This window comes from Paenibacillus sp. Paensp38 (genome assembly GCF_059491915.1).
In genome coordinates, this window is record NZ_CP168516.1 from 3,249,840 (window position 1) to 3,365,182 (window position 115,343).

113 protein-coding genes and 2 pseudogenes (1 of these 115 only partly in view) are annotated in these 115,343 nt (G+C 43.3%); 28 read left to right on the plus strand and 87 right to left on the minus strand.

Annotated features, from left to right (window positions below):
• Positions 1 to 557, minus strand: partial view of a class I SAM-dependent methyltransferase gene (locus tag ACEN8J_RS14160; RefSeq protein ID WP_449291680.1) — the 5' portion only. It extends 106 nt beyond the left edge of the window; only the first 557 of its 663 coding nucleotides appear in the window; the start codon lies at positions 555 to 557; the stop codon falls past the left edge of the window.
• Between the two features lie 25 nt (positions 558 to 582).
• Positions 583 to 3,399: a methyltransferase domain-containing protein gene (locus tag ACEN8J_RS14165; RefSeq protein WP_340884916.1), complete on the minus strand. Its 2,817-nt coding sequence runs from the start codon at positions 3,397 to 3,399 to the stop codon at positions 583 to 585.
• A gap of 431 nt (positions 3,400 to 3,830) precedes the next feature.
• On the opposite strand from ACEN8J_RS14165, the gene ACEN8J_RS14170 reads away from it, so the two are divergent.
• Positions 3,831 to 4,901: a glycosyltransferase gene (locus ACEN8J_RS14170; RefSeq protein ID WP_340884914.1), complete on the plus strand. Its 1,071-nt coding sequence runs from the start codon at positions 3,831 to 3,833 to the stop codon at positions 4,899 to 4,901.
• 249 nt (positions 4,902 to 5,150) lie between these two features.
• Here ACEN8J_RS14170 and ACEN8J_RS14175 read toward each other — a convergent pair whose 3' ends face one another.
• From ACEN8J_RS14175 to ACEN8J_RS14205, 7 genes are all read right to left on the minus strand, one after another.
• Positions 5,151 to 5,720 carry a manganese catalase family protein gene (locus ACEN8J_RS14175; protein ID WP_029516597.1) on the minus strand — a complete coding sequence of 190 codons (570 nt, stop codon included), beginning with the start codon at positions 5,718 to 5,720 and terminating at the stop codon, positions 5,151 to 5,153.
• Between the two features lie 45 nt (positions 5,721 to 5,765).
• Positions 5,766 to 6,215, minus strand: coding sequence for a spore coat protein CotJB (locus tag ACEN8J_RS14180; protein WP_081317561.1), 450 nt, complete (start codon positions 6,213 to 6,215; stop codon positions 5,766 to 5,768).
• Between the two features lies 1 nt (position 6,216).
• Positions 6,217 to 6,441, minus strand: a complete 225-nt coding sequence (locus ACEN8J_RS14185; protein ID WP_340884912.1) for a spore coat associated protein CotJA — start codon at positions 6,439 to 6,441, stop codon at positions 6,217 to 6,219.
• A 240-nt stretch (positions 6,442 to 6,681) separates the two neighbouring features.
• A complete protein-coding gene (locus ACEN8J_RS14190; RefSeq protein WP_029516594.1) occupies positions 6,682 to 8,031 on the minus strand; it encodes a hemolysin family protein in 1,350 nt (449 codons plus the stop codon).
• Between the two features lie 16 nt (positions 8,032 to 8,047).
• Positions 8,048 to 9,178 (minus strand): radical SAM/CxCxxxxC motif protein YfkAB, encoded by a 1,131-nt coding sequence (yfkAB, locus tag ACEN8J_RS14195; protein WP_340884910.1) that lies wholly within the window; start codon positions 9,176 to 9,178, stop codon positions 8,048 to 8,050.
• Positions 9,179 to 9,275: 97 nt separating this feature from the next.
• Positions 9,276 to 10,436: an HD-GYP domain-containing protein gene (locus ACEN8J_RS14200; RefSeq protein WP_069011214.1), complete on the minus strand. Its 1,161-nt coding sequence runs from the start codon at positions 10,434 to 10,436 to the stop codon at positions 9,276 to 9,278.
• Positions 10,390 to 11,844, minus strand: coding sequence for a bifunctional metallophosphatase/5'-nucleotidase (locus ACEN8J_RS14205; RefSeq protein WP_069011215.1), 1,455 nt, complete (start codon positions 11,842 to 11,844; stop codon positions 10,390 to 10,392). Before ACEN8J_RS14205 ends, ACEN8J_RS14200 begins: the two co-directional genes overlap by 47 nt.
• A gap of 317 nt (positions 11,845 to 12,161) precedes the next feature.
• Here ACEN8J_RS14205 and ACEN8J_RS14210 point away from each other — a divergent pair, with 317 nt between their 5' ends.
• Positions 12,162 to 13,226: an HD-GYP domain-containing protein gene (locus ACEN8J_RS14210; protein ID WP_029516590.1), complete on the plus strand. Its 1,065-nt coding sequence runs from the start codon at positions 12,162 to 12,164 to the stop codon at positions 13,224 to 13,226.
• Between the two features lie 169 nt (positions 13,227 to 13,395).
• Here the strand turns inward: ACEN8J_RS14210 and ACEN8J_RS14215 are convergent, their stop codons facing one another.
• Positions 13,396 to 14,250, minus strand: a complete 855-nt coding sequence (locus tag ACEN8J_RS14215) for a manganese catalase family protein (protein WP_029516589.1) — start codon at positions 14,248 to 14,250, stop codon at positions 13,396 to 13,398.
• A 205-nt stretch (positions 14,251 to 14,455) separates the two neighbouring features.
• On the opposite strand from ACEN8J_RS14215, the gene ACEN8J_RS14220 reads away from it, so the two are divergent.
• Positions 14,456 to 15,295: a manganese catalase gene (locus ACEN8J_RS14220; RefSeq protein WP_029516588.1), complete on the plus strand. Its 840-nt coding sequence runs from the start codon at positions 14,456 to 14,458 to the stop codon at positions 15,293 to 15,295.
• Between the two features lie 293 nt (positions 15,296 to 15,588).
• Here the strand turns inward: ACEN8J_RS14220 and ACEN8J_RS14225 are convergent, their stop codons facing one another.
• The 7 genes from ACEN8J_RS14225 to ACEN8J_RS14255 form a co-directional block, all read right to left on the minus strand.
• On the minus strand, positions 15,589 to 15,951 hold the full coding sequence (locus ACEN8J_RS14225) for a YmaF family protein (protein ID WP_029516587.1): 363 nt from the start codon (positions 15,949 to 15,951) through the stop codon (positions 15,589 to 15,591).
• 280 nt (positions 15,952 to 16,231) lie between these two features.
• Positions 16,232 to 17,629, minus strand: a complete 1,398-nt coding sequence (sufB, locus tag ACEN8J_RS14230) for a Fe-S cluster assembly protein SufB (protein ID WP_013309556.1) — start codon at positions 17,627 to 17,629, stop codon at positions 16,232 to 16,234.
• Between the two features lie 30 nt (positions 17,630 to 17,659).
• Positions 17,660 to 18,082 carry a Fe-S cluster assembly sulfur transfer protein SufU gene (gene sufU / locus ACEN8J_RS14235; RefSeq protein WP_340954996.1) on the minus strand — a complete coding sequence of 141 codons (423 nt, stop codon included), beginning with the start codon at positions 18,080 to 18,082 and terminating at the stop codon, positions 17,660 to 17,662.
• A complete protein-coding gene (locus ACEN8J_RS14240; protein WP_495593597.1) occupies positions 18,072 to 19,295 on the minus strand; it encodes a cysteine desulfurase in 1,224 nt (407 codons plus the stop codon). The genes sufU and ACEN8J_RS14240 overlap by 11 nt, the downstream gene beginning before the upstream one ends.
• Entirely contained in the window at positions 19,292 to 20,596 is a 1,305-nt protein-coding gene (gene sufD / locus ACEN8J_RS14245; protein ID WP_025719242.1) for a Fe-S cluster assembly protein SufD, read from the minus strand. The genes ACEN8J_RS14240 and sufD overlap by 4 nt, the downstream gene beginning before the upstream one ends.
• Before the next feature lie 23 nt (positions 20,597 to 20,619).
• A complete protein-coding gene (gene sufC / locus ACEN8J_RS14250; RefSeq protein WP_029516585.1) occupies positions 20,620 to 21,402 on the minus strand; it encodes a Fe-S cluster assembly ATPase SufC in 783 nt (260 codons plus the stop codon).
• 390 nt (positions 21,403 to 21,792) lie between these two features.
• Positions 21,793 to 22,263: a Dps family protein gene (locus ACEN8J_RS14255; RefSeq protein ID WP_013309551.1), complete on the minus strand. Its 471-nt coding sequence runs from the start codon at positions 22,261 to 22,263 to the stop codon at positions 21,793 to 21,795.
• Between the two features lie 311 nt (positions 22,264 to 22,574).
• Here ACEN8J_RS14255 and mtnK point away from each other — a divergent pair, with 311 nt between their 5' ends.
• Both mtnK and mtnA read left to right on the plus strand, forming a co-directional pair.
• On the plus strand, positions 22,575 to 23,798 hold the full coding sequence (mtnK, locus tag ACEN8J_RS14260) for an S-methyl-5-thioribose kinase (RefSeq protein WP_495593598.1): 1,224 nt from the start codon (positions 22,575 to 22,577) through the stop codon (positions 23,796 to 23,798).
• Between the two features lie 5 nt (positions 23,799 to 23,803).
• Positions 23,804 to 24,913 carry an S-methyl-5-thioribose-1-phosphate isomerase gene (gene mtnA, locus ACEN8J_RS14265; RefSeq protein ID WP_340954993.1) on the plus strand — a complete coding sequence of 370 codons (1,110 nt, stop codon included), beginning with the start codon at positions 23,804 to 23,806 and terminating at the stop codon, positions 24,911 to 24,913.
• Positions 24,914 to 25,061: 148 nt separating this feature from the next.
• Here the strand turns inward: mtnA and ACEN8J_RS14270 are convergent, their stop codons facing one another.
• The 18 genes and pseudogenes from ACEN8J_RS14270 to ACEN8J_RS14355 form a co-directional block, all read right to left on the minus strand.
• Positions 25,062 to 25,364 carry a YunC family protein gene (locus ACEN8J_RS14270; RefSeq protein WP_318626791.1) on the minus strand — a complete coding sequence of 101 codons (303 nt, stop codon included), beginning with the start codon at positions 25,362 to 25,364 and terminating at the stop codon, positions 25,062 to 25,064.
• Positions 25,365 to 25,560: 196 nt separating this feature from the next.
• Positions 25,561 to 26,109: an RNA 2'-phosphotransferase gene (locus ACEN8J_RS14275; RefSeq protein WP_342425894.1), complete on the minus strand. Its 549-nt coding sequence runs from the start codon at positions 26,107 to 26,109 to the stop codon at positions 25,561 to 25,563.
• A gap of 140 nt (positions 26,110 to 26,249) precedes the next feature.
• Entirely contained in the window at positions 26,250 to 26,501 is a 252-nt protein-coding gene (locus ACEN8J_RS14280; protein WP_029516580.1) for a hypothetical protein, read from the minus strand.
• A 13-nt stretch (positions 26,502 to 26,514) separates the two neighbouring features.
• Complete coding sequence (locus ACEN8J_RS14285; RefSeq protein WP_165145185.1) at positions 26,515 to 27,678, minus strand: WXG100 family type VII secretion target; 1,164 nt, start codon at positions 27,676 to 27,678, stop codon at positions 26,515 to 26,517.
• 122 nt (positions 27,679 to 27,800) lie between these two features.
• A complete protein-coding gene (locus ACEN8J_RS14290) occupies positions 27,801 to 28,004 on the minus strand; it encodes a hypothetical protein (protein ID WP_165145182.1) in 204 nt (67 codons plus the stop codon).
• A 167-nt stretch (positions 28,005 to 28,171) separates the two neighbouring features.
• A complete protein-coding gene (locus ACEN8J_RS14295) occupies positions 28,172 to 28,957 on the minus strand; it encodes an LPXTG cell wall anchor domain-containing protein (RefSeq protein ID WP_495593600.1) in 786 nt (261 codons plus the stop codon).
• A 25-nt stretch (positions 28,958 to 28,982) separates the two neighbouring features.
• Complete coding sequence (locus tag ACEN8J_RS14300; RefSeq protein WP_029516577.1) at positions 28,983 to 29,582, minus strand: C39 family peptidase; 600 nt, start codon at positions 29,580 to 29,582, stop codon at positions 28,983 to 28,985.
• 549 nt (positions 29,583 to 30,131) lie between these two features.
• On the minus strand, positions 30,132 to 31,547 hold the full coding sequence (locus ACEN8J_RS14305; RefSeq protein WP_495593601.1) for a tetratricopeptide repeat protein: 1,416 nt from the start codon (positions 31,545 to 31,547) through the stop codon (positions 30,132 to 30,134).
• 539 nt (positions 31,548 to 32,086) lie between these two features.
• A pseudogene (locus ACEN8J_RS14310) lies at positions 32,087 to 32,703 on the minus strand (recombinase family protein).
• A gap of 178 nt (positions 32,704 to 32,881) precedes the next feature.
• Positions 32,882 to 33,214 carry a hypothetical protein gene (locus ACEN8J_RS14315; RefSeq protein ID WP_342425892.1) on the minus strand — a complete coding sequence of 111 codons (333 nt, stop codon included), beginning with the start codon at positions 33,212 to 33,214 and terminating at the stop codon, positions 32,882 to 32,884.
• 200 nt (positions 33,215 to 33,414) lie between these two features.
• A complete protein-coding gene (locus ACEN8J_RS14320; RefSeq protein WP_029516574.1) occupies positions 33,415 to 33,693 on the minus strand; it encodes a hypothetical protein in 279 nt (92 codons plus the stop codon).
• Between the two features lie 18 nt (positions 33,694 to 33,711).
• Entirely contained in the window at positions 33,712 to 34,068 is a 357-nt protein-coding gene (locus ACEN8J_RS14325) for a hypothetical protein (protein ID WP_495593603.1), read from the minus strand.
• Positions 34,069 to 34,244: 176 nt separating this feature from the next.
• Positions 34,245 to 34,553 carry a DUF3102 domain-containing protein gene (locus tag ACEN8J_RS14330; RefSeq protein WP_495594548.1) on the minus strand — a complete coding sequence of 103 codons (309 nt, stop codon included), beginning with the start codon at positions 34,551 to 34,553 and terminating at the stop codon, positions 34,245 to 34,247.
• A gap of 292 nt (positions 34,554 to 34,845) precedes the next feature.
• On the minus strand, positions 34,846 to 35,577 hold the full coding sequence (locus ACEN8J_RS14335; protein WP_495593604.1) for a hypothetical protein: 732 nt from the start codon (positions 35,575 to 35,577) through the stop codon (positions 34,846 to 34,848).
• A 309-nt stretch (positions 35,578 to 35,886) separates the two neighbouring features.
• On the minus strand, positions 35,887 to 36,363 hold the full coding sequence (locus ACEN8J_RS14340) for a hypothetical protein (protein WP_495593605.1): 477 nt from the start codon (positions 36,361 to 36,363) through the stop codon (positions 35,887 to 35,889).
• Between the two features lie 123 nt (positions 36,364 to 36,486).
• Positions 36,487 to 36,912: a hypothetical protein gene (locus tag ACEN8J_RS14345; protein ID WP_495593606.1), complete on the minus strand. Its 426-nt coding sequence runs from the start codon at positions 36,910 to 36,912 to the stop codon at positions 36,487 to 36,489.
• A gap of 231 nt (positions 36,913 to 37,143) precedes the next feature.
• Complete coding sequence (locus tag ACEN8J_RS14350; protein WP_495593607.1) at positions 37,144 to 37,302, minus strand: type II toxin-antitoxin system HicB family antitoxin; 159 nt, start codon at positions 37,300 to 37,302, stop codon at positions 37,144 to 37,146.
• Between the two features lie 41 nt (positions 37,303 to 37,343).
• Positions 37,344 to 37,979, minus strand: a complete 636-nt coding sequence (locus ACEN8J_RS14355) for a restriction endonuclease (protein ID WP_495593608.1) — start codon at positions 37,977 to 37,979, stop codon at positions 37,344 to 37,346.
• Between the two features lie 1,026 nt (positions 37,980 to 39,005).
• Here ACEN8J_RS14355 and ACEN8J_RS14360 point away from each other — a divergent pair.
• Positions 39,006 to 39,233, plus strand: a complete 228-nt coding sequence (locus ACEN8J_RS14360) for a DUF3139 domain-containing protein (RefSeq protein ID WP_495593609.1) — start codon at positions 39,006 to 39,008, stop codon at positions 39,231 to 39,233.
• A 289-nt stretch (positions 39,234 to 39,522) separates the two neighbouring features.
• Here the strand turns inward: ACEN8J_RS14360 and ACEN8J_RS14365 are convergent.
• The 14 genes and pseudogenes from ACEN8J_RS14365 to ACEN8J_RS14430 all read right to left on the minus strand — a co-directional run.
• Positions 39,523 to 39,642, minus strand: a pseudogene (locus ACEN8J_RS14365) (YunC family protein); the annotation flags it as partial.
• A gap of 197 nt (positions 39,643 to 39,839) precedes the next feature.
• Complete coding sequence (locus tag ACEN8J_RS14370; RefSeq protein ID WP_495593610.1) at positions 39,840 to 40,388, minus strand: RNA 2'-phosphotransferase; 549 nt, start codon at positions 40,386 to 40,388, stop codon at positions 39,840 to 39,842.
• 447 nt (positions 40,389 to 40,835) lie between these two features.
• Positions 40,836 to 41,000 carry a hypothetical protein gene (locus ACEN8J_RS14375; protein ID WP_155271686.1) on the minus strand — a complete coding sequence of 55 codons (165 nt, stop codon included), beginning with the start codon at positions 40,998 to 41,000 and terminating at the stop codon, positions 40,836 to 40,838.
• Between the two features lie 149 nt (positions 41,001 to 41,149).
• Positions 41,150 to 41,929: a hypothetical protein gene (locus ACEN8J_RS14380; protein WP_230584964.1), complete on the minus strand. Its 780-nt coding sequence runs from the start codon at positions 41,927 to 41,929 to the stop codon at positions 41,150 to 41,152.
• Between the two features lie 700 nt (positions 41,930 to 42,629).
• The gene (locus ACEN8J_RS14385; RefSeq protein ID WP_165145170.1) at positions 42,630 to 43,034 is read right to left on the minus strand and encodes a hypothetical protein; all 405 of its coding nucleotides are present in this window, start codon (positions 43,032 to 43,034) and stop codon (positions 42,630 to 42,632) included.
• Positions 43,035 to 43,196: 162 nt separating this feature from the next.
• Positions 43,197 to 44,570, minus strand: a complete 1,374-nt coding sequence (locus ACEN8J_RS14390) for a transcriptional regulator (RefSeq protein ID WP_495593611.1) — start codon at positions 44,568 to 44,570, stop codon at positions 43,197 to 43,199.
• Between the two features lie 427 nt (positions 44,571 to 44,997).
• Positions 44,998 to 46,329, minus strand: coding sequence for a helix-turn-helix domain-containing protein (locus ACEN8J_RS14395; RefSeq protein ID WP_340884897.1), 1,332 nt, complete (start codon positions 46,327 to 46,329; stop codon positions 44,998 to 45,000).
• 223 nt (positions 46,330 to 46,552) lie between these two features.
• The gene (locus ACEN8J_RS14400; protein ID WP_495593612.1) at positions 46,553 to 47,008 is read right to left on the minus strand and encodes a GNAT family N-acetyltransferase; all 456 of its coding nucleotides are present in this window, start codon (positions 47,006 to 47,008) and stop codon (positions 46,553 to 46,555) included.
• A 100-nt stretch (positions 47,009 to 47,108) separates the two neighbouring features.
• Complete coding sequence (locus ACEN8J_RS14405) at positions 47,109 to 47,783, minus strand: VOC family protein (protein ID WP_495593613.1); 675 nt, start codon at positions 47,781 to 47,783, stop codon at positions 47,109 to 47,111.
• An 85-nt stretch (positions 47,784 to 47,868) separates the two neighbouring features.
• Positions 47,869 to 48,402 (minus strand): hypothetical protein, encoded by a 534-nt coding sequence (locus tag ACEN8J_RS14410; protein WP_318626801.1) that lies wholly within the window; start codon positions 48,400 to 48,402, stop codon positions 47,869 to 47,871.
• A gap of 233 nt (positions 48,403 to 48,635) precedes the next feature.
• Complete coding sequence (locus ACEN8J_RS14415; RefSeq protein ID WP_495593614.1) at positions 48,636 to 49,811, minus strand: MFS transporter; 1,176 nt, start codon at positions 49,809 to 49,811, stop codon at positions 48,636 to 48,638.
• A gap of 76 nt (positions 49,812 to 49,887) precedes the next feature.
• Positions 49,888 to 50,199 (minus strand): ArsR/SmtB family transcription factor, encoded by a 312-nt coding sequence (locus tag ACEN8J_RS14420; RefSeq protein WP_023987858.1) that lies wholly within the window; start codon positions 50,197 to 50,199, stop codon positions 49,888 to 49,890.
• A 130-nt stretch (positions 50,200 to 50,329) separates the two neighbouring features.
• On the minus strand, positions 50,330 to 52,378 hold the full coding sequence (locus ACEN8J_RS14425; protein WP_495593615.1) for an iron ABC transporter permease: 2,049 nt from the start codon (positions 52,376 to 52,378) through the stop codon (positions 50,330 to 50,332).
• Positions 52,375 to 53,370 (minus strand): ABC transporter substrate-binding protein, encoded by a 996-nt coding sequence (locus tag ACEN8J_RS14430; RefSeq protein ID WP_029516556.1) that lies wholly within the window; start codon positions 53,368 to 53,370, stop codon positions 52,375 to 52,377. The genes ACEN8J_RS14425 and ACEN8J_RS14430 overlap by 4 nt, the downstream gene beginning before the upstream one ends.
• A 168-nt stretch (positions 53,371 to 53,538) precedes the next feature.
• On the opposite strand from ACEN8J_RS14430, the gene infC reads away from it, so the two are divergent.
• Complete coding sequence (gene infC, locus ACEN8J_RS14435) at positions 53,539 to 54,051, plus strand: translation initiation factor IF-3 (RefSeq protein ID WP_029516555.1); 513 nt, start codon at positions 53,539 to 53,541, stop codon at positions 54,049 to 54,051.
• A 185-nt stretch (positions 54,052 to 54,236) separates the two neighbouring features.
• On the opposite strand, the gene ACEN8J_RS14440 is transcribed toward infC, so the two are convergent.
• The gene (locus ACEN8J_RS14440) at positions 54,237 to 55,934 is read right to left on the minus strand and encodes a DUF4179 domain-containing protein (protein WP_029516554.1); all 1,698 of its coding nucleotides are present in this window, start codon (positions 55,932 to 55,934) and stop codon (positions 54,237 to 54,239) included.
• Positions 55,891 to 56,472: an RNA polymerase sigma factor gene (locus ACEN8J_RS14445; protein ID WP_238794812.1), complete on the minus strand. Its 582-nt coding sequence runs from the start codon at positions 56,470 to 56,472 to the stop codon at positions 55,891 to 55,893. The genes ACEN8J_RS14440 and ACEN8J_RS14445 overlap by 44 nt, the downstream gene beginning before the upstream one ends.
• A 608-nt stretch (positions 56,473 to 57,080) precedes the next feature.
• Here ACEN8J_RS14445 and ACEN8J_RS14450 point away from each other — a divergent pair.
• Together ACEN8J_RS14450 and ACEN8J_RS14455 are read left to right on the plus strand one after the other, a co-directional pair.
• Positions 57,081 to 57,851, plus strand: coding sequence for an ANT(4')-I family aminoglycoside nucleotidyltransferase (locus ACEN8J_RS14450; protein ID WP_495593616.1), 771 nt, complete (start codon positions 57,081 to 57,083; stop codon positions 57,849 to 57,851).
• Positions 57,852 to 58,301: 450 nt separating this feature from the next.
• A complete protein-coding gene (locus ACEN8J_RS14455) occupies positions 58,302 to 58,850 on the plus strand; it encodes a hypothetical protein (RefSeq protein WP_029516552.1) in 549 nt (182 codons plus the stop codon).
• Between the two features lie 106 nt (positions 58,851 to 58,956).
• Here ACEN8J_RS14455 and ACEN8J_RS14460 read toward each other — a convergent pair whose 3' ends face one another.
• Positions 58,957 to 59,340, minus strand: coding sequence for a DUF423 domain-containing protein (locus ACEN8J_RS14460; RefSeq protein WP_029516551.1), 384 nt, complete (start codon positions 59,338 to 59,340; stop codon positions 58,957 to 58,959).
• A gap of 219 nt (positions 59,341 to 59,559) precedes the next feature.
• Between ACEN8J_RS14460 and ACEN8J_RS14465 the strand changes: the two genes are divergently transcribed.
• From ACEN8J_RS14465 to ACEN8J_RS14475, 3 genes are all read left to right on the plus strand, one after another.
• Complete coding sequence (locus tag ACEN8J_RS14465) at positions 59,560 to 60,033, plus strand: hypothetical protein (protein ID WP_069012792.1); 474 nt, start codon at positions 59,560 to 59,562, stop codon at positions 60,031 to 60,033.
• Between the two features lie 32 nt (positions 60,034 to 60,065).
• Positions 60,066 to 60,917: a DegV family protein gene (locus ACEN8J_RS14470; RefSeq protein ID WP_495593617.1), complete on the plus strand. Its 852-nt coding sequence runs from the start codon at positions 60,066 to 60,068 to the stop codon at positions 60,915 to 60,917.
• A 157-nt stretch (positions 60,918 to 61,074) separates the two neighbouring features.
• Complete coding sequence (locus tag ACEN8J_RS14475) at positions 61,075 to 62,700, plus strand: S-layer homology domain-containing protein (RefSeq protein WP_495593618.1); 1,626 nt, start codon at positions 61,075 to 61,077, stop codon at positions 62,698 to 62,700.
• Positions 62,701 to 62,769: 69 nt separating this feature from the next.
• Here ACEN8J_RS14475 and ACEN8J_RS14480 read toward each other — a convergent pair whose 3' ends face one another.
• Together ACEN8J_RS14480 and ACEN8J_RS14485 are read right to left on the minus strand one after the other, a co-directional pair.
• A complete protein-coding gene (locus ACEN8J_RS14480) occupies positions 62,770 to 64,359 on the minus strand; it encodes an amidohydrolase (RefSeq protein WP_495593620.1) in 1,590 nt (529 codons plus the stop codon).
• A 45-nt stretch (positions 64,360 to 64,404) separates the two neighbouring features.
• Positions 64,405 to 65,103, minus strand: coding sequence for a 4'-phosphopantetheinyl transferase family protein (locus ACEN8J_RS14485; protein ID WP_029516546.1), 699 nt, complete (start codon positions 65,101 to 65,103; stop codon positions 64,405 to 64,407).
• 227 nt (positions 65,104 to 65,330) lie between these two features.
• Between ACEN8J_RS14485 and ACEN8J_RS14490 the strand changes: the two genes are divergently transcribed.
• Positions 65,331 to 66,797, plus strand: coding sequence for an RICIN domain-containing protein (locus ACEN8J_RS14490; protein ID WP_495593621.1), 1,467 nt, complete (start codon positions 65,331 to 65,333; stop codon positions 66,795 to 66,797).
• A 109-nt stretch (positions 66,798 to 66,906) separates the two neighbouring features.
• Here ACEN8J_RS14490 and ACEN8J_RS14495 read toward each other — a convergent pair whose 3' ends face one another.
• Both ACEN8J_RS14495 and ACEN8J_RS14500 read right to left on the minus strand, forming a co-directional pair.
• Positions 66,907 to 67,422, minus strand: coding sequence for an acyl-CoA thioesterase (locus ACEN8J_RS14495; RefSeq protein ID WP_013309488.1), 516 nt, complete (start codon positions 67,420 to 67,422; stop codon positions 66,907 to 66,909).
• A gap of 99 nt (positions 67,423 to 67,521) precedes the next feature.
• Positions 67,522 to 68,070 (minus strand): helix-turn-helix domain-containing protein, encoded by a 549-nt coding sequence (locus tag ACEN8J_RS14500; RefSeq protein WP_029516544.1) that lies wholly within the window; start codon positions 68,068 to 68,070, stop codon positions 67,522 to 67,524.
• 332 nt (positions 68,071 to 68,402) lie between these two features.
• Between ACEN8J_RS14500 and ACEN8J_RS14505 the strand changes: the two genes are divergently transcribed.
• The 3 genes from ACEN8J_RS14505 (at position 68,403) to ACEN8J_RS14515 (ending at position 71,016) form a co-directional block, all read left to right on the plus strand.
• Positions 68,403 to 69,641, plus strand: coding sequence for an MFS transporter (locus ACEN8J_RS14505; RefSeq protein ID WP_029516543.1), 1,239 nt, complete (start codon positions 68,403 to 68,405; stop codon positions 69,639 to 69,641).
• Between the two features lie 323 nt (positions 69,642 to 69,964).
• The gene (locus ACEN8J_RS14510; protein ID WP_069012798.1) at positions 69,965 to 70,690 is read left to right on the plus strand and encodes an AzlC family ABC transporter permease; all 726 of its coding nucleotides are present in this window, start codon (positions 69,965 to 69,967) and stop codon (positions 70,688 to 70,690) included.
• Positions 70,687 to 71,016 (plus strand): AzlD domain-containing protein, encoded by a 330-nt coding sequence (locus tag ACEN8J_RS14515; RefSeq protein ID WP_029516541.1) that lies wholly within the window; start codon positions 70,687 to 70,689, stop codon positions 71,014 to 71,016. Before ACEN8J_RS14510 ends, ACEN8J_RS14515 begins: the two co-directional genes overlap by 4 nt.
• Before the next feature lie 42 nt (positions 71,017 to 71,058).
• On the opposite strand, the gene ACEN8J_RS14520 is transcribed toward ACEN8J_RS14515, so the two are convergent.
• From ACEN8J_RS14520 to ACEN8J_RS14575, 12 genes are all read right to left on the minus strand, one after another.
• Positions 71,059 to 71,751: an ATP-binding cassette domain-containing protein gene (locus tag ACEN8J_RS14520; RefSeq protein WP_495594549.1), complete on the minus strand. Its 693-nt coding sequence runs from the start codon at positions 71,749 to 71,751 to the stop codon at positions 71,059 to 71,061.
• 21 nt (positions 71,752 to 71,772) lie between these two features.
• Positions 71,773 to 72,780 (minus strand): ABC transporter transmembrane domain-containing protein, encoded by a 1,008-nt coding sequence (locus tag ACEN8J_RS14525; RefSeq protein WP_495593622.1) that lies wholly within the window; start codon positions 72,778 to 72,780, stop codon positions 71,773 to 71,775.
• A gap of 24 nt (positions 72,781 to 72,804) precedes the next feature.
• Positions 72,805 to 73,233, minus strand: a complete 429-nt coding sequence (locus ACEN8J_RS14530; RefSeq protein ID WP_049816938.1) for a response regulator transcription factor — start codon at positions 73,231 to 73,233, stop codon at positions 72,805 to 72,807.
• A gap of 33 nt (positions 73,234 to 73,266) precedes the next feature.
• The gene (locus ACEN8J_RS14535) at positions 73,267 to 73,416 is read right to left on the minus strand and encodes a hypothetical protein (protein ID WP_161626989.1); all 150 of its coding nucleotides are present in this window, start codon (positions 73,414 to 73,416) and stop codon (positions 73,267 to 73,269) included.
• 49 nt (positions 73,417 to 73,465) lie between these two features.
• Entirely contained in the window at positions 73,466 to 74,245 is a 780-nt protein-coding gene (locus ACEN8J_RS14540) for a hypothetical protein (protein WP_029516540.1), read from the minus strand.
• A 239-nt stretch (positions 74,246 to 74,484) separates the two neighbouring features.
• Positions 74,485 to 75,615, minus strand: coding sequence for a radical SAM protein (locus ACEN8J_RS14545; RefSeq protein WP_495593624.1), 1,131 nt, complete (start codon positions 75,613 to 75,615; stop codon positions 74,485 to 74,487).
• A 17-nt stretch (positions 75,616 to 75,632) separates the two neighbouring features.
• On the minus strand, positions 75,633 to 76,325 hold the full coding sequence (locus ACEN8J_RS14550; RefSeq protein WP_029516538.1) for an ABC transporter ATP-binding protein: 693 nt from the start codon (positions 76,323 to 76,325) through the stop codon (positions 75,633 to 75,635).
• A 225-nt stretch (positions 76,326 to 76,550) separates the two neighbouring features.
• Positions 76,551 to 77,285 carry an ABC transporter permease gene (locus ACEN8J_RS14555; RefSeq protein WP_029516537.1) on the minus strand — a complete coding sequence of 245 codons (735 nt, stop codon included), beginning with the start codon at positions 77,283 to 77,285 and terminating at the stop codon, positions 76,551 to 76,553.
• A gap of 14 nt (positions 77,286 to 77,299) precedes the next feature.
• The gene (locus tag ACEN8J_RS14560) at positions 77,300 to 78,007 is read right to left on the minus strand and encodes an ABC transporter permease (protein WP_025723953.1); all 708 of its coding nucleotides are present in this window, start codon (positions 78,005 to 78,007) and stop codon (positions 77,300 to 77,302) included.
• Positions 78,004 to 78,927 carry an ABC transporter ATP-binding protein gene (locus ACEN8J_RS14565; protein WP_190298922.1) on the minus strand — a complete coding sequence of 308 codons (924 nt, stop codon included), beginning with the start codon at positions 78,925 to 78,927 and terminating at the stop codon, positions 78,004 to 78,006. Before ACEN8J_RS14565 ends, ACEN8J_RS14560 begins: the two co-directional genes overlap by 4 nt.
• 144 nt (positions 78,928 to 79,071) lie before the next feature.
• Positions 79,072 to 80,142 (minus strand): sensor histidine kinase, encoded by a 1,071-nt coding sequence (locus ACEN8J_RS14570; protein ID WP_322251397.1) that lies wholly within the window; start codon positions 80,140 to 80,142, stop codon positions 79,072 to 79,074.
• Positions 80,143 to 80,144: 2 nt separating this feature from the next.
• Positions 80,145 to 80,858: a response regulator transcription factor gene (locus ACEN8J_RS14575; protein ID WP_340931772.1), complete on the minus strand. Its 714-nt coding sequence runs from the start codon at positions 80,856 to 80,858 to the stop codon at positions 80,145 to 80,147.
• A gap of 165 nt (positions 80,859 to 81,023) precedes the next feature.
• Between ACEN8J_RS14575 and yhbH the strand changes: the two genes are divergently transcribed.
• Both yhbH and ACEN8J_RS14585 read left to right on the plus strand, forming a co-directional pair.
• Positions 81,024 to 82,190, plus strand: coding sequence for a sporulation protein YhbH (gene yhbH, locus ACEN8J_RS14580; RefSeq protein ID WP_029516533.1), 1,167 nt, complete (start codon positions 81,024 to 81,026; stop codon positions 82,188 to 82,190).
• A complete protein-coding gene (locus ACEN8J_RS14585) occupies positions 82,187 to 83,629 on the plus strand; it encodes a SpoVR family protein (RefSeq protein ID WP_069012807.1) in 1,443 nt (480 codons plus the stop codon). The genes yhbH and ACEN8J_RS14585 overlap by 4 nt, the downstream gene beginning before the upstream one ends.
• Before the next feature lie 191 nt (positions 83,630 to 83,820).
• On the opposite strand, the gene ACEN8J_RS14590 is transcribed toward ACEN8J_RS14585, so the two are convergent.
• The 3 genes from ACEN8J_RS14590 to ACEN8J_RS14600 form a co-directional block, all read right to left on the minus strand.
• Positions 83,821 to 85,002, minus strand: a complete 1,182-nt coding sequence (locus tag ACEN8J_RS14590; RefSeq protein ID WP_342434998.1) for a TolB-like translocation protein — start codon at positions 85,000 to 85,002, stop codon at positions 83,821 to 83,823.
• Between the two features lie 122 nt (positions 85,003 to 85,124).
• Positions 85,125 to 86,708: a sensor histidine kinase gene (locus ACEN8J_RS14595; RefSeq protein ID WP_209949845.1), complete on the minus strand. Its 1,584-nt coding sequence runs from the start codon at positions 86,706 to 86,708 to the stop codon at positions 85,125 to 85,127.
• Positions 86,705 to 87,391 (minus strand): response regulator transcription factor, encoded by a 687-nt coding sequence (locus ACEN8J_RS14600; RefSeq protein WP_495593627.1) that lies wholly within the window; start codon positions 87,389 to 87,391, stop codon positions 86,705 to 86,707. Before ACEN8J_RS14600 ends, ACEN8J_RS14595 begins: the two co-directional genes overlap by 4 nt.
• Positions 87,392 to 87,643: 252 nt before the next feature.
• On the opposite strand from ACEN8J_RS14600, the gene ACEN8J_RS14605 reads away from it, so the two are divergent.
• The 7 genes from ACEN8J_RS14605 (at position 87,644) to ACEN8J_RS14635 (ending at position 94,241) form a co-directional block, all read left to right on the plus strand.
• Positions 87,644 to 88,345 carry a response regulator transcription factor gene (locus ACEN8J_RS14605; RefSeq protein ID WP_342434997.1) on the plus strand — a complete coding sequence of 234 codons (702 nt, stop codon included), beginning with the start codon at positions 87,644 to 87,646 and terminating at the stop codon, positions 88,343 to 88,345.
• Positions 88,342 to 89,703, plus strand: coding sequence for a sensor histidine kinase (locus tag ACEN8J_RS14610; protein WP_495593628.1), 1,362 nt, complete (start codon positions 88,342 to 88,344; stop codon positions 89,701 to 89,703). Before ACEN8J_RS14605 ends, ACEN8J_RS14610 begins: the two co-directional genes overlap by 4 nt.
• A gap of 22 nt (positions 89,704 to 89,725) precedes the next feature.
• A complete protein-coding gene (locus ACEN8J_RS14615; RefSeq protein WP_495593629.1) occupies positions 89,726 to 90,319 on the plus strand; it encodes a PepSY domain-containing protein in 594 nt (197 codons plus the stop codon).
• A gap of 118 nt (positions 90,320 to 90,437) precedes the next feature.
• Entirely contained in the window at positions 90,438 to 91,001 is a 564-nt protein-coding gene (locus ACEN8J_RS14620; RefSeq protein WP_318626818.1) for a PepSY domain-containing protein, read from the plus strand.
• A gap of 192 nt (positions 91,002 to 91,193) precedes the next feature.
• Positions 91,194 to 92,204 (plus strand): aminoglycoside phosphotransferase family protein, encoded by a 1,011-nt coding sequence (locus ACEN8J_RS14625; protein WP_318626819.1) that lies wholly within the window; start codon positions 91,194 to 91,196, stop codon positions 92,202 to 92,204.
• An 18-nt stretch (positions 92,205 to 92,222) separates the two neighbouring features.
• Positions 92,223 to 93,119 (plus strand): aminoglycoside phosphotransferase family protein, encoded by an 897-nt coding sequence (locus ACEN8J_RS14630; RefSeq protein ID WP_069012818.1) that lies wholly within the window; start codon positions 92,223 to 92,225, stop codon positions 93,117 to 93,119.
• 246 nt (positions 93,120 to 93,365) lie between these two features.
• On the plus strand, positions 93,366 to 94,241 hold the full coding sequence (locus ACEN8J_RS14635; protein ID WP_495593630.1) for an arylamine N-acetyltransferase family protein: 876 nt from the start codon (positions 93,366 to 93,368) through the stop codon (positions 94,239 to 94,241).
• Between the two features lie 41 nt (positions 94,242 to 94,282).
• Here the strand turns inward: ACEN8J_RS14635 and ACEN8J_RS14640 are convergent, their stop codons facing one another.
• Positions 94,283 to 95,305 (minus strand): protoglobin domain-containing protein, encoded by a 1,023-nt coding sequence (locus ACEN8J_RS14640; RefSeq protein ID WP_340884852.1) that lies wholly within the window; start codon positions 95,303 to 95,305, stop codon positions 94,283 to 94,285.
• Between the two features lie 296 nt (positions 95,306 to 95,601).
• A complete protein-coding gene (locus tag ACEN8J_RS14645) occupies positions 95,602 to 97,497 on the minus strand; it encodes a PrkA family serine protein kinase (RefSeq protein ID WP_029516521.1) in 1,896 nt (631 codons plus the stop codon).
• A gap of 283 nt (positions 97,498 to 97,780) precedes the next feature.
• Between ACEN8J_RS14645 and ACEN8J_RS14650 the strand changes: the two genes are divergently transcribed.
• A complete protein-coding gene (locus ACEN8J_RS14650) occupies positions 97,781 to 98,614 on the plus strand; it encodes a DUF2161 domain-containing phosphodiesterase (protein ID WP_209949853.1) in 834 nt (277 codons plus the stop codon).
• Between the two features lie 19 nt (positions 98,615 to 98,633).
• Here the strand turns inward: ACEN8J_RS14650 and ACEN8J_RS14655 are convergent, their stop codons facing one another.
• Both ACEN8J_RS14655 and ACEN8J_RS14660 read right to left on the minus strand, forming a co-directional pair.
• The gene (locus ACEN8J_RS14655; protein WP_029516518.1) at positions 98,634 to 99,887 is read right to left on the minus strand and encodes an aminotransferase-like domain-containing protein; all 1,254 of its coding nucleotides are present in this window, start codon (positions 99,885 to 99,887) and stop codon (positions 98,634 to 98,636) included.
• 50 nt (positions 99,888 to 99,937) lie between these two features.
• Entirely contained in the window at positions 99,938 to 100,594 is a 657-nt protein-coding gene (locus ACEN8J_RS14660; RefSeq protein ID WP_029516517.1) for a response regulator transcription factor, read from the minus strand.
• Between the two features lie 275 nt (positions 100,595 to 100,869).
• On the opposite strand from ACEN8J_RS14660, the gene ACEN8J_RS14665 reads away from it, so the two are divergent.
• Both ACEN8J_RS14665 and ACEN8J_RS14670 read left to right on the plus strand, forming a co-directional pair.
• Positions 100,870 to 101,277: a hypothetical protein gene (locus tag ACEN8J_RS14665; RefSeq protein WP_029516516.1), complete on the plus strand. Its 408-nt coding sequence runs from the start codon at positions 100,870 to 100,872 to the stop codon at positions 101,275 to 101,277.
• Complete coding sequence (locus tag ACEN8J_RS14670; RefSeq protein WP_029516515.1) at positions 101,274 to 102,341, plus strand: phosphodiester glycosidase family protein; 1,068 nt, start codon at positions 101,274 to 101,276, stop codon at positions 102,339 to 102,341. The genes ACEN8J_RS14665 and ACEN8J_RS14670 overlap by 4 nt, the downstream gene beginning before the upstream one ends.
• 97 nt (positions 102,342 to 102,438) lie before the next feature.
• Here the strand turns inward: ACEN8J_RS14670 and ACEN8J_RS14675 are convergent, their stop codons facing one another.
• The 12 genes from ACEN8J_RS14675 to ACEN8J_RS14730 all read right to left on the minus strand — a co-directional run bounded on the left by ACEN8J_RS14675 (position 102,439) and on the right by ACEN8J_RS14730 (position 115,200).
• A complete protein-coding gene (locus ACEN8J_RS14675; RefSeq protein WP_013309439.1) occupies positions 102,439 to 102,687 on the minus strand; it encodes an AbrB/MazE/SpoVT family DNA-binding domain-containing protein in 249 nt (82 codons plus the stop codon).
• 375 nt (positions 102,688 to 103,062) lie between these two features.
• On the minus strand, positions 103,063 to 103,527 hold the full coding sequence (trmL, locus tag ACEN8J_RS14680) for a tRNA (uridine(34)/cytosine(34)/5-carboxymethylaminomethyluridine(34)-2'-O)-methyltransferase TrmL (protein ID WP_023987805.1): 465 nt from the start codon (positions 103,525 to 103,527) through the stop codon (positions 103,063 to 103,065).
• A 239-nt stretch (positions 103,528 to 103,766) separates the two neighbouring features.
• Positions 103,767 to 104,858, minus strand: a complete 1,092-nt coding sequence (gene serC / locus ACEN8J_RS14685) for a 3-phosphoserine/phosphohydroxythreonine transaminase (protein ID WP_029516513.1) — start codon at positions 104,856 to 104,858, stop codon at positions 103,767 to 103,769.
• Between the two features lie 265 nt (positions 104,859 to 105,123).
• Positions 105,124 to 106,548 (minus strand): type I glutamate--ammonia ligase, encoded by a 1,425-nt coding sequence (glnA, locus tag ACEN8J_RS14690; RefSeq protein WP_029516512.1) that lies wholly within the window; start codon positions 106,546 to 106,548, stop codon positions 105,124 to 105,126.
• 271 nt (positions 106,549 to 106,819) lie between these two features.
• Positions 106,820 to 107,857, minus strand: a complete 1,038-nt coding sequence (gene aroF / locus ACEN8J_RS14695; RefSeq protein WP_165145062.1) for a 3-deoxy-7-phosphoheptulonate synthase — start codon at positions 107,855 to 107,857, stop codon at positions 106,820 to 106,822.
• 261 nt (positions 107,858 to 108,118) lie between these two features.
• Positions 108,119 to 109,075, minus strand: coding sequence for a 4-hydroxy-3-methylbut-2-enyl diphosphate reductase (locus ACEN8J_RS14700; protein ID WP_165145059.1), 957 nt, complete (start codon positions 109,073 to 109,075; stop codon positions 108,119 to 108,121).
• 111 nt (positions 109,076 to 109,186) lie between these two features.
• A complete protein-coding gene (locus ACEN8J_RS14705; protein ID WP_341039129.1) occupies positions 109,187 to 110,665 on the minus strand; it encodes a sensor histidine kinase in 1,479 nt (492 codons plus the stop codon).
• 1 nt (position 110,666) lies between these two features.
• Entirely contained in the window at positions 110,667 to 111,356 is a 690-nt protein-coding gene (locus ACEN8J_RS14710; protein WP_029516509.1) for a response regulator transcription factor, read from the minus strand.
• 149 nt (positions 111,357 to 111,505) lie between these two features.
• Positions 111,506 to 113,092 carry a S1C family serine protease gene (locus ACEN8J_RS14715; protein WP_495593631.1) on the minus strand — a complete coding sequence of 529 codons (1,587 nt, stop codon included), beginning with the start codon at positions 113,090 to 113,092 and terminating at the stop codon, positions 111,506 to 111,508.
• A 196-nt stretch (positions 113,093 to 113,288) separates the two neighbouring features.
• Positions 113,289 to 113,597 (minus strand): hypothetical protein, encoded by a 309-nt coding sequence (locus ACEN8J_RS14720; protein WP_029516507.1) that lies wholly within the window; start codon positions 113,595 to 113,597, stop codon positions 113,289 to 113,291.
• Positions 113,598 to 113,681: 84 nt separating this feature from the next.
• Positions 113,682 to 114,257: a 3D domain-containing protein gene (locus ACEN8J_RS14725; protein ID WP_013309429.1), complete on the minus strand. Its 576-nt coding sequence runs from the start codon at positions 114,255 to 114,257 to the stop codon at positions 113,682 to 113,684.
• Positions 114,258 to 114,318: 61 nt separating this feature from the next.
• Positions 114,319 to 115,200, minus strand: a complete 882-nt coding sequence (locus ACEN8J_RS14730) for a putative sporulation protein YtxC (protein WP_069012824.1) — start codon at positions 115,198 to 115,200, stop codon at positions 114,319 to 114,321.
• Positions 115,201 to 115,343 lie beyond the last annotated feature (143 nt).

Genomic DNA, 115,343 nt, shown 5'->3' on the forward strand with positions numbered 1-115,343 from the left:
GAAAATCCCGCCTGCTCTATCCATTGCTCCATCGCTGATAGATCCACTGTAGGGTAATCAAACGTCAGCAGAAGCATTCCGTCATCGCGTATGGTCCGGTGAAATTCATGTAAGGCTGCCAAAGACTCCTCAGGTGTTAAATGTTCCAGCACTGAAATACATACAATTTTGTCAAAACTGGCATCCTCATAAGGCAGAGCTGTCAGATTGGCATGTGCGGAGTGGAGCCGAACCGGTAAAATCTCCTGAATGCGCTCGGCAGCCTCCTCTCCGATATCCCGCCGCACCTCGGTCAAAATGGCATCCACGGAAACGATCCGTATATCCAGATCGCAAGCATAGACCTGAGCGCAACGGCGGGCCAACTCAAATTTGAATGGATGTGGAATTCCACACGCTGCATCCAGCACCGAATCTTGACCGGACATAAATTGAAGACACCACTCATACTCATAGGGGCGACTCCACCAGCTTTGGGGGAGTCTGTAAATCATGCTGGAGGAGTTGGGGTCAGAATATACAAAAAAGCGAGACAGATACGGGTCAGACATGTTCATGGATGCTGCCTCCTTTTGGAGAGATTTAAATTACTCTTGCAACACAGCACAGTTCATGACCCCGTTTCTCGCCTTGAAGTTTGGCCAACAATCCCATTTGCTCCGTAAAGGCAAGATCACCGTACAAAGGATGGGCTTGCAGCAAGGCATCCAAACCAGAGGGAAGCTGGCGGGTAAACATAGCCACCGAGCGCAATCCAGACTTTTCCAGTAAGAGCGCCAGCGTATGCTCAGAATAATGATATAAATGATCTTCCTCGGTAAATAAAGGTGAATAAACACCATAAGCCTCATTGGTGAACGAGTTTTTGTTGGGCACTGTAATATATAACGTCCCGTCAGGTTGAAGCTGTTCGCGTAAATCTGTCAAAAATGCAACAGGGTCCGCAATATGCTCCAGCACATGCCAGCATGCTACGGCCTCGTATTTGTGATCCAGTGGTAATTCAGTATCTTCTTCTACTTCTTGTATTTCTTGTGCTTCATTCAATTCCTGCATATCACATGCTTCATCGGTTTGAGTATCTTCTTCGGTTTCACCGTTCCAGTAACCCGGCAATAAATCCACGTCATATTTGTGTTTGGCGTAAGCACGCGAGTCTATGGAAGGTTCAATACCCACTGCATCCCAGCCGGCTTGAAGGGCAGCATGGATAAATTCTCCGGTACCTGATCCAATCTCAAGCAATTTTCCTTTACCGGAGCTGAACATATCCAGTAGCATGAGTCCAAAAAGGGCATGATCCCCATAAGTTGACGCTGCTGCACTATCCCGCATAGCAACCCAATCGGCATTATAAATCTCTGCAATCATATCCTCCGGCTGTATATGATCCACATCATTACGAAAAACCAAGCCACAGGAGCCGCACCCCATCAAGGTAAAGCGTTCATAGTTATGAAATACTCCCGTGTCAGACGAACCACACAGTTTGCATTTACTATAAAATACGTTCTTTGTTTCACTTTTAATTTGTAGACCGGAATTATTCATAACCTGGACACTTGAAATCTCGGCAACATCCATGGCGTTCACATCATGGGTAGCTTCATACTCTGGTGTAGTTTCTTTTTCTCCATTTATGTTGTCCTGATCTACCCAAAGCGTGAGTCGGGGGTTCGGGTCCAAAATAGATTCATATTGCTCTTTCCAGCCATAACGAACACTTGGATCAAGCAACTGATATCGCTGAAATTTGGCCATGCGAATAGCAGGTGTACACCATCCCCAATGCTGGATGCGGTAGTTGCTGATTTCACTGGGAAGGTCAAGCACATTTTCTGGAAATCTCCCACAGTGCAAGGACTGCTCCTTCCATTTATAAGAGAACCCTTCCTTATATCGAATTAAAAAAGGACGGTAATATTGATGAGCCTGCCAATAATCATCATCGCGGTAATGCGTGGAATTCCACATATCAAACAACCTGAAACAAATCGTATCTGCTTTCGTTCCCGCTAACAAAGAATGTACCCCTTGAGCAAAACGGGATTCGAACATTTCGTCAGCATCCATATTTAATATCCATTCCGGAAAAGAAGCCAACGTCTCTCTCCACTGTTGCTTACGTAGTTCCAATTCATTGGTAAAAGAAGCTGTTTCATTGCGTATTAAACGTAATGGGATTCCCTTTAGGATCTCACGGCACAACTCTCCGCTATCATCCTGACTGCCATCATCAATAATGACCGCTTCATCAATATATTCTCGATGACTCCGCAGCACGTCAATGAGCTTGCGATCTGCCTCATTGTATACCGTCATGGTCAGCGTCAATTTGGGTTTGGAGACAGGCGGCGTATGAAGTTCACTTTGTCGTGGACCAGGGAACGTTTGTGGTATAACAAAAGAATCTGCCGTGTACTTGGCAAAGACAGCTGACTCACGGAGGTCATACGGTATAACAGGAGGTTCAGGGAACTTAGATGGACTTGATGATGCAGAAGGATTGAAGGCAGGAGAGTTAGTAGAAGTATCGGAGTGATTTAGATATGCTAAATGTTCTGATTGGTCCGTATGAACAGCGCTCGTTGTAAAATAATTTAGGGTGAATAGTAGCTGCTCTGCCTTCATTCTGTCCGCTTCCCGGTACAGATGCATCGCCGGATAGTGTGTATCCACAAAAAGTGGAAATCCAAATGCAGCTGCCCGAATACAGAAATGTCGATCTTCTCCCCAATAGGAAACGTTTTTGATTTTACCAAAGTGAATCCCTGCTTCCAGTGCACGTCTGCGGATTAGGGTGCAAGCACCTAGACCCCCCACTTCGTACAAACCAGGAACATGCATTTGGTGTATGAAATGCAACTCGCGTTGCGCTCGCTCCTCTGCCGACAACACTTCGCCTTCTTCACGATGGAACAAATTATATTCATCACTAACCCACACCTGAGGCAATAGAGGCCCCTCCGGCTGCCAGCGTGTCCAGAAAATCTCAGATACAATATCCTTCTCCGCCTCCACCAGCTTACATAAGGTACGGGAATGGAGAATCAGGTCTGAGTCGACTAAAAACAGCGCGTCATAATTATGCTGAAGTGCATAATCGATAAGACGATTTTTGAAGTCGGCCACTTTCCAGACGAGGGCTGGCGGCCAATAATGAGTGTGCTCATCACTTCGGTTCTCCACTTGCTGTGGACCTGTTAACAAGGGCAAAACCCTGCCCGGCAGCCGATTGGAAAAATCGGCAAGCCATTGGCTTGAAGTCGGATTGTCATTATCATCGACAAATAAATAATCGGGCAGCACATCAGGTGCCTCCAGTCGCTCTAAAGCTTGAAGAAATAAAGACAATATTTCCGGTTTCTGGTGCACCGGGCTACCGATTAGTATACGCATGATTCAACGCCTCCATCAGGCAGAAGCCTCATAACCGTTCCCCCTCCATATCCTAAGGCATACCATAATTGCAACCGAGCGATATGGGAGTGAGCGTAGTATGAATGGACTTGCACCTGGAAATATCAATGGAAAACGACATCCATACAAAAATACAATCTTACCATCCAAACAACTACTCTTTTTCAGTTTTCCACCCGTTTTCTAACTACATTTAGCCATCAAATTTATTTCCCGGTCGCTTGATAATATCGAATTTCGCACAATCTCCTCCCCCTCATATCAGACTTTGATTTTCTAATTTATTAGAGCAAGATTGAATTTATGATCATCGCACATCCTCTAAACGATCCATAGGAATTACTACATAATGAGCAAGCTATCCTAATAAAATGGAGATTATACCAAGTTTTTTGGGAGGGACAAAGAGCATGGTAACTGTCAGCTTATGTATGATTGTCAAAAATGAAGAAGAAGCCCTTCATACCTGTCTGAAATCAGTCCATGACCTGGTAGATGAAATCATTATCGTAGATACTGGTTCCACTGACAGTACCCAAGAGGTCGCTGCATCGTTCAATGCTCGGGTATACCATTTTGAATGGTGCGATGATTTCTCTGCAGCCCGCAATTATGCGTTTAATCAGGCAACGCAAGAATATCAATTTTGGCTGGACGCTGATGACATACTGGAAGAAAAAGACCGAATATCATTTCTCAACTGGAAGAAACAAGCCACCCTCTCCTATGACAGCATTACGATGGATTATGTGCTGTCTGTAGATGAACAAGGACAGCCGTTGTATAAGCTCAAAAGAAACCGAATTGTGCGGCGTGATCGAAGATTCAGATGGATCGGCTTTGTGCACGAATTCCTGCATGTGACTGGCAGCACCTTTCACAGTAATATAGCGGTGACTCATAAAAAGACACGTGCCTACACTGATCGTAATTTGCATATATATCTCAAGCATCGGGAGCAAGGCACTGCATTTTCTGAGCGAGATCACTACTACTTCGCGAATGAACTATATGATAACGGACGCATACTAGAAGCCATCCAGCAGTACGAGCACTATCTGGGACTCGATCAAGGATGGATTGAGGATCGGATTGCTGCTTGCTTTAAGCTAGCGGATTGCTACGCCCACCAAGGTCAAAAACAGGAGCAGCGTATGGCTCTGCTTCGCACACTTAACCTTGATGTACCACGCGCCCAGTTCTGCTGTGTCTTTGGCAATTTGTTGATTGAAGACGAACAGTATACTCAAGCCATTTACTGGTTTCACCAGGCAACGTTGATAGAGCCTCCACAAGATGTGATGGCCCTAACCAATTCGTCGTACTATACCTGGTTTCCACACTTGCAATTATGCCTGTGTTACGACCGAATCGGTGACATCGAAAAGGCAAAATCGCATCATCGCATAGCTCAGTTGCACCACCCTACTCATCCAAGTGTTTTATATAACGAGAAGTATTTCGCACAACTGAAGCAATAGGGATGAGAAAGACGCGCCGGGGAAAGGTCGTTCAATGTAGCCGACCTTAGTCATCATGCCGATATGTGCTCGGCACGATACCCGGCGGACAGCCTGCAATTTTTCGGGGCTTTTATTTTTACCCCCTCTTATATATAAATGCCCATTGCTGCTCCTCGGGAAGGACCATTTCATTAGCTTAGATTACCTCAAAAGAAAAAAAGTCTCCTGCAAGCTTAAGCTCACCAAGAGACCTCGTATATCATTTTATCAGAACACTTTCTTCCGGTCTCTTTCCCCCTTCAAAATTTCCACTGACTCACGGAAACGGAGCGAATGGATTATTTCACGTTCACGTAGAAACTTCAGACTATCTTGCAAATCCACATCGTCTGTCAGATCAATCAGCCACTGATATGTAGCTCGTGCCTTTTCCTCTGCCGCTATGTCCTCATATAGATCGGCAATAGGATCGCCTTTGGCTTGAATATAAGCCGCTGTAAAAGGAACTCCGGCAGCGTTTTGATAATATAGCGCATGGTCGTGTGCCGCATAATATTCACCCAGACCGGCAGCCTTCATTTGCTCTACGCTCGCATCCTTGGTCAGCTTATAAATCATAGTCGCAATCATCTCGAGATGCGCAAATTCCTCCGTGCCTATGTCGTTCAGTACACCAATCACCTTATCGGGAATCGTATATCGCTGATTCAGATAGCGCAATGCCGCTGCCAGCTCGCCATCCGCTCCACCATACTGCTCCATAAGCAGTTTGGCCATATGAGGATCACATTTGCTGACACGTACGGGATATTGCAGTTTCTTCTCATATACCCACATTCATGTCCCCTCCTTTATAAAAGGTTGTTAAAAGGTTGTACCTGCCTAGACCTGCCACGGCCAAGGGGATTGACTCCACTCCCAAGGATACTTGGAATAGGCACGACCAAAATTTTGTAAAGGCCCATATAGCATCTGATACTCGTTAGCAATCGCCGTTCTTTCCTGCGTCAGCTTATTGAACTGCTCGATGGCCTGTAAATCATCTGGGTGCGTATTCAGATACAAATTCAGCTCCACCAACACAAAATCCACCGCTTGGAGCTTCTCCAGCAACGCATAAAACTGGGCATCCCCCGGCTTGGTTTGGGACGTGCAGCCTTGGGTCGGGTTTCCGGCTTGACTATAGCCCTGAGTTTGGTTCTGATACTGGTTCTGGTATGGATACGGATTTGAATAAGGGCTTTGATATGGATTCGGCTGTTGCTGTCCACTCTCATGCTGATTTTGCTGCTGGAATTGGAATGGGGACTGACCCTGATTTGGATTCTCCATTCTATTCGCCTCCCCCCTGCTTTCTTCTAGGCTCATAAGGGCTGTAAAGCAAAGGCCATAGCGTTCCCTTCGTCAGCGCCTCATCTGGACTGAATTGCGGTAGACCAGGGGGCTGAAATTGCACAAACAAGTTTGGCGGAAGCACATAAGTCTTGCACAGAACGGGCGGACACGGATCGAACGGGCCGACAAACGGGGCATACTCACCTTGCTGTGGAAATTTCACGGGCCGGGACCTCCTTTGGTTGATCCATCTGCTTTACTATTCAACATATGCCGCATCGCCCAAGTCTCGAACAAAAAATCACAGATAAAAATAATTGTTCAAAAAAAATAACTATAAAACTGTTTCTAATCAAAAAGAACCTTTAAAACCACGGTAACGTGGATCTAAAGGTTCTTGCTTCAGCACACTATAATAACTTACATACCTGAACTGATCTTACCTATCTCTGTGGATCAGGACTCAATCGGTAGAAAGCTCATCTTCAATCACAGGCTCAGGCTTGCGGTGAATCTTCACTCTCATTATGCGAAGCCTTGTTGCTTCCTCCACCTCGAAGGTAAGGTTATAAAACTCAATTTTCTTCCCTTTCACCGGAATGCCTTCCAATTCCTTGAACAGCCATCCTCCGATGGAATCCACCTCGTCGTCTTCAATGTTTACTCCAGTCAAATCATTGACATCCTCAATGAGCATACGACCGTCCACAGAGATGAAGTTCTCCTTGATTTCCACGCTTGGGCGTTCATCCTCAAACTCATCATAGAGATCCCCGACGATTTCCTCCAAAATTTCCTCCGCTGTCAGCAACCCGGCCGTTCCGCCGTATTCATCTACCACGAGAGTCATTTGGGAATGTTTTTTCTGCATAAGGCGTAGCACGTGACTCACTTCCATAGACTCCGGCACATTCAAAATAGGACGTACCACCGAAGCCAGATCCAGTTGTTCCCCCTGCTCAGCTAGCAGAAGATCCGTGATATGGACAAAACCGATAATCTGGTCTTTATCCTCAACCGCTACCGGGTAGCGGGAATGCTTGGTCTCGCTGATAATCTTGAGATTTTCCTTAAACGACAAATTCGTATACAAACAATCCATATCTGTACGCGGCAGCATGATTTCACGTGCAAGCAAGTCGGAAAAATCAAAAATATTATCCATCAGCTTAATTTCGTCCTTATCAATCACACCGCTTTTGGCGCTCTGATTCATCAATATACGAATCTCTTCCTCCGAATGAGCCGCTTCGGCTTCACTCGCCGGCTGAATCCCGAATGCACGCAACAGCAAGTTTGCCGCAGCATTCAATACCCAGATCACAGGTAGAAAGACCTTATAAAAAAGCAGCAAAGGCGCCGATAAAAACAACGCCACACCTTCAGTCTTCTGAATCGCTAAAGACTTGGGAGCCAATTCCCCCAATACAATATGCAAAAAGGTAATTACGCAAAATCCGACGACAACGGATATCGTTGTAATCAGGGTGCCGTCAGTTACACCGAGTTTGTGCATGAGTGGCTCTATCAGGTAGCCGGATATTGCTGGCTCTCCAATCCAACCCAAACCCAATGAAGCCAGCGTAATGCCCAATTGGGTGGCGGACAGATAAGCATCCAACCTTTGGTTCACCTTCAGCGCATAGCCTGCCAGGCGATGACCCTCGCTTTGGAGCTGCGTCAATCGGGATTGGCGCATTTTGACCAACGAAAATTCTGCGGCCACAAATACACCATTTAGAAAGACAAGCAGCAGTACCAAGAGGAGATTCACAGCTAGCAATCCCCAATGAAACTCGGTATGACCATCCAATACGAACTCCCCATTTCTATAGTTGTAATGCTTTTCTTGATTTAAAGTCTATTCCTTTGTAGTACATATCCGCTACGAGCAGGTTCGGTCCACAACAGGCAGCGGCATCACAATGACAGTTCACAGTCTGATTCAACGGATGCTCATTCAGCCATTCACCAAAAATATCGTCCAGACTGTCTTCCTGAATGTTGCCGAAAGCCGGAATGTCTGCAAAATCCGTCACATACACGCTACCCGTGAACATATTCACATTCACACGGTTTCTTCCGTCTGGATCATTACGCACCGTAATATTCGGTTCCTGACGCAAGCGGCGAAGCAGTTTGCGGTCTTCTTCCCGGTCCGAACAAGCAAAGAACGGTAATGTGCCAAACAACATCCACATGTCCTGATTACGTACATCCAGCAGCTTATGGATAGAGTTCCGCATGTCGTCGAGTGAAAGCACAGGCAAAGCAGAGGCAAAATTTGACGCATACATTGGATGAACCTCATGCCGTCGGCATCCCATTTCGTTGATCAACTGATGAATGCCCTCCAGCTTCGTGTGTGTCCGATAATTAATCATGGATTCAGCTGAAATGAACATTCCCATTTCACTTAATCTGCAGGCATTCTCGATCATTTTTTCATACAGGCGAACAGCACCCGCACGTGGGGTCGGCCGGCCTGTATTTGCAAAACCCACTTCATAAAAATCGTCCGCATTCAAATAGTTAAACGAAATATGCATCACATCTAGATAAGGAAGCATCTTCTCATATCTGCGAATATCTAACGTCAGATTGGAGTTGATTTGCGAGCGAATACCGCGCTCTTTGGCGTATTTCAACAGTGGAACGATCACTTCATCCACTGTTTTATCGAGCAAAGCAGGTTCCCCGCCTGTAATACTGATGGTCTCCAGATGCTCGACTTCATCCAGACGCTTCAGCATTAGGTCTAACGGAAGGAAAGGGGCCTCCTTCATAACCAGCATGTCGCCAACAGCGCAATGCTCACAGCGCATATTACACAGATGCGTTACGGTCATTTCCACACTCGTAAGCAAATGACGACCATGTGTACGCAATGAGACAATCGGGTCCCACGGATCATAGGTTGGCGATATTTGGGGTAGCGTGTTATTTTGTAGAACTGTCATTATGTTTTCACCTTATTTCTGTTATTAACCTCAAAAGACGTATAATTATCATATCATGATGTGTAAAGTGTCTGCATGCTTTCTTCCACATCATCTGCTAATCTACGTGTACTCCTCCGAAAGGGGCCACAGTAGCACCCAATGTATTTGTAATCATAACCGAGAGGGATATGGACAAATCCACATCATAAGGTGCTTTCACTTCCTGCCCATCCCGGTCCCTTACAATGCGAATGACGGGTCTTTGCGGGATTTTGGAATGTATACGCACCACGACCCCCTCTTCCCCCGTGTTGAGCACCACAGAGAGTCCCAAGGGGTAAATAGCCACACAGTCACGAAAGGCTTCTAGCATTCGCTGCTCATATAACGTTCCTGCCCCGGCGTACAGCACTTCCATCGCCTCATAAGGCAACAAAGCCTGCTTATATATCCGACTTGCTGTCATTGCGTCGTACGAGTCTGCCAGGCCGATCCATTTCGCATATTCGTGGATCTGGTCCTTTTTCCAACCGTGTGGGTATCCGCTGCCGTCAATACGCTCATGATGCTGTAATGCACAATGAGCCGACAACAAGGGAATTCCAGGTTCGTCTTTAAGCAGCTTGTAGCCGATCACCGTGTGTGTTTTCATATGCTCATATTCCTCGTCGGTCAATTTGCCCGGCTTATAGAGTACTTGAGGTGAAATTTTCATTTTACCGATATCGTGCAGTAGTGAACCTATTCCCAACTCCATCAGCTGATTGTTATCGTAGCCGTTGGAAATTCCCAGTACAAGTGAATATAGACATACGTTCAAAGAATGATGATACAAATCCTGATCTGCGGCCCCAATATCCATCAACATAATGACGGCGTCCTGCCGGCCTCCAATATCGTCCAGAATAGATTCCATCACCTTATAAAATGACTTGCCAAAATATTTGTGCTTATGATCTACGGAGTAGGATGACAACCCTTGAAATTGCTTTTTGATTTCCTGTAGCGCCGCCGCCCTTGTCTGTTCATGGATCATCTCAGGAATGACGATATCTTCTGTCACAGCATCCTCAATGTATACATATCCAATACCGACTTGGCCTAGACGTTCAATCAATCGCGAAGTAAGCTCAACACCTTCCGAGAGCAGCACCATTCCATTTTCATTGTATATTTTTTTGCCCAGCTTCATGCCGGCTCTCAATAATGTAACAGGTACCAGTCGCAGCTTAATCCTCTCCCGATTGTTTTGATACCTGAAGCCACCTAGCTGCAAAACATTCTTCCATCGCGCCCGGACGCTTCAACTCCATTTCAATCAAATCCCGTAAAAATTCTGGAAGCATAAATCGGAGATCTGTTCCGTTCGCAAGCACCTCATAACCTGCTTTGAAAGTGAACATATCCAACGTGCCCACTGTGTATTCCTCATGCTCTTCCAAAGGTTGACCTGCTACACGAATGTCCGTTACTTTTTCATAAGGAGCACGGCCAGGGTCATACTGAATAGCCAAGCCTTCCACACACATCGTACCAAGCACTTTGCCTCTGAAGCCAAAGCCCGTCATAGGCTTGTCCGCAAATTCAGGCAGCAAGGACTGCTCCAGCGCCAACCGAATATCGCTCCCCCGCAACTTCATAACACAGGCATTAATCGGTGAAGGGCATAAGGAATGCAGGATTCCTTTACTGATATCCCCTTGAGGTAATGGGCCGAGCAGTTGTCCCGCATTGACGAGGGCAATTTCTGTTCCTGTAAAATGGGACACTGATTGTGCCAGCATATTCCCGAAAGGGGATTCCTGATCATATGCGATCTCCAGTTTCCGATCCGTCACAGCAACCGTGCTCTCCATGGCGCGCTCTGCTTGTCTGCGATGCACCACAATGGCCGATGCCACTTTTTCGTCCAGTATTGTCAGATCCACAGGAACTACACCGCCTGACGTGACTCGAAACGGTTCGAGGCTATTGTTACGACTTAGCGTCACTTCACCCAGCAGCGTTCCGAACTTACCCGCCCCACATAAAGCTGTTTTCCCGATCCAAAGCGGTTCCTCCAGCACATGATGGGTGTGACCTCCAAGGATAACGTCAATCTCAGGAAATTGCGACGCTAACTTTTTATCGGAAGGTAGGCCCAGGTGCGACATCACGACCAAAACATCAACCTGCTTTCTCAGTGCCGCGATCTGCTTCCCCAGCACATCAAACGGATTGAGCACATCCCAGCCCAGCAATTGATAATACTCTACAAAAGGAGCCGTCACACCAAGTAAACCGACCTTGATTCCTGCTTTGTCTACAATAAGGGATTCCTTCATCCACGCAGGACTCATCCCTGTGGCACACTCAGTCATATTGCCACATATGACCGGACAATGAATGCCCGCATATGCCTGTTCAATCATATCCGGGGTAAAAGTCAGTCCCTCATTATTACCGATCGTAATGGCATCATATCCTGTTAGATTCATCACATCCACATTTGCCCCACCTAGCGTTCCTTCCGTTTCGGGGGCCATCCGGTCCATGTGGTCTCCTATGTCAAGCACAAGTAGCGCATCCCCTAATGCAGCTCTTCGTTCATTAATCATCGCGGCTATCGAAGGCATACTGCCAAAATGACTATGGATATCATTGGTATGCAAAATGGTCAACGTTTGCCGAGTCGTCATCTCCATAACCGCCCTCCTCTATATTTTATATATCGACTTTGGAGCTTCTAATGTTTAAGCATATCATGTTATTTAGCAATATGGTACATATGGGTGGACATAGTCCTTAAGCTTCGCTGTAGTCTCTGGGCAATCTCATATTACAAACATAGTGAAAAGTATTGACGTTATCTATTGTAGGTATCTGATAGGAATTGGGTTCCTGGGACCTATTTTACAGCTTGGAATAATAGTAAATTAGTCGTTGTCATCCCATATAATTCTTGATATATTAAGTTTGTTTCGTATTTTCGACAAATTTACGACAATAAGGAGGTTAGCGCATGAGAGTACACGTTACCGATGCCAAGCCAGGAGATCGCCTCAAATCCGATACATACAATGGGCACGGTGTGCCTGTCATGGTTCAGGGCACCGAGCTACAGCATGACGATATTTCCAAGCTCATTATGCACGGTGTCGATTATATCGACATTGATGCCGGTTCTGCGAGCATTCCGGTTGACTTTGCCCCCGATGTTCCAGCTTCCCCCGAGTCCCTCAAACGTGCCGTTCCTCTCATGGAGCAGACGATCAGTGGCTTTGAAAGTATGTTTCTCGAAGCTTCCTCAACTGGCAAATTTGATGAATATCGAGTTGATGAGCTGTTCGGCCCTCTCGTTTCAGAGCTAGCTCGTCAAAAAGATGTCGTATCTCTGCTGTTAATTATGGAACGGGGAGATCACTATACCTATAATCATTCTCTCCAAGTAGGCGTACTGTCATATTACATTGCCACATGGCTTGGGTATACGGAAGAAGAAGCATATGCCGCCGGTAAAGCTGGATATTTACATGATATAGGCAAGTCCATGATACCCGATGAAATTTTGAACAAACCGGATAAACTGACACCTGAAGAATTTCATGAAATGAAGAAACATTCGCTATATGGCTATGATATTATTCGCAATTCAACCAGCGATGAGATTTCTGCAATTGTCGCCTTACAGCATCATGAGCGTGAAGATGGAAGTGGATATCCCCATGGTCTGTTCAAGGAAGAAATTCATCCTTTTGCCAGCATAACAGCTATTGCCGACGTGTATAGCGCGATGATTTCCAATCGTGTGTATCAGACGAAGCAGGAGCTACTCACCGTATTACGCGAGCTGCACAGCATGAGTTTTGGACATCTAAACCCAGAAGCTACCCAAGTGTTCATCAGACACATGCTTCCTAATTTCATTAATAAGCAGGTTCTGTTGACTACAGGTCAGACAGGAACGATCATTCTGAACAATCCTGCTGATTACTTCAGACCCTTAGTAAGAATTAACGATGATGAATATGTAGATTTGTCTAGGGAACGCCATGTATCCATTGATGAAATTTATTTGGAATCCTGATCCGCTACTGCCTCCCGGCGTTACTTCGGTGGCACGAAATGTTTTGCCGAAGCACAGACTACGCGAATAAAAAGAGACTGTCCTTGATTCGTAGGTTCTTCTACGAAGGACAGCCTCTTTTTAAGTTACGGATATTAACCTTGTTACTATCTTTATTTATGGTTTAATCCTAAGTGGTAAGATCGTGTAGCCCTGGACTATGTTCATTAGGCAATTCGGGCATATACGGAAGAGGAAAACCCTCAGGAGGATCTATTACACTCAAATCCCCACCGTTTCTGCTTGGAGTTTGCCCATTGAATATTTCCCCAATACGGGTAGAATCCAATCGAAAATTAAACTGCGCATTGTGAAAGCCCATCTCAACATACTTCCGGCATTCTGGATACTTGTTAATATCGTAATTTGGAACCGGGAACAATTTTCCCCAATCAACTCCAAGTGTCTCTAATGCTTTGGCAAACGCGTTTTGATGAGCATTATCCCTCACAATCAAAAAAGCCAACGTTTCCCGGAATGTTTTGTTCGAGCTCATTTCGTAAATTCGGGATTTTTGCAGGACCCCTGTAGATTCGAGTACGAGATTATCAAGCAAATCACTAACCAGATTCCCGTGGGAATAAACATAACTACCTAGCCAAGGATTCCCACTTGCATCAACAGGTAAGGAACTTTGGGCTCCCATAATAAAATGATGAGGATTTGCGTGTTTTATCGCCTCATCTAAAGGAGCATGATCCATTCCCGCATCGCCGGCTTGGTCTGCGCCTGAGCCAGTCAGAAGTTGATTTATAGTATGTTGGACCAGTTCAACATGACTAAGCTCCTCTAGAAAAACTCCTCGTATCAAATCCCTGTACTGCACAGCATTACCACGAAAATTATTACTTTGAAAGAAAAACTGCATCATAGTACGCATTTCTCCGAATCGACCACCTAACACTTCTTGAATCACTTTAGCAGCAGCAGGATCGGGCTTATCGGGTACTATTAAGTTAATTAAATCTTCTTTATAAAAATACAATTCAAATACCCTCCTTAGACTCTTCATTTTAAAGTGAAACATAGGCTTCCCTCTTTAATAATTTATATACAAACCAAACAAACAGAAAGTTAAATATAAAGACCCGTATCGATTTTTGTGATGCTGCTCCTCGTTTTATTACATCTTGAAAAGGTTAAATACAGTTAGAATTCACTAAGCTGCTTTAGCTATAGGAGGAGTAAATATGTTTAGACATCAAAAAGAGTTGCAGTTTGAAGTGAAAGTAGAGCGCCCTGATCCTCTTTTTGCCCGGCAGGTACAAGAAGTTTTGGGAGGGCAATTTGGAGAAATGACCGTAATGATGCAATATTTATTTCAAGGGTTTAACTGTCGCGGTGATGAAAAATATAAAGATATGCTGATGGATATTGGAACTGAAGAAGTAGGGCATGTGGAGATGCTGTGTGCTTTAATTAGTCAACTACTTGATGGAGCTAAACCAGAAGATCAAGAACAAGCTGCAAAAGACCCTGTTACAGCTGCCATAATGGGGGGAATTAACCCACAGCATTTGCTGGTCAGCGGTCTAGGCGGATTGCCTACTAATTCAAATGGAGTTCCATGGAACGGCTCTTATATCGTCGCAAGTGGCAACCTTTTGGCAGATATGCGATCCAATTTGCACGCAGAGAGTCAGGGTCGATTGCAGGTAGCAAGGCTATATCATATGACACAAGATGAAAGCGTCAGAGCTACACTACGGAAAATGCTAGCGCGTGACCGCTATCACCAGTATCAGTGGATGGCGGCAATCCAAGAATTAGAAGAGAAAAACGGTGTTGTGGTTCCGGCTTCTTTTCCCCCTGAGGCAGAACAAGAGTCTCAGCCTGAAGCTTATGAGTTTTGGAATTTGTCTGAGGGCGAAGAATCTAGTGAAGGTTTGTGGGCAACAGGGAGTGCGCCGGATGGAACCGGGAGCTATGTATACATCTCAAAACCAGTTGCCAAAGGACAAATCTATAATGCCAAAATACCAGCAACCGAGTTACATCATGACTTAGACCATAAAACTTCAGATAAATAAACAAGTGGCAAACAAGCTGTCCCAACATTAAAGAATTGCTTATTGGTGACACTGACCATAAAAATGTTACAAAAAATATATACTTAATATTCGAATAAGGCGGCTTATCATAAGGCATAAAATCATAGCCGATCATAAATCATGAAGTACAGAATTAATGTAAGTCTAAAAGCCCTGCCGACCAATTATGGTTAGCAGAGCTTTTTGATTTCAAAGACGATGCTCTCATTCTGTATGAGCAGATGTCTATAACAATCATTTGTGTTACCTCGCTTCGGTCAAACCACCGTTCATTAAATAAGAGGTGCCTGAATCAATGTTGCAAAATTAAACTGGTGTACATGACCATCATTTAATGTAGTTTGGCCCGTAACAAAATGTACATGCTTACCATTTCCGACTGGAATAGCGGGCCCTGTTCTAATCCTTCTCAGATTATGAAAATGGTTCACGAAATCAGTTTTCGTAAGATCAATTTCATGGACATGACTTCTTCCAACTCGAATCGCTTGCCCAGTAACACCTGCAAAGCGGTGGTTATGTCGGTCTGCACCTTCTTCGGCCAGTTTGGTGCTACCTTCAAATTCATGTACATGTCTCTGTGTCTGCTTAGAAGAGAGGGTTTTCTTCTTCACTCCAGCTTTATTCTTCTGCATCTGTTGGCATGCCTCCTTATGTTTATGTCACTCACAACATCCTATTAAGCAAACATACATAAGTGCTAGGCAACTATCTGCAGTCCTAAGCATAATTTTTTTTGTAGTAGAAAGAAGGCTTATGGACTTAGGTATCACAGAAAAAACAAAAGAAGACGAACTTAAAAAGTTCGTCTCCTATACTAGCAGGAAATCCGAATCGGCATAAAATCGGCACGATTCGGATTTAACAAGCTTTAGAATACCTCAAGAGCCTTGTAATACCAAGGGTTACTGCGTTTTAACCGATACTACCTTCCATCTCGAACTTGATCAAACGATTCATCTCTACCGCATATTCCATCGGCAGTTCTTTTGTGAATGGCTCAATAAAGCCCATAACGATCATTTGCGTTGCCTCTGCTTCAGTCAAACCACGGCTCATCAGATAGAACAGCTGATCTTCCGATACCTTGGAAACCGTTGCTTCGTGCTCAAGCGTGATGTCATCATTCATGATTTCATTATAAGGAATAGTATCTGAGGTTGATTGATTATCCAAAATCAACGTATCACACTTGATATTGGATTTTGCACCTTGAGCCTGACGACCGAATGAAGCTAATCCGCGATACGTTACTTTACCGCCGTGCTTACTGATCGACTTGGATACAATGGTGGACGTGGTGTCTGGTGCTAAGTGGATCATTTTCGCACCTGCATCCTGATGCTGGCCTTTGCCTGCAACAGCGATGGACAGGACCATCCCTTTCGCTCCACGGCCTTTCAATACAACGGCTGGATACTTCATCGTCAACTTGGAACCGATGTTACCATCGACCCATTCCATCGTTGCGTTTTCTTCTGCAACCGCACGTTTGGTTACCAGGTTATAGATGTTTGGTGCCCAGTTCTGGATCGTTGTATAACGAACGCGTGCGTTCTTCTTACAAATAATTTCGACCACGGCACTATGCAGCGAGTTCGTGCTGTAAATCGGAGCCGTACAGCCTTCTACATAGTGCACAAAGCTGTCTTCGTCAGCAATTATGAGCGTACGCTCAAATTGACCCATGTTTTCCGAGTTGATGCGGAAGTAAGCCTGCAATGGAACTTCACATTTCACACCTTTTGGTACATAGATGAAGCTCCCGCCTGACCATACCGCACTGTTCAGTGCTGCAAACTTATTGTCCGCAGGAGGTACAACTGTTGCAAAATACTCTTTCAGAATCTCAGGATGCTCACGCAACGCCGTATCGGTATCCATGAAAATAACGCCCTGATCTTCCAGTTCCTTTTGCATACTGTGATAGACAACCTCGGATTCATACTGTGCGGATACACCAGCCAAAAACTTTTGCTCCGCCTCGGGAATACCCAGTTTATCAAAGGTTTCTTTAATTTCCGTAGGAACCTCTTCCCACGTCTTCCCTTGTTTCTCGGAAGGTCTTACATAGTACTGGATATCGTTGAAATCCAGTTCATCCATATCTCCGCCCCAGTTTGGCATTGGCATTTTTTCAAACTGCTTCAGTGCCTTCAGACGGAACTCCAGCATCCATTCTGGCTCATCCTTAATTTTGGAGATTTCCTTTACGATTTCCGGAGTGAGACCCTTACCTGTTTGGAAAATGGACTTGTGCTCGTCACGAAAGCCGTATTTATACTCTTCCATTTCCGGTGCTTTCTTGGCCATGTTTCTCAAACCTCCTCTGTTCTATTTAAATTATTTATCTTCATCAATCCCTTTGCGCAGCGCGTTCCAAGCCAGTGTCGCACATTTGATGCGGGCCGGGAACTTATTTACGCCTGACAAAGCTTCCAATTCTTCATAATCATCAAATTCGACGGCTTCCCCCTTCATTAAAGAAGAGAAGCGGCTTGCCATATCCAATGCCTGATCAATCGTTTTTCCTTTGACTGCTTCTGTCATCATCGAAGCTGAGGACATACTAATCGAGCAGCCTTCACCAGTAAAACGGGAATCTTCGACCACGCCGTCTTTCATTTTGAGTTGAAGGGAAATCCGGTCACCACACGTAGGATTATTCAAATCCACCGTAACGGCATCATCCTCAAAACGTCCGCGATTGCGCGGATTTTTATAATGATCCATAATCACGCGTCGGTACAAGTCATCAAGTTGCATCGCCAAAATACTCCTTTGTTTGGATTAAGGCGCTGACCAGAGCGTCGACTTCTTCTTCTGTGTTATAGAGATAAAAGCTGGCACGTGCAGTTGCACTGGCTTTTAGCCAGCGCATCAATGGCTGGCAGCAATGATGTCCCGCACGTACAGCCACCCCTTTGCTATCCAGTACAGTAGCTACATCATGCGGATGCACATCATCCAGGTTGAATGTTACGAGCCCAACATGACGTTCTGCAGGCCCGTATATCGTCAACCCCTCCACTTCACGGAGACGTTTGAGGGCATAGTTGGACAAACGGCTCTCATGCTGTGCAATGGCGTCCATTCCGATGCTTTCCAGAAAATCAATAGCAGCTCCCAAACCAACAGCTCCAGCGATAATCGGAGTTCCACCTTCGAATTTCCAAGGCAGCTCCTTCCATGTGGATTCATACAATCCCACATCGTCGATCATTTCCCCGCCGAACTCAATGGGCTCCATATTTTCCAGCAGCGCCTTCTTGCCGTACAGTGCCCCGATCCCAGTAGGCGCACACATTTTGTGACCCGAAAAGGCATAAAAGTCAGCATCGATGTCTTGCACGTCTACTTTCATATGTGGTGTGCTTTGTGCACCGTCTATAACGATAACTGCGCCTTTGCGATGCGCAATAGCTGCAATCTCTTTGACAGGGTTCACAACACCAAGCACATTGGAGACATGCGCAATCGCTACAATTTTCGTGTTTTCTGTAATGGTATTCTCCACATCAGCAAGATCAACGCTACCATCCTCTTGAAGTGGAATATATTTTAAAGTTGCGCCTGTGGCTTTGGCTACCTGTTGCCACGGAATCAGATTACTGTGATGCTCCATTTGTGTGATGACAATTTCATCACCCTCCTTACAGTTAGCCCTACCATAAGAAGAAGCCACCAGATTCAGCGCCGTTGTTGTTCCGCGTGTAAAAATAATTTCCTGACTGCGCTTGGCATTCAGAAAGCGAGCTACCTTCTCCCTCGCACCTTCATAAGCATCCGTCGCCCGGCTACCCAAGGTATGCACACCACGGTGAGCATTTGAGTTATCATATTCGTAGTAGTGCTTGATCGCCTCGATGACCGCCAGCGGTTTTTGCGAAGTAGCCGCATTATCCAAATAAACCAGCGGATGACCGTTAATCTCCTGATGTAAAATCGGGAATTGTTCACGGATCAATGCAGTATTCATTGGCCTAACTTCCTTTCAACAAGGCTTTGCAGCTGATGTTGAAGTCCTTCGAGCGGAATCTCAGATACGACAGGTGCCAAGAAGCCATAAATAATCAGACGCTCAGCTTCTGCACGGCTAATCCCGCGGGACATCAAGTAATACACTTGTTCACGGTTAACCTGACCAACCGATGCTGCGTGACCTGCTGTTACATCATCTTCATCAATCAGCAGGATTGGGTTAGCGTCACCACGAGCTTTCGGGCTGAGCATCAGAACACGTTCTGTTTGCTGACCATCTGCTTTGGTAGCACCTTTTTCAATTTTTGTAATTCCGTTAATGATGGAAGACGCTTCTTCACGCATCACTGCGCGCGTAATCATCTGACTGGCGGAATTTTTGCCGAAATGCTGTGCTTGTGTCGTATAGTTCAGCTTTTGTGAGCCGGAACCTACAGCAATGATCTTGGCATCCGAATTGGAGCCATTGCCTTTGAGCACGGACATGGTATTGCTTGCTGTATTGCCGTTGTTCATTTCGCCCACAATCCATTCGATAGCTGCGTCATTTCCCAACGTGGCACGACGAATTGAAATATCCGTTACTTGCTCTCCAAACTGATGGACTGTCGCATAGCGAACTTTAGCCCCAGCATTTGCAACAACTTCTACCGCACCGTTATGAAGAACAGGTGCCGCCAAATCCGCAGATACATAGTTGTCTACGTACGTCACGGAACTATGACTTTCGACAATAAGCAGCACATGCGGCGCAAACGTTGCAGTCGCATCGTCTGTCAGGAATACAGCTTGAAGCGGAACGTTCAGTTCTACATTTTTAGGCACATAAGCAAATACTCCACCGTTCCAGAGTGCTGCGTGCAATGCAGATAATGAATTTTCTTCTGCCTTAATCACTGTGTTCAGATGAGCTTTAACCAAATCAGCATGCTCTTTAACCGCTGTTTGCAAATCCGTGAAAATGACGCCTTGCGCCGCCAATTCCTCACTCAGCTTCACATATACCGCACCGGAGTTGCGCTGAATAATCAGACCGCCCTCCTGTTGCTCTTTGACCAGATCAGCAATGGCTGCAGGAACCTGCCCTACCGATGCAATGACCTCGCTCTGTTTATGTTGACCGTAATCGTTTAATTTCCAACGTTCGATTTTTGTTTTTTCAAATACCGGAAGCTCCAGTTTGCCTGCAAGCTCAAGTGCTTTTTGTCTGTCTTCAGCCAGCCAAGATGGCTCGCCGTTACGTTCGGACAGAACACGCAGTTGCTCGGAATCTACCGGAAGGATTGTTTGTGTTGTCATCAGTTTTCCTCCTCGCTTCCGGCTTACGCCTCTTGTCCTACAGTTTCATCAACGATACCCAGCTCTTCCTTGATCCAGTCATAACCGTCCGCTTCCAGACGCTCAGCAAGCTCAGGACCCCCGGATTTAACGATACGTCCTTGCATCATTACATGTACATAATCTGGTTTAACGTAGTTTAACAGACGTTGGTAGTGAGTAATCACGAGGAAACCACGATCTTCGGAACGCATGGCGTTCACACCGTTAGCCACGATTCTCAAAGCATCGATATCCAGACCGGAGTCGATTTCATCAAGAATGACAATTTTCGGATCAATCATCATCATTTGCAAAATTTCATTCCGTTTTTTCTCACCACCAGAGAAGCCTTCGTTCAGGTAACGGTGAGCAAACTCAGGGTTCATTTCAAGCTCTTTCATTTTGCTTTCCATTTGACGGATAAACTTAATCAAGGAGATTTCTTGTCCTTCTTCACGGCGCGCGTTGATCGCACTACGCAAAAAGTCGGAGTTCGTTACCCCTGCAATTTCACTCGGGTACTGCATCGCCAAGAACAATCCTGCACGTGCACGCTCATCCACTTCCATATCCAGCACGTCTTCTCCATCCAAAGTTACTTTACCATCTGTGACTTCATATTTTGGATGACCCATCAAAGCAGACGCAAGTGTACTTTTACCCGTACCGTTAGGACCCATGATGGCATGGATTTCTCCGCCCTTCATTTCGAGGTTAATACCTTTCAAAATTTCCTTGCCTTCAATGGTCGCTTTGAGACCTTCAATCTTAAAGTTTGTAGCCATATTCGCAATACCCTCCAAAAAATGTAGTGTGGTGTCGAAATCAGAAAGTATATTTAAACAGGGGAGCCCCCTGATTTCAAGTAATATTTAAAAATTTATTTATAATCATTCTAAACTGATTCTCAATGATTCTCAAGTTATTTTATAATAAATATCTTGAAGGGTGCAACCAACAGACACACGTTATCCAACTTTCTTCATAAAATGTTCACCCTACCAAGCACACAAATGGCAAAATACATCCTGCAAATGTTTATATAATTATAAATTTGTACAAAAAACATGAGATGCATGATCTCTTTTCAGCCATAAAAACGCTACTGACAGCATGACGTCAGTAGCGTTTTACATGTAAAAAGTTTATTTCAAAGCGTAATCCCATCACTACAATTAGCCCAAATAAGAGCGAAGCATCCACATATGTTTCTCCAGATCCGCTTTATAGCCGATCAGCAAATCTGCAGTTGGTTGGTCGGAATTGCTTTCCGCCAGTTCAATACCTTCCTGAAACTCCTCGCATACCGTTGCAAAATCCTCGATCAAGGTTTGTACCATCTTGGGAGCATCTTCGTTGCCGGTTGCTTCCTGAATCGACGACAGCTCCAGGTACTCCTTCAATGTTGCGGAAGGTGAACCTTTCAACGCGAGCAAACGCTCGGCGATCTCATCCATTTTCAATGTCACTTCATTGTATAACTCTTCAAATTTAACATGGAGTGTGTAGAAACTGGAGCCTTTCACATACCAGTGATAGTTATGAATTTTTACATATAACACATTGAGGTTAGCGACTTGACGGTTTAAAAGTTCCTCCACCGATTTGGTTTGCGTATTTTTCGAGTTACTTGTTGTTTTAGCCATCATAAATCCCTTCCTTTTTCATCAAATTGATTTTCAGGAACGTTTACGTATCCATCACCGTCATTGCTGACGGTAAGACGCCAGCGGGCATCCTAATCACCTGCCGGACGTCTGTTTCATACTTACCCTCTCTATACGGAAACGAAACAAAAAGAAGAGTTCTCCTTTCCCCTCTTTCGATCCTCCATAAAAAAAATGTACAAAACTTCAATGATTTTCGTTATACTTTCTCTATCCTATCAAAATACTTGGTTTAATATTGTGATATTTCCAGACTATTTACATGTGCACAATTTATGGAGGTGACTTCGTTGTCCCAATATCATCCTTTAACGACTGAAGAAGCAATCGAATTCGTGAAGAACATCCCCGGATTTTTTAGTCAGGAAGCTCGTCTGGAATGCCGGGAAATCGGTGATGGTAACCTAAATCTGGTTTTTCATATTACGGATTCTGAATCTAACAAGAGTATCATTGCCAAGCAGGCACTTCCCTATGTAAAAATTGTGGGTGAATCCTGGCCGCTCTCACTGGATCGTGCCCGTATTGAACGCGAGGCACTTCAGCAGGAGCACCACATTTGCCCCGAATTGGTTCCTGCGATACTGGCGTATGACGATGAGCTTGCATTGACCGTGATGGAGGATCTTAGCTCCCACACCATCATGCGCAAGGGACTAATAGAAGGAAACACATATCCATATTTCGCTAATCATATTGGGGAGTTTCTGGCACGCACGCTCTTCTTCACCTCAGATTTGGGCATGAATCAGCAGGTTAAAAAAGACCTAGTCAAACGTTTTATCAACCCGGATCTCTGCAAAATAACTGAGGATCTGATTCTGGATGAACCGTATCGGTTCTCAGATAATAACAACTATGGTGCGTACATCGAAGACGAAGCAGAGGCACTCCGTACAGATCAAGCGCTTCATCTGGAAGTGGCTTTGCTGCGAGAAAAGTTTTTGACACGAACCGAAGCGCTTCTGCACGGTGACCTTCATACTGGTAGCATTTTTGTAACGACCGAATCAACTAAAGTCATTGATCCTGAATTTGCCTACTACGGACCCATGGGCTTTGATATCGGAGCGGTGATCGCCAATTTGCTGTTGAACTACGCTGCACAGCCCGGATGGACCTCTGGTGAGAAGGCTCTAAAAGAAAGGCGCGACTGGGTTCTGGAGACTGCCATTCAGGTATGGGAGCAGTTTGAGCGTAGGTTCCGCAAACTGTGGGACGAGCATGTCACCGATCATATGGCACGTACAGCGGGGTATCAGGACTTGTATCTTCAGAAAGTACTACAAGATACGATTGGTTTTGCAGGGTGCAAAGTGATCCGCCGTATCATCAGCCTGTCGCATGTGGCAGATATCGAGACAATAGCCGATCCTGACCTCAAGGAAGCTGCGGAACGTCTGGCGTTATCTATCGGTAAATCCTTGGTTCTTCGCAATCGCGGGCTTCATTCGATTCGGGAACTGGGAGACATTGTTCGGATAGCAACAGCTGCCCAAACTAAAGGAGCTTAATGAATATGAGTGAACAGAAAGAAGCGGCCCCCGTAACCTCCGGGAAAGCTACAGTGTCCGGTCAGGCTCTATCTTCGCTGGTGTGGAAAGGCAACCGCTTGTCCATGTTGGATCAGCGTCTGCTACCCGAAACGATTGTCATGCTAGATTTATTCACGGTCGAGGAAGTATGGGATGGCATACACGCCATGAAGGTACGCGGTGCGCCCGCCATCGGGATGGCTGCGGCCTACGGCGTTGTGCTAGGAGCTACCGCCTACGACGACACCGACGCTGCTGGGTGGCTGCAGCATGTACACGACGTGTGCGGACATTTGGCTACTTCACGGCCAACTGCCGTAAATCTATTCTGGGCGTTGGATCGCATGAAGAAGCGAGCCGGGGAACTCATCGTTGAAGCTAGCGGAAGTCAGGTCGAAGACTGGAATGCCGGGCTGGAGCGTGAAGCCATAGCCATTCAGGCAGAGGATGAGGAAGTATGCCGCCAGATCGGCATCCATGCTTTACCTCTGTTCGAGGACGGGATGGGCGTACTCACTCACTGCAATGCAGGTGGGTTGGCGACAGCCAAATACGGAACAGCGCTCGCGCCGATGTACCTTGCGCAGGAGAACGGCATCCATCTCAAAGTATTTGCCGACGAAACCCGCCCCGTGCTGCAGGGAGCGCGCCTGACCGCTTTCGAGCTTCAGCAGGCAGGCATTGATGTCACCCTGCTCTGTGACAATATGGCGGGCATGGTGATGTCCAAAGGATGGGTCCAGGCTGTTATTGTCGGCACAGATAGAGTCGCTGCTAATGGCGATGTCGCCAACAAAATCGGCACCTATAGCCTAGCCGTGTTAGCGAAGGCGCATGGCATTCCTTTTTATGTCGCTTCGCCACTTTCTACCATTGATTTGCAGACCGCAACAGGCGCAGATATTCCGATTGAGGAACGTTCTGTGGAGGAAGTTACCGAAAGCTTTGGTAAAAGGACTGCCCCGCAGGGCATCAAAGTCTACAACCCGGCTTTCGACGTTACACCTCATGAGTACATTACCGCCATCATTACCGAAAAAGGAATTGTCCAAGCACCCTTTAGCGACAACCTCCCCGCTTTGTTTGCCGATTAATCGTTCTTGCAGATCATACCGTTCGTATAAAGCCGAATAGTCTGCTCGATAGAGTGTAACTTTTCATAGAAAAAAACCGGAGCCAAAAAGTCCGGTTTTTTTCGGTTCTTGTTCCTCTACTTTTATGCAACATTGCACATAGGCTTCACTACACCAGTTTCAATAGTGCTTCATAGCCTGGCATCCCTGGTTTAATCCCCAGTTGCTCGGCTTCTGCCGTCACTGACTCCATCGGCGCTTCCAACAGTTCCTTTAGTGTTTTTACCCCCACAGCTCGTGCGGCCAGGATTTTCCGATCCGCCAGCCGTTCATTGAGCAATCCAACATCCAGCGCACCACACATGATGTAGCCACGGGAGTTAGAAATCGTTAACAGCGTTGTTTTAGGCAGTTTGACCTCGACTCCGATAAATGTATGCTCACCCACTTGAATAGGTTCCATGTGTATCATGGTGATTTCATGCACCTCCTCTTTATTCATCCGGGATATTTTATGCGGCATTTGCGGGTAAGTGTGGACACTCGTGGATACGTTCAAAATATTAAAAATCTTATTTATGTACAGCAAAACAGGCGAAATCAAAAAGACCAGACGAATTTTTTCTCATCTAGTCTCGGTGATCATCGTTAACGGTCTGGGTTACGCTTTATTCAAACTTTTTTAAGTACTGTGGCGGCACAAGGTCGGCAAGCCAAACACCGTGGTTGGCTTTATAAAACTTCACTTGATTAGCCAATGCCTTTTCTGTATCTACTTCAAGGATCACCAGTTCCCCACGTCTTTTACCTGCCAGAATTGCAAACTCAAGGGCTTCAGACAGATGTACATACTTTCTGCCCATTGGCTTAATTCCTTCATTGAAAATATTATGGATTACCTTTGTGTTTGTACCGTGATAGAGAATGGTTGGTGGAGTAGCTTCCTTATAATCTAACCTGTCTGTACTGTGACCATAATTAGCTCTTATGTACCCATTAACCATCTCATATCTTTGTTTTGGACAATGGCTTACTACTTGCTTGATATCCGACTTGCTTATATCAGACCATCTATTCTCTGATCTTATTCCTTGAATCAGGTCTTGAATGTCACAATAACCCTCATGGTCTAGCTCAAGACCAAACTGTTCTGGTGTATGCCTAAGAATCTTACTCATAAATTTACTAAGGCTCTCTTCTTGTTTTGACGTTAACATGATATGCTCCTTCTAAAATCGTCTCTTAATTCTAGGGTGGATAAAAATTTTCCTCTTTAATCAGATAGATTGCAATGAAAAAAGCTTACTCTCATTTTATTATCAATGGAGCAAGCTCGGTTCGTATTCCTGAAGCTACTTTATGATTCAAATGTCATCTTGTCAGGAAATATACCACCTTCTTTAACGAAGCAACGTGCCATCCGCTGTGCAGCCCTATCAAAATAAAATTTGTTTGAATGATTCGAATCTGGTAAAGGTTCAATTTCAGAGAACAGCTTAGTATCCTTGTTTAATTGAATTTTCCCCATAGTGTGTTCGTTTGGACCATATTTATAAATAACTACTGTATCATCTTCATGTTCTTTAAAAAGTAAAACAAATGCTCCCATTATAAAATCTCCTCTATTCTATTTCCCATGGACGACCCGACCTTACCGCAGCGTTATGAGCAGTCTCATAGTCTGTTTTAAATATACCCTCAAATCTAGATTCAAACAATTCATGGTTAAGCAAATCCATATCTTTTTCTGTTTGTATCCCTTTTTGTAATCTATCCCATGCTTGAGCTATTTCGTAATCAGAATGAAATCTGCCATAACCACTTGATTTTATGTGTTCTTTTATGAAAACGTGTTCTTTGATTCTTTGAATCCTACTTTCCTTCATTCCAGAATTCTCAGCTATTGCTCTTACATCACTATCTGAAGCTCTGATTTGATCATACATCTCATCTGCTTCAGCTTCTCTACGAAAATATTCATCAATTGAAAGATCGTTTCTCCCACCTGTTTGTACTTCTGTTTTAGATTCAGATTCTATTGAATTCCGTAAGCTGGAACTCGTATTATTCTTCGGAATCTCATACTGAATAGATGGTTTCAAACCAATTTTAGGCTTAATAACTGAGCTGACTCCTCCAAACAATCCTGCTGTACCAATCATATTAGCCCAATGTTCCTTTGACCACGCATTGGTAGGATTAAATGCGCCCTGAATCATACCCGTTATTCCAAATGTACTGAAATTGAGCATGTCATTCCACGAATCGTTTTGTTTAGCTGCTCGTTCCATGTACCCTTGATACATTCCTTTTGGAATACCATACGACATATAATCTAAGAAGCTCCAAACCGAATCAAACTTTTTCTCATAACGTACTGAATTAGCATCTACAAAATCCTGACCTAGTTCAGTTAAGCTATCTACCGATTTCTGGAATGCATTTCGTGTATCTGGAGCAGGAACAGCACATGAATTCGGTGGAGGTGGTAAACAACTTGCATCAATGTTACCTGTTTCCATCAGATCTGCTAATCTGAATTTATCTGCATGGTGACGTAACTCCCTAGCAATAGAATCCATCAGGGTAACAAAGTCATTCATATTCTTCTGAGAGGTCTGGAAGGAATAGTAAAAGTGCTCTTTAGTCAGTCCTTCCCACAATTGTCCCATAGATGAAATTTGTTTTACTAAATTGCTATTCACTTGAGTTGCCGTTTGCTGTGCTAACTCAAACTGCTTGGAGATAGTCATAAGTTGCTCAGGCGTCACTTTAATAGTTGTCATAGGTTAGTTACCTCTAGTCATGAATTCGTTATGACATAGTAACACTATTCCGATTTATGGAAAATGAACTTAATTCCTAATTGTTATATGAAGGATTAACCTTTCTACCTACGTCTAAAGACTTAAAACGTGCCATGATCTTCAACCATATCTTGCAACCCAGGGATAAGCGTAAGGAGTTTTTTGTAGTTTCTTAGTTGCTGAGTTGTTATATTTAACTCATGTGCAATATCAGCCTGTGTTTTTTGCTGACCAAAATTATTTTGCTCAGCACTTTCATATGTATGCTGATTATTCCCTTCTAGATTGGCGCTCCCATCCCTCACTCCAGATTCTTTCCAACTCAACACAAATCAAAAAGGCTAGACGGAATATCCATCTAGCCACCTACAACACTTCATTATCTGAGTTGAATTTAAATAGATAATTCCAGCCCGCCAAGCCGTCTAATTATATCAAAACTATTACACAGTTTATTGTATACAAGATTAATCTATAACTTTTTTCTTCTTTTAATTACGAAAAAAATGCCACCAATAATTGCTAACCCGGCAATAGAAAATAGTGACACTTTTTCTGTGCTGATTTTGCTTGTAATGAGCTGCGAAGTAGTCGAGTTTAGATTAGATGGACTCCCCCCAGAGATCAGTTCATCTGAATCATTTTTTTCAGAAGCTTCTTGCCGAGCCTTCTCATTGGCAGATAGAAACTCTACAAACTCCTGTAAATTGTATACTTTCAATGGCTTAAATTCCATGTATACGCTCTCTCTAAGAGGAACCACAACTTCCTTCCCATCTATATCAGAAATTAGAGCAACCGTAGCCAGTCGATCATCATATATCAGTTTGCTGCTTTCATCGTAGCCAATCAATTTCTTTGCTTCTTCGAATTGACTCGGAAACTCAAGATCACTATAAGCTGATCGTATTCTTTTCCCATCTTCTGAAAAAACAATATCATTATTTTGTTGTCCACTTTTTATGGAAAATAAGTACCCTTTAGATTTTAAAATGTCATTAGCTCTATCTGTATTCCCTGATCTAACAGCTTTAGAATTAACAGTGTAAACCTTAAAACCTTCATCAAGAGTTAAATTTTCCGCTTCTTTAGTAGTTGTTATTTTAAATCCTGTATTCTTTCTAATATCATCTTTGAAATTCCCCAAATCCTTTTCAATAGATTGCTCAACTTCTTTCGGAACCTCATTTGCCGCTAAGACGGTTATAGGTAACAATAAGATACAAGAAAACGCAATACCAATTATTTTTTTATACATTTTATCAGTCCTCCTTAGTCTCGTTTTAATTAACATAAATTTCGTTTATAGTGCTGTACCAACTAAAATCTCTATTATTAACAAATCCATCATAGTAATCTATTTTATCCATCTTCTCACCAACGGCAGGGTCTTTGTAATATACTTTTTGAAATCCTAAATTTGTATTATCGGAATATCCATTTATTAGATACATATGTCCAAGATCAGAGTCGTCCTTCCACACGATATGTGCTAATTGCGGTTGATTTCTTTTTATTTGAGAGATAATAGTTCCAAAGGGTATCGGCTCTTTATCAATTGTAGAGTTCAACCCCCCATATGCTAACGCGCTTTTTACTTCCTTATCCGTGCCTCCCTTATTTACGAGGCTACCTTTAATATATTTTACAATTTGAGATTGAGTTTTATTTCCACCTAAATGTTCTATAGCCATCTGTGAAGTAGCAGCCCAGCACCAATTAGATTTCTCTTGTTTATGCGAAGGCACAGGAAGAGATTTGTAATCTATGTAACTAGGTGTGATTTTGTCTGAATTGATCTCTTGGGCTGATGTTAATGGAGCGATAGCACTAAGTGCTAATACCCCCATAAGCACAAATGCTGTCATTTTTATTTTTTTCATGTAATGACACTTTCTTTTTTCTTATTTGGAATACAATACAATAATAATACAGAAAATACAATAATATAACATTTTATTCAACATTATTGCAAAAATAGTAAGTCGGCACTGTATTAATCATTTTCCTGTAAGTGTTAAAATATCAACAATTTTAATAAAACAGTATCCTGCTACTTCCTTAATTACGCACAACGTTGAAGGTATCCCATCCTTTGACGTAAACCGTCGTCCCTTTTCATAATGCACCTCCTTCTTCAAACCCTCGTCTTGGTTAATAATGGATTAGTTCACAAAAAAAGTTTTAACAAATCATAAAGAAGACCTACTTTAGTTGTAGGTCTTGGAATAGAACATTATTTAATAATAGAATTTTTGAGGTTCCCCTGCGTTGGCCTATTGGGTTCCGTAATTAAACCTATTTCAGGGGTGCAGTTTTAACGAATTTTCAAATCAATTCGTATTTAAGCTCCTCCATGTGTTGCAAAGACTTGAAATCCTCCATCATGACTATTCAGATAAATAGGTACAGCTAAGGTGAACAAAAAGCTACTAACAACGATCAACATTACCACTTTTTTCAACATTGTTTAACCACACCTTTTCAATGAGATTGTAAAACTCTGTTTTGGTTTCAGATACCGCATGGGCTTTGAAACGCACAAACAACCCCATACAATTTATAAAATATGTCTCATTATTTAGTATATGCGCTTTTACCATTGCACAAAACAAATGATTAAAGCCATCATTGTGCATCCCATGATCTAAATAATAATAAGCCAATTCATATCCACAAAGTGCAGAGTATTCCGGTATTACTTGCTGGGTATACATATCATCTGATGATGGTCGCTGAGATAAAGACGCAATCTCTGTTTCAAATCGTTTAAGTATATCGTTTAAATCAAGCTCATAACGGTTAGCCGCCGTCATTATGTTAAGTAGTTGAGTTACCCTATCTTCTTGAATCGTATCTGATGAGTCATCAATAAAGTTTAGATATTCATGAAGCACACTCACATCACCAGATAAAAGCCTATATGCAAGTATGTTAGCTTGTGACCAATGTTTAAACAAGCCAATCCAGTGCTGGGTATCCTCATCGGTCTCTCTAACCCAATCTAAATTGGAGTAGGCATATGTATAGTGTAATGCCTGCTCATAATTACCCTGCTCTTCACATGCATTAGCACAGAGCAAGTCTGCATAAGCAATGTACACAAACAAGGGACGACTTAGCTTGTCGCTAGATTCGATCTGTTCTCGGCTGTTCTGTTGATGGTTCAGTGTACATTGTATTTCGGCTTTAGCTCTCATTTTCCTCGCCATCTCATCAACCTTATCCCATTTACGCAATGATCTGTACACGTTAGCCAAATCCTTCAATGCGTCAAGCTGGTCTATTTCATCTAGTCTTTCGACAAAAGCTTCAAATACGGCTGCCGCCCCAACATTTTGATTTTGATCGTCATTAATCTGAATTTTAAAAATACGATATTGGCAGATTGCCAGGCGTTCAGAATGTTGATATCTCTCCGCTTCAGCTACCCCCTCATAAAGTATCAATGCCGCTTCTAGTCGTCCCTGCGACAACAATTCTTCCGCTATTTCAAATAGCTTGGGTGAATAGAGTAGATTGTCCATGATGGCTCCCACTACTCGACGGATCGCATCCAACTTGTCCAACTCCGCACAGCGATACAAAAACGGCTCGATTCGCCTCATATTTGGAGGATGATCAATGATGTAATTTTCTATAAACAATTCATAAAAGTGACCCTCTGGTAAGCCCATAGCTTCAATAATACGATCGAGCTGGTTAATAGACATAGATTTATTACCTGTTACAATGCTACTTATTATTCCCCTATTCATCCCTGTAATTTGTCCAAATTCCGATAGGTTTAAGCCTTCTTGTTTAAGATATTGTTCCAATTCTGCTCTAATCGTGGGTGTAATTTTCATCGATAAACCACCCTTTCAATGTAGACTCACAATACGATGCATAGTAAAAATTATTATGTAGTTGTGAAACAAGTAGTAAAATGCTCTAACGATCTTGATTGTACCATCTTTTGGTATAAAATCATATACCTTTCATATAGTACTCAAGATACCTTTTGGGATAGTTACGTATGATTTCATGATTAAGGATATCGTCTTTATGTTGATGTATAGTTTATTTAAAAAATTAGAACACAACTCATCCAATACAAAGTACCAGATTAATAGTCAGGTTCGCATTCCCTTGTGTTTTAATCTATGAATTGAGCCTTGATTGGATGTATGGCATACAATCAACCTTAATGATATTAGGGACGGTATCGAGTCAAAAAATAACTTGAGTGTGAAAGTGAATGTGTTAGGGGCAATTTTGGAAATTAAATAGACGTTTATGATGTAAAATACCCCCCGTCCTTTTTATTGTACCTGCTAGTATTTGATCAGCAGACATAACAAAGAAACCTAGACATAATCATCTAGGCTCCATACACATGAACAATTTATCCTACTTGTTTCTGTTGCTCATATTCCTTTACCCTGCGATAGAACGTGTTAGGCTTCATTTCTACGCGCTTCATTGCTTCGACTGCTGTTATTCCACCTTGCTTCCATTCCTCATATGCTGTAATAAACTCATCACTTATTGCCTTTTTAGGCCGACCAAATACCACACCATTATTTTTGGCTGCTGCTATATCTTCAGATTGTCTACCGTTTATCTTCTCACGTTCACGTTCTGCCATGTAGCTGAGTAATTCAAGCACGATACTAGATATAACCTTTTCCAAACCATTTTGATATTGTCTAGTGTCAAGGATAGGCATACAAGGATAACAATGTGTGCACCTATCTCATACGTTATATCTTGCCATTCACGTTTGATTTCTTTAGCATTCCGTCCAAGTCTGTCAAGTTCCTTAATGAACAGAATGTCTCCGTGTCTAAGTACGCTCTTTAATGTTTGATATTGTGGTCTGTCAAAATTCTTGCCACTTTGCTTATCAATGAAGTAATCACGTTCCATAATACCTAAGTCCTTCATCGATTCTAATTGTCTAGCTTCATTCTGATCTTTACTCGATACTCTTATGTAACCATAGCGTCTAATCTCACTCATATGGATCATCCTCTACTATGTCATTAATTGTATTTAGCAAAGTATGTCAAAATGTATACTATATGACAAAGTGTTGGAAAAAGACTTGGCTAAATTGAGCATAATAAAAAGGGCAACCGAAGTCGCCCTAGATATTCCATTATACAACTTAACTTTTCAAATACTTTAGTACACAAATCTATTTACTGTCTTCTTCCTTGATGTAAATAGCGTCATATTGAATGATTGCTTTAGTTTCATCAGTAGTCTTTGAAACGTCGTAGACTACTTCATCTTGACTGAACTTATCTTCATCATGGAGAGATTGCGGTTTTTTTATAAATAATCCAACTTTAGTATAAATTTTATCAGGATGATTAAGTTCTTCTAATACACTGTCAGGGACTATTGCTTTTGTAACGCCCTTCATTTCTTCAGAAGTATCGTCACTAGCAAAAACATTATTACCAATAACTACAGCAAACGTAACAGTAAGGGCAGCCAACCCCAAAAATTTCAATTTAGCCTTCACTTCTTCCCTAACCCTTCATTAATTAATTTGCATATCCATTCTCAGAAATTTTAATCGGGTAACCAGACCCATCATTTCCGGAATGATTTCCAATTAGCAAATAAACTGGATTGAACTCAAAAGATGCATCGTCGCCTGTTATACCTAAGTTAGTGTGCGAAAATTTGATCGTGGTGACTATTGATAATAGTGTAAAAAAATTAACTCGATTTTCCTAACTGTGAAAACGCCATCTTATAAGCCACAAACGTAATAATTGCGTAGATAAAACCATATAGAAGCCAAGCATCTATATTAACTGCAATGGTTTCTAAATTGGTGGCAATAAATATAAGAGGCAGTAGCAAGGCTAGTATTAATCCTAAGTAGATGTTTCCTTTGAAATAGGCGAAACATACTCCGATCAAGATTGCCAGAATGGGGCAAAATATAAAAGTAGGGAAGAGGGGATTAAGTTTTGGAAATAACCAGTAAATCATAATAATCACTCCTTAAAGTTAATTAGTCAGAAAAAAACGAATCATTTCCTTGTTTGATTTAAATGCTAGAGGAATGACATGTAATTCTCTGCCTGTCAATAAGTCATATTCTCTTATTTCCCTTATTCTATCAACAGGAGAATTTTTGACATAATCATATAGGACAAAAACAGATCCTGCAAAATACTGTACTCCAGATATTACTCCTTTCTCATTTTGTATTTTTTCGGAGACGGAATTGCTTTGTTTTAATCTCAACTTTTTAGGCTTTTTGTTGAGGTCATTGAAAATAGTATAATTTAAGTCTTCAGAGAGAATATATAATTTATCGTTGTAAATTTGGCTGTCATAAAACAAAAATGAAGTATCTGACAAAGATGTTTCATTTTCCAACTTACCATTTTTAGGGTCAATTATCTGCATTATAGGATGAAATGGTGTATCAGATGTATTGCCATCAAGAAATACAATAAGCTTGCCTTTAAATATTTGTAGTGATGCTCCATTTTGGCCTACCGGAAAGTATTCTTTTAAACCATGTAAACGATTTTCTATAGTGAATTGTTTGATCTTCTTTGAAGCGTTGAATCATACCGCAGCTCACGCACAGTCATTTCATCCACTGTTTTCTGTTCACCAGTTGAGGGGATGGTGTGTTCCTGATCAATAAACTCTAAGCGGTCTACAGATTCAGGCAAAGATAGCATTTCAAATATTTTACTGTTTGCCAAAAGCGACGACGTCGTCGCATTTCCGAATTGTTCAAATGCTTTAATCATTCTTTGTGCTGTTCTGGGAGTAAAATCGACTGTCTTTAGCCACTTCTCCCACTCACCATGAACTAAGTCATTCTCTTTCACATGCTTCAATTGTCGTGCCCAATCTCAAATAGCGACTGTCCAGCTATTTGTTTCTCGTGAATTGCGATTAAGCCTCCTATTTTAAATGTAATCATTATGTTAACCACGCTTCCACTTTAATAATACAAAAAGCCTTCCCAATAAAGGAAGGCTTAATATCTTTGGACACATTGTAGTTATTGAGCAGGAACATGCAGATTATTAATCGCCCATAAGTTAAAAAGGAAAAAGACGATAAAAATTGCTAAAACGACTCCGATAATGATAAAAATAGTTTTCTTTTTCATAGGCTTTAGTTGAATACCCAACTATCAAGCTGACCCTTGACATTTCCATATATTACGAAAGTGTTTGTACCTATAGTTGCCCCAAGCTTAGGATGAACAAAAGAAGTTGTGAACACTGAACGTTGTACCGCAAGTTTACCGCTTGAATTTACATAGCCTTTATCGTCTTTAACGTCCATTCTGCCCATTGGAACCCAGTATCGATTTATTGTGCCGCCGCCATTCAGCACTTGTGATACTCTTTGGTTAGAAGGAGTACCTTCCACCCGGTATTCCACTCGTTCAGACACTTGCACAACATCCACACCTAAAATTGTCGAGGTGGCGCGTTGAGAAACAGCATAATCGGCTACTTGTGGCGAAATCTTAACGGGCTTAGACTGTTCTTGGGTTGCAGTTACAGTTACATCCCCACCATAAAGCGATACCTTTTCCCCATTACTGGTAGCCATTGCGTCAACTAATGTCTTGTTTATCTCTGGATCGTTTATATATTTAACAAATTTGTCTTGATCGGACTCAGACAAGTCAGAGAATTGCTGCAACGTTTCTTCTGCTCCGTCTTTACCTTTCAGCCACTTGATATAGTCTGACGGGGAATTGATTTCAACTTCCTGGATAGATTGGTCGTTAGTCTCAATTCCTGTAGAAGGTGTAGCCGATGCTGCCAATGGAGCTAATGCTATTAGAGCTAAGACACCTGTTAGGATAATTGCTGTGTTCTTTAGTTTCTTCATGGTACACGTACACATCCTTTTCTATTTTTTCGGGTTACTTCATAAGTCTAACATATAAAAGGAAACATATGTATTATATTATAATAAAATTGGAAAATGAACCTAAAGAACTACTATGTTACGAATGCCTCTCAATAAATTATATAATAAAAAACAACCCTCACTTGAAGGGTTGCATTGTTTAAAGTAACAGTTCACATATTATCACGAGTTATTTAACCTTATTTTTGTATAATCCTCTTGAAATGAAAAGACTTCTCTTATTATACGTAAGCCTTTGATTACTGAGTTTATCGCTATGTTAAACACTCAACCTCTTTCCACAAAATACTTATTTGTCATATACCATGCTTTACCCTTTACTGTATCAACCATCCCCTTTTTACTATCCAGAAATACTATATCACCACATTCTTTACAACCCCATTTGTTCCTTTTGTATACTGATTCGTCTATATAGGAAGCTCCACATTTACATTCTACCTGAATCAATACCTTGTGCTGGCTGTATGCGTCTGCTAACTGCTCAGTGGCCTTACTTGCTACTGTGGGTTGCTTAATAACTGTTACATGTTCCCTTTGCTCACTAAATTCATTATGTACTTTAAAATCTGCAACAAGCTCAGGATTCAATCCAAAGTATTCTTTACCAACTGTGGTTACATGTTTACTGCCTACACGATAAGATTCTATCCAGTCCTGTATTTGTTTGGTGAATAGATTGACAGTTCCTTTAATACCGCTGTTTAGTGTGTAGGTCATTGTGTGATGCTGGTTTAGATTCATATATAATACTACTCCTTCTTTGATACCTTATAGTATTCATTATACTATAAATAGAAAACAAAAAAGACGTGGTTGCCCACGCCCTTTCATTTAGTCAATTTTACGATTGTGTCAAAGAAACAATTAAGAAGAAAGACTCACCGTCTCAAAAAACTGAAAACGCAATTCCTCCTCTTGGTTTTCAGGAGGCATTTCCTTGAACCAATCTTCTAATGTATCTTTTTCATTAAAAATACTTGATCTCCAAAATTTCAATCCTAATGTCGGAAAGGAATACATCCAGCCTAATTCTGGGTCTTGTCTATCATAAGGTGACAATTCATCAACTATTCTAATCAATTCTTCTGCTTTAGTATTAAATACATCAATACCATTCATCAGACAGTGAAAATCATCCTTGATATGCGAAGCAGCTTCGATAAAATTAACTCTACCATCTGAGTCATATTCAACCTTGAAAGCATAGTGAAAATAATCATCATCATGAAGCGACTTATTGAATTTATCAGTGTACGCTTGAAGGCAATTTTCTACTTCAGCTTTACTCATACCGAGCTTAATCGTTCCAATCCCTATGTTAGGTTCAATAATTATTTTTTCTACTATAACTCTCCAATTTGGGGATCTACATTTTATTTAATTGATCTATAATGCTCCGTAACTTGTCTACTGCCTGATAACAATCTGCAATTTCTTCTTTTGTATACTCGCCTAATAACTGAATAATTTCCTTATCATTTCGTGGTTTAGGAATGGTGTCGCCCGTCTCGATCAAAACTTCTAAATAGCCAGATATTGCTTCCCTAGCTTGACCAATGCTTCTTTGACTGTAGTCCCATCTGACATACACCCCTTAAGTTCGGGAACCTTTGCTACAAAATATGTGCCAACAATATCGTCAGACCATTTCTTTACAGTAATCATGTACTTGTTATCCATTGAAACCTCTCTTGTGATAAAATCATGGTTTTACTTGAAGCTTATTTACTTGAAGCGATGAGTTTTTCAGCCTTACGATCCTTTTTAATTAGTTTGCCGTTATCCCTATAATTGTCCCATGAATCCAGACTCAAGTAAGGCTCTGCTTCGATGATATCTTTTACTTTGCTGTGCTGTTGTTCTTTGAATAGCTTAATCATTTCAATTAAATCGTTGCGATCCAGTAGCTTCACTCCATTAAAACTGGCTAACTTTTCACATGAAGGAGTGTATTTGCTTGAAGTAATGACAATAGATTTCTTAGCTCTGTAAAATCGCATAGAACTATAAACTTCCTGAACTGCGCTCAAACCAACAGGATTGCTCATTGCATACCGTTTAGCCTGAATGACATTACGGTAGCCCTCTCTGTCCGTAAATACCAAATCTGTTCCAAAATCTCTACTGTCTTGTGTTTTATACGCATCACCATAGCCTAAACACTGGAACAGCCTGAACAGATACATTTCAAAGTTCTTGCCATCCTCCATACGGTCTATTTCGTTAATGCCAATTTTATAAGGGTCAATATTCTGCGTTACTTTATACGGTTCCTGAACTCTAGGCTTCTTAAATAAGCGTAGCAACACCAAAGCAATCAATACAACAACGACACACACTATCACAAATATAGACAACAATGTTCCTCCTTAGCTACTTTGGCTCTTTTTCACACTATCTTATAATACAACAGATAGGGATAATTTTCCATATATTTTGGATAAGTATAGTAAATTGTTAACAAAGAAACGTCTATTGCTAGGCGAATAGCTTCATATTCATGGGGATGACTCTTCTTGACTCCTGTATACGCATTCCTTCTTGTTTTGCCTTCCTCTTTGTAACATTTGCTTCACATAGACATGCAAAGAGCCTAGACCAATTTTTTAAGCTTATATGTTGTACATTTTATTGAACGTCATTCCAGGTTTAGTGAATCCCGAAGAAAAAAGAATAAAATTCCTGATTATAAGAAGTTTTCTTTTCCTTATACTTTTGAGAAACTGTCATAAGCCTTGATATGACTGGATTTAACGTAATGTTAATGTTAGACGCTGTGTACCTAGAGTTACAGGGGTTTTATCCATAGGGCTAACACCAAAGATTGAGTAATGATGATTACATCATTATTCCTTTTTCTTGATTTAAAACAATATAATTGACATAATATCAATAAACATCCTTACCAAAGATTTTTAAGATCGCTATATTTATAGACTTTTCCTACATTACTTTGAATGGCTTTATAGTACAAGAATTCTACTTTTCCAAAAACATTATTGGAGGCTAACAAATGAGTAAATTTGAAAAAAATCTAATTAAGTATTTGTCTTACGGTTTTTTTGTAGGAATATACTATTCCTTTATTAAAGGGCCAACAACAACGAGTACTCCGATCAATGGTATGTTTGAATTTTATACGATACCCACTTCTACTTTTATTTTCAGAACATTATCAACCTCGTTTCTACTAAGCCTCTTTGCTGGAGTGGTGTATACAATTACTTTTTTATGTATAAGAGGAAATAAATAGATTCTTTGAATAACTCCAAAGCAAAAGAAGCTGTTCAAATCGCAACGGCTCCTTTTCTTAAGTGACGGTTCGAAGCAAATATTAAGTCATTGGTAGCGCTCTTTAGCTTGCTCCAACAAAGGAGATAGTTATGAGAAAATATGGAATAGCAATTTTTATAGTAATGATATTCGCAAGCGTTTGGATGCTTAGTAGTTACACTAAAAATGATACTCAAAACAAAGTATTCGATTATCTTGTAAAAATTCAAGGGGACAAACCATCTGAAATTTGTTCAGTTAAAACTCAAATAGGTAAAGCTCCCTTAGTTAGTACACAAGTTATTTTTAAGGACGAAACCAATGCAAGGTATTTTTAAAGAGCGAGATAAAATTATTCAGTATAGCCAAGCCCCCATTAAAGGAGTAGATGATGGGGCGTATAATTATTCTTTGAAGGATTATAACGGAAATGCAATGCACAGTCACATGCTTGTCCCCCTCGAAGAGGTCACAAATGCGGTCACAAAATTCAGTCATTTATAAGATTTTAATAGAATGAATCAGTACAGATCAGAAAATTGAAAATTGCTATGAAAGCTTGTCCTGTTTGACTTTAAAGCTTAAACAGCGAAAAATTTCACTACCCTAAATTCGGTACATCTTAGACGCACCACACATGATGTAACCACGGGAGTTAGAGATCGTTAACAGCGTTGTTTTAGGCAGTTTGACCTCGACTCCGATAAATGTATGCTCACCCACTTGAATAGGTTCCATGTGTATCATGGTGATTTCACGCACCTCCTCTTTGTTCATCCGGGATATTTTATGCGGCATTTGCGGGTAAGTGTAGACATTCGTGGATACATTCAAAATATTAGGAGGGGAATGTATGTACAGCAAAATAGGCGATATCAAAAAGACCAGACGGATTTTTTCCATCTAGTCTCTGTGATCATCGTTAATAGGTCTAGGGCAATGCTCTATTCAAACTTCTTTAAGTACTGTGGGGGTACAAGATCAGCAAGCCAAACCCCATGGTTAGCTTTATAAAATTTCACTTGATTAGCTAATGCCTTTGCTGTGTCGACTTCGAGAATCACTAGTTCTCCACGTCTTTTGCCTGCTAAAATTGCAAACTCAAGGGATTCCGACAGATGTACATACTTTCTGCCCATTGGCTTAATTCCTTCATTGAAAATATTATGGATTACCTTTGTGTTTGTACCGTGATAGAGAATGGTTGGTGGAGTGGCCTCCTTATAATCCAATCTGCCTGCACTGTGCCCATAATTAGCTCTTATGTACCCATTAACAATCTCATATCTTTGTTTTGGACAATGGCTTACTACTTGCTTGATATCCGACTCGCTTACGTCAGACCATCTATTCTCTGATCTTATCCCTTGAATCAGGTCTTGAATGTCACAATAACCCTCATGGTCTAGCTCAAGACCAAACTGTTCTGGTGTATGCCTAAGAATCTTACTCATAAACCTACTGAGGCTCTCTTCTTGTTTTAGTGTTAACATTGTATACTCCTTTAATAAAATATTTGTCTATCTATAATAACCTATCCGATGATTCATAGCGCCTTGTGAAGTAAAGCCCCAAACCTCCGGTAAGGAAAAATGTAGCACCAATTAAAAAACCTCTTAGACTGTATCTGTTATAAGCCTCCAATATTTTTGCAAGTCCCCCACAATGAAAATAACCGAAAATACCTCTTATCAAATCCATGATAAAAAATTTCCGATTCTTAAATCCTTCCTATCTAATAGTTGTCCGATGAAAATAAAGATTTAGACTGGATTTGTTGGTCCTAAGCTGATTCTGAATTGCTAAATCGTCAGACTTGGAATAATAAGTTTTAGACTGACCCAAATATAAAGCCAGCGGCAGTCAAGGACCTGAAAATAAAGTCCTAGACTGCCGCTGGTTTATTGAACTAACGTTCTCTGTTAGCGTAACAAGTGGTGCTAAATTATTTCATGCGATATATCTACAACCGTTTCGGTGCTGCCGATCGGCTTACCGTCAGTAAGAAACACCGAGGCGATAAATTCTCCCTGAATCGCTAGGCTTCCAATCGCCTTAAATCGTTCTACCTCTATTGGTTTTGCCGAAATAATCGGCTGGATCAACGTCTTCCATCAGTCCCCATTCGACCATATCTGGCGTACGGGTCAGCACTTTCCGATGCGACTGTCGAGAATCCTCTCTATCGCTGGATATTCCTCGAATCTTCGTTCAATGAAATGTTGAATAACCACCCCGTAAAGGGGCGGTTTTCTTATGCTTGCATGAATGCTTCTAACGGCTCCAGAGTCGCGAACGTCTTCTTTGCATCCTTCTTCCGTTGCTCATCATAGAGTTTGGTCAACTCTTCGAATGATTTAGCTTTAATCTTCGTATAACTCGATTTGGTGTATCTGATTATGTACGTCTTTACCCCTTCCTCTTCACTCCACTCGTAAACGACATCATATTTGTCCCTCAAATTCTTTAAATGAAGTGACCGGCGCAACACTGCAAAGTGTTCTTTAATGGCTTCATCACATTCCTCCATAATCTTCTCGTATGTGCAGCCAACTCGCATCAGAATCTCCAATGCCCGTTCATCGCCGTATCTCGCGAGAAATTCCTTCAACGAAACCAGCGCATATAGCATTATTTGTTCCTTGTCATTCGGATTCCTGTATTCATAACAGCCTACAACCAAATTGCGGTCGGTCATTTCCTCCTTACTGAATTGCATATTAAACAAATACTCGAGTGTCTTTTGCTTCATAACGGTTTCCAACATCTGTTCTTTATCAATCCTGATGCCCGTTGTCACCCACGGAAACGGTAGTTGGCCGTTACTTTCACGCGGTATGCTACCCCTAAGATTCAAAATCGGCATACCCGTAGCCATTGCGTACGACCTGTTATATCCGTCGCCCGCGAATATTTCCTGTTCTTCTTGCATGTGTCCTGCCCCTCCTTTTAGTACCAAGTTCCATTCGGCGCGTAGTGCCACCAGTTGTCTGCGAAGTGAATCTCCGCTCGATTCCAGCGAATTACGATCCAAATTACCCTCCGCATTTTCCAGCAATTTCTTGGTTAAGCTATAGTTCTCCGTTCGTATTATGAGCTGTGACCTACGCTTACGGGCTTTGCCACTTCACTTCCGCTCTTCCAATCCCGCTCTGTCCATTGTCAGACAACACTTTTATTTCCATCTCTCCAGGCACTTCATGAATCTCCGTTACAATCGGTTCAGACGAACCGAGAATAAGATCCTATAGTAGACTATTGCATATCCATAAACTACCACTTTTTTGTGTTGGTCTCCTATTAGTTCATCACCGCTGCTTTTCATTAACCCTCGAAGATACTTCTGGGATAAATTGTATCAAATGAGAACCATAAGTCCATCTGATGGTTGCGTTATCCTGCCCGTTGGCTAATGCCGGCTGCCAGTCTACAACTTTATTTTTCACGGTCTAATGCTTTGTTTTTCAGTCTAACACTTTATTCTCACAGAACAATAGTCTCATTAGACTATTTTGTTCTTCACATAATTTTAAGAATGTATCATACTTCATAACATTCACGCACCTTCCGTATACTTTACCCATATCGCTAAGTTAGTAGCCTGATTGAAGACTCTCCTGTTTAAACCCGCCTCTTAATTCTTAGGTGCATGCAAATTATCTTCTTTATCAGATAAATTACTATGAAAAAAGCTTGCTCCCATTTTATTGTTAAAGGAGCAAGCTTATAAAATATTAATCATACTCAATGAACACATTGCCGTTTCCATTGACGGCTTTTTGTAACAATATAATTATATCGTTCTTAAGATCAGGAAGTACAGGTAATATATTAGTCAAACTTTTCGCTTCTTCCTCGGTCAAATATTTAATATCAAATGAATCAAACAATTGTAGGGTCTCTCTAATATTTTCCACTTCCCATGGACTTTCCTCATACCAGCCTTCGTGGGCATAATATTCACTTAGTATATTACTTTGTGCAGATTCTAGTTGAACCAAACAATCCATTAATGTATCAAAGTATCCATTCCATATCTTCAATACATAGCATTTATCTGAATTTGTATAAATCAATCTTATTTCTGGTTCTCCTTCAAATCCAGCATAGTAGGTATCATTTATTTTATCTATCTTCATCCTCTTACTCCTTCTAATGGCTGTGATTTTGAACTTGAGAGCATTTTATTCTCAGACTGCCACGTGGTGACCCGTTGGTCCGTAATTCGAGCCATTCTCTCAATGCTCAATAGGAGGTGCCTTCACTGGCTACTAACATAAAACTGGAATGGTGGGATCAGCTTACTCTTCATCTTCGTTAACCGCTTTAATCAGATTTCCATAGACTTCCTTCGTGTGAGCAGATGCATGTTCTTTAAAATGTGTAAACAACCTCATACATCTGATTGCTTGTATTCTATTATTAGATTCAGCAGACTTTTCCAAACAGCTAAACAAAAATGCGAAGCCTTCTGAAAACCTCCCCTTGCGCAAAAGATAGATCGCCAATTCCCTTGCGAAATGAGTGTATCGCTCCGTTGTGAATCGTTGAGTATACAATCCTTCAACTTTTTTCTGCTCCAGAAAGGAGATGATTTCTTCTTCGAATTGCTTTAATATATTATCTACATCAAAATGGTATCGGTTAGCTGCCTCAATCATAATATCAAGTGCGGGAAGAATCTCATCTTTTCTTGAAGAAATATAAGCTACATAATCAGAAAGAACGCTCTTATCGCCAGAAAGAAGCTTATTTAAGTACGTATTTACTACTGCCCAGTCTTCGTACTTTTTTTTCCATTTCAAAGTAGTTTCATCTGTAGCATTAACCCAACTTAAATCGGAATAAGCATAAGTGTGCTGAAGCGCTTGTTCATAGTCTTTCCTTCCTTCACATGCTTCTGCCCGAAGTAAATGCGAGAACGCCCAATACGCAAACAAAGGAAAATTGGGTTTCTTCGAATTGTCTCTATCTACATGATGCCGCTGTTGTTCAAGTTTGTATTGAATTTTTGCCTTGTCTCCCATAGCTTTAGCGAATAGTTCTACTTTATCCCATTTTCGTAACGAACGATATGTATTCGCCAAGTCTTTTAATGCCTCTAACTGATCTATCTCATCTAACCGATCAACGTAAGGCTCAAATTGAATGGCTGCATCATAGTCTTTCTCTTGATCGTCTCCAATACGAACCGTAAACAATCGATACTGGCAAACCGCTAATCGTTCTGAATACTGATATCTCTCCCCTTCTGCTACATTTTCATAAAGGAACGCCGCTGCTTCAGTATAACCTTTTTTAAAAGAATCCTCGGCTACTTCAAAAAGTGAAGGAAGATAAACAGGATTATCTAGCAACATACCTACAACTCTTCGCAAGCAATCAAGTCGCCCTAACTCCACGCAGCGGTACAAAAAAGGGCTGATTCTTCGCCAGTTGAGCGGTTCTTCCTCAATACATTCTTCAATATAACGTTCATAAAAATAATCTGGTGGTAAATTCATTCCCATAGTGATGCGATCTAGCTGGTGAACTGAAATTGATCGGTTGCCCGTCACAATGCCACTAACTGTCCCTACATTCAAATCAATCATGTGACCAAACTCGGTCATGGTTAAGCTTTTCCGTATCAGATAGGTTTGAACTTCTGCTCTAATCGTAGGTGTGATCTCCATAGATAAACCACCCTTTCAACATAAACTCGACATATAATACATAATTAAACCATGTAATGAGAAACAGTTAGTAAAAATTACTTTATCCCATCATTGTCTTTTGGAACAAAGTCATATACCCTTCGTTGTTTACAACAGCACACATTACATTTTTGCACTTTTTACATATATTCCTCAAAAGAGGATTTCCTCATTTTGCTTATATACAGCAAAACACGCAATAAAAAGGCTAGACGGATCATTCCATCTAACCACTTAATAATAGTATATTTTTAGGTTATACTGTGTCCTATACTGGAGACCTTTTTATTCTCACAATCCTCCGTGTTGTCCAGTGGGCTCATAAATAGACCCCTTGTCTTGATACTGAAGAGGGAGAACTACTACTACTAGTATAAAACTAGTAACTAAAAAAGATAGAATTACTTCACGTTTCATTATTATCCACCTCATTAATTAAATTTCTGTATGCTATCTTCGTCTCAGATGCTGCACACTCCTGATAGGACTCATACATCTTTACACACTTAATTATATACGACTTATTTTTGATTAATGTAGATTTTTCCAAACAATTTAACAAAAAAGTAAATCCATCTGCAAAATTATTTTTGTTAAAGTAGTAAACCGCTAATTCATTTGCAAAATGAACATAACGTTCTATAACTAATTGTTGATTGTACGTACCTACACACTCAGGTTTATCCAGCAAAGCTAAAATCTCCGTTTGAAATTGATTTAGAATATGATCAACATTTAGATGATATCGATTAGCAGCTTCAAGTATGTTATCTAATCCGGAAAGCAACTCTTCTTTCCTTGAAGAAAAAAATGTTACATAATCAGCCAAAACAGCAATTTCACCAGCATGAAGTTTATTTACATAAGTATTAGCTTTAGACCATTCTTTATATCTCATTTTCCACTTCAAAGTAGTTTCATCAGTTTCTTTCACCCAACTTAAGTCACCATATGTGTACGTATGCTGAAGTGCCTTCTCATAATCTTTATGGGCCTCACAAACTTCTGCACGAAGTAAATGAGAAAAAGCCCAATAAGCAAACAGAGGAAAGCTTGGTTTCTTTGCATTTTCTCTTTTGGAAGGATGCCGTTGTTGCTCCATGTTATATTGAATTTTGGCCTTGTCTCCCAAAGCTTTAGCGAATAATTCTACTTTGTCCCATTTTCGTAACGAACGGTATGTATTCGCCAGATCTTTTAATGCATCTAACTGTTCTATCTCATCTAGTCGATCAACGTATATTTCAAATTGAACGGCTGCTTCATAGTTTTTCTCTTGATTATCTCCTTGCCTTGTATGGAACAAACGGTACTGACACATAGCCAGACGTTCTGAATATTGCTTTTTCTCACTTAGAGCCACATTCTCATATAGAATAGTTGCCGCTTCGTAAAGCCCTTCTCTAAAAAGTTCTTCGGCAAGCTCAAATAAAGATTCTGAATAGCCTAACTTATCCATCAATAAATTAACAACTTCTTGTATACAGTCCAATTTATTTAATTTCGCACAATTATGTATAAAAGGACTCATTCGACGCCAATTCGGATTAGCCTCTGTTAAATACTCAGACACATACCGTTCGTAGTAATAGCCAACGGGAAGCCCCATTGCTTTTGTAATTCGATCTAACTGATCGACTGAAAGTGTGCGGTTCCCATTAATAATACTGCTCATGGTGCCCGGATTCATTTCTGCTTCTCTAGCTAAATCACTTAGGATTAAATCATGATCTTTCATATGTTTTGTTATCTCTGTGAGTATCGTGGTTGTTGTGTTGTACAAAGTAACCACCCCTTGTCAGGAACTTAGTAGGATATCAACTCATTAAAAAAGGACTATTGCAATCCAATGATTGTATAGCCTTTCCGCAATTCATTGTACCATCTTTTGGTACAATATCATATACCTTTCAGAACCTTACTTAAGATACCTTTGAAGGGTTTGTAAAGAAAATTAAGCTCTATAAATCCTGAGACATACGAATCATATCTCTACACTGTATGCCATTCTCATAAATTTTTTCTACATAGTTATGTCTGATAAAGAAATCTAGATCTACACCAACAATTCTAAACCCGCATTTTTGGTAGAGGGCTAACTGCCCAATGCTAGAGTTTCCTGTGCCCATTTCCATCGTTTTATAACCTTGTGCCCTAGCTGTTTCAATGGCATGTGTCACTAATTGTCTGCCTATTCCTTTACCATGCATATCTTCTGATACTGCTATATTCACTAACTCAACTGTTTCAGGTCTTGTAGGTAAAAGAACATAGACTCCAACAATATGATTGTCAATCTCTGCTACAAAACACTGCCCTCTTTTTAAGTATTCCTCAACAAGTTGGTGCGAAGGATCAGCTAGTAACAAAAGCTCTATTGGATATTTTTCATTTGAATTAAGTAGTCTAATATTCATATATTCTCTCCTGAATGTATTATGGCCCCCGGATTTCCCCCCTTATCGTAAGCTTTATTCCAGAAATCCGGGGGTGATGGCGATGAGATGAAGCCTTAACTCAGGTTGACCTCAATTCATACAAACCATTATGCAGTGAAAGACGGGCAGAGTATGGACCTTCAAACAAGACACTGGTATTAAATACGGCCGGAAGCCTATCATCAGGAAACCAAGGCCGTTGCTTGTCTATGACTATAAATGATCCTTCTACATTCCCTAGCGGCGCGAACTTTTGTCCAGCCCCTCCCCATGGATCAAGTTGGAACGTTTCGGTGATTATCCTAGATACTTCAGGGACATCATCGACAGGAAGACCGATCTCGCTTATACGAAGTAGAGAGTTGGGCCCGAAAGCTTCAGTGACTGCATTGTCGAGTGTATGGTGAGCGATGAACTCGACAAGGTTATGATCCGGATCATAGAAGTAAAGCGCGGTTGCATTCCAGTTTTCGAAAAAAAACTCATCTTCTTTGGGTCTTGAAATCAATGAAATTCCACGGTCGATTACCCACTGTTTTGCTTCTATGAATTTATTCGTTGGGATCGTAACCGCAATATGATAAAACTCATTTTCCATATGGGAGGATTCCTGAAAAGCAAGAACCGATTCCCCTACTTGAAACGACAGCCGCGAAGAGCTTTCCTCCACAACCTGCAAATCCAAGAGAGAGCCGTAAAAAGCTTTTATCGCTTCGAAACTATGGGTGGCTAAGAGCACTTCTTTTAATTTCAATGCATTGGTCCTCCCCACAAATAATTTTGGAACCCATTGTCCGTCTAATCCATATCAGCATTTTATCTCAGACTATATGAGGTCATTACAATGTTTGTTTATTATCCTTTAAGTCGCTTAAAAATTTGGCGTTCACATCTAACGCCGCAAATTGAAGTAGTATATCCTGTTCATCTAGAGCTTTACTTTTTGCTATTTCGAGATAAAGCTCGGGCTGGTCCCGAAACGCTCTTGCCCTCCCAATCGAGTATGCCTTCTGGAGATATTCATGAGCTAATACAGGCTTGCTCTGATGAAGAAGTGTTTCCGCCATCTGAATATAAGGTTCAGCATGTATAATGCGGTACCCTGTACCTTCCAAATCTAAAATCTCCTCATTTAAAAGCTCTACTGATCGCTGAGTATGCCCGTTATAATTGAGAATTTGAACGTATTGATGCAAGGTTACACCTGTGATGCCCCATTTATGCTTAGGCTCGGGTATTAGATCCCAAGCCTTCTGTGCTTTTTCCACAGCCAAGTTGCTATCTAATGGGAGTGTATGAGCTGCATCCTCTCCAAGCTCCCAAATCTCTTCTTCCAATTGAGCCTCCAGATCGTGGTACATTCGAATATTCATCTATTCCTCCCAATTGGATAATATAAGTTCAACACATAGAGATGTCTACTCCTCATTGCGTTTAGCGAAAGCGCTTGATTAAGGATATCACTCCCCAGATGAGCAACGCCAAGATCCCGCTAACGATTACGAATGTCATTAAGATCGAAGTCCATACGATATGCAATCAACATCACCCCATGCATCATTTTATGGTCATCTTGTAGAGTACTCTTCTAATGTCTCTCCATATTTTAACGCACGTTGGCTTCCGCTGCATTCGAATTGAATATTTTTATTTTTATGATAATGGATAAAAAAGCTAGTAATGCAAACATCAGCCCGCTCCAGATGAGCTGGTGTATTCCCAAGTGAGAGATAAACCACCCGCCCGTAGCAGCCCCTATCGTAATACCTAGATTAGAAAATGAGACAAACAGGCTGTTACCAAACTCTGGAGCTTCTTTCGCTTCCGTGGTTAACCATGTTTGACTAATAATAAGCCCCCCAGAATGCACGGCCCCCCAAGTGAGCACAACCACAAACATCGGTAGGAAAGAAGCACCCAGAGCATAGGTGAATACGTAAATGACCGTATATAGCAATGGGAACATAATTACGGTCTTGGTCAGATTTTTATGTAATAATCCCCCGAATAAAAAATTCCCAAAAATCATGACGATTCCAAAGACCATCAACATCATACTGATCCATGACCCGTTCATCAGAGTTACTTCTCCAAGATATTTGGCAAAATAGCTATACACCGAAAACATAGCTGCAAAGATAAAAATAACAGTCACAATGTTGAACCACAATTGAGGTTTACGTAATATACCAAGCTGTTTGCCATAAGACATCTTTTCCTGAACTGGCAGGGAAGGAAGCCATACGAGTATTCCCACAAATGCAATCATGCTTACGACAGCTCCAAATAAGAAGGCAGCTTCTAACGATATCTTTTCAGCAAGATAGGAAGTCAAAGGCACGCCAAACGCAAATCCTACCGTAATTCCAGCGAAAACCTTGGTGACGGCTTTACTACTCTTTTCAGGGGGGACCAGATGAGCTGCAGTCACGAGGGCGACCGAAAAAAAGACAGGATGAAAAATAGCGGGAAGAACACGAAAAATGAGCATGACCTCAAAATGAGTGGTATAGGCATAGACAATATTGGAAATGACAAAACTGAATACAGCGATTAATAGAATGATTTTACGATTCATACCAGAAACGAGTAAGGTCAAAAATGGACCTGAAAGGGCAACAACGAAAGAAAAAATACTGACGAGCCAACCAGCCTGGGCAGCTGATACATTGAATTTTTGGGTTACTTGAGGGAGAACGCCTATAATTCCCATTTCCGTTGTAATAATGCCGAATACGCCTAAAGCCAGAATGATAATAAGTAACGGGTTAACCTTTTTCATTTTAAGTATAAGCCTCCAAATTAATTATATATATAGATTTGTAGATATATTACGTGAAAAAAAACCTCTTTTCTATTTATAGTTCCTTTTGAACGTACTCGGCAAATTCCCGGATTGTTTTTTCATTCCGACGATAGTACGTCCACTTCCCAATACGCTCAGACTCTAACAAACCGGATTTTTGCATCGTTAATAAATAACTTGAAATCACAGACTGCGCAAGTCCCGCTTTAGCCTGAATATCTCCCACACATACACCAATTTGAAAATTAAGCCCTTGCTTCAGATAAGCCTGTTCATCAAAAAACTCTTCTGGTTTTTTTAACCACAGCATAATTAGACGACGAGTTTCGTTTGACAATGCTTTATAAATCAATGACGGTTCCATATAAAACATTATATCTATTTTATTAGATTTGTAAATATAAAGTCCAATGATTACGTAGAAAAATAAATAATAAAGGCTGCTTTCCCACGGGAAATCCGTTGGGAAACAGCCTGTTCAAGTACATATTCAACTACACTGACTTACTCTTATTGGAGCGATACATCAAGTACAGGAAATACGGTGCACCGATCAGTGCGATCAGTAATCCGGAAGGAATTTCAGTCGGCGCAAGCACTGTCCGTCCAATCGTATCAGCCAGCACCAGCATTACCGCTCCCAAGATGCTAGACAGAACGATAGAGCGACGTACATGGTGCCCAATCAACGTACGCACGATATGCGGAGCAATCAGCCCGATGAAGCCAACTGTACCTACACAGGCTACCGCTCCGCCCGCCAGCAGCACCCCCACTGCCATCGCCAGCAACCGGGTGCGGCGCACCGGAAGTCCCAGTCCCATAGCGCTGCTGTCGTCAAACACCAAAAGATCGAAGCGGCGAGCTAGCCACCAGGCTATTGGCAACAACACGAGCAGAAAAGCCAAAATCGTCGCCACCTGCCCCCAGTTTCGAGCGTAGGTACTACCCGTCAGCCAAATATAGCCTGTGCTGCCCCAAAGCGAACCTTGGATAATCAGTATCTGAATGCCAGCTGCTCCGATCGCTGATACAGCAATCCCAAGTAGGATGACCACAGACGGGTTTAGGTGCTTGTTCCATGATAAAAAGAAGATCACCGCCGCCGACACCGTCGCTCCGGCAATCGCCGCGATAGGCAGCATATAAACAGGCAGCCCAGGCCAAACGATAATCACTGCAAGCGCGCCAAAGCCAGCCCCTGAAGAAACACCAATGATCGAGGCATCCGCTAAGGGATTACGAACGGCTAATTGAATCAAGACACCGCTGACCGCAAGCGCGATACCAGCCCCGGCTGCCACCAGCGTGCGCGGAATTCTAAACTGCAACAGGGCCGAATTTGCGTTCTCACCGCCAAACAGGCCAGACAGCAAATCGCCAACCGGAATTCGCATCCCTCCAAACATCAGGCTGAATACGGTCAACAGCACGGCACCGCACCCAAGCAACGTGACCAGCCTGCCATAGGGTAATTTCCGAGAGCGCACACCTATGTTCATTGAAGATTGTCCATTAATCCCAGAAGGCAGCTTCATCTTCCACAGAATCAACCAAATTAGCCAAGGAGCCCCAATCAAGGCCATCATTGCTCCGGTCGGCAGATCCATGCTTGATTGGTGGACCATCTTCGCCAGCACGTCAGCACCTGTCAACAGTAATGCTCCCCACAGAAAGGAACCAGGCAGCACCCAGCGATGCATTTTTAGGCCGCTTAAGCGCACCAAATGTGGAGCTACCAAACCCACAAAACCAATAGGTCCAATGACGCTGACTGTAATGGTCGACAGCAGGACAGCTAATACAATACCCACCGCCCGGGTCAAACTAACCTTTTGTCCAAGTGACGTGGATGTGGACTCATCCAGATCGAGGACATCAAATTGTCTTGACAGCAGAAAGGCAATGACCGAGAGTCCTACGACCCAGGGCCAGGCGTAAGTCGTCCCGCTCCAGTCGTTTTGCACAAGCGAGCCAGAACCCCAGAGAAATAGTCCCTGCGTTTCAAATGAATAAAAGATATGCAAAGCTCCGGTAAACGAACCGAGAACCATGGATACAATCAAGCCGGCAAGCGCCAACCGAATCGGACTTCCCGCTCGTCCCCCGCCCATGAAGTAAGCGAGTACCGCTGCCAGCAGGCCGCCGACAGCGGCAAATAGAAACGGCGCCTGATGCAGCAGTCCGGGAAACATCACCGCGCCAAGGACAACCACAAAGTAGGCACCAGCGTTAATACCTAGTGTATCAGAAGCCGCCAGCGGGTTTTTGGTGATGGCCTGGAGCAAAGCACCAGCGATGGCAAGCGCACCACCAGCCAGGATTCCGATGACCGTACGCGGCATCCGGAGATCCCACACCATGTTATGTTCAAGCGTATTCTGACGCTGGGTCAACGCCTCAATTACTGTATGCAGCGGGATTGAAGCCTCTCCATAACACAAGCTTACAAAAAAAAGCACGATGAGGACGATCAATCCGCCCCCAAAGATGCTTCCTACACGCCAAGTTTTCGATAAACCCGTTGTGTCTGTTCGGGTCATTTCGTCAGGGCTCCGACTACCTGATCAACCAGTACTTTGGATGAGATTGGGCCGCCGAACGTCCATGTTGTGCCGTCCAGTGGGTAGGTCCGTTTTTCTTTGACAAAGTTTAGTCCGTTCCATACCGAGTTGTTCTTCATCGCGGCTCCAAATACATCGTCCGTCTTTTGCGTAATATAGATAAAATTGCTGTCCTGCACAGCTGGAAGAGCTTCAATGCCAACGGTGCTAAACCCATATTTCTCGGTCTTGTCCGACTTCCAGTCGTTCACCATGCCAATTTTCGCGAGCGTTCCCACTACAACCGAATTTTCCTTGAACATTCGCAGACTGGCAGCATTTTGAGCTGTGAAGGCCTGTGTCAGCGCATAGTGAAAGTCTGCTTTGCCCGCTTTCTCTAATGTAGCCTTTGCCTCTACGTAGTGCTGGTCAAGTTCGCTTAGGACCTTATCAGCCTGTTCCGTTTTTCCGGTAGCCACAGCGACTTGCTTGAAAATTTCGACCATACGGTCGTAATCATAGCCGTTCCCCTTGTAAGGATCGAATTCTATTGTCGGTGCTATCCCCTTAAGCTGTGCATAGATCGCTGCATTGTTATCGGCGTTGGAGATAATAAGATCCGGCTTAAGCGCCGCAATCGCTTCTAGATTCGGTTCGCCCCGTGTGCCGATATCAGTTACGGTATCAGCCAGCTTCGCCTCCGGTGTTACCCACAGCTTGTAGTTTTCATTGTCCGCATTACCGACAGGCTGTACGCCAAGTGCAATGAGGTCCTCGGTAAACGTCCATTCGAGTACAACTACACGTTCCGCTGGCTTGTCCAGCTTGACTTCCCCATGGTCATCCTTAACCGTAACCGGACCAGCCGTTGTGGATGTCTGCTCAGACCCTGCAGTACCTTCCGTCTTCGAGCTATCCCCAGCCGCACCGCAGCCCGCCAATACAATAGTAAAAACTACAAATAATAATAGGCTATTCAACATCTTTTTCATTTCTCTCAATCACCCCTGTATGTATATTGCATTGGAAAATGATAATCATTATCAGTAAAAGATTATAGGGCTTAGTGACTTTTGTCAATACAGATAAATCTAAAATTGAATCGCAAACAGGTTCCGTATATGATAGCTTTATCATTGTTTAAGGGAGGCTTCATTTACGTGGCGGTATTAATCAACGAGCAAATTAAAGCTGACGAAGTGGTACTCACTGGACTCGCAGGGGAGAAGCTCGGCGTTGTATCCAAGTCAGAAGCCTTGGCTATGGCCCGATCCAAAGGGGTGGACCTGGTCTGCACCTCATTGATGAGCAGTCCACCACCCTGTAGCTTGGTCGCGAAGGGTAAAGGAAAAGCGCTGGCGCAAAAAGAAGCCGCAGCAAGCAAAAATGTCGGCCGAGCCGCAAAAAACAGCGGCAAAGAAAAGATCAAGGAGCTTCGCTTCACTGCTCATATTGAGGAACATGATTACGACACGAAGCTGCGTCAGGCAGACAAACATCTGCGTTCCGGCAAACCGGTGCAGCTGGTCGTTAAAGCGTCTGGTGCAAAAGAAGCGCCTGTCGCCAAAGCGGTACTAGAGCGGCTACTAATCGATTTGAAGGAAGCCGGAGTGAAGGATACTGGAATCCAGACGGGCGGCAAGGGCTCACAAGTGAAATTAAACCCTCGCTGAATGGCGAATCAGTAAATTGGACCAGTCACTTAGACCGTAGGAAACAGAGGGCCCATTCGGCCCTCTGTTATAAATTCCTTGGTTACAGGGTATGATTCAGGCTCTTTCTTGTCATAGCTACTTTGCACCAAGGGAGCATACCAAAAACGCTTCTCATCCATCAACCTCGATACATACCCGCTTGCTTATTTCAGGATGACGCCGTTCGTTCCCGTTTGCGGTATGACAAACGACCAATCGGCATCCTTGTACAAATGGTTGACGACCTTTCGTTTTAGCGTGAGCTGTTTCGGCATTTGATTTAGCCCATCAACGAAATATCCGGCATCCTCCTGCAGCTCGATTACACCTGAACGATCTGTTGTGTAGCCTCCGCCAAAAAACATCGAATACTCCTTATTATTTTCGTCAACGGCAACCCAAATGTCTTGCGTGAAGTTAGGACTACTGAAGATACCGCCTATCGGAATGGTCGCATACATTTTGCCCGAATTAGAACTGTTGGAACGAAGTTTGAGCCCCTTGAACAGATAAGCATCACCCGAGTCTTCGAATTTAACGGGATGCACAGCTGAAGTTTGAGCCGGGTCGAGCACGACCGACGCCTCGCTTCTCTCTCGAATTATATAGCCGTCCAATACGAATCGAATTTGCTGCTTATCATAGGCAAAATCATTAAACTGGTAGAACCAGTGCGTCTTGCCACTCCAACGGTCCAATCCAGATCGACGTCCGAATTCAGGGTCTCTGTTATCCCCAAGCCATTTCCCGTGTGCATCTTCCAGATGATACTTAAGCTCGTGGAACCCGCTTTGTCCGTTCAGCGCTCGGTCTGCGGCTTCTGGGGTCAACTCTGTAGTATATTCCAATGATCCGCCGCTCGGCGTCCGGGTAGCTCCCTGCATGTGAATACGTAAGCCGCTTGGCGTCTCATACGTTTTATCAATCGGAGTCAGCAACGTTTGCGCTTTGGCTTTGGTTAGATCTGCCTCCACATCCAGTCTCCAATCTCCTTTTACCGTTTTAATAGGAGCTTCCACATTAAGTTTGTCCGCATACAGCCTCAATTCACGGATATGTGCACTAAGCTGCAGCTTGTCGGTCAGTACCGGCCGCATAAAGTCGAACTCAATCCTACTAATATTCTCGTTGCCCCCTGTGCTTACTTCAAAAGGAACAGCGCCAACATCACCTCTCTGGTTATCAAAGAGGCTGAAATCGACATCTTGAATACTAAAATCCCCGGTTACAGCATTTCCTTCAACATCGAAAACTTCGATTCCGATAATCATTCTAGTCGAATCGGCGATAAGTTCGTTGACTTTCAGAGTGTAACCCTGATCTTTAGCACTGGCACCCGAAATCTGTACCAGTCCTGCTTCACGGACCTTCTTCATGCCATTATCCACATAGCTGTCTTTCGCAAACAGCGACCTCACCATATCTGCAAGAGTCGGCTGCGTATACAGCAGTGTGCTAACCACAAATACAACGACGGCGACCACCAAACTCCATACTTTAAACTGTGAAGTGCGTCTGGCAGCGCGGTAATGTTTCACCTGGGCGACGATGGACGTGTCATCGTACGCGGCTGCGTTCTGTTGCCGATTCCTGTATTCAGTCGGTCCCGTCAAGATCTGTGCCTCCGTTTCCGCTGGTTGCTCGCTCGGAGAGTATCTGGATACATCATGATCGCTCGCGTCGGCTCTGTCAGCTGGTTCGATCTCGATTCCTTCCAGCGCCAGCATCACCTGGTCGGTAAACTCATTAGATAGCCTTTCGTGAAACAACAAAATTTCCCAGTTTCTGTCTTCTATCGTCGATTTGCCGTCCTCTGTTTCAAGATTGGCTTTTTTCGTTGTTGTACGATCCCAGACTCTCATAACGTTGCCCCTCCTTGGCTTCTACGGTTTTGCGCAGACTGATTTTAGCACGGTGGACGGCGTTGTTAACCTGCCGAACCGACATGCCAGTAATACCAGCGATCTCCTTGTGACTCAGTTGGTTGGTGTAGCGCAGAATCAACACAAGTCGATAATGCTCGGGCAGCGTCTCTAACAAGCAATCCAATTCGAAACGCAGTTCCTTTTGCAGCAACTTCGATTCAGGTGTTTCACGTTCATATGTATCTTCCTGTGTCAGAGACTTTGGATCTTTTCGGCGTCCACGGTCCTTCTGCAAATTGACAGCAATTGTATACATCCAACCGGCAAAACTCTGCGTCGGGTTATGCGCTCCCAGTTTACGATAGGCTTTAAGTAGTGTCTCCTGAGTCAGATCCTGAGCATCCGCTTCGGAAGACCCCATCTTGCGGAACAATCCGTAAAGCTTATTCTGATAGCGCCGGACAATGCCCGCGTACGCTTGTTTATTGCCTTTTAGTACAGCTTCAATAATTGAATGATCGTCTGTCAGCTCCACGCGTTCCCCTCCTTTTAGGTCTGGCTTTTGTTTGTCTTGCTTCTAAGACTCCTAATCTGCATTTTTTCTCTCACTCGATCCATATAAAAAAGACCTTGAGTTTTTGTTGCCCTCGAGGTCTGAACATATGACTCATTCCTCTATGCCTAGTTCAGCTATGAGAAGATCAGCCTGTCCCGTTTTCATCTGTTTCTTTCTGGGCTAGTCCCATCCAAGTGCTATAGCGTAGGGCACAAGTATTGGGTTTACGAAGATTGATTCGAGAAAAGAAAATTATTGACCATAATTTTTCTAGTTCCCTTAAAAAATAACTTCTTCAGATCATCGCTTTACTCATAAAATATATGCATTAAACTTGCCGCTATTTTCCACAGCTCTCCAGCAACAATTTTCAGCTATGGATTCACCCTATAACCGCCCTATCATAGCCGTAAGCAAGATAGAAAAGGCAACATGCTTGCTAAAATAAACCCGTTTGGGTACAATCCCCATAACAAAATCGCTTGGGAGGAATTCGAATGAATCGAAAAAATGTCCCCCGTTAAGCCCGAGCTCCTCCATCCATGTTTTAGTTTCAACTCACCCTAATAAAACAGAGGAGGATACTAATGAACATGAATGGACCTGTCAACATTTCTCGAAGTGAGAGACTTCAGACTTGCCACGATATAGCTGCGAGGTTACATGAAGTATATAGAGACAAAATTCTGGCTATAGGGGTCTATGGATCTGTTGCCAAAGGTACTGACGGCCCTTTCTCGGACATTGAAATGTTTTGTGTACTAAGTGAATCAAACGGCCCCGTAGAATTTAGCCATGAATGGTCAGCGGGACCCTGGAAAGCGGAGGTGAACGTCTGTAGTTCAGACGTTCTTCTTAAAATTGCCTCTACTGTTGAGGGCGAATGGCCGTTGACACATGGCCCCTTCTTTTCCCCACTTCGTCTGTATGATCCTGAAGACTTTTTTTCTATATTAAAGGAAGCTGCCGAATCCCCCACAAAGGAAGATTTCAGGCATGCCATCAACGAAGTGCTTGTAGGTGAAATGTACGAGTTTATAGGAAAGCTTAGGAATGTCCGTGTAAATGGTCCTCATACCTACTTGCCATACTTGGTAATGCAGTTTGCCCAATATGGGGCTATGTTAGTTGGGTTACACAATCAGAAGCTCTTCTCAACGGGTTCAATGGTTCTACCGGAGGCCCTGGAACTGCCGAGTCGTCCAGAAGGACTTGATCATGTAGTTAAGTTGGTTATGTCCGGAGATTTAGCTGAACCAGCGAAGATCATTTCAGCCTGTGAAGATTTCTGGAGTGGTCTTGTGAATTGGGCAGTCGAACATGACTACCTTATTCGATCACAACGGATCCTCTTTTGATCAAAAATAAAATTCGCTTTAATTTCACTTACTATAATATACCATGTTAATATATCATGTTTTTTATATGCCCAGTCCCCCTTTCGTTAAGGGGGAATTTTACTTTTCTTCTGGATGAATAGTACTTCTCCGTTATGTTTTTCCACTGTAATATATTTAAAATTTAAACTACTTGATTTCACCCACTACCTCCTTTATTCTCTGTATATGTAACTCTGTCTTTGCTTATCTATATCCGATGCTCACATACTTTCCTCATTCGTATACACATGCAAAAAATGTACAATTCCAGTGTACTCCATTAAAATTTTACACATAAAGCTTTATATAGATTTTATTTTTGTTAATATCCAACAACAGGGCCTTAGGCACTATGATAGATTACATTTTAATGATATATTGATAGGTACCATAAAAGACTAATTACCCATGGCTTGGGCTGGAGGATGTATGAAAAAGGAATCAAATCAAGACGAAACCAGTTATTTATTTAATGTAGATGTATTAGTTAAAGGCCGTTCGAATGTAGAGGCCCTTCAGTTCCTGCTTAATCTCTTGAGCCAAAACGAACACATTGCGGATAGCCGGATTCAATCCGGTATCGAACTTGGCAATTTAATTGAAGCTGCACTGTACCTAAAAAAACAGTCAGCCGTGAATAGCCCATCTGATGCAGCCGCTACGCTCGCGGAAAAATTTTCTAAAAAGAAATCAGCCGCAATTACGAACAAGCCGCCAGTCGTTCAAGAGATCAAACAATCCCACGTACAGCCAAAGCCTGCAACACAACAAGACCTTAGTACGTATGAATGGATCAAACGCTATATACATGATAATACGCTTGTACGGTTAATCGTAAACCGCTATGGTGGACAACGCAGCATTCCTTGCCGCATCCTCAATCTGGACCATGATAATAGCCTGCTGAGTGTGTATCATGTAGATGAGAAACAAGTGTACTCCTTTAAAATGAATGAGATCGATGAAATCACATCGTAAATGTAAATACTTCACCAAAAAACGAAGCATGAAAAAAGAGAACGGTCAGGAAAAACATGATGTCTTTCTTGTCCATTCTCTTTTTTTGTATTATCCGAAAAGAACTTTAATCCTCTTTCTTCAGACCCATGGCAGCCCATGCCAGCAATATCCATCCTGCTATAAAACACACGCCTCCTAGAGGGGTGATAGCTCCCAGCACACGGATTCCGGTCAGACTTAGCACATACAAGCTACCAGAAAACAAAATGATACCCGTCAATAACAGACGAGCTGCCCATCTTAGACGGTTGGAAGGCCCCCACTGTCCAGCAGCCAACGCAATGATCAGCAAACCGACAGCGTGAATCATATGATATTTCACACCTGTTTCATATACGGCCAAAGCATCCGCGTCGATCCGGGCTTTCACAATATGTGCCCCGAACGCTCCAATGGCTACCGCCAACATCATCATTATAGATCCCGTAAATATCCATTTTCGTTGCATGTTTGTGTACTCCTTTTCATCTCATCCTTTTAGCCGAATGTTCTTCTTATTTTATCGAAACCGTATGAAGTTTACCAGCCAGCGTGTGTGAACAGACCGCATACAGAATTGGATGATTAGACCCTGTCTTTTGAAGGGTAATGTGTAGGGTGGCTTGCTTTTTTGTTTATTTTGTGGAAAATTAGTACCTGTTCGGACTATGTTCAAGGAGTGGAAAAAATGAGTAACCAAGATCCTAATTTGCAAAAGCCTGCTGCGTCTGAGGAGCACCCTGTTTTTTCAGAATCTCCTGTGTTCCAGCCTCCGGTCAAGCTCAAACATTCTGGTCCCGGAATTGCTTCTTTTATTATGTCGCTTGTCAGTCTGATCGGATATATTATTCTGGCTATTATGGTTATTAATCTACTGGCTCATTTCGGCCAATACCAGACGATGAACCCGGAAATCGCTCTGCAGCAAACCGGAACGGTATTGCTTCCTTTTATTTTTTTAGGCAGCCTGTTGCTGAATTGTAGCGGACTTGTCGTTGGTATCATTGGAATTGCGTTAAAAAATCGTAAGAAAACCTTTGCTATTACAGGCTTAATCATTAATGCACTTATTATTGTAGGCTTTATTGCACTTCTTGCCATCGGTCTTTCCGTTCCGAATAGCACAGCGGATATCTATCCTTCCTCCGTGCAATCTTTATAATTTTTCTGCATCACACAGAGAGGATTCAATGTATGAACAAAATTAAAATTTTTGCCGACAGTACCAGTGATATTCCTACTCACTGGCGGCAACAGTACGAGATTAGCATTGTACCTTTGTATACGGTATTTGGTGATGAAGCATTGCAGGACGGGGTGAACATTCACCCGGAACAATTATTTCAACGTGTAAGTCGCGAGGGACATTTACCACGTACCGCCGCACCTTCTCCGTCGGATTTTATTCAAGCCTTTACACCCTACATAGAACAAGGGGACGACATTTTATATATCAGTCTGTCTTCCGAGCTATCATCAACGTACCAGAATGCGCTACTCGCTGCCTCTGAATTTCCGGAAGGCCGCATTACGGTTTTTGATTCCTTGAATTTATCGTGTGGCTTTGGCCTGCTTGTGATGAAAGCTGCTCGTGCGGCAACCAACGGCAATACGATAGAGCAGATTGTAGACATGTTGACGAAAACCAGGCCGCTAATAGATACGGAATTTGTCATTGATACACTTGAATACCTGTATAAAGGCGGAAGATGCTCAGGCATGCAAAATCTGATCGGCAGTCTTCTCAAAATTCGTCCGGTGATCAAAGTAATTGACGGAAAAATGACGCCAGCCTACAAAGTCCGCGGCAAACGTGAAAAAGCACTGGATCAGATGCTGCAAAACGCTCTGAATCAACGAGATCAGATGGATAACGATATCATTATTGTCGTGCACGCTTTGGCCGAGGAAGATGCGCTGATGCTGCAAGCTCGCTTGAAAGAAGAAACGAACGCACAAGAGGTATTGCTAACTACAGCAGGCTGTGTCATTTCCAGTCATTGTGGTCCACAGACTATCGGTATTATGTATGCCAAAAAGGCATAGTTCATCCAATATCAGACCCGTTGCCGCATAGGTAGCGGGTTTTTTGGTATTTTTCCAGCAATTTAGCAATGAATAACTTTCCTCTTTTTGATAGTATTATTCGTCGAGTAACGAACTATGAATCTACAATCTATCATAAAAAAGAAGGTTATTTGGTATGAGTTCCAAACGATCACGTTGGTTAGCCAAGCTTACCCTATCAGCAACGGCAGCCATCACAATATTCACAACATTCTCTTCATACTTAGCTGCTCCAGCAGCAGCATCCGGCGCTACGTTCCAGGATACTGCACACAGCTATGCCTATCAGTCTATTATTTCCCTGCACGCTAAAGGAATTTTGAACGGTACACGACCTGGTTACTTCTCTCCTAAAAAGGCTGTTACCAGAGCCGAATGGGTTACCGCACTGGACCGTACACTCGGTCTGGAGCCTGTACAAGCACCCGTTCCCTCCTACCGAGATGTTGCCAAAAAGACGTGGTACTATGGATGGATTGAAGCGGCTTCGCAGCTCAATATCGTTCAGGGGGGAACGTCTGCCACATTCCAACCTAATAGTCCTATAACCCGTCAAGAAGCGGCTTTGATGATCGCACGTCTCATCCGCTCTTCGAGCGGATCAGGAGATGCTACTTCCTCCTTCACAGATACTGGAGAAATTGCAGATTGGGCTCTGAATGCGGTAACCACCGTAAATCGTTACGGCTTTATGAAAGGTGAAAGTAACTATTTTCGTCCTGCATCCTCTCTGACTCGTGAAGAAACAGCGGTCTTACTGGAGCGACTGCTAACGTATTCAACAAAACATGCTAACCAAACTGCTTCCACCGCTTCTTCCATCCGAATTGGCTGGCAATATGATCAAACCGTTCAGCAGTTTGAAAATACGGTGCTCCAATCCAACATCAACACCCTGTCACCACGTTGGTTTTTTCTGAATGAAACAGGTATTATCAGCGATTATACCAATTCATCGCTGCTCACCTGGGCCAAACAGCATCATAAAAATATCTGGGCGATGGTAGGCAACCGTTCCAACCTGGCACTGACGCACCAAATTTTGTCCAGTGAGGTTCTACGAAATACAACCATAAGTCAGCTTGCTAATGCTGTATCTGTATACGGTTTGAACGGACTTGTCATTGATTTTGAAAATGTAGATGGTCAGGATCGTGCCCATTTAACATTGTTCGTCCAACAATTAAAAGCTAAGTTGAAGAGTCAGAATACGGTACTGGCGATTTGTGTATCTCCTGATTACGGAACGGACTGGACTGCCGCCTTTGATTATAAACAGCTTGGCGCTGCGGCAGACTATCTGATCTTGATGGGATATGACGAGCACTGGGGAGGCAGCTCGATCCCCGGCTCTGTGTCCTCACTGCCATGGCTCCGTGAAAGCGTGCGGCGTTTTGTACAAACCACCTATCCAGAGAAAGCGATCTTGGCGTTGCCATTATTTACACGGAACTGGACGCTTAACGCTAGCGGACAGTCAATCGCTTCCTCTGATATTTCACTAGATCAGCAAAACCAGCTCATATCCCGTTCCGTCTCCCAAGCAATCTGGAATGAGGATATTCAGCAGTATACCGTGTCTTACAAAGACACACAGCTTCATAAGTTGTGGCTCGAGGAAGGACGATCCTTCACTCGTAAGTATCGCTTGGGACAGGATGCTGGGTTTGCTGGCTTCGCCTACTGGTATGCGGGCGGAGCCAGCTCTGATCTGTGGTCCAGTGTAAAAAACGCTGACCGATTTATAGAGCGTGGTTTATAAAATACAAAGCCTTCAACCTCACATGAAAAGTGAAGTTGAAGGCTTTTGGCATACATACTTAGCATCGGCCTATGACCGATATGCAACTTTCCCGTTTACAACGGTCATCCGTACCTTAACATCAAGTAAAGCTTGCGGGCTTTCCGATACATCACGGTCAATGACTGTAAAGTCAGCGGCTTTCCCTTCAGCTATCGTCCCTCTTTCATCAGCCTCACCAGCTGCTACTGCGCTTCCCGTGGTAAACAAACGAATGGCTTCATGTACATCCAGCTTTTCAGCGGGAAGATAGCCCTCATGCATTTCTTCCGGTTTGGCACGAGTCACTGCAGCGTGAATACCAAGAAAAGGGTTTAACGGCTCAATCGGCGCGTCACTACCTCCAGCACATGGAATACCTGCTTCCAGCAGCTTTTTCCAGGCGTATAAATATTCAGTCCGCTCTTTCCCCACCCGATCCAGTACCCAAGGGAAGTCACTTGCGACAAAACGGGGCTGGATGTCCGCAATCAGCGGCAGCTTCGCCATTCTCTTGACCAAATCCCCCCTAAGCACCTGTCCATGGATCAGGCGATCTGGCAAACCGCTTTCCTCCGTGAGCGCATGGGCCTCCATCGCTGTCAAAATCATGTGCGCTGCCCCATCCCCTATTGCATGTACAGCCACTGGAAAGCCTGCGGCCCTGGCAGCTGCCACCATCTGATTCAGCTCTGGCTGCGGTTGAATCGCCATTCCGCAGGTACGTGGAGCATCACTATAGGGTTCAGACAATAATGCCGTTCTTCCGCCAATAGCCCCATCGGCAAACATTTTTATCGCACCAATTTTAATCCACTCATTTCCAGTACCTGCACGCAGCCCTTGCATTTTCGCTTCTTCCAAAAATGGATGATAGATGAGCTGGTGTGTGCGAAAAGGAAGACCTTCTTCCCTCAGCTCCCTGTAAATTCGCTGCATCGTCTCCACGCTGCCCAAAAAACGTAAATCTTCCGTGTGTGCAGCAGTCAAACCAAGCCTTAACGCATCCATAGAAGCCCGCCGAATCGTATCCTTCTTAACCGAATAATCCGGTTCTGGCTGCACGCTAGTAAAGGCAAAGGAGGCTTCCTCATAAACCAATCCGTTCAACCGTCCATCTGCGTCTCGTCCATAGGCCCCCGAAGCCGGGTCAGGGGTGTCCTCGTTAATACCCGCACGTCGAAATGCCTCTGAATTGGCCAAAAACGTATGAAAGCACGTACGAGTGAGATATACCGGATGCTGATCTGTAATGGCATCCAGCTCGGATATATCCGGAATTTCAACAGGAATAAAAGCATTTTCGTTCCAGTTAAGTCCTAAAATCCACTCTCCCGGCGGTGTTACAGCGACCCGTTTGCGTAGCATAGCCAGCATCTCGCCCTTGGAGGTAGCTGATGTTAAATCGAGCATAGATAACTTCATACCATGCATAGACAAATGCATATGTGAATCAGTTAAGCCTGGCAGTACATAGGCATCTTCCCAATCCACGGCTTCATATTCCTTACCGGACAACTGCAATTCAAGCTCCCGAGCATATCCGACGGCCTGTATCCGACCCTGCTGTACAACGATGGAGTCTCCTTTGGAAGCCCACTCCCCATACAACCGGCCGTGCTTGAACAAAACGAATGTCAACGCCACTCATCTCCTTTTTTCAACTATACGCATACCCACTTCATATTACGCCTGTGTTGCCACTTCCAAGCGTAGTGTATTTATATCTATCTGCTGCACCTGCTCGGCAAATTGGTCATGAGCTGCACAGACAGCCATTTTATAATCCTGATCCAGCTCATACTGCTTAAAATGATAATACTCGGTGGTAAAGCCCTCTGTCGTGAAGCCTATGAATGGTTGTGCCTTTAGCTCAAATGAAAAAGACTTCAACGGTAGGGTTAGTCCCTGCCCCTCGGCCTTCACAAAGCTTTCCTTAAGCGTCCATAGATCGTAAAAATAGGATAAGCGGCTGTCTGCATCCTGACGCATTAACGCATCATACTCTGTGTCCGAAAAGCACACCCTACCTACCTCAAAATCAATAGGACGGAGCTGCTCAATGTCGATTCCAAGCGGGTGATCATCAATAGCGCATACCACCCATTTTCCCGAGTGAGAAACATTAAAATGGAATGCAGGTGCATTTATTAAGGAAGGCTTACCGAATGCATTGTATGTAAATTGAAGACTGGCATTCGATACCTTCAATTGCCGACAGGCCAACCATCTTAGCAGTACATCGGCATATAAGCCCCTCAAAGCATCTTCCCGATGTAAAAAACGATCTAACTTGTGCTGCTTTTCTAGTGAAACCCGAGGTACCAGTAATTCGTAATGCTCCTCAGCTTCCGGCTTGCTCGTATCAATCGCGTATATTTTCATGGTCGCCTCCTATATACCTAATGAATATCAGCCAGTTTGTAACACTCACCGTTCGATGGAAGTCTGTTAGATATGGATGGCGTGTGCCGTGTACATGGTCAATATACTACTCTAGCACTTTCAATTCAATATGGATACAATTGGGATAAGTAGCTCTATTAAAACTACTTTATAGAGTCCATTAATGAAAGCGCTTTAAAATAAAGCATACAGAGGAGGACGAAACAATGAAATATGATTTTGCCCGCTTGCTGTGTATTATGCTCTCTATTTTGCTGACGTTGAGCATTTTTCAGATGTTTTCACCTAAGATCGCTTCAGCCGCTTCAGCGAATGTCGTGAATGGCATTCAGTTTAAAGATACAGATGGAAACGTGGTCCATGCCCATGGGGGTGGTATGATTAAAGTAGACGGTTACTATTATTGGTTTGGTGAAAATCGTAATCCTAACGGCACGTTCAAGGCGGTATCCGCCTACCGTTCCTCTGATTTAAAAAACTGGGAGTTTCGTAAAAACGTACTGACCAGCAGCTCCGCCGTAGAGCTGAATGTTTCGAATATTGAACGTCCGAAAGTGATTTATAATGAAAAAACACGCAAATACGTATTATGGATGCACAAGGAGAATGGGGTTAATTACAACGAGGCCCGAGTGGCTGTCGCCTCCTCCGATACGGTGGACGGGGATTACACGTATCAGGGCAGCTTCCGTCCTCTGGATTACGATTCGCGCGATATGACCGTATACAACGATAACGGTACAGCTTACCTCATTTCGGCTACCCGGGTAAACGCGGATCTGAACATTTATCGTCTGACACCGGATTTTCTGCAAGTTGAATCGCTGGTGACTACACTTTGGCCTGGACAATACCGTGAAGCTCCGGCGATATTCAAAAAAGGAGACGTCTACTTCCTGATTACATCCGGGGCAACCGGCTGGAATCCCAATCAGGCCAAGTATGCTACCGCATCCAGCATTGAAGGAACCTGGAGTAATACGATAAACTTCGGGGACGGTACGACATATGGCTCACAGTCGGCTTACGTGATTCCTGTTGAAGGTGCCCAGACAACTTCATACCTGTATTTGGGCGACCGTTGGGCGGGTGCATGGAGCGGTCCTGTGCAGGATTCTCAATATGTATGGTTGCCACTACGTTTTCCAACAGCGACTTCATTAGCCATGGATTGGTTCGACAGCATTAATATTGACACCGCCAGTGGTGTGGTCGAGGGGATAACGACCCCAATTGCCATTGATCCGGATGCCTATTATCAGCTAGTGAATCGCAAGAGTAATAAGCCACTAAGCATTATTGGCAATGCAACGACGGACGGCGCAGACCTGGAGCAGCGTGCAGATTCTGGTGCAGCAAACCAGCAATGGCAACTCAAGGATGCAGGCAGCGGATATTATAAAATTGTGAACCGCAACAGCGGAAAGCTAATTGGTGTTGAAAGCGGTACTACAACGGATGGTACAGTTATTGAGCAATGGAGCGACGGAGGCTGGTCCAGTCAGCACTGGCAATTAGTATCCGTAACCGGTGGTTATTACAAGCTGAAAAATCGGGCAACTGGCAAGCTGATCGATATTTCTGAAGGCGCCACCGCCGATGGAGCCAAAGCCATTCAATGGGGCGATAATGGTGGGACAAATCAGCATTTCCGTGTAGTTAAAGTAGAATAGCCCAAGTTATTTTCAAAAGGAGCCGTATTCCGAGCAGATCATGGTGACTGCTAACAGAAATAACGGCTCCTTTTTACGTAAAACGATGAAATTGATAATCTTTAGTACGTTACAGTTCCCACGGATAATCTGTTGTCAGAAAACTAGCCAGCTGCTTGCTTTCTTCCCTCCGCTGACGCCGTATGGCTGCGCGTGATGGAGCCGTCTGGTGCAATTGTAACTGCTCTTCTGTTTCTGGAATCACCTGCGGCACGGTCACTTTACGGTTGTTCTCGTCCAATGCCACAAAGGTCAGGAAGGCGGTGGCTGCGATTTTTCGGTCGCCAGTCATTAGTCCTTCACGAATTACCTTTACGAACACCTCCATCGAGCTACGGCCTGTCCAGGTTACGAACGCTTCTAGCGTGACAGAATCACTCGGATGGATAGGTAGCAAAAAATCCACCGAATCCGTAGAGGCTGTAACTGTGTTCGTACGACACAGCTTAGCAGCTGCAATAGATGCGATATCGTCGATATACGACATCAATCGGCCGCCGAAGAGCGTGTTATGATTGTTGATATCGTTGGGAAATACTCGGGATGTCTTAAAGCAGTAGGTTTCTCGGATGTACTTGCTTTCCATGGGTTCTTTCCTCTCTTTTCCTCGTTGCTCTCTTTTATATCTCAGGATTTTGCAAAATCCTGATGTGGAAGCCTGTTTTAGACTATGCTAATCATCCCACTAATCCGCATAATAAATCAATACATAAAAATCGGCATCCTCATCCGAATCATTACGGTAGGTATGTATGTCAGATACTTGAAATTGCACGGCATCCCCTGCACTCAGCTTGAGCTGTTGCCCCTGCATCTCAAAGTACATTTCCCCACGGATCATGAGAATCGTTTCCTCTCCCAGATGCTTCTCTGCCTGGTGTGTAAAGCCTGGCTTCAGACTTACCGTGAACACCTCAAACTTCTTTTCAGCGTGATACGGGAATACAGGGTAAACAAAATAGTTACCGTCCTCATCAATAACCGGATGCAGGTCTTCCCTTCGAATCTTCGTGATTTGCGGCGGGTCTTCTTTAAGAAAGGTGGAGAAGGATACGTGCAAACCGTTCGCAATTTTCCAAAGGGTTGTTACCGTAGGATTGGATTTCCCCTTCTCAATCTGAGCCAGCATCCCTTTGCTGACCCCTGTCAGTTCAGCCACCTTATCCAAACTTAATCCTCTAGTCTTCCTGATTTGAGCCAAATTAGAGCCAATAATATACTGCATTGAATCCACGGACGATGCCTCCTTGTATCCAAAAGTCTATATAAAAAGAATACACAAAAGACTGTGTGTTCGCTATATATAGAAGCCGATCAAGGTATATACAAGGCTTAAACGGGAAGTAGGCATGCTATAATTTACTGTAATATGGTCAGGTTTCTCGTTAACTTCAACATGCGAATAAAAACATTTGACATTGAATATAAATGTCCTTAAACTTCACTTATTAAAACGTTTTTGAAAACTATTGTAATATCCTGAAGGAGGGCTATCCTATGACTTTTCCGTCCCTGAACACCCAACAGGTGAGAAAACCAACGTTGACTATCTAGGAGGGACTAAATTTGAATCCGCAAACCCGCAAGTCCCGTTACATGTACACGATGCAGCTGGCGACAATTTTTATTGGCTTTATTGTATTTGGCATCTCGGAAAATATTAAAGGCCCTGCTATTCCACGCATTCAATTCGACTTCAATCTGGATGAACAGCAGCTCGGAACATTGTTGTCTCTAAACGCACTTGGTTATTTGATTGCCTGCTCGTTCACCGCCGTTCTTGTCCGTAAGTGGGGAATCAAGGCGGTCAGCATCATTTCCTTTGCTTCCATGATCATCTCGGGAGTGTTCATCTATCTGTCGCACACGTATCCTTTCTTCGCCTCGTCCTACTTCTTGATGTATATCGGGAACGGCATGCTGGAGATTGCGCTCGCCATTTTGGGGGCGAGGATTTTTGTGAAAAATACCGGCACGATGATGAATTTGTCCCACTTTTTCTATGGGCTCAGTTCAACAGTCGCCCCTTTGCTGGCGACGGGAGTCATGTCACTGACGGTATTTGGACATACGCTGGACTGGCGGGGGATGTATCTGGCTATGTTGTCTCTCTGCCTGCTGCCGATTGTGGCCGCGCTGCTCAGCACCTTCCCGGGAGACGATCTGCAGCATGAGGAACGGACCTCACTCAAGACCCTAACTCGCGATCCGGCACTCTGGATGATGGTAATGATCCTGTCGTTTGGGGTAGTCTCTGAGCTCGCAGTTGGGGGCTGGCTAGTCAACTTCTTAGAGAAAGCGTATTCATGGAGTACGGTGAAGGCGTCCAGCATGCTCTCAGCGTTCTTTCTTACCTTCTCGTTGGGGCGCCTGTTGCTTGGTCCGCTCACTGACCGGATGGGGTTTGTGCTTTCGACGATTCTATTCTCCGCCTTCTCAGCGATATGTACGTTCGCAGCAATCGCGGGTGGGGAGAGACTGGCGTTTCTCTTTGCCGTATCGGGTGCAGGCATTGCAATGATCTATCCGACCGTGATGGCGTTCATAGCACGGAGATATCCGAAGGACAGTGATACAGCTATTACGTTCGTCGTCACGCTGATGGGTATAGGTAGTGTCATTGGCAACTATGTGATCGGCTGGGTAATCGAAGGGGTCAAGATAGTCTACGGCGCAACTACTGAGCTTGGCATGCTGCGCGGGCTTCAGGCGGGATATGGAGTTATCGGTCTATGCGCAGCCATCTGCGCGGTCTCGGGAATTATTCTCTACAGATATCTGAAAAAACGGCAGGAGCTTATATAAGTTACCATCTTAGGGTTGTCCCATAAGTCATGAACTGACTGGGACGCCCTTTTTTTACGAACTCCCCATTCAGTCAAAACAGTCCTTGTATGAACACATCCGATTTGAACACCGCTTTTGGATGCTGGCTGCTGCCAAATCGTCTGCAACCGGAACACGAGCGAAGCTTTTTGGTAAATACATAGTCTTCTTTGGGTTGTCATAGTAAATCAAACAGCTTTTTAAGGACTATTCAATATAACATACAATTGTATAATATATTGATACTTCATAACTTCCGTTATATACTATTATAAAATTTATACACTGGGGGTAAGGTTAAAATGTCCATAGCTTCGGAGTTGAGCGGAACGAAGCACGATTCACTCAGCTTTTTACAAGGGGTTAAAGATTGCATTCCTACATTGCTTGGTTATGTATGCATTGGGTTCGCGGCAGGGATTGTGGGCGCTTCGTCAGGGGTTAGCACCATGGAAATTGCCCTGATGTCGGCGCTTGTATATGCAGGAGCCTCCCAGTTTATTATGTGCTCAATGCTGGCTGTAGCCAGTCCTCCATCCGTCATTATTTTAACGACATTCATTGTAAATGCCCGCCACCTGCTGTTAAGTGCGTCGCTGGCTCCTTACTTTTCTAAATATTCACTATGGAAAAACATAGGTATCGGCGTTCTTTTGACGGACGAATCCTTTGGGGTAGCGTCTGATAAATTGGCTAAAGGCGGACAGGTCAGTGACCGTTGGATGAACGGGCTTAATATTACAGCTTATCTCGCCTGGATTGCATCCTGTGTGGCAGGAGGGATTCTCGGAAACTGGATTTCCCGACCGGAGGTTTTTGGTCTGGATTTTGCCTTGCCTGCGATGTTTCTTGCCCTACTCATTTCCCAGCTCCAAAGTGTCCATACCTCCAAACTCAAGCATCGTCTGCTGCTTGTGCTATGTATGGCTGTTCTGATGTACCTTTTGTCCTGGTGGGTGCCGTCACATATTGCTGTCATTGTAGCGACCATGATCACCGCAACGATTGGAGTGTTAACCGACAAATGAACATTAATCCCCATGTCCTGTATATCATTATCGGTGCCATGATTGTCACGGCGATCCCAAGGATCATTCCCTTTGTCGTGCTGCAAAGGCTGGCGCTACCCAAGCCAGTGCTACAATGGCTTTCCTATATTCCTATTTGTATTTTCACTGCACTCGTGATGGAAAATCTACTCGTCCGAACCGAGACCTCCGTCACTTTTAATGGGCAAGTGCTTATGGCTGTCTTTCCAACGCTAGTGACCGCCTTGTGGAGCAAAAACCTGCTGGCTACCGTCGTTGTCGGTATTGTGAGTATGGCTGTAGTTCGACTTTTATGGATGGGGTAGATCAAAAAAGGGTGTAGAACTAACTATAGTTAAATCGTGAAATCAAGTATATATAGGTTGTGTCTGATTTATTGAAGAATCATTTACAAATTTATATAAATGATAAAAATGACCTTTATTCTCTATTAAATAATCAAAGGAACCTTCTTCTACTACTCTTCCATCTGACATAACAAATATCTTATCATATTTCTGCAATGCAGCTTTAGACAAACGATGCGTTACTACCAAACATGTAATAGTTTCGAGACCTAATATCACCTCTTCAATGGCATTCGCCGTTTCACTATCCAAAGATGAAGTTGCTTCATCAAGGAGTAATAACGGTGTTTGCCTAATTAAGGTTCTGGCAATCGCAATTCTTTGTTTTTCTCCCCCTGATAGCCTCCCTCCTTTTTCACCAATCTGTGTGTCCAAACCATAAGGCAATTTATCGATAAGTTTATTAAGCCCAGAGGCACTTATCACATTGGAAAGAATCTCATCTTGGAACGATTGATACATTGTAATATTTTCTTTAATACTGCCATCGAATAAAAAAACGTCTTGCTGCACAACCGATTCTAACCGACACCAATCCTCAGCAGATATGAACTTTAAATCCAAATCATCTACATAAATAATTCCATCATAATCATCATATTGTTTCATTAGGAGCTTAAGCAAAGTAGACTTTCCAGACCCGCTAGGCCCTACAAGGGCATATTTTCCCCCTTTATTCAAAACCATGTTAATATTATGTAAATTTAGGTGATTTCAGGCATAACCAAAGCTCACATTTGTAAAACGAACTGAGTGTTCTATTGATGTTTTTTTTATATATTGGTTACCATCCTGATCTTCGTGTAAAATTTCTAATATTTTAGCCGAAATATCACGCAATGCCCTAATTTGAGTTATGTATTGAATACTCATATATACTGGATTGACAACTTTATTAGTCAACTGTACACAAGCGATCATAGTACCTAGTGTGATAGCTCCTCGAATGGATAAAAAACTGCCAACAAGAAATACAGAGATAAACATTACTCCTCCAAATACATCGCTCAATGAGCTTACATAAGCATTTAATTTAAAAAATAAATACTTATTATTTTCAACGACAGTATTATTCAAACGAAATTGCTGCTCCACATGTTGCTCTACTCCATAGCTTTTAATAACAGCAAATCCAGAAAAAACATCATTTATTTTTATCGTAAATTTTTCTAAAGCATCTGCAATATTTCGTTTTCTAGCTCGGATTTTTTTTTCAAAAATACGTGGAATTAAAATAGATATTAGTGTAAGTAAAAGTAATATAACAACAATATTAGGACTCAAAACAAACATAGCAAAAAGAGCCGCCAAAAACGAAACTCCTGTACTGGTCAAAGAAAATATATTTTTTAAGTAATCATCCTCAATCATTTTAATATCATTATTCATGATCGAAATGTACTTTGCACTATGGTTTGAAGTAAACTGAGAATGGTCTTTATATAGAATATGTTGGAAAACAATCTCTTTTAAAAGCAACACCGTCTTACAGAGATAAGAAGATTGCGATAAATTGGAAAACATTTTTACGAGAGAGTTAATTATAATGAAGCCTATTGCAATTAAGGAAATTTCAATAAACTGCTTTTCCCCCTGCGATGTGGCGGTGTCTATTAAACTTTTGAATATAAAGGCTAGATAAATATCGAGCAAACTAGCGAGACTGATCATAAAAATGACTACAAAAAACCTATATTTATATTTAAATAGAAATAAAGTCATTTTCCTGCCTTCAGAAAAAGGTATTCACATATGAATTATTCCTTTAGACTTAGCTGCCATTACGGCCTCAGTTCTTGTATGAACATTGAATTTACTAAATATATGTGTCAAATGATATTCGACTGTCCTCTGGCTAACATATAAAAGGGCTGCTAGCTCTTTGTTGCTTTTTCCTAGTGCTAACCCTTCTAGAATTGAGCGTTCCTTAGGGCTGATTAATATATCATCATATTCTGGAATGGTATGTAAGCTTTGAAATAATTCCATTGGTAACGTAGCCAATCCATCTAAAGCATTACGAATGGTCCGCATCAATTGTGCCGATGTAGCTGTCTTATACACAATGCCGGAGATGCCAAGTTTCAATAACTGCTTTATTTTGGGAGACTTATGGTTTGAAATGCTTATTATTATTGGCCGATCTCTTCTGTATATGGGCTCCAGCTCATCCAAACTGATTAATTCTATATCACAAACTAATAGTTGCTAATCCTCAAATATACCTTTTTCAATAAAATCAGTATACGATCTAAAAAAAAATGCATACATGTCCTTTTCCGGCTCAATCCATACTTTGAGTTTATTTTGCCAAGTCAATTGATTTTCTATGATTACAATGGTATTTATATCGATCACCCCCTTGCCTCCTAGAGCTAAAATAAAGGCTCACTGAATGTAAACCAATTTATTTACCATAAATTTCGTACCTTTTTGAATTAAATAGTAAAGCTGCAAAACTTCCTGAAATTATTGTAACAATTACATTCATTACTACTGAATCCCAATGAATTGTTTCTTTAATGTCGGGAAAGGTTGGTCGATTGGAAAAGGTACTTATTGTAAGCATATTGGCGTACTGTTTAAAAGATTCTAGTGATGATGTTCCAATGCTCCAATGCCAAGACCCTTTTATTATTAAAGCAAATTGAAAGCCGATTACTGCAATAAAAATAAAGGCAATCAATAGGTGACCTGTCGCTACCTTTTTACTCACCCATTTTGCTAAAGAGATTGCAAACCCCATCAATGAAAGCCCACTTAACATTCCAAAAAACTTTGAGCAAAATAAATATAAAATACCTTCGGAAGGACTAGTTGACTGCACAATGCGCGTTAAGTATAACCCTTGCGGATTAAGAAAAATCTCTATGAGAGTTGCCCCCCATACAACCATAATTCCAATTAAAAATACTATTGATTTAATAAAAAATAGACTTGATGTTTTGAGTGGTAGCATATGATTAAGTGTCATTTTTCCTATAAAAAACTCATTGTAAAAGTCCATAAATATGTAAATGGGTATCAATATCCCTATAACCATATTGATTAGTAGATAAGAGAATGCTAATTGTTGATGATTATTAATTAAAAAATGAAGACTAAATATACCGCTTAAGATCGTAAGAATAGCAAACACCATAAAATGTCTTTTGATTTCTACTTTAAATATATGAGAAAATAACATATTAAGCCCCTTTTCAATGAAATAGCCGCCTGTTTAGTAAAAAACAGGCGGTAATACAGAAGATTTTGTTTAAACATACAAGACACAAGAATTTTTGTTATCTACAAGACAAAATGCAGGAGTTACAGAGTTCATTACTTTTTGAGGTTTTACAATCCACCGCATTCAACTCACCTCCTTTCAAATATATTAATAGCTATAGTTAAATTTTCCAGATTTATTGATGACGAAAGTTAAAACTAAGCATTTGAATTAAGTTGTTCAATACTAAAATTTTCGCTAATATGTCCAATTAAATAGTTCTTATTTCCAACAGTATTCCAACACTTCTGAATACCTCCATCTGGCTGAATGACCATAGAGTTAGCTGCGATTGCTGCGCAAGCAACCGGTTCATACTGAGGATAGTAAGATATATTCAACCCTTTTTCTAATGCGCTTTCGTATAACTTTATTATTACCTTTGAAAAATCTTTATTCGCATAACAACTGCTGTTACTGACGCACCCCCCTGCACTATATTCAGTAGTTGCTGAAAAATAAATGCTTACTTTCTCTTTGAAAAGTTGCCTCCCCATATATTCCATATACTCATTCATAAAATGAATATTATCCAAATCCACATTTGTTCTAATCGTAATATGGATAAATTCACATGATTTATTAATATTTTCTATTATCTTATCAAAAGTGCCTTCTTTATTAGCTAATATTCTTCTTTGATCGTGGCTTTTTTTTGATCCATCTATTGTAATTTGGATTCTTTTAACACCTAATTCTTTCAATTTCTTAGCCCGGTCAGGTGTAAGTAAGTATCCATTACTTACCATAAAATGATCAATAGATATTTTATTTTCATTAGCGATAAAGTTTATACGCTCCATAAGACTGGTTATATTTTTAAATTCAAGTAATGGTTCGCCACCTGTCCAATTCACAATGATGCGTTTAAAATGTAATTCTTCAATTGACTTTTCTATATAAGTCAGAATTTCATTCTGTATTTTTTGAGAAAAAGCTCTCTTCCCTGATTTAGACGTCAAATTTTCAAAACAATAAGAACATCTAAAATTACAGCTAAATGTAGGCAAAATAGTTAAGTTCAAGGTCTGATCTTGGTGTCTAAATATTTTAAACTGTTCCTCCATCTGGTCTAGTTCTTTTATGGGCTGAACATATAGGAACTGACCTTGCAGTAATTGTTCTTTCTCTGCACAATGTTCAAGATAGTCCATATCTTTTTGAATAAAGGCATTGTACAAATCCTTATGTATTTCACCGAATCCATTCGATAAGCTGTTATAAATTAAATAACTTTCCTCATCCGAATCATTTAATAGCAAATATTCGTTGTAAGATGAAACTCGCAAAATTAATCCTCCTCATCTTAGATCATAGACTTGAATATTTCCTCTATAGACTGTTCATATTCGTCTCTTATATCTTTTACATTTCCTTGTAGCAGTACCTTTCCGTCATTCACAAATGCTACATCAGTAAACAATTTTTCAACATCATTAATTAAATGAGTACTTATAATAACCGCACTAGTAGGATCAAAGTTATCAAGTATAATTTGTATAATCTTATCCCGTGTAGAAGGATCCACAGCCGCCAAAGGTTCATCCAAAATATACAGCGTTGCTTTCCTTGCAAAAGCCAAGGAAATACTTAATCTTTCCTGCATTCCTTTAGATAAAGATTTAATTTTGTCGTTTATATCCAAACCCAATGATTTCACCATTTTGTATGCTAAACCTCGGTTAAAATCGACAAAAGAATGTTCAAAAAAAGCAATAGCTTGCTCGATGGTCATCCACTGGTAAAGAAATTCTCTGTCAGGCAAATAAGAAACGATCTTCTTCGTTTCAACACTAGGTTTCAAACCTTTAATACGAATCTCACCTCTATAATCCCTCAGCAGAGATACGATGAGTTTCATTAATGTCGTTTTCCCTGCTCCATTGGGACCAAGAAGTCCTAAGATAGTTCCAGGCTTTATTGAAAGAGTTAATGAGTCAAGAGCTTTTTTACTACCATACTTCTTTGTAACATTATTACAATTCAATATATAATCCAATATACCAACCCCTTATAAGTATCCTATAATATTATTTAAAACTTTTTTATTTTCACATTTTTTCCAAAAGAAGTGCTCTTTCTTCTATATATTACTATCTGATTTGAAAGTAAACAACGCAATTTTTCCGCAAGATTTTGTCGTTATTTTTGTAATCATTGTTTATTTCAATTAACTTGTCGACTGAAAGGATCGCTTATGGATTACATCCTCATGCTATCCTAACTACAACCAGTCCCTATTCACAAACATCTTTCTTCCACCATACAGATAGGCTAAAAACGTAAAAATGACAATCAAGCCGAGGCTGTAAGGCTCAACTCTGGGTGCATAAGTCGCTGTTTGCGGCATCATAATATAATAAGGAATCGTAAAAGGAAACCACGCACCTATGGAAGAGTGAAAGCCCGTTATGACAATATTAGGAACCACACAACAAATAGACATTCCCAAAGAAGCTCCAAAATTCCGAATTTTTATCGAGAGCATAAGCTGTAGTGCTGCCAGGGGAAAAATCCCGATCCACCCTCCCAAGCCGGTAGAAAGAACGACAGACCAAGGGATTTCTCCTGGAGCACCTGCTATATTTCCACTTACAAAATAGCCCAATATAAATATAAGCTGATCAAGACCCAGTATGAGAATGAGCAATATATATTTTGCATAATAAATTTGCTGACGAGGATACGGGCTGCTTAATAAAATCTTCCATCCCCCATCCCGATGCTCATACGCACACAAAAGAGAAGCGATAATTCCACAATAGAGTGGATAAAAAAACATAGAGTGAAATTGCGCTGAATACGTATATAAAGTTAACCAGCTGGGCGAAAAAAACTGTTTCAAATCGTTCAGCTCCAGGACTCCCATTAAAGAATTTATGACCGCATCCAATATAATGAGAATCCATACCATGATCCATTGAAGCTTTATCGTCTCTACGCGTAAAATAGAGCCCATGTATCTTCTCCTCTCTATTTGAATTCATGCTTGGTAAACTGTAATGTACCAAGTCCCGTAAAGATGACTCCCGCACTTAAAGCAACGATTACCCAAATCATGTGTTCCTTCATTAGAGGACTTGATAGGGCAGGGTACGACCAAGGCAATATTTTAATCCACAGAATACTTGTGCGTGCCAAAAACAAGCTTGCAATAGAGCCGAATATACCAAACGCTAATGGGAATGCCTGATTAGTGAAAAGTGTAGACAGCCAAAGTTGAATTGCAAGTACTGGTAGGGTAGCCAAACTTGCATTAATCGGCTGTAACAGCATGATCCGCCAAGGAATGGGTTCGTTTGTATATAACACCCAGATGAGGCTCATACCTGCTACAGTGATCAAGGCGGTACCCAACTGCAGAATCACGATCCATACAATTTTGGATAAATAGATATAGCTTCTGGGAACAGGCATGACCATAAGCTGCTTCCATGTTTGAGTATCATGCTCTGTACCGGCCATAATGCTCGCCAAAAGTGTACCGCCAAGCAGCATCACAAACGAAAGGAACATAAACATAACGGCAAAACCAGCATAGACACCTCCTGGTCCTTGCCGAAAGTAAAGATACCATTCCACGGCAGTCATACCTGTAAGTACACACCCCTGTATAAGAGGAATCCACCAGCATATTTTCTTCAGCTTAAGCCCCTCTGACTTTATAACCCGGAGTATCATAAGCTTCGCTCCTTACCTGTCAGCTCCAGGAATATCTCCTCCAATGTTTTTTTCTTCTCTGTGACCCGATAAATGGGATGATTGTGTTCCACAAGCACCTTGATCATCTCCGAAGATTGTTGCCGATCTACAATAGGAGTCACGACCTCATTTTGTTCAATTGATTCAGCTCCAGCTGTCCATCCATGCTGAATCAGTGCACCGGCAGCCAGAACAGGATCTGGGGTTTCAATGAATAATTGAGGCTTGCTTTTGGCGGTGAGTTCCTTCATCGTTCCCTGGAAGATCATTTCACCCTGATTAATAATTCCTACATAGGTTGCAATCTGCTCAATTTCGCTTAATAAATGGCTCGAAACCAGTACCGTCATTCCGTAAGCACCAGGGAGGCTCATAATTAACTCCCGAATTTCCTGAATACCAGATGGGTCCAAACCATTCGTCGGTTCATCAAGTATCAATAATTTGGGGTTGGCAATAAGCGCCATAGCAATCCCCAGTCTTTGTCGCATCCCCAAGGAATATCCTTTTACCGGACGATACGCATCCTTGGTTAATCTCACTAAATCCAGCACTTCATGAATTCTTCGGGTCGGCAGTCCACGCATGGTTGTAACGATTTCCAAATTTCGATATGCGGATAAATGGGCATAATAGGCAGGTGATTCAACCAAGGAACCAACATCTTTTAATATTTCCATACGCTGATCCTTCAGCTTTTTCCCAAAAATCTCAATTTCTCCGGAGGTGGATTTAATCAGCCCAAGTAGCATACGAATCGTGGTTGTTTTACCCGCCCCATTAGGTCCCAAAAACCCATAAATTTGTTGTCCAGGTACCTGGAGATTTATTCGTTTTACAAATTCCCGCTTTCCAAAACGCCTAGTTAGCTGCTGTGTATGTATTACATATTCAGACACTTCCTGATCTCCTCTCGACTTCTAATGCTGAAGTTTAAGTTACATACAGTTTACTGAAGTAAAGTTAACATCAAGTAAACAGTCCCTAAACAACAGGCAAAAAAATCGAGCACACTGCAAAATGTGAGATTCGATGTTACAAAGTTAGTTGTTTAGCGGCAGTGAAATCTCCATCCTTGTACCCGCTTTACTGCCTGAAAGGATATGAAGCGTTCCGTTGTGCGCTTCAATAAAGCTTTTGGCAATAGGTATTCCATGCCCTTCGGAGTGAGATACCTGCTTACACTCATTAGGATTCATTCCTATTCCATCATCTTCGATAGAAATATGAAGCTTATCGTTCTCTTTGTTCACTTCCATGGAAACGTGTGTACCTGGAGGATTATGAATGATGGCGTTAATCAAAAAATTCTGCAGCGCTCTGCCTAATAGCTTGCTATCGAAGGACATAATACAAGTCGCCTCCATGGACGTAAAAGAAAATTCGTATTGCTCAGCCGAAGGATGGTTAGCGATATCTATGACTGCACTACGGAGAAACTCCACAATGTCCTCCTTCTCCAATTGGACGGGCAGTGGACTTTCCTTAAGCTGCATAGAAGCATTCAAATCCTGAATCAACTGCTTCATTTCAGTCACTTTCTCACTGATACTCATACTAAAGCTTCTTCTTTCTTCATCGGACCAATCATACTCTTGAGCAGTCAGCATGGCCGCATATCCTTCAATATAAGATAATGGTGTTTTGAGATCATGGCTGACACCTGCTACCCACTGCTGTTTTCGTTTCTCTAATTCCACTCTCTCTTCCTCATTGCTGCGCAATTGAGACGATAAGATGTTCATTTGTTCAAAAACTTCTTTATACAATTGATACGGAGGTTTATAGCTATTTTTCTGATTTTTTTTGCGCTCCGGTAGTTCCAGTTCACTTAGCGGTGCTTGGAATTCCCCCGTCGCAATATTTCCAATCCATTTAATTACATACACCAAAGGTTTGCCTATATACCATCCGTAGGCAGCTATGAACACAACACTCTGCACGATACCAAGTCCTGTCCAGAATAGATTAATATTTATATTTTGAGATGCTCCAAATATACTTTTTATAAAAATATATAAGATCGTGCAAATAACAAAACATAGGACATAGGCCAGTACAAAACATAACGTTACTTTCATAAAACGGAAGGACATCTTAACCAGAGAGTTCATCCTCATTCCTCCATCTTGACTGACATCATTTTATAACCAAGCCCCCTTACATTGATTAAAGATTGCGGGTGCTTGGGATCAGGTTCTATTTTTTTCCGCAAACGGGAGATATGAATCACTACGGTCTTCTCATCACCCAAGAAGGCCTCGCTCCATATCGCCTCGTAAAGCTGCCGTACACTGAAAATACGGTTAGGGTGCTTGCACAAAAATACCAGCAGCAGCCATTCACGTGCCGGACACTCGACCTGCTTGTCCTCCACATACAACACACCGGATTCCAGTTCCAGTCGAAAATATCCAAAATCTAAAGTGCGTAAGGTCGGTTTCATGGCCACTGTCGAAACTTTCCGATATTTCATTCGTGCCTTCATACGGGCAACGACTTCCAGCGGGTTAAACGGTTTGGTAATATAGTCGTCTCCTCCGATACCGAACCCCATTAATTTGTCTAGATCTGTATCTCTTGCTGTCAAAAAAAGAATAGGGGCATCCGTATATAGACGCATTTGACGACATATCTCAAACCCATCGCTATCAGGCAGCATGACATCAAGTACAATCACATCTATATGAGATTCCATCACGACTTGCAGCGCTTCCCGCCCCGTTGCAGCATGCTTAACTTGAAGGAACCCTTCTTTTTTTAACACCGTTGTCAGCATATCCCGCAATCCCTGCTCATCGTCTACTATAAGTACTGCAATTTCTTCCATAACCCAAGGTTCTCCATTCTTTTTTTACATTTTTTACTTTCATTATAAAAGCAAACGGGCAGAATTTAAATCGAGTTCCATCACATATCGTTCATCCCCGTGAATATACTTAATAACCAACAAGGCCAAACTGTGCCGTGTATCCACTTGGGGGGGTGCCTAATAATGCCAGAACCACGCCAGCCATATTCATTCGTCGTATCCCGCGAAGATTGGTCGCTGCATCGCAAAGGGTACCAGGACCAGCAACGTCATCAGCAGAAGGTCAAAGATGTCATTAAGCAAAATCTACCCGATCTGATAACGGAAGAAAATATTATTATGTCGGACGGTCAACAGATTATTAAAGTGCCGATTCGCAGCCTGGATGAATATCGCTTCATTTATAACTATCAAAAGCAAAAGCATGTAGGCCAAGGGGATGGAGATAGTCAGGTGGGAGATGTCATCGGGCGTGATTCTGCCTCCCAGAAGCCTGGTAAAGGTGAGAAAGCCGGCGACCAGCCGGGACACGATATTATGGAAACGGAAGTCAGCATAGAAGAGCTGGAAGATATGCTGTTCGAGGAAATGGAATTGCCGAATTTACAGCAAAAAGACAAGGATCAAATTGAGGTTGAATCTATCGTGTTCAATGATATACGTAAAAAAGGCATGCAAGCGAACATTGACAAGAAACGAACCATTCTCGAAAATCTACGCCGCAACGCCCGTGAAGGGAAGCCCGGCATTCATCATATTAGTCCGGACGATCTTCGTTACAAGACATGGGAAGAGAAGACCATTCCCCAATCCAACGCGGTCATTATAGCCATGATGGACACCTCAGGCTCAATGGGCGCTTTTGAAAAATATTGTGCTCGCAGCTTCTTTTTCTGGATGACCCGCTTTTTGCGCCGTCAGTATGAAAAGGTGGAAATTGTCTTTCTCGCGCATCATACCGAGGCTAAAGAGGTTACGGAAGAAGAATTTTTTACCCGCGGAGAAAGTGGCGGCACGATCTGCTCTTCCGCTTATTTGAAAGCCCTAGAGATTATCGATAAACGATATCCTCCTTCCAGCTACAATATTTATCCCTTCCATTTCTCGGATGGCGATAACCTGACCTCGGACAATGAGCGGTGCGTGAAGCTAATCGAGGAACTTATAAAGCGGAGCAATATGTTCGGCTATGGCGAAGTGAATCAATATAATCGCAGCAGCACGTTGATGTCAGCCTACAAGAATATTAAAAAGGATCAGTTTATGTACTATGTCATCAAGGAGAAAGGTGAGGTATACCAAGCCTTACGCACCTTTTTTCGCAAACGGGAAGGGGGAACGGTGGGATGAGCACCGACCAGAAGGAGCTAGAATATGCGATATCAGAAATTATGGAGATTGCAGATGGATTCGGGCTCGACTACTACCCGATGCGATATGAGATTTGTCCGGCGGATATTGTTTATACGTTCGGAGCCTATGGTATGCCCACGCGCTTCAGCCACTGGAGTTTTGGAAAAACGTTTCACAAGATGAAAATGCAGTACGATTTTGGATTGAGCAAAATTTATGAGCTGGTCATTAACTCCAATCCCTGCTATGCCTTCCTGCTGGAAGGAAATTCTTTGGTGCAAAATAAACTAATTGTCGCTCATGTACTGGCACACTGTGATTTTTTCAAACACAACGCCCGCTTTTCAGCTTCTAATCGCAATATGGTGGAGAGTATGTCGGCCACAGCAGATCGAATCAACAGCTATGAAATGGAATATGGTTCAAAGACTGTTGAATCCTTCATTGACTCTGTACTGGCGATACAGGAGCATGTAGACCCACAGCTTATCAAACCAAGGCATCTGGATAAACAGCGCTATATGGAACTCAAAATCAAGGAGCAAAAAGAACCCAAAAAACACCAGCGTCCCATCGGACCTTACGATGATCTGTGGTCACTGGACACAGTAAAGCAGCATGATTCGGCCGAGACCGAGGGTATTAAGGTACGCCAGTTCCCACCGGAACCTGAAAAAGATATCGTCTGGTTTATTCAGGAATTCTCCGAGGTACTGGAGGACTGGCAGCGAGATATTATGACGATGCTGCGGGACGAAATGCTATATTTCTGGCCCCAAATGGAGACCAAAATCATGAATGAAGGCTGGGCCTCCTATTGGCACCAGCGGATTGTCAGGGAACTGGATTTGACCGGGGAGGAAACCGTTGAATTTGCGATGCTGAACGCTTCTGTCGTACAGCCTTCCAAGCAAAGCCTGAACCCGTACTATTTGGGACTGAAAATATTTGAGGATATTGAAAAACGTTGGGATAACCCAACCCGTGAGGAGCAAGAGCGACAAGGGCGCAAACCGGGCGAGGGTCGAGCTAAAATGTTCGAGGTGCGAGAGTTTGACTCAGACACCTCTTTTATACGCAATTACATGACCAAGAAGCTGACAGAGGATTTGGATCTGTACGTGTTTGAGAAACGAGGACCTGATTGGAAAATTACCGATAAATCCTGGGAAAACATACGGGATCAGCTCGTGTTTTCACGTGTGAATGGAGGCTCCCCTTATATCGTCGTCGAGGATGGAGATTACCTGCATACGGGCGAGTTGAAGCTCAAGCACCAGTACGAAGGCATTGAGCTAGATTTAAAATATATGGAGCGCACGCTTCCGTATGTATATCAGCTGTGGGGGCGCACCGTTCATTTGGAAACGATGATTGAGGGTAAGCTCGCCTTATTCTCATATGACGGTAAGAAGCATCATCGTAAATTTGTATAGTCATGCATCAATTTCATAATACCTCTAGCTGCTTCAATTAAAACTAGATATAGATCAAAATGTTTTAATTTGTCTATTTCTAGTTACAACCATCAAACTTTAATGAGTTATGAAATTGATTCTCATATAAAATCAATAGCCAGTCTGCATTTAAAAAGGCGCATTCCGAACAAACGGATATACGCCTTTTACTACTTTTCCTTAAATTCGACGATATAGCTTTGATTGAGCTGTTTTCCACCTTCCGAAATGTTCTGGTACATGGATAAAAACCGGGCGGATGGGCTCCATACCGTTGGGCTGTCATAGGATTGGATATTGGTCGTAACCGGAGTGGTTTTACCCGTGGACTGGTCAAATACATACAGCCCTCTCATGCCTTGCTGATCCTCATCATAAATGGAAAAAGCAAGCTTGGACCCGTCACTGGACCAGCTTCCACGACTCATTAAAGTACCTTGCCCGACAATTCCTTTCTCTTTGCCCTGTTCATCCAAAATGATCATACGGGCTGGTTCGGATGTATTCCATTTCCGCTTTTCAATGGCAATAGACTTACCGTCAGGCGACACGGCAAAGGACATGGCACCCTCTGCAATGGTCACAGCCTGAGGATGATTAAGGGTGAACCGATTCAGCACTGGATACCCTTGTTTATCACTGCCTGTATAAAATATGGCGTTACCCACTTTTTCAACATGAGACATCAATTCAGAGCGATTCGGATCTTGAAAATTCAATTCTTCAGCTTTGCCGTCCAGACCAATCAGTCGGATTTTACCATCCGGTGTGCCTGTAATGAGATGATTCTCATCGCTCCAGCTCACTTCGTTAGTCATATCCAACTTGCCAATCGATGTAACCTTACCACTGCTTAGTTCCAAAATGTAGCCCTGAATATCATATTTGCTGTTGGGGCTACCTTCAGTAAAGAAGACATGGCGCTGATCCGGTGATACCACAGCAAGTAACTGTGGAGCTTTACGACCTGGTGTTAAAATCCGCTCCTTGTCTGTCTCTACATTATGAATCCACAGCTGGGTTTTACGCTCCACAATCAGCTCTTCGTCACTCAGCCAAGACCTCGCGTAGACATCCCCCAGCCTGTCGATAGACGATACCACCAGCTCGTCCGTTACTTGCTGCTGGGCTGCATCCGTGTCAATCACAGTAAGCTGTTGGCCCGGTTTCATACCGAATGCTGGATTTGTCTCTCCTGCGCTCTTCATGCCACAACCGCTGAGCAATCCTCCGGCGATTAAGCCGGTCATAAGCAGCCCAGTGGCTTTCTGTCTGAAAATTCTTGTACGGGAATCTTCGCGATGAGAGGAACCGTTCTTTTGCCCATAGCTGTCTATGTTTTTCTTTATCATGTACAACGGCCTCCTTGTTAACGATACCCCCAGTTTAATGCCCGAACATCTCATGAATACATCGAATTGTTTCCAAATTGTAAACAAGACACCATTCTAGCCCTGTGCTAACAGTTGGCCGTTTACAGGGAGCCATCGTGAACCAAGAGAGGGAGTCTAAGCGAAAATTCATTTCCACTTACATTTGTATGCCTGTTGTCATTTTCCAAGCTACTATAATCTGAAGCTGTAAGCTGCAACTCTCCCCCCATGCGCTCCGCCAGTCTGCGTGCCAGAGGAAGACCGAGTCCCGTACCGCTGTCCTGACGAGATCGATCACGACTTAAAGTAGCAAACGGCTCAAAAATCATGTCCCATTGCTCCCTAGGAATCCACGGACCGGAATTGCGTACATACACAATCACAGTGTCCTGTTCTACCCGATTCGATAACGTAATCCATCCACCGTCTTGATTATACTTTACTGCATTATCCAGCAAATTTAGTACAATATGCATCAGATGCTTAGGGTCTCCCCACACCTGGGCTGGAACGGTATCTATCGAAAAATCCAGTCTACGCGCTGCCGCTTTTCCTCGAATATGGCTCCCCGCATCTTCCAGTAACGAATGCAGTTCCACAACCTCCGTATGCAATTCAAAATCATATTTATCCAGCACAGATAGCCGCAGCGAGTCCTCGACAAGCTCGTATAACCGTTTTGTTTCCTTACTGATGCTTTCTCTCGCTTCACGCACCAGTTCAGGATCATCCCCATACATATCCAGTAAATCAGCATAAGCTTGAATAGAGGTTAACGGGGTCTTTAGTTCATGACTGATATTTCCAATAAAAGATTTTTGCTGCTGCTCTAGCTCTCTCAAACGCTGAACCGTTTCTTCCAGCCGAAGCTTTTCGTTTTCCAGCGCGGTAATGCTCTCCCGGATCACATGGCTCATCTGGAGCATTCCTTCATCCAGTCTTCCCAGCTCATCCTGCCGCCGAAGCAGTCTGGCTTCCGGATAATGCCCTGCCGATATCTGTTCAGAAGCGCGAGTTAGTCTTCCGATGTCCCTCGTCTGGCGGCTGACATAGCCTAAACCTAAGATAAAGCTCAATACCAGCACCGCACCCCCCGTCCATAGAAACAAGTGGGCAATGGCCCGGTAGAACTGCTGCTGCGCTTCTATTGAGCTGTGAAGCTGTACCACTCCCAGTAAGCCGTCCGGACCTTGAAGCGGAGCCAAATAAGTGATTGCGCTTCCTTCCGTAATGTATGCAATTTTGCCTTGGATCGCATAGGAGAGCGCCTGGCTGACATCTGTTCTAAAAGCCAGCGGTAGAGAATTGCCAACCTCATGCCCTTGACCATCATATAAAATAACGCGCATATTACTGGATACGCCCAGTTCCACTGCGAGCCCAGGTGCCTGCTTCTTCATAAAGTCTTCCGGTGATTGGCGCACTCCCAACAGGTAAGACTGTTTTACACGCATTTCTACAATTTCGGCCTGACGCTTTAAGCTGCGTTCCATTTGGTCTGTCTGGTTAGCGCGAATACCAGTAAGCACGAGCCAGCTCAGCACACCGACAGTAAACAGCAGCAAAGCCGCCAGTACCAGCGGAAATTTCCAACGCAGGCTCAAGCCTGTAGGTTTGCGTTTGCGCTTCTGCTGGTGGGTGGACCGCAAGCTTCCTTGCTGATGGAGTGAATGATGTTCGTTCACGTCATTTTCTCTGCCTTATAGCCGATACCATACACGGTCTGCAATATCGCCTGATGCGGCTCAAGCTTCTTGCGCAAACGCTGGATATGAATATCCACCGTCCGCGTTCCGCCCACATAATCGAAGCTCCATACCTGCTCCAGCAGCTCGTCCCGTGTATACACCCTTCCGGCATGAGACACCAACAGCGCCAGCACATCAAACTCCTTGGGGGTCAGATCCAGCGCTATGGCTCCAAGTTTAGCTGTTCGGCTGGACGGACGTACCCGTAATGGGCCGAGTACCATTTCTGTTCCTTCCGGGGCAGGTGCTCCTTCTCGCTCCAGTCTCCGTACCAATGCTTTAATACGAGCGAGCAGCTCCCTCAGATCAAACGGTTTGCTCATAAAATCGTCCGCACCCAGCTCCAGTCCGAGTACCTTATCAACGATATCGTTTTTGGCCGTCAGCAGTAAAATACCGATGCCCTTCCGACTTTCCAAACGGCGGCACACCTCATATCCACCCAGTTTGGGCATCATCACATCCAATATGAGCACATCCGGATGGAACAAACGTATTTTTTCCAAGGCGTCCTCCCCGTCAACGGCGGTTTCCACCAAAAAACCCTCTCGCTTTAACGCATAAGCCAGCGCATTTCGAATGCTCGCCTCATCGTCCGCTATCAGTATTTTTTTATCCATGTCCTGCCCTCCCTGCTTTCGCTTCATTTTATTTTACGCTCCTGGCGACAAAGGGCAAGCCCGCGGCCTGAACTTATGTTACTGCAACTTTCCATAGCGCTATCGTTACACTTTGTCCCTTTTTAATGTCAAGGAAATATGACGCAGTATAAACATCTCTTCCCTCACTGCCTTGCGCTTTGAAGTGTCTTACCTGTCCGTATATGCTAAAATACTCCCGTATCGGCTATTCGCCTACAGGAGGGCATGATCATGAAACATTCTATTTTGATCGTAGAAGACGAAGAGAAGATTGCCCGGCTTCTAGAGATCGAGCTTCAATTTGAAGGCTATCAAGTATGTAAAGAAAAAAACGGAATTGATGGGTTGGAAACGTATTGCAAAGGCAATTGGGATCTAGTATTGCTGGATATTATGATTCCCGGTCTCAATGGCATCGAGCTACTTCGGAGGATTCGTAAGCATGATGCGAACGTTCCTGTCATTTTGCTGACGGCTAAAAGTTCCATTGCAGATAAGGTCGAGGGGCTCGATTTGGGAGCCAATGATTATGTTACCAAACCGTTTGTGATCGAAGAGCTGCTTGCACGTGTACGGGCCGCACTCAGAGTGGGTGCAACGAAAGACATGGCTCCACAAGTGGTAGATCAATGGCTTAGTGCCGGAGATTTACGTCTCCATGAAGGTACTCGTGAAGTTCTTCGAGGAGAGCACAACATTGAGCTTACACCGCGAGAATTTGACTTGCTCGTTCATTTACTTAGACACCAGCGACAGGTACTTAGCCGCGAACAATTACTGGAAAATGTATGGGGTATAGATTATATGGGCGATACCAATGTGGTCGATGTGTATATTCGCTACGTGCGCAATAAAATCGACCCTACGCGCCAGCTCCCTGAGATGATCCACACTGTACGCGGAATTGGTTATGTTCTGAAGGAATCCTTATGAAGCTACAAAACAAAATCCATACGTATACCTCGTTATTATTCGGGATTTTACTTGTGGCCATTCATTTCTCAGTCTATTTCCTATTCAGCCAACTTTCGATAGACAGTCGAAAAGACCAGGTAGAGGCCGCAGCAGAGAACATGATTCGTGGGATTCAACGTGCTCCGGTATCCGTAGCCGCTGAGGATCTTCTCCGAGCCTATGTACCGCTGGATGGCATGCTTCGGCTAATGAAACCAGAAGGCGACTTTCTTCCCCCTATCACCTCTTCTTCCGAGCAATCTCTTAGCTTGATGAAGGGCGTTTTTGATGAAACACGGCAGGTTCGCATCATTACCTATGAAAGCAACCGTTACATTCTTGTATCGCTCCCCATGATTTGGACCAATGGCGAGGTTGTCAATCTCCAGGTGACCGAAAGTCTGCAACCGACGATGCAGACGCTACAGGTACTCAGAATCGTACTTGTTGCTGTCACTGGCATTGCGCTCATTCCTGTCGTGGTATCGGGAAGACTGCTCGGCAGACTGATTACACGTCCCATTACATCTATGATTAGCACGATGAAAGAAATTCAGCGCAGCGGGAAATTTAAACGTCTTCCGCTCCATTCATCATCACGCGACGAACTTGTCGAAATGGGTGAAACATTTAATGACATGATTGAACTGCTGGAGCGAAATTTCGTCAGGCAAGAACAATTTGTATCTAATGCGTCCCATGAATTGAAGACGCCGCTCACCATTATTGAAAGTTATGCCAGCCTGCTCAAACGGCGGGGGTTGCAGCATCCCAAGATTTTTGCCGAATCCGTTGAAGCGATCCATTCCGAGACGATCCGAATGAAGGACATGGCAGAGCAGCTTCTTTTGTTGGCCAGAAACGAAGAACAGTGGAATGTCGTGCTGGAGCCTGTACGCCTGACCAGAATAGCGACAGAATTAAAGACTACATTTGAAAATGCGTTCGCCCGACAAATTCAACTGGATGTACAGGCAGACTGCAATGGCTATACCGATGAAAATAAGCTGAAGCAGCTCCTATTTATCTTTTTGGATAATGCACACAAATACAGTGACGAGCCGATATACCTGATGATTGATACCGTGGACGGTACAACTCAACCCTGCATAAAAATCACAGATCAAGGAATTGGAATCCCGGAAGAAAAGTTATCTAAAGTATTCGACCGCTTCTATCGTGTGGATGAAGCCAGAAGCCGCGAGGAAGGTGGGACTGGACTAGGCTTATCATTGGCTACAGGAATTGCACAAGCTATACATGCTCAAATTGGGCTAGAAAGTGTAGAGGGAAGCGGAACAACTGCAACGATCATCCTCCCTGCCGTTCCAAAATAATAAGCCAAAGGAGGAAATAACGATGAAAGCCATCTATGTGTGGATGATTGGGGGTACGCTGGCGGCTGTGTTGATTACAATTTGCCTTTTACAGTGGCCTTGGGCACGGTCGTTAGCAGCTTCTCCATTGGAAGAAAAGGCCGTCATCCAATCCATTTTGCATCAGTATCCCGGCGAGGTGCTTGAATCCCAACGCTTGGGTGATTTTTATCTGATCAGGCTGGAACACGCTAAAGGCAAGTACGACATAAAGGCCAATGCCTATAACGGTGTCATCGAATCCATTAAGCGGACACAGGCTTATACAGATGCGAAGCAGGAGCCCCAGAACCACAAGCCCGGTACCTCACCAACCAGAGACACATCGAATCCAACTAATAAACCTGACCCAGCCTCTCTCGTCATTACGGAGAAAGAAGCAGCCAAGCTTGCTGCCCAAGCAGTTAACGGAACATCCGATGATATTGAGCTTCATCGCAACGACAAAGGCCTCTACTATCTGGTTGAGGTGGAGGTAAAAGATGGGCGTGAAGCAGTAGTACAGGTCAATGCAGTATCGGGCTCTATTGACTCTATAACTTGGGAAAAAGAAAAACAGGAGCACGACGAATCATGACGATTTGACGATCATCTTAGCTCATGTTTCTCATGGTTTTCTCATGATTCTATTATGTTCCTCTCATGTTCAAGAGATAAGCTGTATTCATGCTTATAGCACAAGGAGGAATGATGTAATGAAAAAAAATTATACATTAGGAATTATGGCAGCCACGGTTCTGCTTGGAGTTACGGTTACGGGTGTCTCAGCGAGTGCCGTATGGGCCGCTAAACCTACGGGTCTTATTGGAGCGACCGCCGCTGCCAACATTGCCAAGAAAGCTGTGGGGAATAATGCACAAGTTGAAGATGTCGAACTGGAGCGCAAAAACGGAAAGGTCTACTATGAGGTGGATCTCCAACAAGGAGATAAAGATTGGGATATAGATGTTGATGCTTATACTGGGAAAACCATCCGTTCCCATTCTGAGCTTGATCATGACTCCAATGACGAGTCCATCCTTAACAAGCCAAATCACATCACCCTGACTGAAAAGCAGGCTGGGCAAATTGCGCTTAAACACGTGCCCGGGAGTACCCTTTTGTCTTCTAAATTGGATAAGGAAGATGGACAGTTCATCTACGAGGTAAAGGTACTCACCAACGAAGGAACCGTTGAACTTGAAATCCATGCATCATCTGGCACAATCGTGGATACAGACGAAGATGTTGACAACGAATATTATCACCCAGGTCAATAATCAGGGTAACTAAATACAGAGCTAATTAAAACGGAGCAGCGAACTTTCGCTGCTCCGTTTTTTTTGACCCATGTGACACAAGAAAAGAACGAAGATAGCTTCATAAAACTGCACCTATTATTTCCTTATGAATAGACTGATAACTAACAGAGGATTACCTTGTTCTTCAATTCAAAGTCAAGTGAGGTTCTTATGGCGAAATCCTATACTAAAGCACAGATTCGCAAAATCACCCGTCGTTTCGGCCTGATTCCATTAAAATCAAGCTTAGTCTCATCATTATACCGAAAAAATGCAGTGATCCAGGTGAAAACGAAAAAAGGAACTTATGCATTAAAACCTTTTAGTCGTACAAAGATGGTCCGTTCAAATACGATTCAACAGATGGAACGAGCTGCGAGCCATATAAGGCTTTTGAAAAAGAGAAAGTATACCTACATGCCCGCATGGCTCCCCATTCATTCCGGCAAGTTATGGACTCTATATCAAGGAACGCCATTTTATGTAAGCCAGTGGGTCAAAGGACGGGGACTGGAGACCGCTGAAGATTTCGAAAAACTGGGGCGGGCACTTGCCACACTTCACGCCACCTCCACCGGCTTGCATCGGATGGATAAAGTAAAGTCTCCTCCGACCATTCAACAATTGCGGATATGGAAAAACCAGGATCGTCTTTTTCAAAGAAAAATGATAAAAAACAGTCGCCATGATAAAACGTACCGCAACTGGTACAATGCTCACGGCGAAAACTGCAAACGTTTATCCAGGCGAGCATGGAAGGATTTGCAGGATGCATCCATCATAAGGCTACTTCGGATGGAACATCGGCACCCCTCCTTGATACACAGTGATATCACTACCCCAAATGTCATTATTTCGGATGATGGTCATCTCAAAATCATTGATTGGGATCGGGTTAAGATCGGCTCAGTCTATGCTGATTTGGCAAAGGCCCTTATGAATACGACTCAATTCAATCCTGAATTTGTGCAGTCCTTGCTGAAGGGATACCAAAAACGCAAGCCACTAAGCCGAACTGAACGGAAGATTGTTACGGCTTTATATAAACTACCACGAGAAGCCTGGCATGCTTCCCGACACCCGCACCGTTCAAGAGATCGTGAAATCCTGGACCATTGGGATCAGTCGTGGCCTCTTCGATTACAAATCATCCATATTTTGCAGGAGTGGGCTCATGTATAAAAGAAAGTGAGGAGCAAAATGTCGATTTTATCGAACGTTGAGCAGATGTATGGAATCAAAATTCAGCGTACCCGTCAAATGAAGGACATTCACAAGATTGAGACCGCTAATACGACTTATTGCTTAAAACCCTACAAATTCCCGGAAGAAGAGATCCGTTTTATTACACGTGTCTTGTCCTACCTGGATGAGCGCGGGTTTACACGCAGCCAAAAGGTCTATCCAACAGTACAACAAACGGCTTACATGACCTATGAAGGTGTTTCGTATACATTAACCAATTGGGTTCATGGACTCAGACCAGAATTCACAAAAAGAATAGACTTCAAAAAGGGAATTGCTACTTTAGCCAAATTCCATTCCAGTGCCATGGGCTTTCCTGTCACTGAAGCTCCGCCATCCAGAATCCGTTATGAAGGCTTGAGCGATGAAATAGCTGGATACAAAAAACGCCTCATCCCATACAGAGGCACAGCACATCTCGTAGCTCTTTGTGAAGAAGTGTCCCATCGTCTACAGCAGCCCAAAGTTAGAGAAGCCATTGCTCGGGAGCAAAAAGCCGCCGCATTTATACACGGCGACTATAATTATCCCAATCTGATTAAAGACAAACAGCTCAAAATCCATTTGATCGACTTTGAAAATTGCTCCCTACATGTAAGGATGAAAGATCTCTCCCATCTTCTTCATCGGAATTGTCTTTGGAATGGGACAAAGATGCTGCGCGCGATAGATTACTATCAACGATATCGTCCATTGAGCACCCATGATTTGCATCTGCTTCACGCACTATTGATCTCTCCCTATCATGTGGTCCGCAATATCAGAATAGGCGGCTTCCGTTCTGCCAAACGAGTCATTCCCTCGTTCGTTCATTTGAACAAATACCGACGTGAACTCAGATCACTATTATAATCGGTCAGCTTGGAACTAAACAAAAAAACAGACCCGATGAAACGGTCTGTTTTTTTGTGTTCTGACAACAACTACAGGAAAAGCGCATGCCGCTAAAGCCAATCGACTTGCTAACTGTACCGGTACAATCAAAAATTTATAGCATTGTAAACAGCACTTCCCCCTTCTACAATGATGCTAAGACTCAATGCTCAATGGTTTCGAGAAGAGAATCTGGGAAACTAACAACAATAGAGGTGACTGTACATGTACACCATGACAAAAGAAGAAATAAAAGCTTATTTAAACAGAATCGGAATTCCCGAAATTCAACCTCCTACCCTTCCCTATTTAGTTGAGCTGCATAAGGCTCATGTAAAACATCTTTCATGGCAAACATTGGACATTTATGCAAGGAAGCCGGCAGCCATTGGTTTTCAAGAATCCATTCAACTCATTCTACATGGGAGAAGTGGTTATTGTTTTCATCTGAATGGTGCCTTTAGTGCACTACTATATTCACTAGGGTACAAAGTTTCTCTGCATCGTGCCGGGGTACAACCTCTGGGAGCTGAACCACGCATTAATTCATTTCATCTTGGACTAACAGTGAACTTGCTAAATGAGCAACATGAAGATGAAGTATGGATTGTTGATGTCGGGCTGGGCGATATGCCATATGAGCCTCTTCCACTCCGTATGGGAACTTATGAACAGGCTCCTCTTCATTATAAAGTCATGGAATCCGGAGTTGTTACAAAAGGTTGGCGGTTAGAGCATGACTCGCTTGCTTCATTTGTTGGCGTTGATTTTGCTCCTGCGGTTGTTCAGGATTTGGAAGAATTCATGCCGAAACATCATTTCTATAGCCGCTCAGCGGAATCTCCATGGTTTAACCTATTTCTGATTCGGCAAAGGCAAGCATTAGAGGCGAATGAACTCAGAGGATGTATTTGGAAAAAACGCGGGCTAAACGGTTTGGAAAAAATAGAGCTGGATCAGAAATCGCAGTGGCTGGAAGTGTTGGCAGATGTATTTGGCGAGCCGCTCGTTAACTACAGTCACCAGGAACGGGACGAGTTATGGAAAAGAGTACTTGCGGCTCATATGGAATGGAAAAAGTCTATGACTGAATCGTTATAGCAGTGAAGCCTCCAACGTAAGGATAGCCTTCAAGCCACATCTTACACCTTTAGCATTTCCGAGGAATGTTGCAGCATTTCCAATTCCTTCACCATGTTTTCGATCAGCTTTGTGAACGAAGCCAATTCCTCTGAGCTGGAGGCCTGTTGCCGGGCACTGGCTGTTGTTGCAGCGGTTTCGGATTGCACACTGTCAAGCATACGGGCAATATCCAGCACCTTGCGCTGAATTTGCTCCTGTGCTTGCTTCGAATTAGATGCAAGCTTTCGCACCTCCTGTGCCACAATTTGAAACCCGCGCCCTGCTTCCTGCGCATGGGCAGCCTCAATCGCCGCATTCAGTCCCAGCAGATGAGTCTGATCGGACAGTTCCCGGATCGTACCGCTCATCTGCTCAATATGCTTAATCTCGTCACTCAAATGCTGTACCAATTTCTCTGTATGTTCCTGCGAAGAAGCAGTGTTGCAGGCACTCTCCGCGATATTATCCGTATTTTCCCTAAGCTCAGCAATCATTCCGGTCAAATTTTGCGCAATTCGGGACACAACGGTCAGCACCTGCGTTTGTTCGTCGGCCAGCTCGTTAATTTGTTCCTTTTCCTTTTCCTGATAAGCTTCCAGTACAAGCTGGGAATCCAGGTTGAACATTTTGGAAAGAGCATGCACAATAGAAAACCAGTCCTCTATCCCCGAACGCTTTAAAATGTCGACTGCAATATCAAGATAAGCAATGTACGTGCCCAAATAATAATCGGAAGACAATCCGATTCGGGAATGTACCTGCCCCACAAAAAGACGGTGTTCGATAAACTGATCATCTATTTTTCCATCTGCGAGAGAAAGCCAGTATTCACGTTGTGTTTGTTTTAGTCGTTCAATATTCGACCATTTGGAAATAATCGACATGAGATGCGGAACCTTTTCTACATGCTCATAAAACCGATCTACCACCTTATTCACAATAGATTGGAATAGTCCCTGATAATGATGCAATAAAGCCAAATCATCATCAGTAATACCAATATATTGTATCTGTTTTAATCTACTCTCCGCGACATGAATCATAAGTTCCTCCAAATAATAGTTTACATAGATTTTACATTACCATATTTATCGGCAACTTTTTAGAAAATGTTAAAAAAGCAGAAGATTAATTATGATTTTTTTCATAGCAATTTCAGAAAAAAAAAATATAAACTCAACTGCTTAATGATACAAAAAAAGAATTCGGCAGCACCTGAAATCCCCTGTGCTTGCCGAATTCCCGCTAGGAAACACGTTCATCGGATACCTCACAACCGTATGACACCATCCAGATCAATCCATAGTTTCACCATGCTGTACTTATTTATTATTTCGTCTTACCGATTCAGGAGGCTACCTACATACCTTAACAGATCGTTAGCGCTGGCTCCTGTGTAGCCATGCTCCTCAATCAGTCGTTTAATCACCTCATTCATCCGTTTGAGCTGATTAGCGTCAGGCGTTTTGGTTGAAGTCGTAATCTTCACAATATCCTTCAAATCGGCGAACAGCTTCTTCTCAATGGCTTCTCGCAGCCGATCATGATGATGATACTCAAACTTCCGTCCCTTGCGAGAATACGCAGAAATACGGATTAATATTTCTTCACGGAATGCCTTTTTCGCATTTTCCGATACCCCGATTTGCTCCTCAATAGAGCGCATGAGCCGCTCATCCGGGTCGAGTTCCTCATCTGTGAGCGGATCGCGAATTTTCGCCCAATTGCAAAAAGCTTCGATGTTATCCAAATAGTTGTCAAACAGCGTCTTGGCTGATTCCTCGAAAGAGTACACAAAGGCCTTCTGCACTTCTTTTTTCGCCAATTCGTCATACTCCTTACGAGCCACGGAAATGAAATTCAGATAGCGCTCCCGTTCTTCCTTTGTGATGGAGGCATGTTGATCCAGACCATCCTTGATTGCTCGTAAAATGTCCAGGGCATTGATGGATTCCACATTTTGCTTAATCAATGCACTAGAAATGCGATTAATGACGTACCGCGGGTCTACCCCGGACATACCTTCCTCCAGAAACTCACTTTGCATTTCTTTCAGATCGGCTTCCTTGTATCCTTCGACCTCTTCACCGTCATACATGCGCATCTTTTTGACCAGATCCATCCCCTGTTTCTTCGTCTCCTTCAAGCGGGTAAGCACGGAGAAAATGGCAGCCGTACGCAGCGCATGAGGCGCAATGTGGATATGTCTCATATCACTTTGTTTAATGAGCTTGGCGTAAATCTTTTCTTCTTCAGACACCTTCAGGTTATAAGGAATCGGCATTACAATCATCCTTGATTGCAATGCCTCGTTCTTTTTGTTTGCAATGAAACTTTTATACTCGGATTCATTGGTGTGAGCCACGATCATCTCATCTGCACTGATGAGCGCAAACCGTCCGGCCTTGAAATTCCCCTCTTGGGTCAGAGAAAGCAAATTCCACAAAAACTTCTCATCGCATTTCAGCATTTCCTGAAACTCCATCAGTCCACGATTTGCTTTGTTCAACTCTCCGTCAAACCGATACGCACGCGGGTCGGATTCCGAACCATACTCCGTAATCGTGGAAAAGTCGATGCTGCCCGTCAAATCAGCTATATCCTGTGACTTCGGATCAGAAGGGCTGAACGTACCAATACCAATCCGGTTTTCTTCTGATATAAACACCCGCTCCACGCGGACCTTTTCAATATCGCCATCAAATTCTGTGCGCAATCTCATCTGGCAGGATGGGCAGAGATTACCTTCAATCCGTACACCCAGCTCCTTTTCAAAATCGGGACGCAGCTCATGGGGAATCAGATGAAGCGGGTCCTCATGCATCGGGCAGCCTTCAATCGCGTACACGGCTCCCTGATCCGTTCTCGAAAATTTCTCCAGGCCACGCTTTAGCAACGTGACCAGTGTCGATTTCCCCCCACTGACGGGTCCCATCAAAAGAAGGATACGCTTGCGCACATCGAGTCGCCTGGCTGAGGAATGGAAATATTCCTCCACCAACTTTTCCAGCGCTCGATCCAGTCCGAAGATCTCCTGCTCAAAAAATTTATATCGCTTATGTCCCCCAACCTCTTCTACACCAAAAGATTCAATCATCTTGTAAACCCGTGCATGAGCTGTCATCGCCGGCGTCGGGTCTTTCTTGAGTATCTCAATATACTCTCTAAAAGTGCCGCTCCAGGCCAGACGGTTGTTTTCCGCCCGGTACTCCGCAACGCGTTCAAAAATATTCATGCTCGGTTCCTCCCATGACTGCGTAATGACTATCCTCCACTCCGGATGATTATGGCTACACTCGTCACGCCTTTCAGGATATGATGCAATCCCCTTAAAAAAAGTGTAATACATACCTATGCAGATTGATTTCAGAATTGACCTATTTTTTGTGACAGGTCTCTCTGCTTTATCGAAAAAACCAAGGGATACACTGTGCTAAAATATACAACAACGACGCGGACCTGACGCATTATGGTACAATATAAGCTCGGAATAATGGGATAAAGGAGCGGGAGAAGTCATGGCGGTTCGGCATGAGACGGAGCTGTACGCTCCGGTGAAAGCCTTTTTTGAGAGCTTGGGATATGAAGTCAAAGGAGAGGTGCGCAACTGCGATTTGGTGGGTATCAAGCCAGGGCAACAGACACCACTGATTGTAGAGATCAAAAAGACGTTTAACCTGGCGCTTGTGCTGCAAGGCATGCAGCGTTTGAAACTAAGCAGCAATGTATATGTGGCTGTAGAACGGAATCGTGCCAAAAAAGGGGCCGTGAATCAGCGCTGGAACGAACTGGTGGGACTGTGCCGCCAGTTAGGACTTGGCTTGCTTACCGTCACCCATTTCAAAACGAAGCCGCCGCTCGTTGAGGTACTGTGTAACCCTGCGCTACCTAGCGACAATGCCCGCAATGCAGCAGCGGTACGCCCGGGCTCGCGCAAGGAAAAGCTACTGCGGGAATTTCACGCACGCAGCGGTGACCACAATACTGGCGGCAGCACCCGACGCAAGCTGGTCACTGCCTATCGGGAAAAAGCGCTGCGCGTAGCGGCAGCCTTGCAGAGCTTGGGGGAAGCCGCTCCGGCGCAGCTCGCTCGCATAGCAGCCGTCAGCACAGCTGCTGCCGTGCTTCAGCATAACTACTACGGCTGGTTTGAGCGCGTATCCCGCGGCCGCTATCGACTGACTCCGTTTGGCGAAGCTGCCCTGAACGAGTATGCGGCAGTACTGCAAGAACATGGCATTAAAACGGCCGCTGGAATGGACGCAGAGCTTGACGAGGACAGTGGACAGCGCCAGATTGCGGAAGCGCCAATCACTTACTCCACCGTTGCTGCGGAAACGGTGGATGACTGACATGGGGCGATGGTTTTTGCTAGCTCCGTGCAGTAAATTCACTAATCGTCTCACCGATCAGATTCATGCCCATAAGCAATTGCTCACGGCCCGGATGGCTAAAATTAAGGCGAATATGAGACGCGCCTTCACTGCCAACCGCACATAGCGCACCTGGCATAAAGGCTACGCCTTTGGGTAACGCCGCCTTTAGCAGCAATGCGCTATCCAGTCCATCGGGCAACTGCACCCATACATACATGCCACCGGACGGAATATGATACGTCACGTCTTTCCAAAACGGACGCTTGAGCAACTCCAAGATTAATTGAAGTCGAGTAGAATATTCCTTGTTCAGCATCGCTAAGTGCTCGTGCCATTGAAAACGCGAGCTGGTCAACAATTGGAACAGCAGCCGTTGGTTCATCGTACTGGATTGCATATCAGCCAACTGCTTCAAGGCGTACATTCCTTCAATCAGCGGCGCAGGACCAGCAGCCCAGCCCGTTCTCAGCGCAGGAGCAACGGTTTTATTGAACGAACCGATATAGAGCACTTGACCGCCCTGACCCGCATGATCCAGCGCAAATAGTGAGGGGTAAGTCTCTGCGAATTTTCGACTCTGACCATGCGGACTCTTGTCATGGGACTCATTTTTTTGCTTCAAATGCAATTCACCATAAGAATCGTCCTCAACTACCAGTACCTCATGATGCCTACACAGGTCCAAAATTTCCTGCCGCCTTGCCGCGCTCCACAAGGAGCCCGTGGGGTTCGTAAACGTTGGCGTGGCAAAAAAAAGCTTGGGTCGATAACGGATCATTAAAGCTTCAAGCTTATCAGGAATGACACCTTCCCCATCTGATTCTACAGGAACGATCTGTGCACCCTGCATAGATAGTACTTGTAAACATCCAGGAGATGTAGGATTTTCGACCAATACCGGATCACGCTCATCCACCATCAGCCTTATGATCAGGTCAATGGCCTGCTGACTACCTGTCGTGAGAAGGATTTGACCTGGTGGTACTCTTACTCCTTTACGCTGTTCCCACTCACCCGCAAGCCATGCTCGCAAAGGAAAATAGCCCTCCGGTTCACCATACTGGAGGGCATCAGGGCCGGAGCCAAACACATCATGGGCCGCTTCTTCCAGCAACTTCACCGGAAACAGCTCTTGTGCAGGCAATTCTTCAGCCAGAGATATAAAGGAGTGTCTTCTCGCATTTTCCCGGATATGACGCACTGGAGAAGCCAACATCGCAGCCGTTCGTGAAGCAAAGGAATATTGCATGAACATCCTCCTTCTCCTGAAAAATAGGTCATGATCTCCGGGCTGACGCATCAGGCATATAGCTGCTTCCTCTGACGCGCATATAAGGCATAACGTTCAATCGCCTGCGCCCGGCTGGACACGCCTAATTTTGCATAAATTTTACGTAGATAATTATCAATGGAGCGCCGGCTAACTTCGATCTCGATAGCAATTTTGTCATATGTAATTCCTTGTACAATACGTTCCATAATAAACACTTCGGTTTGTGTCAATTCGTCAAAAGGCTCGGATGCCATTAACGGCATAAAGGGCCAGTTTCCATACCGAATCCAATCCATCGGCAAGGAAGCAAATCCTTCGCGTAAACCGTTGATCAGATGGATTAACTGGCTCGGTGATGCCTGTTTGGATAACATTCCATTTGCTCCGAGCGAAATTAGCTGCTGAAACAAAGTAATATTATCCTCATCCGTCATAATAACAATATGGCTGTCCGGAGACAAGGCCCGCATTTGTGTCAAAAATGGTTCCGCCGTTCCCTCAGGCAACCTGTAGTCCATTAAAACGATTTCTGGTCGAATGGAGCAAGCCAGCTCCAAGCCTTCCGTTCCGGAGGAAGACATCCCTCTGACAAGCAAATCCTGCTGGTCTTCCAAAATAAGCTTTGTTCCCAGCATACTTGTAGGATGGATATCTATGATGACCACCTGCCATACTTTTCTCATATCTAAACCTCCTGATTTTACAAAAAAATACATAGTTAATAGCGAAAATAATCCTAAAATTGGTGATTACATATGTAGAAATTGCGCGAATGTGAACGTATAGGAAGCGAAAAACGTTTAAGGAAATTGTATCCTAGGACTTCCTTCCGATGCAATCTCTTTTTCCAATATTTTTATACGACTATTTCGCTTTTGCGAAATAAATAGGCCCATGATAGAATTGGAACTGCAAATAAAGACTGGAAATTTGACTTTACACGGGAGTTGAAAATCGTATGCAAGCTTCACCTGAACGTCCTTCTGCCGAAGCTCGGCGGAGCAATTCAAGAAAGGGGTTACCCATAAAGGCTTTTCTGCTATTTTGGTTCATTCTTATTATACTAGGTGCTCTCGCAACCTATCTGTATAGCAATCACTTGAAGCAGCAAATGCTAAACGAGATGCAAACCCATACAGACCAACAGATTCAAGCACTCAAATCTGACTATGAAAAGCAACTGACTGCTCTTTCCAAGGAAGTTAGCGGATTGCAAGGCAAAGTCCAGTCCTTCAATGAACTACTGACCTTCACGAAGGATAATGCAAACAATAAGACCGATAACAGTAATAAACTGTACACCCAATTAAACGAAGTCAAGCAGCAGCTCAATACACTTCAGAAAAAAATGGACTTGCTAAAATGAATGTAGACGCAAAACAAGTGAATCGGTTCTTTATGTTGGCCCTTGCTCCTTTTATCGGTTTGTTAGGGTGTATTTTGTTAGTGCATCCCTCATTGAGCTTTCCTGGGTCTACTTCTTCAAGTCTGCAAAAAGCTGAAGTCACTCTACAAACGCAATCAGTAGGCAAGCAGCTTGATGAAGCCAAGCAAACGGCAACGTACACCTTATCTACAATTCGCCGGACTTCTGAGCTCTACAAGCAAACGACCCAAACGATGAATCAGCTTGTCGTGACTGCCTCTACGCAGTCCAAGCGGCCCGCGGTCATCTATGATCGACGCATCACCGCCAAACTGGGAGTTCCCTATGAGCGGGTAGATAGCAACCGGATTACCATTGAATTGTTTAAGGTAAACCCGGGAATTTATCATGGCTACGCTATGAAGGTCAAACTTAAAGATCCTACTGCTATGAAAATGTCTTTGGGAAGTGACAAATTGGGTGGCTCCGAAACCACCATGCGTGCAGTCTTGAGACACGGAGCTATTGCAGGCATCAATGCAGGCGGCTTTGCGGATGGAGACGGCAAACGCTATCCATTAAGCACTACTGTCTTGAATGGCCACTACCTTACTGGCTTTCAGTCCAGTTTTAAGGATTTATCCTTCGTCGGATTGAGTAACGATGGCAAGCTTATCGGTGGCAAATTTTACAGTCAAGGTGCACTTGACAGCTTAAAGCCTACCTTTGGGGCTACCTTCGTTCCCGTCCTGCTGCAAAGGGGACAAAAAATGCCTATTCCTGACAAATGGAAAGTCTCCCCCAAGCGGGCCCCACGTACGGTCATTGGCAACTATAAAGATGATCAGTTGCTCATTATTGTCGTAGACGGCTACAATGAAAGCGGGGGTTCGGGCGCGACGCTCGAAGAACTGCAAGGAAAAATGTACAATCTAGGTGTTCAAGATGCCTATAATTTGGACGGAGGCGGTTCCTCGTCGCTTATACTTAACGGTCGAGTCGTAAACAAACCGTCAGATGGTAATTTGCGTCCAGTCCCTACTCATTTTTTGTTCTATAAATAGTTATGTGTAGTCTGCTACCAATTAAATATGCTTGCCGACGTACGTCTCTATCCGAAAAAAAGCATCACGAACGAATGTCGTGATGCTTTTGCCTCATTTAGGAGGAATACTGTGTCATTTCTGTCAGGCATTGAGCACAAATATAACGGTCTTTGAAATCGTTCACTTGTTCTACTGACCCGCAGAATACACATTTTGGACGGTAACGCTCCAAAATAATGTGGTCACCCTGAACCAAAATTTCGACAGGATCTCCCTCATTCATTTGATATCTTTTACGCAGTGACTTAGGCAAAACTATTCTCCCCAGCTGATCAACTTTACGTACCACACCGGCAGGTTTCATCGTGATCGTACACCTCTCCTATTGAGTAATAACTTACAATTTCTTACCATGCGAAAAACTAGGTACAAAGACACTATTCTTTATGTAGTATTCGCTGTCTTTTTGTCGAATCCTGCTGATCACAGGAAATTTTATTACATTTTTTCATAAAATCATGAACCATATCAAAGTATGGTACAGAATGTCTATAATATTTTTATCGACCGGAAAGCCAATTATCATTAGCCCTAGTTGAGAAATTTCGCAAGTTTTTAACCATACAAGCTTGATTTAAGCTCTACTGTCATGTACTTTTGAGCAATAAAAGTGAAACTTTTATTAGCAACTAAGGTCCTGGTTCTTTATTCGCATTTATACTTGTTCACCTGATGCTCTTTATGATAAATCCGGAAAATCCATTTGTCTCAGCGCTTCATATACGATAATTGCAGCGGAATTCGACAAGTTTAGAGATCTTACTTTATCAGACATAGGCATCTTGATACATGTATCTGGATTAGCAGCTAACAATTCAGGAGGCAAGCCTTTCGTTTCCTTACCAAATACCAAAAAATCTCCATCCTGAAATGCAATATCACTATACCGCTGATTTGCTTTGGTCGTCGCATAAAAAAAGCGACCTTCCTGATATTTCTCCTGCACTTCAGCAAAAGACTCGTGATATTCAATGTGGACAGCGTACCAATAATCAAGTCCGGCACGTTTTAACGTGGCATCGTCGGTACGGAAGCCGAGTGGCTTCACCAAATGCAGATGAGTTCCGGTTGCAGCACACGTTCTGGCAATATTCCCTGTGTTGGCCGGGATTTCCGGCTCGACAAGCACAATATGTAATGGCATCTCGTTTCGTTCCCTTCATCATTAAATTCATCAGACAAATAACCTACAGTTTAACCAAAGTGTATACATTGAAAACATACACATTCTTCTATTTTAACAAAATCAGACAGATATGAACATCAAACGACAAAAATTTCAACCCACACCACTAAAAGCCTTCCCCTATACACATTCAGGGAAGGCTCTACATTTACTTTTTCGATTTCAAATATCGTGTATCGAAATATATGTCGACGTAATCAACTGTTACGTTGCTTGAATCCGTCCATAAACTCGGCTAATGCTTGACAGTTCTCCAATGGAACAGCATTGTAGATTGAGGCGCGAAGCCCTCCTACGCTGCGATGTCCCTTCAGTCCGATGAACCCGGCCTGTTCGGATTCCTTAATAAATTGTTTTTCCAGATCCCCATTCGCAAGGCGGAAGGTTACATTCATAATAGAGCGATCAGCGCTGTCCACACAACCACGATAGAAGCCTTCGCTACTGTCAATACGGTCGTATAGCAAAGCAGCCTTCTGCTGGTTCACACGCTCAATACCTTCCAAACCGCCTTCTTCCTGAATCCATTTCAGCACTTCATTCACCATGTATATGGCAAAAGATGGGGGGGTATTGTAGAGAGAGTTATTTTTTTCATATGTGCTATAACGCAACATGGTAGGAATATTGTCCGGTGAGGAAGTCAGCAACTCTTCACGGGCAATCACGACCGTCACACCAGAAGGTCCCAGATTTTTTTGTGCGCCAGCATAAATCAATCCAAATTGAGTAACATCAAAAGGCTTGCAAAAAATATCACTGGACATGTCCACAATCAATGGTACGGAACCCGTATCCGGAAATTGCTTAAATTGTGTACCTTCAATCGTTTCGTTGGACGTCATATGCACATAAGCAGTATTCTCAGGCAAGTCCAAGGAATCCACATTCGGAAGACGCATGTACTTCTCATCAGCGGAGGATGCAGCAATATGAGCCTTGCCCAGTAGCTTGGCTTCTTTATATGCCTTGTCCGACCAGCTACCTGTCATTACATAGCTCCCAGTCTGTCCTTCGCGCAAGAAATTTAAAGGTAGCATTGCAAACTGCGTACTTGCGCCCCCTTGTAGGAATAACACCTTGTAGCCCTGTGGATTGCCCAGCAGAGATAACAGACGTTCCTGCGCCTCATTATGAACAGATTCATACACAGCTCCACGGTGTGACATTTCCATGATCGACATCCCTGTTCCCTGGAAATCTACGAATTCAGCTTGTACACGTTCCAGTACTTTGAGCGGCAATGCCGCTGGTCCTGCATTAAAATTGTAGGCTCTCTTACTCAACAAATTCCCATCCCTTCTCTACTCTGGTGTGGATATTATCGCTATGATAGCAGTATTCATAAATGCGTTCAAGACTTGTATAAAAATGTTTTCAATTTCATTTATGATGTGACAAAGTTGTGAATGTTAACATATTTAACATCTTTATTCTGTGATTTTCACTTTAATATTAAAAGGTCCCCGGCATAAGACCGGAGACCTATTTTGAATAACAAGTGTTACCCGTAAGCTAATGTTTTTTATTCAAAGCAGCTATGCTATCGACTTATTAGCAGTCAAAATACAGGCTGTATTCGTGTGGATGAACACGGATGTTCACCGATTTAGCTTCAGAACGTTTGAGCTCTACATAGTTATCAATAAAGTCCTTCGTAAATACGCCGCCTTCAGTCAAGAATTCGTAGTCAGCTTCCAGAGCGTCCAGAGCCTCATCCAATGAACCAGGTACGCTACGGATTTTACCTTTTTCAGCATCAGACAGCTCGTAGATGTTGCTGTCAAGTGGACCATATCCCAATTCGATTGGGTTCAGTTTGCGCTTGATGCCATCCAGACCCGCCATCAGCATTGCTGAGAAGGCAAGGTAAGGGTTAGCCGTGGAGTCCGGTGTACGGAACTCGATCCGACAGCCTTTAGGAGTAACAGCTGCTACTGGAATACGTACAGCCGCAGAACGGTTACCTTTGGAGAATACCAGGTTAACTGGTGCTTCGTAGCCAGGAACGAGACGTTTGAACGAGTTGGTGCTTGGGTTGGTCAAAGCGATCAACGCAGGTGCGTGGTACAGAATACCGCCAATGTAATGAAGAGCCATTTCGCTCAGATTAGCATAACCACCTTTTTCGTAGAACAAAGGAGTGTCCCCATCGAAAATAGATTGGTGAACGTGCATACCGCTTCCGTTATCCCCAAAAATCGGTTTCGGCATGAATGTTGCCACTTTACCATATTGACGAGCTGTGTTGTGTACAATGTATTTATAAACGAGCAGGTTATCTGCTGTTTTCTTGAGTGTGTCAAAACGGAAGTTGATTTCCGCTTGGCCTGCCGTAGCTACCTCATGGTGATGGCGCTCAATTCTCAGACCTGCTTCTTCAAGCAAACGGCACATTTCACTACGGATATCTTGTTGGGTGTCTACTGGCGCTACAGGTACATATCCGCCCTTCACTCCCACTTTAAAGCCCAGGTTGCCGCCTTCTTCCTTACGGTTCGTGTTCCAAGCTGCTTCCTCGGAATCTACGAAGAAGGAGGAGCTATTCATGCCGCTTTCGTAGCGTACATCATCAAAGATGAAAAACTCGGACTCAGGTGCAAAAAATGCTGCTGTGCCGACTCCTGCGGATTGCAGAAATTCCTCAGCTTTTTTTGCAATGCCGCGAGGATCGCGGTCGTATTTTTCGCCGTCTGGCGTAGCAATGTCACACAGAATATTCAGTGTAGGATGCTGAGTGAAAGGGTCAATAAAAACCGCTTCTGCATCGGGCAGCATAACCATGTCGGATTCCTCGATGCCACGATAGCCGGGAATGGAAGAACCGTCGAAAGCAACACCGTTAACAAATGTTTCTGCATCTACTTCGGAAGCTGGCAATGAAATATGGTGAGCACGACCAGACAAATCTACAAAACGAAAATCTACCCACTCAATATTATTTTCCTGAATTGTTTTCAATACGTTTTCAACGGACATGTCTTCTTCCTCCCAATTTTTCCGAACATTAAGTCTTATACAACCCTGAAATGTTCATGATCGAATGTTTTTTTCTGTCGTCATTATAAATCTCAAACATGACACGGGTCAATAGCTATGTAAGGTATTTTTTAAACTAATGTTAGATATGCTTACGCCCTTGATAACATTTGGATAGCACAAAAAGCCCGAAACATCGGGCTTTTAGGCAATTTAAATCTCATTACTGCGTTGCAGCAAAACTTTTATGCATTAATGTTAAACATTGGTTTTAGGCAATGGTACTAGGCGTGTGAAATGTTTTCCCCACAGCAGGAGCCAATATTTCCAAATCTTTTAGTAAATCTGAAAATTGATCCGGGAACAGGGATTGCACACCATCACCCGTCATCGAGTTGTCGGGATCTGTATGCATTTCAATAATTAGTCCGTCCGCTCCGGCAGCAACCGAAGCCTTCGTCATAGGAACAACCAATTCACGTCTACCCGTGCCATGGCTAGGATCAGAAATAACTGGCAAATGGCTCAATTGTTGCAACACAGGGATCGCAGACAAATCGAGTGTATTTCTGGTGTAGGTTTCAAATGTGCGGATACCGCGCTCACACAGCATAACATTCGGATTGCCACCTGCCAGGATGTACTCGGCAGCATTCAAAAACTCGTCATAAGTCGAGCTAAAACCGCGTTTGAGCAACACTGGCTTGCCGCAAGTTCCCAACTTGCGCAGCAGATCAAAGTTTTGCATATTACGTGTACCTACTTGCAGGATATCGGCATATTCCGCACAAATGTCTACGTATTCAGGTGTCATGACCTCTGTGATGGTCAAGAGGTCGTGCTTTTGGCCGGCTTCAGCCATCATGATCAGTCCTTCTACACCAGTTCCCTGGAAGCTGTAAGGCCCTGTACGCGGCTTAAAGGCACCTCCACGGAGAACTTGCGCACCTGCTGCTTTGACCAATCCGGCAATTTCATCTATCTGTGCAGCAGACTCAACGGCACATGGTCCACCCATAATGACAAGCTCGCCCCCACCGATATTTACACCTTTAATGGAGATAACCGTATTTTCCGGATGAAAATCACGGCTTGCCAATTTATAGGACTTCGATATTTTAACCACATTTTCTACGCCTTTCATTTGATGCAGATGTTCAGCCAGCTTGGGCTCTACGCTACCGATCAATCCGATGATCGTGCGATCCGATCCCCTTGATACATGAGCCTGCAATCCTTCTTTCTCAATAACTTCAACAATAGCTTGAATATGCTCTTCAGGTGTTTGAACACCAGCGATAACGATCATTTTTTTCTTCCTCTCTATGAAACATATTTTATTAACCAGTAATAGATTGATATTATGACACTTAGACGCTTGTTCGCTTTTAAGCTTTTATTCGTTAAAGCAACTATACCTGTTTTAGCTATACTCGTCAAGGTTTAATTATCCCGAATTATTCAATATTCAAACCTAGTGAAGCTACCGGATAATATCTATAAATTTAAACGATTGAAAAGCCGCTATCCGGATGGTTGTATCCGAATAACGGCTGTAATCAATCACATACTATTTCGTTGTTTTTGACTTCTCTCGTACAGGAGGCAGCAGTTTTTTCATATCTATGGTTCGCTGAATCTCCCACGTATCCGGGTTAGCCGCATCATACTGCTCCAAATACGTAATAACCTCTTTGGTAATCAGTGTCGGCGTTGAAGCCCCAGAAGTCACAGCTACTTTGGCTACGCCTTCAAGCCACTCCCTCTTCAGCTCGCTTACATCAGAAATACGATAAGCTGTTGTACCAGCAATTTCCTCCGAAACCTGAGCTAATCGGTTTGAATTGTTACTGCGCGGATCACCGACAACGATCACCAGATCCGCCTGTCCAGCCTGCTCAGCTACCGCTTCCTGACGTACCTGCGTCGCCAAACAGATTTCATTGTGTATCTCAGCACCCGGGAACTTCTCCAGCAGCTTCTTCATAATGTGCTTGATGTCCCATTGGCTCATGGTCGTCTGATTCGTGATAAGGATTTTGCCAGCTGGCAACGTAAGACTGTCGATCTCTTCTTCCTTTTCAATCAGATGAACATGGTTAGGAGCAATACCGATAGCTCCCTCCGGCTCTGGATGATTCTTTTTGCCAATATAAACAATCTGGTAGCCTTCGGCAGACTTCTCCCGAATCAGATCATGCGTTTTTGTGACGTCAGGGCAAGTCGCGTCTACCGTAGTCAGCCCCTTGTCTCGTGCCAACTTGCGTACCTCTGGTGATACGCCATGAGCAGTAAAGATAACAGTGCCGCTCTCTACCTGGCTTAAAATCTCCATACGGTTCGGGCCGTCCAGTGTAATAATCCCTTCGTCTTCAAAGGAATTCGTGACATGACTGTTATGCACGATCATGCCCAATATATAAATAGGCCGGGGTAAGTCCAGATTTCTGGCTGCCTGACGAGCCAATACCATGGCATCGACTACGCCGTAGCAGTAACCCCGGGGCGAAATTCTGAGTACTTCCAAAATGAGCCCCCGCTTTCTTCGACACAGTATACAGCTCCGATAACTCGGTAGCTGTGGGCATCCAAGCCTTTACCGGCCAATTCTATGATGTAGTTGCCTTCCTATTATAGCCTATTCCAAAGGCGCGGAAAAGCTGACCGGAAGCCAGATGACAAATGTCGTTCCTTCTCCTTGACGCGTAACCACTTCCACAGACCCGTGATGTTCATCAATAATCCACTTGGCAATAGACAGCCCCAACCCAATTCCCTCTGTCACCCCGCGCGACTCATCTGCCCGGTAAAAGCGGTCAAAAATAAAGGGAACCTCACTCTTGTCCATTCCAATGCCCGTATCGCTGATCCGTAGCCCCACCTGTCCTTGATAAACAACGGCATCAAATCGGACCGTGCCTTCAGGTGTGTATTTGAATGCATTATCAATGAAAATGAATAGCATTTGCTGTAAATAATCCTTGCTCCCATCCATATAAATACCATTCAGCAACGAAAAATCTCCCACATTCCATTCGGCCGTTCGCTCTAAAAACTGAGCACGACGGGCAACCTCACTTACAAGGGGTTCCAGCGCAACGGGAGTCTTATCGAACGTTTTCCCTGTGTCTGCTCTCGCAAGTGACAACATATCACTCACCAAACGACTCATCCGTTTGCCTTCATCTGCCATGTCATTTAATGCCTCCATAGAAAGCTCACGAATCATCTCTTCATCCATATTCGGTCGCTCTCCTGGTTCGGTAGTCCACATTTTGAGCAAAAAATCAACGTTGCCACGGATCGTCGTTAGCGGCGTACGAAGCTCATGGGAAGCATCAGCCACAAAACGGCGCTGTGCACCGTACGCATCTTCCAACTCCTTGTAAAACACCTCTGTACGCCCCAGCATGTTGTTAACTGTCCCGATTAATTGTCCAATTTCATCTGGTGGTCCGTCATATTCAATCCGAACACTCAAATCATTACTGGATTGAATCTGATTTGCCCCCTCAATTACCTTGACCAGCGGCTTCATAGACTTGCGAGCCAGAAAGAGACCTGAAGTCGCAGCAGCAAGTAATGCAAACAACGAACCATATACAAGCACATTTTGCAACCTGTTCATGAGTCGATCCTGAGAGCCCGTGAATTGTCCTACCTGTAGCAACCCGACTACCAAGCCCAACTCCTCGGACTTAATGGGCTGTTGGTAAATCATAAAGGTATCCCCATTTACGTTCACACGCCGGATTCCCTCATTTTGAACTGCTCCTGTCGCTGTAGATGGAACAGGGAAGGTGATATTGAGGTCTTTCATGTTTTGGGTGGTTTTGGTAACACCTGATGTATAATTGTAAATTTGTACATATAGCTGTGAATCATCAATTCCACGTTCTTGCACTAAACCCAAATCCAGATTGGGGACTTCAAATAACCCCCCTTTAATTGTAAGCAGTAGCTGCTTGTTAATCCGTGGCGCCTGAGTCGTAAGCTGACTTTTTACTTCATTGTATGTGTAATAATAAACCAGTCCGTAAATAGCCAGACCAAAAATGACAAGCACTATAGCCAAGATGCTCGAATACCAAGCTGTCAGCCGCCACCGAATAGACATATTACACATCACCTCTTAAAATGTAGCCAGCTCCCCGAATTGTACGAATGAGACGTTTACCGCCATCCTGCTCCGTTTTTTGTCGTAGCATGGCAATATATACTTCGAGCACATTCGATTCTCCGCTATAGTCATAGCCCCAAATTTTGTCCATAATCAGATCACGCGACAGAACACGCTTCGGGTTTTGCATGAACAAATGGAGCAGTTCAAATTCTTTGGCCGTCAGTTCCAAGCGTTTGCCGCCACGAACCACTTCACGGGATTCGTTATCCAGTTGTAAATCCTCGAAGGTAAGTCTATTTCCGTTATTGCCCTGTTGTTCGGTTTTACGCCGCAAAAGCGCTCGCACTCGTGCCAGCAACTCCTCCAGAGCAAACGGCTTGACGAGATAATCATCGGCCCCTAGATCCAAGCCTTTAACCCGATTCTCAACCTCATCCTTGGCTGTAAGCATTAGGACAGGTACCGTGCTCCCCCCCTCCCGCATGCGACGGCATACCTCAAAACCATCGACTTGCGGCATCATTACATCCAGCACGACTACATCAGGCTCAGCTGTCAGCATTTTATTTAATCCCTCTGCTCCATTGGCGGCTGTCAGCACTTCATAGCCTTCAAATGCCAGCCCTCTGCGCAGCATGGAAACAATTTTTTCATCGTCATCAATGATCAAAATAGTAGAACGCATACACGATCGAACTCCTTTATCTCTTCTTTTCCCTCTATTGTAGCAGGAGTACACGCGCGTAGCATCTTGCTACTTCATACAGCAAGAAACGGAAGGGATCTTCCTTCCGTTTCTTGCGTGCACATGTTCATTTTTGTAAAGTTATCATCTTATTGCTGGAGCGTCGAGCTAAAGTCATTTTTGTTGCCAATTTTCAGTTGAACATTTTTTTTCTGCCCAGCTCGTTCGATGTTAAGCGTCAGTGCTGTACCCACTTTTTGTTTTTGAATGAACTGGATCAGCTCTTGTGATGTGCTATAAGGCGTGCCATTGGCTCCGATAATCACATCGTAAGGACGCAGATCAGCCTGATAAGCTGGTGATTTGTATATAATATCCCGCACAACCGAGCCTTCGGTCAGGGTTGTTCCCAGTTCTTTGGCTACTTCAGGACTCAAATTTAACAGACTTGCACCAATGAAAGGTACAGGTTCTTTAGGGATAGGCTGGTTATTTTTCAGCTTATCGACGACTTCCAAAATCGTATTGGACGGAATCGCAAACCCGATTCCCTGTGCGTCTGCACTAACAGCTACGTTCATACCGATAACTTGCCCTTGCAGATTTAACAGCGGTCCGCCAGAGTTACCAGGGTTAATGGACGCATCCGTCTGAATGAGATGCTTGTATTGCGTCGGTTTTCCAGTTGATTCACTATTAATGGTGATCGTACGTTCTTTCGCACTTAGCACCCCGGCTGTTACCGAATGCTCAAAGCCTTCAGGGTTGCCAATTGCGACCATCCACTCGCCGACTTTAGCGTTATCGGAGTCACCCAAAGTTACTGTCGGAAAGTTATTTTTGCCTTCAATTTTAAGTACCGCCAAATCAAGATCAGCATTTTTGCCCAAGACTTTGGCTTCGTAAGGCTTATTAGTTCCCTCTACTGTAACCTGAACCACACTCGCCCCTTCAACAACATGGTTATTGGTTAGGACGTAACCCGATTTATCAAAAATAAAACCGGAACCAATACCAAGCGGAGTCAGCTGTCCGCTGTTGCTACCTTCATTTTCATTACTGTTACTGCTACTGCCACTGTCACCATACTGATTACCGAAAAAGTATTGATACAGCGGGTCATTGTAATAAGGGCTGCTTTGTCTGCCGCTGCTGCCACTGGTTTGTTTGGCAAGCGTTTCGATTTTGACGACTGCCGGTCCAGCCTTAGCCACAACAGATTGAACATCAGCGGTACCTGAAGGCATCACAGCCGGAACTGCGCTTGGAGTCGAACTGGTTGTTCCCGAATTAGTCGTTTCTCCGCTTTCAGCTGCCGCCGAAGTCAACGCCGTCTCGGGTGTGAACATATTTGTTCGGTCAGCTGTATACATCAATACCGTAATGACCAGCATCCCGGCCAAAAAAGATAAGAAAATTGTTTTCACCTGCGACTTGGGCTTATTCGGTTTGAATTGCCAGTTGCCGCCATTCCGACCCGAACCATCCTGTTGCTCAGGCATAGCACGATGGTATGAGGGAGGAAGGGGTCTTACTGCCTGCGGTGGCGTGATCTCAACATCTTTTTCCACCGACTGCCCTTCCTTACGTTGTCCGTCCGATTGAACTGAAGAAAAAGGGCCGTAAGAATAATAATATGAGGAACCGTTCAAATCGTTTTGCCGAGTTACGTTATCGGTATCAACCTGATCGTTGTCGTTCCGGCGTCCGGAGTTATTATTTTTAAATTCGTCCATTGTATATCTCCTCCCAAACCCTATGCTTCAAGGTGGTGTTGTTTAACTGACTTTATTTTGCACTTTAAACCTTAATTCCACCTTAAAAACAATTAAAAAGGAGATAAAACCTTAGACCTATTTGTACCTAACCACTTTTACTCAAAACGAAATGCCCCGGATATAATCCGGAGCATTATCGATTGTATATGCTTTTTTATTTCGTGTTAAAGTTTTCGTCGAACTTTTCATTCGGTGTTTGAGCATTGTTTTGAATTTTGTTGCGACTAGAGTTTTGAACTTTTTGTGCTACTGCACCTGTACCGCCTTGATCTGTTGCAAATTCTTCATCATACTTCTCATTTGGTGTCTGGAAGTTGTCTTGAATTTTATTTTGTTCAGACTGCTTTACCTTTTGTGAAACAACACCTACCGTATTGTCTTGTGCAAATTCCGCTTTGAACTGATTTCCTGTGCTTGCATTGAAGCCTTTGTTCGTGAAAGAACTTCCGCCTTGATTTGGCATAATTCTCAACCTCCCAGTATGTTTTGTGGGATAAACTCATCCCGCAACATAGTATGTGATGTTGGAAAAAACAATATTCAAGGATTATATGGAAGCATCCAGTGTCGCGGTCGGAATGGTTTTATGCGTTTCTATCGCCTTTTGGAGCGATTTCACCATCTTTTCCGTACATTTTCCGTTACCTTTTTTTATAATTTGAACATCCACATCTTTCTTGCCCCATTCAGAATACACCTGCCGGGTTGTTTTAAAATACAAATCAATTTTATTGCCCTTAATCGCAGAACCTGTATCTGCTACAATCCCGTATCCATAACCAGGAATGTACAATATGCTTCCCAAAGGAAACGTTTTGGGATCAGCCGCAATCGTAGACAGCGTGTTCTTGTCACGACGCACTTTTACACCGGAATACGTAATACCGTAACCGGGATGACTTGGCCGTTTGCCAGTCGATTCATAGCCTGCTGTATATCCTGTTGCTGTGACCGTCATGGTCGTAATAACCTGCTCTTCACGTGGAGCTAAAACAGGTGTGGACTGCCATTTCTTATGCTGGACCGGTTCTTTGTGACCGTAAACTTCATTGCCGGGCAATACCAGACAGGTTGCGATTAACACGGTTCCCAAAATCCGTTTCCATACCAACATGGATCTCATAAAAAACCTCCCCTTGAGGCAAAGGCTTTCCAGAAATCCATTGGTTTATACGAACAGATTATTATTTTTGAACATCCTGACCTGGATAAAATCTGCTCAGCTTCACTTTATCTTCAAAAATATGCAGGAGTGTCCGCACTATGGGGGTGTGCTCATCGTCTGTATGCAATATAATGGAAGCAGGAGAAATCGAAATAAGGGTGCTCACGATTCGATCCTCGACCTCCATTTCCAGTTCAATGCCTGGCATCTCGACAATGATGTCATCTGCATCGGGAGTCGGTATCGGCACCATGGCACTATCCAGAATCGTAAAATTATGTCCGCCTTGGTGAAGTACGTGTACGAGCGGAACTTTGCTTTCCTGAAAAAAAACAAAATATTTAAGCAACCCCATAAATTCTTCGTATTGCCGATCTGCCCAGAATTCTTCCATGGCATAGTCGACGATTTCTTCAAGCTCTTTTTTATACGCATGGAGCCTAAATTGAATCAGTCCTTCCAAATTGATCACACGAAGCTCCTTAAAATCCTTCTCCAGGAGAGTGGTCAGCTTACCATGACGCTTCAAACGACCTCTCGGGCCATCATCGTTTAACAGTGAACGAATCATACTGCGAATTTGCTCTGTATCCTCTTTCTCCAGCAGCGAACAGGCTTTGGTGAGAATGAGATTAAGCAGCCCCCACTCCTTGACCTCGATAATATAATCCGCTATTGCCGAAGACATGATGCTGTATACACAGGGGAGAAAGCTTTCAAACGCCGAATTGCTTTCTGTGCCCTTGCAGGTCCATGCCACTTTGTTGTCCAGCTGTCTGAAAGTGAATCGAAATCCGCGCCGTGACATATGTAGCCCCTTTGTTCTACTTTTGACCACTTCGTAAAACCGGTCGGTTTCCTGATCTCCGTTTGTATTGGTCCACACTGTAAACAGTTCCATTGGCTCACTCCTTTCGATCACTGCTTTCAGTATATGGCGGCCTCTGAAGGGTTATACGAAGTGAACGACTGGAAACAGAAAGACATAGTCAAAAGAGGATGATCAGGTTTCAAAAAGCCGGTTGGCGTGTTATAAACAATTAC

Excerpts from the sequence above, each read along its gene's own strand:
- ACEN8J_RS14175 (WP_029516597.1), bottom strand. The coding sequence starts at position 5,720 with ATGTGGGTATATGAGAAGAAACTGCAATATCCCGTACGTGTCAGCAAA.
- yhbH (WP_029516533.1), top strand. The coding sequence starts at position 81,024 with ATGCCAGAACCACGCCAGCCATATTCATTCGTCGTATCCCGCGAAGAT.
- ACEN8J_RS14170 (WP_340884914.1), top strand. The coding sequence starts at position 3,831 with ATGGTAACTGTCAGCTTATGTATGATTGTCAAAAATGAAGAAGAAGCC.
- ACEN8J_RS14645 (WP_029516521.1), bottom strand. The coding sequence starts at position 97,497 with ATGAATATTTTTGAACGCGTTGCGGAGTACCGGGCGGAAAACAACCGT.
- ACEN8J_RS14390 (WP_495593611.1), bottom strand. The coding sequence starts at position 44,570 with ATGGAGATCACACCTACGATTAGAGCAGAAGTTCAAACCTATCTGATA.
- sufD (WP_025719242.1), bottom strand. The coding sequence starts at position 20,596 with ATGACAACACAAACAATCCTTCCGGTAGATTCCGAGCAACTGCGTGTT.
- ACEN8J_RS14270 (WP_318626791.1), bottom strand. The coding sequence starts at position 25,364 with ATGATACACATGGAACCTATTCAAGTGGGTGAGCATACATTTATCGGA.
- ACEN8J_RS14420 (WP_023987858.1), bottom strand. The coding sequence starts at position 50,199 with ATGGAACCGTCATTGATTTATAAAGCATTGTCAAACGAAACTCGTCGT.
- ACEN8J_RS14540 (WP_029516540.1), bottom strand. The coding sequence starts at position 74,245 with ATGTTATTTTCTCATATATTTAAAGTAGAAATCAAAAGACATTTTATG.
- ACEN8J_RS14705 (WP_341039129.1), bottom strand. The coding sequence starts at position 110,665 with ATGTCTATTCGGTGGCGGCTGACAGCTTGGTATTCGAGCATCTTGGCT.
- ACEN8J_RS14560 (WP_025723953.1), bottom strand. The coding sequence starts at position 78,007 with ATGATACTCCGGGTTATAAAGTCAGAGGGGCTTAAGCTGAAGAAAATA.
- ACEN8J_RS14430 (WP_029516556.1), bottom strand. The coding sequence starts at position 53,370 with ATGAAAAAGATGTTGAATAGCCTATTATTATTTGTAGTTTTTACTATT.
- ACEN8J_RS14410 (WP_318626801.1), bottom strand. The coding sequence starts at position 48,402 with ATGAATATTCGAATGTACCACGATCTGGAGGCTCAATTGGAAGAAGAG.
- ACEN8J_RS14590 (WP_342434998.1), bottom strand. The coding sequence starts at position 85,002 with ATGATAAAGAAAAACATAGACAGCTATGGGCAAAAGAACGGTTCCTCT.
- ACEN8J_RS14285 (WP_165145185.1), bottom strand. The coding sequence starts at position 27,678 with ATGACAACTATTAAAGTGACGCCTGAGCAACTTATGACTATCTCCAAG.
- ACEN8J_RS14515 (WP_029516541.1), top strand. The coding sequence starts at position 70,687 with ATGAACATTAATCCCCATGTCCTGTATATCATTATCGGTGCCATGATT.
- ACEN8J_RS14615 (WP_495593629.1), top strand. The coding sequence starts at position 89,726 with ATGAAAGCCATCTATGTGTGGATGATTGGGGGTACGCTGGCGGCTGTG.
- ACEN8J_RS14640 (WP_340884852.1), bottom strand. The coding sequence starts at position 95,305 with ATGATTCATGTCGCGGAGAGTAGATTAAAACAGATACAATATATTGGT.
- ACEN8J_RS14510 (WP_069012798.1), top strand. The coding sequence starts at position 69,965 with ATGTCCATAGCTTCGGAGTTGAGCGGAACGAAGCACGATTCACTCAGC.
- ACEN8J_RS14360 (WP_495593609.1), top strand. The coding sequence starts at position 39,006 with ATGAGAAAATATGGAATAGCAATTTTTATAGTAATGATATTCGCAAGC.
- ACEN8J_RS14210 (WP_029516590.1), top strand. The coding sequence starts at position 12,162 with ATGAGAGTACACGTTACCGATGCCAAGCCAGGAGATCGCCTCAAATCC.
- ACEN8J_RS14255 (WP_013309551.1), bottom strand. The coding sequence starts at position 22,263 with ATGGCTAAAACAACAAGTAACTCGAAAAATACGCAAACCAAATCGGTG.
- ACEN8J_RS14340 (WP_495593605.1), bottom strand. The coding sequence starts at position 36,363 with ATGAATCTAAACCAGCATCACACAATGACCTACACACTAAACAGCGGT.
- ACEN8J_RS14295 (WP_495593600.1), bottom strand. The coding sequence starts at position 28,957 with ATGTATAAAAAAATAATTGGTATTGCGTTTTCTTGTATCTTATTGTTA.
- ACEN8J_RS14470 (WP_495593617.1), top strand. The coding sequence starts at position 60,066 with ATGAACAAAATTAAAATTTTTGCCGACAGTACCAGTGATATTCCTACT.
- ACEN8J_RS14650 (WP_209949853.1), top strand. The coding sequence starts at position 97,781 with ATGGCGGTTCGGCATGAGACGGAGCTGTACGCTCCGGTGAAAGCCTTT.
- ACEN8J_RS14425 (WP_495593615.1), bottom strand. The coding sequence starts at position 52,378 with ATGACCCGAACAGACACAACGGGTTTATCGAAAACTTGGCGTGTAGGA.
- ACEN8J_RS14280 (WP_029516580.1), bottom strand. The coding sequence starts at position 26,501 with ATGGGAGCATTTGTTTTACTTTTTAAAGAACATGAAGATGATACAGTA.
- ACEN8J_RS14525 (WP_495593622.1), bottom strand. The coding sequence starts at position 72,780 with ATGACTTTATTTCTATTTAAATATAAATATAGGTTTTTTGTAGTCATT.
- ACEN8J_RS14610 (WP_495593628.1), top strand. The coding sequence starts at position 88,342 with ATGAAGCTACAAAACAAAATCCATACGTATACCTCGTTATTATTCGGG.
- ACEN8J_RS14675 (WP_013309439.1), bottom strand. The coding sequence starts at position 102,687 with ATGAAACCTGCCGGTGTGGTACGTAAAGTTGATCAGCTGGGGAGAATA.
- trmL (WP_023987805.1), bottom strand. The coding sequence starts at position 103,527 with ATGCCATTACATATTGTGCTTGTCGAGCCGGAAATCCCGGCCAACACA.
- ACEN8J_RS14225 (WP_029516587.1), bottom strand. The coding sequence starts at position 15,951 with ATGCAGAAGAATAAAGCTGGAGTGAAGAAGAAAACCCTCTCTTCTAAG.
- yfkAB (WP_340884910.1), bottom strand. The coding sequence starts at position 9,178 with ATGACAGTTCTACAAAATAACACGCTACCCCAAATATCGCCAACCTAT.
- ACEN8J_RS14205 (WP_069011215.1), bottom strand. The coding sequence starts at position 11,844 with ATGGAGATGACGACTCGGCAAACGTTGACCATTTTGCATACCAATGAT.
- ACEN8J_RS14350 (WP_495593607.1), bottom strand. The coding sequence starts at position 37,302 with ATGGATAACAAGTACATGATTACTGTAAAGAAATGGTCTGACGATATT.
- ACEN8J_RS14460 (WP_029516551.1), bottom strand. The coding sequence starts at position 59,340 with ATGCAACGAAAATGGATATTTACGGGATCTATAATGATGATGTTGGCG.
- ACEN8J_RS14605 (WP_342434997.1), top strand. The coding sequence starts at position 87,644 with ATGAAACATTCTATTTTGATCGTAGAAGACGAAGAGAAGATTGCCCGG.
- ACEN8J_RS14660 (WP_029516517.1), bottom strand. The coding sequence starts at position 100,594 with ATGAGAAAAGTATGGCAGGTGGTCATCATAGATATCCATCCTACAAGT.
- aroF (WP_165145062.1), bottom strand. The coding sequence starts at position 107,857 with ATGATCGTTATCGCTGGTGTTCAAACACCTGAAGAGCATATTCAAGCT.
- ACEN8J_RS14715 (WP_495593631.1), bottom strand. The coding sequence starts at position 113,092 with ATGGACGAATTTAAAAATAATAACTCCGGACGCCGGAACGACAACGAT.
- ACEN8J_RS14240 (WP_495593597.1), bottom strand. The coding sequence starts at position 19,295 with ATGAATACTGCATTGATCCGTGAACAATTCCCGATTTTACATCAGGAG.
- ACEN8J_RS14670 (WP_029516515.1), top strand. The coding sequence starts at position 101,274 with ATGAATGTAGACGCAAAACAAGTGAATCGGTTCTTTATGTTGGCCCTT.
- ACEN8J_RS14720 (WP_029516507.1), bottom strand. The coding sequence starts at position 113,597 with ATGCCAAATCAAGGCGGAAGTTCTTTCACGAACAAAGGCTTCAATGCA.
- sufC (WP_029516585.1), bottom strand. The coding sequence starts at position 21,402 with ATGGCTACAAACTTTAAGATTGAAGGTCTCAAAGCGACCATTGAAGGC.
- sufB (WP_013309556.1), bottom strand. The coding sequence starts at position 17,629 with ATGGCCAAGAAAGCACCGGAAATGGAAGAGTATAAATACGGCTTTCGT.
- ACEN8J_RS14485 (WP_029516546.1), bottom strand. The coding sequence starts at position 65,103 with ATGAAAATATACGCGATTGATACGAGCAAGCCGGAAGCTGAGGAGCAT.
- ACEN8J_RS14165 (WP_340884916.1), bottom strand. The coding sequence starts at position 3,399 with ATGCGTATACTAATCGGTAGCCCGGTGCACCAGAAACCGGAAATATTG.
- ACEN8J_RS14710 (WP_029516509.1), bottom strand. The coding sequence starts at position 111,356 with ATGCGTTCTACTATTTTGATCATTGATGACGATGAAAAAATTGTTTCC.
- ACEN8J_RS14220 (WP_029516588.1), top strand. The coding sequence starts at position 14,456 with ATGTTTAGACATCAAAAAGAGTTGCAGTTTGAAGTGAAAGTAGAGCGC.
- ACEN8J_RS14490 (WP_495593621.1), top strand. The coding sequence starts at position 65,331 with ATGAAATATGATTTTGCCCGCTTGCTGTGTATTATGCTCTCTATTTTG.
- ACEN8J_RS14370 (WP_495593610.1), bottom strand. The coding sequence starts at position 40,388 with ATGTTAACACTAAAACAAGAAGAGAGCCTCAGTAGGTTTATGAGTAAG.
- ACEN8J_RS14725 (WP_013309429.1), bottom strand. The coding sequence starts at position 114,257 with ATGAGATCCATGTTGGTATGGAAACGGATTTTGGGAACCGTGTTAATC.
- ACEN8J_RS14600 (WP_495593627.1), bottom strand. The coding sequence starts at position 87,391 with ATGGATAAAAAAATACTGATAGCGGACGATGAGGCGAGCATTCGAAAT.
- ACEN8J_RS14335 (WP_495593604.1), bottom strand. The coding sequence starts at position 35,577 with ATGAAGAAACTAAAGAACACAGCAATTATCCTAACAGGTGTCTTAGCT.
- ACEN8J_RS14305 (WP_495593601.1), bottom strand. The coding sequence starts at position 31,547 with ATGAAAATTACACCCACGATTAGAGCAGAATTGGAACAATATCTTAAA.
- ACEN8J_RS14665 (WP_029516516.1), top strand. The coding sequence starts at position 100,870 with ATGCAAGCTTCACCTGAACGTCCTTCTGCCGAAGCTCGGCGGAGCAAT.
- ACEN8J_RS14415 (WP_495593614.1), bottom strand. The coding sequence starts at position 49,811 with ATGAAAAAGGTTAACCCGTTACTTATTATCATTCTGGCTTTAGGCGTA.
- glnA (WP_029516512.1), bottom strand. The coding sequence starts at position 106,548 with ATGTCCGTTGAAAACGTATTGAAAACAATTCAGGAAAATAATATTGAG.
- ACEN8J_RS14465 (WP_069012792.1), top strand. The coding sequence starts at position 59,560 with ATGAGTAACCAAGATCCTAATTTGCAAAAGCCTGCTGCGTCTGAGGAG.
- ACEN8J_RS14275 (WP_342425894.1), bottom strand. The coding sequence starts at position 26,109 with ATGTTAACGTCAAAACAAGAAGAGAGCCTTAGTAAATTTATGAGTAAG.
- ACEN8J_RS14635 (WP_495593630.1), top strand. The coding sequence starts at position 93,366 with ATGTACACCATGACAAAAGAAGAAATAAAAGCTTATTTAAACAGAATC.
- ACEN8J_RS14440 (WP_029516554.1), bottom strand. The coding sequence starts at position 55,934 with ATGAGAGTCTGGGATCGTACAACAACGAAAAAAGCCAATCTTGAAACA.
- ACEN8J_RS14300 (WP_029516577.1), bottom strand. The coding sequence starts at position 29,582 with ATGAAAAAAATAAAAATGACAGCATTTGTGCTTATGGGGGTATTAGCA.
- ACEN8J_RS14620 (WP_318626818.1), top strand. The coding sequence starts at position 90,438 with ATGAAAAAAAATTATACATTAGGAATTATGGCAGCCACGGTTCTGCTT.
- mtnA (WP_340954993.1), top strand. The coding sequence starts at position 23,804 with ATGAGTGAACAGAAAGAAGCGGCCCCCGTAACCTCCGGGAAAGCTACA.
- ACEN8J_RS14345 (WP_495593606.1), bottom strand. The coding sequence starts at position 36,912 with ATGAGTAAAGCTGAAGTAGAAAATTGCCTTCAAGCGTACACTGATAAA.
- ACEN8J_RS14475 (WP_495593618.1), top strand. The coding sequence starts at position 61,075 with ATGAGTTCCAAACGATCACGTTGGTTAGCCAAGCTTACCCTATCAGCA.
- ACEN8J_RS14655 (WP_029516518.1), bottom strand. The coding sequence starts at position 99,887 with ATGCAATATTCCTTTGCTTCACGAACGGCTGCGATGTTGGCTTCTCCA.
- ACEN8J_RS14570 (WP_322251397.1), bottom strand. The coding sequence starts at position 80,142 with ATGAACTCTCTGGTTAAGATGTCCTTCCGTTTTATGAAAGTAACGTTA.
- ACEN8J_RS14625 (WP_318626819.1), top strand. The coding sequence starts at position 91,194 with ATGGCGAAATCCTATACTAAAGCACAGATTCGCAAAATCACCCGTCGT.
- ACEN8J_RS14585 (WP_069012807.1), top strand. The coding sequence starts at position 82,187 with ATGAGCACCGACCAGAAGGAGCTAGAATATGCGATATCAGAAATTATG.
- ACEN8J_RS14555 (WP_029516537.1), bottom strand. The coding sequence starts at position 77,285 with ATGGGCTCTATTTTACGCGTAGAGACGATAAAGCTTCAATGGATCATG.
- ACEN8J_RS14395 (WP_340884897.1), bottom strand. The coding sequence starts at position 46,329 with ATGAAAGATCATGATTTAATCCTAAGTGATTTAGCTAGAGAAGCAGAA.
- sufU (WP_340954996.1), bottom strand. The coding sequence starts at position 18,082 with ATGCAACTTGATGACTTGTACCGACGCGTGATTATGGATCATTATAAA.
- ACEN8J_RS14630 (WP_069012818.1), top strand. The coding sequence starts at position 92,223 with ATGTCGATTTTATCGAACGTTGAGCAGATGTATGGAATCAAAATTCAG.
- ACEN8J_RS14385 (WP_165145170.1), bottom strand. The coding sequence starts at position 43,034 with ATGAAGATAGATAAAATAAATGATACCTACTATGCTGGATTTGAAGGA.
- ACEN8J_RS14495 (WP_013309488.1), bottom strand. The coding sequence starts at position 67,422 with ATGGAAAGCAAGTACATCCGAGAAACCTACTGCTTTAAGACATCCCGA.
- ACEN8J_RS14730 (WP_069012824.1), bottom strand. The coding sequence starts at position 115,200 with ATGGAACTGTTTACAGTGTGGACCAATACAAACGGAGATCAGGAAACC.
- ACEN8J_RS14455 (WP_029516552.1), top strand. The coding sequence starts at position 58,302 with ATGAAAAAGGAATCAAATCAAGACGAAACCAGTTATTTATTTAATGTA.
- ACEN8J_RS14400 (WP_495593612.1), bottom strand. The coding sequence starts at position 47,008 with ATGAATATTAGACTACTTAATTCAAATGAAAAATATCCAATAGAGCTT.
- ACEN8J_RS14180 (WP_081317561.1), bottom strand. The coding sequence starts at position 6,215 with ATGGAGAATCCAAATCAGGGTCAGTCCCCATTCCAATTCCAGCAGCAA.
- ACEN8J_RS14320 (WP_029516574.1), bottom strand. The coding sequence starts at position 33,693 with ATGATTTACTGGTTATTTCCAAAACTTAATCCCCTCTTCCCTACTTTT.
- ACEN8J_RS14450 (WP_495593616.1), top strand. The coding sequence starts at position 57,081 with ATGAACATGAATGGACCTGTCAACATTTCTCGAAGTGAGAGACTTCAG.
- ACEN8J_RS14575 (WP_340931772.1), bottom strand. The coding sequence starts at position 80,858 with ATGGAAGAAATTGCAGTACTTATAGTAGACGATGAGCAGGGATTGCGG.